This window comes from Microbacterium sp. ABRD28 (genome assembly GCF_003850245.1).
Lineage (GTDB): Bacteria > Actinomycetota > Actinomycetes > Actinomycetales > Microbacteriaceae > Microbacterium.
Window position 1 is genome coordinate 786,468 of record NZ_CP031015.1, and the last position, 111,997, is coordinate 898,464.

111 protein-coding genes, 1 tRNA gene, 2 pseudogenes and 1 other annotated feature (2 of these 115 only partly in view) are annotated in these 111,997 nt (G+C 69.0%); of the genes and pseudogenes, 64 read left to right on the forward strand and 50 right to left on the reverse strand.

What is annotated here, in order from left to right; genetic code table 11:
* A protein-coding gene (locus DT073_RS03970; RefSeq protein WP_124292212.1) for a DUF4192 family protein crosses the window boundary here: on the reverse strand, window positions 1-321 show its 5' portion. It extends 837 nt beyond the left edge of the window; 321 of the gene's 1,158 nt are visible here — the first part of the coding sequence; its start codon is at window positions 319-321; the stop codon falls past the left edge of the window.
* Between the two features lie 155 nt (window positions 322-476).
* Between DT073_RS03970 and DT073_RS03975 the strand changes: the two genes are divergently transcribed.
* The 9 genes from DT073_RS03975 to DT073_RS04015 all read left to right on the forward strand — a co-directional run bounded on the left by DT073_RS03975 (window position 477) and on the right by DT073_RS04015 (window position 10,101).
* A complete protein-coding gene (locus tag DT073_RS03975) occupies window positions 477-686 on the forward strand; it encodes a hypothetical protein (RefSeq protein WP_124292213.1) in 210 nt (69 codons plus the stop codon).
* 51 nt (window positions 687-737) lie between these two features.
* Window positions 738-2,204 (forward strand): cardiolipin synthase, encoded by a 1,467-nt coding sequence (cls, locus tag DT073_RS03980; protein ID WP_124292214.1) that lies wholly within the window; start codon window positions 738-740, stop codon window positions 2,202-2,204.
* 52 nt (window positions 2,205-2,256) lie between these two features.
* Window positions 2,257-3,006: a hypothetical protein gene (locus DT073_RS03985; RefSeq protein WP_124292215.1), complete on the forward strand. Its 750-nt coding sequence runs from the start codon at window positions 2,257-2,259 to the stop codon at window positions 3,004-3,006.
* A 565-nt stretch (window positions 3,007-3,571) separates the two neighbouring features.
* Window positions 3,572-4,513 (forward strand): putative endonuclease domain-containing protein, encoded by a 942-nt coding sequence (locus DT073_RS03990; RefSeq protein ID WP_124292216.1) that lies wholly within the window; start codon window positions 3,572-3,574, stop codon window positions 4,511-4,513.
* Between the two features lie 126 nt (window positions 4,514-4,639).
* A complete protein-coding gene (locus tag DT073_RS03995) occupies window positions 4,640-7,165 on the forward strand; it encodes an ATP-dependent Clp protease ATP-binding subunit (protein ID WP_124292217.1) in 2,526 nt (841 codons plus the stop codon).
* An 89-nt stretch (window positions 7,166-7,254) separates the two neighbouring features.
* Window positions 7,255-7,758 (forward strand): amino-acid N-acetyltransferase, encoded by a 504-nt coding sequence (locus DT073_RS04000; protein ID WP_124292218.1) that lies wholly within the window; start codon window positions 7,255-7,257, stop codon window positions 7,756-7,758.
* A 143-nt stretch (window positions 7,759-7,901) separates the two neighbouring features.
* Window positions 7,902-8,180, forward strand: a complete 279-nt coding sequence (locus DT073_RS04005) for a GlsB/YeaQ/YmgE family stress response membrane protein (RefSeq protein WP_124292219.1) — start codon at window positions 7,902-7,904, stop codon at window positions 8,178-8,180.
* 116 nt (window positions 8,181-8,296) lie between these two features.
* The gene (locus DT073_RS04010; RefSeq protein ID WP_124292220.1) at window positions 8,297-9,022 is read left to right on the forward strand and encodes a hypothetical protein; all 726 of its coding nucleotides are present in this window, start codon (window positions 8,297-8,299) and stop codon (window positions 9,020-9,022) included.
* 671 nt (window positions 9,023-9,693) lie between these two features.
* Entirely contained in the window at window positions 9,694-10,101 is a 408-nt protein-coding gene (locus tag DT073_RS04015) for a dehydrogenase (RefSeq protein WP_124292221.1), read from the forward strand.
* A gap of 21 nt (window positions 10,102-10,122) precedes the next feature.
* Here DT073_RS04015 and radA read toward each other — a convergent pair whose 3' ends face one another.
* Window positions 10,123-11,484, reverse strand: a complete 1,362-nt coding sequence (gene radA / locus DT073_RS04020) for a DNA repair protein RadA (RefSeq protein ID WP_124292222.1) — start codon at window positions 11,482-11,484, stop codon at window positions 10,123-10,125.
* Window positions 11,485-11,581: 97 nt separating this feature from the next.
* Entirely contained in the window at window positions 11,582-13,126 is a 1,545-nt protein-coding gene (locus tag DT073_RS04025; protein WP_124292223.1) for an amino acid permease, read from the reverse strand.
* A gap of 184 nt (window positions 13,127-13,310) precedes the next feature.
* On the opposite strand from DT073_RS04025, the gene DT073_RS04030 reads away from it, so the two are divergent.
* From DT073_RS04030 to DT073_RS04050, 5 genes are read left to right on the forward strand one after another with little or no spacing between them, the layout of a single operon-like run.
* Window positions 13,311-14,666, forward strand: coding sequence for a glutamine synthetase family protein (locus tag DT073_RS04030; protein ID WP_124292224.1), 1,356 nt, complete (start codon window positions 13,311-13,313; stop codon window positions 14,664-14,666).
* Entirely contained in the window at window positions 14,647-15,447 is an 801-nt protein-coding gene (locus DT073_RS04035; protein WP_124292225.1) for a gamma-glutamyl-gamma-aminobutyrate hydrolase family protein, read from the forward strand. The genes DT073_RS04030 and DT073_RS04035 overlap by 20 nt, the downstream gene beginning before the upstream one ends.
* Entirely contained in the window at window positions 15,444-16,802 is a 1,359-nt protein-coding gene (locus tag DT073_RS04040) for an aldehyde dehydrogenase family protein (RefSeq protein ID WP_124292226.1), read from the forward strand. The genes DT073_RS04035 and DT073_RS04040 overlap by 4 nt, the downstream gene beginning before the upstream one ends.
* A gap of 27 nt (window positions 16,803-16,829) precedes the next feature.
* Window positions 16,830-17,603, forward strand: a complete 774-nt coding sequence (locus DT073_RS04045; protein WP_124292227.1) for a 3-oxoacyl-ACP reductase — start codon at window positions 16,830-16,832, stop codon at window positions 17,601-17,603.
* Window positions 17,604-17,612: 9 nt separating this feature from the next.
* Window positions 17,613-18,329 (forward strand): FadR/GntR family transcriptional regulator, encoded by a 717-nt coding sequence (locus DT073_RS04050; RefSeq protein WP_124294338.1) that lies wholly within the window; start codon window positions 17,613-17,615, stop codon window positions 18,327-18,329.
* 12 nt (window positions 18,330-18,341) lie between these two features.
* Here the strand turns inward: DT073_RS04050 and DT073_RS04055 are convergent, their stop codons facing one another.
* Window positions 18,342-19,292: an L-lactate dehydrogenase gene (locus DT073_RS04055; protein ID WP_124292228.1), complete on the reverse strand. Its 951-nt coding sequence runs from the start codon at window positions 19,290-19,292 to the stop codon at window positions 18,342-18,344.
* Window positions 19,293-19,532: 240 nt separating this feature from the next.
* Between DT073_RS04055 and DT073_RS04060 the strand changes: the two genes are divergently transcribed.
* Window positions 19,533-19,623: transfer RNA gene (locus DT073_RS04060), tRNA-Ser, on the forward strand.
* A 589-nt stretch (window positions 19,624-20,212) separates the two neighbouring features.
* Here the strand turns inward: DT073_RS04060 and DT073_RS04065 are convergent.
* The gene (locus DT073_RS04065) at window positions 20,213-22,219 is read right to left on the reverse strand and encodes a hypothetical protein (RefSeq protein ID WP_124292229.1); all 2,007 of its coding nucleotides are present in this window, start codon (window positions 22,217-22,219) and stop codon (window positions 20,213-20,215) included.
* A 196-nt stretch (window positions 22,220-22,415) separates the two neighbouring features.
* On the opposite strand from DT073_RS04065, the gene DT073_RS04070 reads away from it, so the two are divergent.
* The 6 genes from DT073_RS04070 (at window position 22,416) to DT073_RS04095 (ending at window position 29,732) form a co-directional block, all read left to right on the forward strand.
* Window positions 22,416-23,450, forward strand: a complete 1,035-nt coding sequence (locus tag DT073_RS04070; protein WP_205783013.1) for a LacI family DNA-binding transcriptional regulator — start codon at window positions 22,416-22,418, stop codon at window positions 23,448-23,450.
* A 120-nt stretch (window positions 23,451-23,570) separates the two neighbouring features.
* Complete coding sequence (locus tag DT073_RS04075; RefSeq protein ID WP_124292230.1) at window positions 23,571-24,878, forward strand: extracellular solute-binding protein; 1,308 nt, start codon at window positions 23,571-23,573, stop codon at window positions 24,876-24,878.
* Between the two features lie 9 nt (window positions 24,879-24,887).
* A complete protein-coding gene (locus tag DT073_RS04080) occupies window positions 24,888-25,850 on the forward strand; it encodes a carbohydrate ABC transporter permease (protein WP_124292231.1) in 963 nt (320 codons plus the stop codon).
* 83 nt (window positions 25,851-25,933) lie between these two features.
* Window positions 25,934-26,689 carry a carbohydrate ABC transporter permease gene (locus DT073_RS04085; protein ID WP_124294340.1) on the forward strand — a complete coding sequence of 252 codons (756 nt, stop codon included), beginning with the start codon at window positions 25,934-25,936 and terminating at the stop codon, window positions 26,687-26,689.
* 300 nt (window positions 26,690-26,989) lie between these two features.
* A complete protein-coding gene (locus DT073_RS04090) occupies window positions 26,990-27,766 on the forward strand; it encodes a glycoside hydrolase family protein (RefSeq protein WP_353681945.1) in 777 nt (258 codons plus the stop codon).
* Window positions 27,759-29,732, forward strand: coding sequence for a glycoside hydrolase family 2 protein (locus tag DT073_RS04095; protein ID WP_124292233.1), 1,974 nt, complete (start codon window positions 27,759-27,761; stop codon window positions 29,730-29,732). Before DT073_RS04090 ends, DT073_RS04095 begins: the two co-directional genes overlap by 8 nt.
* Before the next feature lie 60 nt (window positions 29,733-29,792).
* Here the strand turns inward: DT073_RS04095 and DT073_RS04100 are convergent, their stop codons facing one another.
* Both DT073_RS04100 and DT073_RS04105 read right to left on the reverse strand, forming a co-directional pair.
* Window positions 29,793-30,944: a Gfo/Idh/MocA family protein gene (locus DT073_RS04100; protein ID WP_124292234.1), complete on the reverse strand. Its 1,152-nt coding sequence runs from the start codon at window positions 30,942-30,944 to the stop codon at window positions 29,793-29,795.
* Window positions 30,941-31,786 (reverse strand): class I fructose-bisphosphate aldolase, encoded by an 846-nt coding sequence (locus DT073_RS04105; RefSeq protein WP_124292235.1) that lies wholly within the window; start codon window positions 31,784-31,786, stop codon window positions 30,941-30,943. The genes DT073_RS04100 and DT073_RS04105 overlap by 4 nt, the downstream gene beginning before the upstream one ends.
* A gap of 95 nt (window positions 31,787-31,881) precedes the next feature.
* On the opposite strand from DT073_RS04105, the gene DT073_RS04110 reads away from it, so the two are divergent.
* The 3 genes from DT073_RS04110 to DT073_RS04120 are packed head-to-tail and all read left to right on the forward strand — an operon-like array spanning window position 31,882 to window position 37,681.
* Window positions 31,882-33,900, forward strand: coding sequence for a PfkB family carbohydrate kinase (locus tag DT073_RS04110; RefSeq protein WP_164478140.1), 2,019 nt, complete (start codon window positions 31,882-31,884; stop codon window positions 33,898-33,900).
* Complete coding sequence (locus DT073_RS04115; RefSeq protein WP_124292237.1) at window positions 33,897-34,868, forward strand: DUF4432 family protein; 972 nt, start codon at window positions 33,897-33,899, stop codon at window positions 34,866-34,868. The genes DT073_RS04110 and DT073_RS04115 overlap by 4 nt, the downstream gene beginning before the upstream one ends.
* Window positions 34,865-37,681, forward strand: coding sequence for an FAD-binding and (Fe-S)-binding domain-containing protein (locus DT073_RS04120; protein WP_124292238.1), 2,817 nt, complete (start codon window positions 34,865-34,867; stop codon window positions 37,679-37,681). The genes DT073_RS04115 and DT073_RS04120 overlap by 4 nt, the downstream gene beginning before the upstream one ends.
* Window positions 37,682-38,560: 879 nt before the next feature.
* On the opposite strand, the gene DT073_RS16035 is transcribed toward DT073_RS04120, so the two are convergent.
* The 8 genes and pseudogenes from DT073_RS16035 to DT073_RS04150 form a co-directional block, all read right to left on the reverse strand.
* Entirely contained in the window at window positions 38,561-38,932 is a 372-nt protein-coding gene (locus tag DT073_RS16035) for an MFS transporter (protein WP_240638761.1), read from the reverse strand.
* A 115-nt stretch (window positions 38,933-39,047) separates the two neighbouring features.
* Window positions 39,048-39,434 (reverse strand): annotated as a pseudogene (locus tag DT073_RS16040) (MFS transporter); the annotation flags it as partial.
* The gene (locus DT073_RS15945; protein ID WP_205783014.1) at window positions 39,329-40,090 is read right to left on the reverse strand and encodes an IS3 family transposase; all 762 of its coding nucleotides are present in this window, start codon (window positions 40,088-40,090) and stop codon (window positions 39,329-39,331) included. The pseudogene DT073_RS16040 and the gene DT073_RS15945, both read right to left, overlap by 106 nt.
* Window positions 39,998-40,126 (reverse strand) — a sequence feature (AL1L pseudoknot). It overlaps the preceding gene by 93 nt.
* Window positions 40,084-40,410 (reverse strand): transposase, encoded by a 327-nt coding sequence (locus DT073_RS04130; protein WP_164478141.1) that lies wholly within the window; start codon window positions 40,408-40,410, stop codon window positions 40,084-40,086. It overlaps the preceding feature by 43 nt. Before DT073_RS04130 ends, DT073_RS15945 begins: the two co-directional genes overlap by 7 nt.
* Before the next feature lie 208 nt (window positions 40,411-40,618).
* Entirely contained in the window at window positions 40,619-41,002 is a 384-nt protein-coding gene (locus DT073_RS04135) for a helix-turn-helix domain-containing protein (protein WP_124292240.1), read from the reverse strand.
* A gap of 213 nt (window positions 41,003-41,215) precedes the next feature.
* Window positions 41,216-42,538, reverse strand: coding sequence for an LLM class flavin-dependent oxidoreductase (locus DT073_RS04140; RefSeq protein WP_124292241.1), 1,323 nt, complete (start codon window positions 42,536-42,538; stop codon window positions 41,216-41,218).
* Complete coding sequence (locus DT073_RS04145; RefSeq protein WP_124292242.1) at window positions 42,535-43,857, reverse strand: O-acetylhomoserine aminocarboxypropyltransferase/cysteine synthase family protein; 1,323 nt, start codon at window positions 43,855-43,857, stop codon at window positions 42,535-42,537. The genes DT073_RS04140 and DT073_RS04145 overlap by 4 nt, the downstream gene beginning before the upstream one ends.
* Before the next feature lie 202 nt (window positions 43,858-44,059).
* Complete coding sequence (locus tag DT073_RS04150; protein WP_124292243.1) at window positions 44,060-44,560, reverse strand: NADPH-dependent FMN reductase; 501 nt, start codon at window positions 44,558-44,560, stop codon at window positions 44,060-44,062.
* Window positions 44,561-44,752: 192 nt separating this feature from the next.
* On the opposite strand from DT073_RS04150, the gene DT073_RS04155 reads away from it, so the two are divergent.
* The 3 genes from DT073_RS04155 (at window position 44,753) to DT073_RS04165 (ending at window position 47,911) form a co-directional block, all read left to right on the forward strand.
* A complete protein-coding gene (locus DT073_RS04155; RefSeq protein WP_124292244.1) occupies window positions 44,753-45,607 on the forward strand; it encodes a sulfurtransferase in 855 nt (284 codons plus the stop codon).
* A 124-nt stretch (window positions 45,608-45,731) separates the two neighbouring features.
* Window positions 45,732-46,823 (forward strand): putative oxygenase MesX, encoded by a 1,092-nt coding sequence (locus tag DT073_RS04160; protein ID WP_124292245.1) that lies wholly within the window; start codon window positions 45,732-45,734, stop codon window positions 46,821-46,823.
* Window positions 46,820-47,911 carry a methionine synthase gene (locus DT073_RS04165; RefSeq protein ID WP_240638762.1) on the forward strand — a complete coding sequence of 364 codons (1,092 nt, stop codon included), beginning with the start codon at window positions 46,820-46,822 and terminating at the stop codon, window positions 47,909-47,911. Before DT073_RS04160 ends, DT073_RS04165 begins: the two co-directional genes overlap by 4 nt.
* Window positions 47,912-48,466: 555 nt before the next feature.
* Here DT073_RS04165 and DT073_RS04175 read toward each other — a convergent pair.
* Complete coding sequence (locus tag DT073_RS04175) at window positions 48,467-49,057, reverse strand: TetR/AcrR family transcriptional regulator (RefSeq protein WP_124292246.1); 591 nt, start codon at window positions 49,055-49,057, stop codon at window positions 48,467-48,469.
* A 153-nt stretch (window positions 49,058-49,210) separates the two neighbouring features.
* Between DT073_RS04175 and DT073_RS04180 the strand changes: the two genes are divergently transcribed.
* Complete coding sequence (locus tag DT073_RS04180) at window positions 49,211-49,660, forward strand: nuclear transport factor 2 family protein (protein ID WP_124294342.1); 450 nt, start codon at window positions 49,211-49,213, stop codon at window positions 49,658-49,660.
* Between the two features lie 194 nt (window positions 49,661-49,854).
* A complete protein-coding gene (locus tag DT073_RS04185; RefSeq protein WP_124292247.1) occupies window positions 49,855-50,085 on the forward strand; it encodes a hypothetical protein in 231 nt (76 codons plus the stop codon).
* A 19-nt stretch (window positions 50,086-50,104) separates the two neighbouring features.
* Here DT073_RS04185 and DT073_RS04190 read toward each other — a convergent pair whose 3' ends face one another.
* On the reverse strand, window positions 50,105-50,989 hold the full coding sequence (locus DT073_RS04190; protein ID WP_124292248.1) for a LysR family transcriptional regulator: 885 nt from the start codon (window positions 50,987-50,989) through the stop codon (window positions 50,105-50,107).
* A 154-nt stretch (window positions 50,990-51,143) separates the two neighbouring features.
* Between DT073_RS04190 and DT073_RS04195 the strand changes: the two genes are divergently transcribed.
* From DT073_RS04195 to DT073_RS04210, 4 genes are all read left to right on the forward strand, one after another.
* Window positions 51,144-51,860 carry an ester cyclase gene (locus DT073_RS04195; RefSeq protein ID WP_205783016.1) on the forward strand — a complete coding sequence of 239 codons (717 nt, stop codon included), beginning with the start codon at window positions 51,144-51,146 and terminating at the stop codon, window positions 51,858-51,860.
* Between the two features lie 116 nt (window positions 51,861-51,976).
* A complete protein-coding gene (locus DT073_RS04200; protein ID WP_124292249.1) occupies window positions 51,977-53,407 on the forward strand; it encodes a DUF2252 domain-containing protein in 1,431 nt (476 codons plus the stop codon).
* Between the two features lie 119 nt (window positions 53,408-53,526).
* Window positions 53,527-53,754: a cation:proton antiporter regulatory subunit gene (locus tag DT073_RS04205; protein WP_164478142.1), complete on the forward strand. Its 228-nt coding sequence runs from the start codon at window positions 53,527-53,529 to the stop codon at window positions 53,752-53,754.
* 6 nt (window positions 53,755-53,760) lie between these two features.
* Window positions 53,761-55,335 (forward strand): cation:proton antiporter domain-containing protein, encoded by a 1,575-nt coding sequence (locus DT073_RS04210; RefSeq protein WP_124292251.1) that lies wholly within the window; start codon window positions 53,761-53,763, stop codon window positions 55,333-55,335.
* Here the strand turns inward: DT073_RS04210 and DT073_RS04215 are convergent, their stop codons facing one another.
* The 3 genes from DT073_RS04215 to DT073_RS04225 are packed head-to-tail and all read right to left on the reverse strand — an operon-like array spanning window position 55,336 to window position 58,000.
* Complete coding sequence (locus DT073_RS04215) at window positions 55,336-55,968, reverse strand: TetR/AcrR family transcriptional regulator (RefSeq protein ID WP_124292252.1); 633 nt, start codon at window positions 55,966-55,968, stop codon at window positions 55,336-55,338.
* Between the two features lie 17 nt (window positions 55,969-55,985).
* The gene (locus tag DT073_RS04220) at window positions 55,986-57,284 is read right to left on the reverse strand and encodes an ABC transporter permease (protein WP_124292253.1); all 1,299 of its coding nucleotides are present in this window, start codon (window positions 57,282-57,284) and stop codon (window positions 55,986-55,988) included.
* Entirely contained in the window at window positions 57,281-58,000 is a 720-nt protein-coding gene (locus DT073_RS04225; protein WP_124292254.1) for an ABC transporter ATP-binding protein, read from the reverse strand. Before DT073_RS04225 ends, DT073_RS04220 begins: the two co-directional genes overlap by 4 nt.
* 237 nt (window positions 58,001-58,237) lie before the next feature.
* Between DT073_RS04225 and DT073_RS04230 the strand changes: the two genes are divergently transcribed.
* On the forward strand, window positions 58,238-58,765 hold the full coding sequence (locus DT073_RS04230) for a DUF1269 domain-containing protein (RefSeq protein ID WP_124292255.1): 528 nt from the start codon (window positions 58,238-58,240) through the stop codon (window positions 58,763-58,765).
* A 79-nt stretch (window positions 58,766-58,844) separates the two neighbouring features.
* On the opposite strand, the gene pdxH is transcribed toward DT073_RS04230, so the two are convergent.
* Together pdxH and DT073_RS04240 are read right to left on the reverse strand one after the other, a co-directional pair.
* Window positions 58,845-59,492, reverse strand: coding sequence for a pyridoxamine 5'-phosphate oxidase (gene pdxH / locus DT073_RS04235; protein WP_124292256.1), 648 nt, complete (start codon window positions 59,490-59,492; stop codon window positions 58,845-58,847).
* Between the two features lie 34 nt (window positions 59,493-59,526).
* Window positions 59,527-60,447 carry a LysR family transcriptional regulator gene (locus tag DT073_RS04240; RefSeq protein ID WP_124292257.1) on the reverse strand — a complete coding sequence of 307 codons (921 nt, stop codon included), beginning with the start codon at window positions 60,445-60,447 and terminating at the stop codon, window positions 59,527-59,529.
* A gap of 131 nt (window positions 60,448-60,578) precedes the next feature.
* Between DT073_RS04240 and DT073_RS16140 the strand changes: the two genes are divergently transcribed.
* Window positions 60,579-60,701: a hypothetical protein gene (locus DT073_RS16140; protein WP_276310444.1), complete on the forward strand. Its 123-nt coding sequence runs from the start codon at window positions 60,579-60,581 to the stop codon at window positions 60,699-60,701.
* Between the two features lie 83 nt (window positions 60,702-60,784).
* On the forward strand, window positions 60,785-61,324 hold the full coding sequence (locus DT073_RS04245; RefSeq protein ID WP_124292258.1) for a YaeQ family protein: 540 nt from the start codon (window positions 60,785-60,787) through the stop codon (window positions 61,322-61,324).
* A gap of 21 nt (window positions 61,325-61,345) precedes the next feature.
* On the opposite strand, the gene DT073_RS04250 is transcribed toward DT073_RS04245, so the two are convergent.
* Window positions 61,346-61,789, reverse strand: a complete 444-nt coding sequence (locus DT073_RS04250; RefSeq protein ID WP_124292259.1) for a YbhB/YbcL family Raf kinase inhibitor-like protein — start codon at window positions 61,787-61,789, stop codon at window positions 61,346-61,348.
* 197 nt (window positions 61,790-61,986) lie between these two features.
* Between DT073_RS04250 and DT073_RS04255 the strand changes: the two genes are divergently transcribed.
* The 4 genes from DT073_RS04255 (at window position 61,987) to treS (ending at window position 66,058) form a co-directional block, all read left to right on the forward strand.
* The gene (locus DT073_RS04255; protein ID WP_124292260.1) at window positions 61,987-62,418 is read left to right on the forward strand and encodes a DUF6325 family protein; all 432 of its coding nucleotides are present in this window, start codon (window positions 61,987-61,989) and stop codon (window positions 62,416-62,418) included.
* Between the two features lies 1 nt (window position 62,419).
* Window positions 62,420-62,776 carry an SHOCT domain-containing protein gene (locus DT073_RS04260; RefSeq protein ID WP_124292261.1) on the forward strand — a complete coding sequence of 119 codons (357 nt, stop codon included), beginning with the start codon at window positions 62,420-62,422 and terminating at the stop codon, window positions 62,774-62,776.
* Window positions 62,777-62,834: 58 nt separating this feature from the next.
* Entirely contained in the window at window positions 62,835-63,674 is an 840-nt protein-coding gene (locus tag DT073_RS04265; RefSeq protein WP_124292262.1) for a universal stress protein, read from the forward strand.
* 68 nt (window positions 63,675-63,742) lie between these two features.
* Window positions 63,743-66,058: a maltose alpha-D-glucosyltransferase gene (gene treS, locus DT073_RS04270; protein ID WP_124292263.1), complete on the forward strand. Its 2,316-nt coding sequence runs from the start codon at window positions 63,743-63,745 to the stop codon at window positions 66,056-66,058.
* Window positions 66,059-66,087: 29 nt separating this feature from the next.
* On the opposite strand, the gene DT073_RS04275 is transcribed toward treS, so the two are convergent.
* From DT073_RS04275 to DT073_RS04305, 7 genes are all read right to left on the reverse strand, one after another.
* Window positions 66,088-67,332 carry a phosphotransferase gene (locus DT073_RS04275; RefSeq protein WP_124292264.1) on the reverse strand — a complete coding sequence of 415 codons (1,245 nt, stop codon included), beginning with the start codon at window positions 67,330-67,332 and terminating at the stop codon, window positions 66,088-66,090.
* A gap of 126 nt (window positions 67,333-67,458) precedes the next feature.
* The gene (locus DT073_RS04280) at window positions 67,459-68,139 is read right to left on the reverse strand and encodes an aquaporin (protein WP_276310454.1); all 681 of its coding nucleotides are present in this window, start codon (window positions 68,137-68,139) and stop codon (window positions 67,459-67,461) included.
* Window positions 68,140-68,216: 77 nt separating this feature from the next.
* On the reverse strand, window positions 68,217-68,879 hold the full coding sequence (locus DT073_RS04285; RefSeq protein ID WP_124292266.1) for an arsenate reductase ArsC: 663 nt from the start codon (window positions 68,877-68,879) through the stop codon (window positions 68,217-68,219).
* On the reverse strand, window positions 68,876-69,289 hold the full coding sequence (locus DT073_RS04290) for an arsenate reductase ArsC (RefSeq protein WP_124292267.1): 414 nt from the start codon (window positions 69,287-69,289) through the stop codon (window positions 68,876-68,878). The genes DT073_RS04285 and DT073_RS04290 overlap by 4 nt, the downstream gene beginning before the upstream one ends.
* A 55-nt stretch (window positions 69,290-69,344) precedes the next feature.
* Window positions 69,345-70,235 (reverse strand): metalloregulator ArsR/SmtB family transcription factor, encoded by an 891-nt coding sequence (locus DT073_RS04295; protein ID WP_124292268.1) that lies wholly within the window; start codon window positions 70,233-70,235, stop codon window positions 69,345-69,347.
* 70 nt (window positions 70,236-70,305) lie between these two features.
* Entirely contained in the window at window positions 70,306-70,794 is a 489-nt protein-coding gene (locus DT073_RS04300; RefSeq protein WP_240638763.1) for a GNAT family N-acetyltransferase, read from the reverse strand.
* Window positions 70,795-70,811: 17 nt separating this feature from the next.
* Complete coding sequence (locus DT073_RS04305; RefSeq protein WP_124292269.1) at window positions 70,812-72,119, reverse strand: NAD(P)-binding domain-containing protein; 1,308 nt, start codon at window positions 72,117-72,119, stop codon at window positions 70,812-70,814.
* A gap of 82 nt (window positions 72,120-72,201) precedes the next feature.
* On the opposite strand from DT073_RS04305, the gene DT073_RS04310 reads away from it, so the two are divergent.
* The gene (locus tag DT073_RS04310; RefSeq protein ID WP_124292270.1) at window positions 72,202-72,552 is read left to right on the forward strand and encodes an ArsR/SmtB family transcription factor; all 351 of its coding nucleotides are present in this window, start codon (window positions 72,202-72,204) and stop codon (window positions 72,550-72,552) included.
* A 20-nt stretch (window positions 72,553-72,572) separates the two neighbouring features.
* Here the strand turns inward: DT073_RS04310 and DT073_RS04315 are convergent, their stop codons facing one another.
* From DT073_RS04315 to DT073_RS15955, 3 genes are read right to left on the reverse strand one after another with little or no spacing between them, the layout of a single operon-like run.
* Window positions 72,573-73,190: a TetR/AcrR family transcriptional regulator gene (locus DT073_RS04315; protein WP_124292271.1), complete on the reverse strand. Its 618-nt coding sequence runs from the start codon at window positions 73,188-73,190 to the stop codon at window positions 72,573-72,575.
* A 4-nt stretch (window positions 73,191-73,194) separates the two neighbouring features.
* Window positions 73,195-73,914: a DMT family transporter gene (locus DT073_RS04320; protein ID WP_205783017.1), complete on the reverse strand. Its 720-nt coding sequence runs from the start codon at window positions 73,912-73,914 to the stop codon at window positions 73,195-73,197.
* Window positions 73,911-74,108 (reverse strand): hypothetical protein, encoded by a 198-nt coding sequence (locus tag DT073_RS15955; protein ID WP_205783018.1) that lies wholly within the window; start codon window positions 74,106-74,108, stop codon window positions 73,911-73,913. Before DT073_RS15955 ends, DT073_RS04320 begins: the two co-directional genes overlap by 4 nt.
* Window positions 74,109-74,147: 39 nt before the next feature.
* Here DT073_RS15955 and DT073_RS04325 point away from each other — a divergent pair, with 39 nt between their 5' ends.
* The 10 genes from DT073_RS04325 to paaE all read left to right on the forward strand — a co-directional run bounded on the left by DT073_RS04325 (window position 74,148) and on the right by paaE (window position 82,774).
* Entirely contained in the window at window positions 74,148-74,639 is a 492-nt protein-coding gene (locus DT073_RS04325; RefSeq protein WP_124292272.1) for a MarR family winged helix-turn-helix transcriptional regulator, read from the forward strand.
* A gap of 93 nt (window positions 74,640-74,732) precedes the next feature.
* A complete protein-coding gene (locus DT073_RS04330; protein ID WP_124292273.1) occupies window positions 74,733-75,473 on the forward strand; it encodes an enoyl-CoA hydratase/isomerase family protein in 741 nt (246 codons plus the stop codon).
* A complete protein-coding gene (locus tag DT073_RS04335) occupies window positions 75,470-76,375 on the forward strand; it encodes a 3-hydroxyacyl-CoA dehydrogenase family protein (RefSeq protein ID WP_124292274.1) in 906 nt (301 codons plus the stop codon). The genes DT073_RS04330 and DT073_RS04335 overlap by 4 nt, the downstream gene beginning before the upstream one ends.
* On the forward strand, window positions 76,372-78,432 hold the full coding sequence (gene paaZ / locus DT073_RS04340; protein ID WP_240638764.1) for a phenylacetic acid degradation bifunctional protein PaaZ: 2,061 nt from the start codon (window positions 76,372-76,374) through the stop codon (window positions 78,430-78,432). Before DT073_RS04335 ends, paaZ begins: the two co-directional genes overlap by 4 nt.
* A gap of 5 nt (window positions 78,433-78,437) precedes the next feature.
* On the forward strand, window positions 78,438-78,827 hold the full coding sequence (gene paaI / locus DT073_RS04345; protein WP_124292276.1) for a hydroxyphenylacetyl-CoA thioesterase PaaI: 390 nt from the start codon (window positions 78,438-78,440) through the stop codon (window positions 78,825-78,827).
* Window positions 78,828-78,978: 151 nt separating this feature from the next.
* A complete protein-coding gene (paaA, locus tag DT073_RS04350) occupies window positions 78,979-79,935 on the forward strand; it encodes a 1,2-phenylacetyl-CoA epoxidase subunit PaaA (RefSeq protein ID WP_124292277.1) in 957 nt (318 codons plus the stop codon).
* A complete protein-coding gene (paaB, locus tag DT073_RS04355; protein WP_124292278.1) occupies window positions 79,935-80,240 on the forward strand; it encodes a 1,2-phenylacetyl-CoA epoxidase subunit PaaB in 306 nt (101 codons plus the stop codon). The genes paaA and paaB overlap by 1 nt, the downstream gene beginning before the upstream one ends.
* Window positions 80,237-81,091: a 1,2-phenylacetyl-CoA epoxidase subunit PaaC gene (paaC, locus tag DT073_RS04360; protein ID WP_502697159.1), complete on the forward strand. Its 855-nt coding sequence runs from the start codon at window positions 80,237-80,239 to the stop codon at window positions 81,089-81,091. The genes paaB and paaC overlap by 4 nt, the downstream gene beginning before the upstream one ends.
* Complete coding sequence (gene paaD, locus DT073_RS04365; RefSeq protein ID WP_124292279.1) at window positions 81,085-81,603, forward strand: 1,2-phenylacetyl-CoA epoxidase subunit PaaD; 519 nt, start codon at window positions 81,085-81,087, stop codon at window positions 81,601-81,603. Before paaC ends, paaD begins: the two co-directional genes overlap by 7 nt.
* A 13-nt stretch (window positions 81,604-81,616) precedes the next feature.
* On the forward strand, window positions 81,617-82,774 hold the full coding sequence (gene paaE, locus DT073_RS04370) for a 1,2-phenylacetyl-CoA epoxidase subunit PaaE (RefSeq protein ID WP_124292280.1): 1,158 nt from the start codon (window positions 81,617-81,619) through the stop codon (window positions 82,772-82,774).
* A gap of 174 nt (window positions 82,775-82,948) precedes the next feature.
* On the opposite strand, the gene DT073_RS04375 is transcribed toward paaE, so the two are convergent.
* Complete coding sequence (locus DT073_RS04375) at window positions 82,949-83,944, reverse strand: ROK family protein (protein WP_124292281.1); 996 nt, start codon at window positions 83,942-83,944, stop codon at window positions 82,949-82,951.
* A gap of 52 nt (window positions 83,945-83,996) precedes the next feature.
* Between DT073_RS04375 and DT073_RS04380 the strand changes: the two genes are divergently transcribed.
* From DT073_RS04380 to DT073_RS16045, 3 genes and pseudogenes are all read left to right on the forward strand, one after another.
* A complete protein-coding gene (locus DT073_RS04380; protein WP_124292282.1) occupies window positions 83,997-84,632 on the forward strand; it encodes an NAD(P)-dependent oxidoreductase in 636 nt (211 codons plus the stop codon).
* On the forward strand, window positions 84,629-85,063 hold the full coding sequence (locus DT073_RS04385; protein ID WP_164478143.1) for a MarR family winged helix-turn-helix transcriptional regulator: 435 nt from the start codon (window positions 84,629-84,631) through the stop codon (window positions 85,061-85,063). The genes DT073_RS04380 and DT073_RS04385 overlap by 4 nt, the downstream gene beginning before the upstream one ends.
* Window positions 84,954-85,745, forward strand: a pseudogene (locus tag DT073_RS16045) (NmrA family NAD(P)-binding protein); the annotation flags it as partial. The gene DT073_RS04385 and the pseudogene DT073_RS16045, both read left to right, overlap by 110 nt.
* 84 nt (window positions 85,746-85,829) lie before the next feature.
* Here the strand turns inward: DT073_RS16045 and DT073_RS04395 are convergent.
* Window positions 85,830-86,870, reverse strand: coding sequence for an SDR family NAD(P)-dependent oxidoreductase (locus DT073_RS04395; RefSeq protein WP_124292285.1), 1,041 nt, complete (start codon window positions 86,868-86,870; stop codon window positions 85,830-85,832).
* A 50-nt stretch (window positions 86,871-86,920) separates the two neighbouring features.
* Here DT073_RS04395 and DT073_RS04400 point away from each other — a divergent pair, with 50 nt between their 5' ends.
* Window positions 86,921-87,496 carry a TetR family transcriptional regulator gene (locus DT073_RS04400; protein ID WP_124292286.1) on the forward strand — a complete coding sequence of 192 codons (576 nt, stop codon included), beginning with the start codon at window positions 86,921-86,923 and terminating at the stop codon, window positions 87,494-87,496.
* Window positions 87,497-87,534: 38 nt separating this feature from the next.
* On the opposite strand, the gene DT073_RS04405 is transcribed toward DT073_RS04400, so the two are convergent.
* Window positions 87,535-88,023, reverse strand: coding sequence for a YdeI/OmpD-associated family protein (locus tag DT073_RS04405; RefSeq protein WP_124292287.1), 489 nt, complete (start codon window positions 88,021-88,023; stop codon window positions 87,535-87,537).
* Window positions 88,024-88,110: 87 nt separating this feature from the next.
* Here DT073_RS04405 and DT073_RS04410 point away from each other — a divergent pair, with 87 nt between their 5' ends.
* A complete protein-coding gene (locus DT073_RS04410) occupies window positions 88,111-89,196 on the forward strand; it encodes a hypothetical protein (protein ID WP_124292288.1) in 1,086 nt (361 codons plus the stop codon).
* 128 nt (window positions 89,197-89,324) lie between these two features.
* Window positions 89,325-90,317: an NADP-dependent oxidoreductase gene (locus DT073_RS04415; protein WP_124292289.1), complete on the forward strand. Its 993-nt coding sequence runs from the start codon at window positions 89,325-89,327 to the stop codon at window positions 90,315-90,317.
* Window positions 90,318-90,323: 6 nt separating this feature from the next.
* Here the strand turns inward: DT073_RS04415 and DT073_RS04420 are convergent, their stop codons facing one another.
* The gene (locus DT073_RS04420; RefSeq protein ID WP_124294346.1) at window positions 90,324-90,755 is read right to left on the reverse strand and encodes a GIY-YIG nuclease family protein; all 432 of its coding nucleotides are present in this window, start codon (window positions 90,753-90,755) and stop codon (window positions 90,324-90,326) included.
* 70 nt (window positions 90,756-90,825) lie between these two features.
* Between DT073_RS04420 and DT073_RS04425 the strand changes: the two genes are divergently transcribed.
* Complete coding sequence (locus DT073_RS04425) at window positions 90,826-91,728, forward strand: putative endonuclease domain-containing protein (protein WP_124292290.1); 903 nt, start codon at window positions 90,826-90,828, stop codon at window positions 91,726-91,728.
* A gap of 9 nt (window positions 91,729-91,737) precedes the next feature.
* Here the strand turns inward: DT073_RS04425 and DT073_RS04430 are convergent, their stop codons facing one another.
* The 5 genes from DT073_RS04430 to DT073_RS04450 all read right to left on the reverse strand — a co-directional run bounded on the left by DT073_RS04430 (window position 91,738) and on the right by DT073_RS04450 (window position 94,971).
* A complete protein-coding gene (locus tag DT073_RS04430; RefSeq protein ID WP_124292291.1) occupies window positions 91,738-92,088 on the reverse strand; it encodes a UBP-type zinc finger domain-containing protein in 351 nt (116 codons plus the stop codon).
* A 30-nt stretch (window positions 92,089-92,118) separates the two neighbouring features.
* A complete protein-coding gene (locus DT073_RS04435) occupies window positions 92,119-93,759 on the reverse strand; it encodes an FAD-dependent oxidoreductase (RefSeq protein WP_124292292.1) in 1,641 nt (546 codons plus the stop codon).
* 10 nt (window positions 93,760-93,769) lie between these two features.
* Entirely contained in the window at window positions 93,770-93,988 is a 219-nt protein-coding gene (locus tag DT073_RS04440; protein ID WP_124292293.1) for a hypothetical protein, read from the reverse strand.
* A 93-nt stretch (window positions 93,989-94,081) separates the two neighbouring features.
* The gene (locus DT073_RS04445) at window positions 94,082-94,537 is read right to left on the reverse strand and encodes a CinA family protein (protein WP_124292294.1); all 456 of its coding nucleotides are present in this window, start codon (window positions 94,535-94,537) and stop codon (window positions 94,082-94,084) included.
* On the reverse strand, window positions 94,537-94,971 hold the full coding sequence (locus DT073_RS04450) for a hypothetical protein (RefSeq protein WP_124292295.1): 435 nt from the start codon (window positions 94,969-94,971) through the stop codon (window positions 94,537-94,539). Before DT073_RS04450 ends, DT073_RS04445 begins: the two co-directional genes overlap by 1 nt.
* A gap of 215 nt (window positions 94,972-95,186) precedes the next feature.
* Between DT073_RS04450 and DT073_RS04455 the strand changes: the two genes are divergently transcribed.
* Both DT073_RS04455 and DT073_RS04460 read left to right on the forward strand, forming a co-directional pair.
* Window positions 95,187-95,471, forward strand: a complete 285-nt coding sequence (locus DT073_RS04455; protein WP_124292296.1) for a hypothetical protein — start codon at window positions 95,187-95,189, stop codon at window positions 95,469-95,471.
* A 127-nt stretch (window positions 95,472-95,598) separates the two neighbouring features.
* Window positions 95,599-95,940 carry a DUF7882 family protein gene (locus tag DT073_RS04460; RefSeq protein ID WP_124292297.1) on the forward strand — a complete coding sequence of 114 codons (342 nt, stop codon included), beginning with the start codon at window positions 95,599-95,601 and terminating at the stop codon, window positions 95,938-95,940.
* Window positions 95,941-96,084: 144 nt separating this feature from the next.
* On the opposite strand, the gene DT073_RS04465 is transcribed toward DT073_RS04460, so the two are convergent.
* The 5 genes from DT073_RS04465 to DT073_RS04485 form a co-directional block, all read right to left on the reverse strand.
* Window positions 96,085-96,438 (reverse strand): DUF7882 family protein, encoded by a 354-nt coding sequence (locus tag DT073_RS04465; RefSeq protein WP_124292298.1) that lies wholly within the window; start codon window positions 96,436-96,438, stop codon window positions 96,085-96,087.
* Between the two features lie 283 nt (window positions 96,439-96,721).
* Window positions 96,722-98,998, reverse strand: a complete 2,277-nt coding sequence (locus DT073_RS04470) for a beta-xylosidase/alpha-l-arabinosidase (protein WP_124294347.1) — start codon at window positions 98,996-98,998, stop codon at window positions 96,722-96,724.
* A 94-nt stretch (window positions 98,999-99,092) separates the two neighbouring features.
* The gene (locus DT073_RS04475) at window positions 99,093-99,965 is read right to left on the reverse strand and encodes a carbohydrate ABC transporter permease (protein WP_124294348.1); all 873 of its coding nucleotides are present in this window, start codon (window positions 99,963-99,965) and stop codon (window positions 99,093-99,095) included.
* 5 nt (window positions 99,966-99,970) lie between these two features.
* Window positions 99,971-100,984: a carbohydrate ABC transporter permease gene (locus DT073_RS04480; RefSeq protein WP_124292299.1), complete on the reverse strand. Its 1,014-nt coding sequence runs from the start codon at window positions 100,982-100,984 to the stop codon at window positions 99,971-99,973.
* A 1-nt stretch (window position 100,985) separates the two neighbouring features.
* Entirely contained in the window at window positions 100,986-102,275 is a 1,290-nt protein-coding gene (locus DT073_RS04485) for an ABC transporter substrate-binding protein (RefSeq protein ID WP_124292300.1), read from the reverse strand.
* Between the two features lie 158 nt (window positions 102,276-102,433).
* Between DT073_RS04485 and DT073_RS04490 the strand changes: the two genes are divergently transcribed.
* On the forward strand, window positions 102,434-103,432 hold the full coding sequence (locus tag DT073_RS04490; RefSeq protein WP_124292301.1) for a LacI family DNA-binding transcriptional regulator: 999 nt from the start codon (window positions 102,434-102,436) through the stop codon (window positions 103,430-103,432).
* Here DT073_RS04490 and DT073_RS04495 read toward each other — a convergent pair.
* The 3 genes from DT073_RS04495 to DT073_RS04505 form a co-directional block, all read right to left on the reverse strand.
* Window positions 103,404-104,636, reverse strand: a complete 1,233-nt coding sequence (locus DT073_RS04495; RefSeq protein WP_124292302.1) for an ROK family transcriptional regulator — start codon at window positions 104,634-104,636, stop codon at window positions 103,404-103,406. The genes DT073_RS04490 and DT073_RS04495 overlap by 29 nt on opposite strands.
* Window positions 104,637-104,716: 80 nt before the next feature.
* Entirely contained in the window at window positions 104,717-108,058 is a 3,342-nt protein-coding gene (locus tag DT073_RS04500; RefSeq protein ID WP_124292303.1) for an endo-1,4-beta-xylanase, read from the reverse strand.
* 96 nt (window positions 108,059-108,154) lie between these two features.
* Window positions 108,155-109,174, reverse strand: coding sequence for a LacI family DNA-binding transcriptional regulator (locus tag DT073_RS04505; RefSeq protein ID WP_124292304.1), 1,020 nt, complete (start codon window positions 109,172-109,174; stop codon window positions 108,155-108,157).
* Between the two features lie 116 nt (window positions 109,175-109,290).
* On the opposite strand from DT073_RS04505, the gene xylA reads away from it, so the two are divergent.
* The 3 genes from xylA to DT073_RS04520 all read left to right on the forward strand — a co-directional run.
* A complete protein-coding gene (gene xylA / locus DT073_RS04510; protein WP_124292305.1) occupies window positions 109,291-110,478 on the forward strand; it encodes a xylose isomerase in 1,188 nt (395 codons plus the stop codon).
* A gap of 99 nt (window positions 110,479-110,577) precedes the next feature.
* Window positions 110,578-111,876 (forward strand): xylulokinase, encoded by a 1,299-nt coding sequence (gene xylB / locus DT073_RS04515; RefSeq protein ID WP_205783020.1) that lies wholly within the window; start codon window positions 110,578-110,580, stop codon window positions 111,874-111,876.
* A 68-nt stretch (window positions 111,877-111,944) separates the two neighbouring features.
* Window positions 111,945-111,997, forward strand: the 5' end (the start) of a protein-coding gene (locus DT073_RS04520; RefSeq protein ID WP_124292306.1) for a GTP pyrophosphokinase. Its footprint extends 661 nt past the window's final position; only the first 53 of its 714 coding nucleotides appear in the window; its start codon is at window positions 111,945-111,947; its stop codon lies off the right edge, out of view.

The following is a 111,997-nucleotide window of genomic DNA, read 5'->3' on the forward strand; positions in this document are numbered from 1 at the left end:
GCGCAGACCGCTCGCGTCGGCCCGCTCGCGGATGCCCTCCGCCAGCGCGGACGCGGGAGCGCGGCCGCCGTCGAAACACTCGTCGGTGAACACCACCACCGCGAGTGCATCGGCGGCCTCGATCCGGCACACGAGGCCCACGCCCGTGGCCGCCGCGGCATCGGTGTCGGCGATCGCCGGGAGGTCGATGCGCATCGCGCCGAGCGTGCGCGTGCCCTCGAAAGGGATGAGCACGACGCTGTCGGACGGGACGTAGCCGAGCATGCGCGGGACGAAGGACAGGAACTCGGCCGGGGTAGTGGCCTTCACGATCGTGGTCATGCCCCGACCTTGGTCGTCGGCGTGCAGCCGTGGGAGGTCGCCGGCGCACTCTGTGGTCAACCGGCGATCTGCGCCGGTTGTGCAGGAGAGAATGCGTCCCCGCATCCGTCTTCTCCCGGGCCGCTCCCGGGGTCGCCCCGCGTATCCTGGTAGGCATGGACGGCTTCTGGATCGCAGCGGCGTGGACGCTTCTCCCCACCGTGGTGGTCAGCGCCCTCTTCTTCTGGATCCTCCGCAGCATCCTGCATGCCGACCGCAATGAGCGGCGCGCCTACACGCGCATCGAGGCGCAGGAGCGCGCCAAGCGCGGACTTCCCCCCGCATCGCCGGCGCCAGACGCGCCCCCGGCCCCCGCCGGGCGCTGATCGCCCGGCCCGCTACGCTGACAGTGGGCGTGCGGGGCGAACGGGGGAGTCGTGATCGAGATCACACTGGACGCGTCGTGGTGGCTCATCCTGGTGTTCGTCTTCGACATCGTCGTGCGCATCCTGGCCGTCATCTACGTGCCGCGCAATCGCCGTCCCACCGCCGCCATGGCGTGGCTTCTCGCCATCTACTTCATCCCCCTCATCGGGGTGTTCCTCTTCCTGCTGATCGGCAACCCGCGACTGCCGCGCAAGCGCCGTCGCCAGCAGGACGCCATCAACCAGTACATCCGCGACACCAGCGCCGGCCTCGACTTCGGCACTCTGCGCCCGCACGCCCCGCAGTGGTTCCAGTCGCTCGTGACGATGAACCGCGCGCTCGGAGCCATGCCCCTCGCCGGCGACAACGACGCCCACCTGATCTCCGACTATCAGGAGAGTCTCGACGAGATGGCCGAGGCCATCCGCTCGGCGGAGCGGTACGTGCACGTGGAGTTCTACATCCTCCAGACCGACGCCTCGACGGAGAAGTTCTTCGCCGCGCTCGAAGAGGTCGCCGCGCGCGGCGTGGTCGTCCGGGTGCTGCTCGATCACTGGGCCAACCGCGGGAAGCCGTTCTACAAGCAGACGCTCCGCCGCCTCGACGGCATGGGCGCGCACTGGCGCCTGATGTTGCCGGTGCAGCCGCTCAAGGGCAAGTACCAGCGCCCCGACCTGCGCAACCACCGCAAGCTCCTCGTGATCGACGGCAAGGTCGGCTACATGGGCTCGCAGAACGTCACCGACTCCACCTACAACCTGCGCAAGAACATCAAGCGCGGGCTGCACTGGGTCGACCTCATGGTGCGGCTGCACGGCCCCGTCGTGGCATCCATCAATGCCGTCTTCCTCAGCGACTGGTACAGCGAGACCGACGAGATCCTCACCGACGAGATCGACCTGTTCAAGGTCGAATCCAGCCGCGGTGACCTCGACTGCCAGATCGTGCCCTCGGGGCCCGGGTTCGACTCCGAGAACAACCTGCGCCTGTTCGCGGCGCTGCTGTACTACGCCCAGCGCCGCATCATCATCGTCAGCCCCTACTTCGTGCCCGACGAGGCGCTGCTGCTGGCGATCACGACTGCCTGCCAGCGCGGCCTCGAGGTGGAGCTGTTCGTCTCGGAGGAGGGCGACCAGGCGATGGTCTACCACGCGCAGCGCAGCTACTACGAGGCGCTGCTGCGCGCCGGCGTGAAGATCTGGATGTATCGCAAGCCGTACATCCTCCATTCCAAGTCGATGACGATCGACGACGAGATCGCCGTCATCGGATCGAGCAACATGGACATGCGCTCGTTCGGTCTGAACATGGAGATCTCGATGCTCGTGCGCGGCGAGGAGTTCGTGCGCGAGATGCGCGAGGTCGAGGACAAGTACCGGTCGCTCTCCCGCGAACTCACCCTCGAGGAGTGGCAGAAGCAGCCGCTGCGCTCGACCGTGCTCGACAACATCGCCCGCCTCACGTCGGCGCTGCAGTAGCGTGCGCCAGAAGACGGATGACGCGGGTCGCCGTTCGCGGCATGATGTGGACATGACACGCCCTCGCCTCCTTCTCAGTCTCGCTCTTCTCGCGGCGGGGGCGGCGGTGCTCGCCGGGTGCGCGACCCCCTCGGGAAGCAGCGGCACGGCGTCTGCGTCTCCGACGTCGTCTTCCTCGCCGTCGGCGTCGCCGGAGCCGTCGTCGGGCGGTGTGGTGGTGACGGATGACGTCGAAGCGGCGTGGCTCGACGGCGGCCGCGGCGTGGGACTGGTCACGTACGGGTCGTCGTCGTGCCTCCCGGTGGTCGGCGAGCCGACCTACGCCGACGGCGTGCTCACGGTCGACATCAGCGACCCCGAGGGCGAGGCCTGCACCCGCGACCTCGTGCCGCGCGGGTCGTACGTGGGAGTGCCTGAGGGCGTCGACCCGACCCGCGAGCTCGAGATCGTCGTCACGGGCACGTACGCCGACGACACCGACCTCGACGGGCTCGAGGGCGAGATCGTCGTGCCCGAGGAGTTCGCGCCCAGCGCGGGGTGGGCCGACGACGACATGATGTTGATCCTCAGCTGGGGCTCGTCGACGTGCGCCCCGGTGCTGGAGTCCGCCGAGGCGGCGGGAGCCGAGGTGCAGGTGCGCTTCGCCGAGCCGGTCGCCGACCAGGTGTGCACCGCCGACATGGCGCCGCGGGTGACGGTGGCCGCCGTCACCGGAAGCGTCGACGACGACGCACCCGTGACGGCCGTGCTGTCGGGCGGCGAGTTCGCCGACATCCAGGTTCCGGTCCTCGGTCGCGCCTAGCGCGCCCGCGCTCCCGCGCTCGCGCCCGCGCGCCCCCGCGCCCCCGCCCCCCGCGCCCCCGCGCCGCTTGGTCCCCCGTCATGTTCCGCCCTCCTCGAGGCCGCCAAGGGGCAGAAGGTGACGGGGGAACCGGGGGAGCGGGGAAGTGGGGGAGCTCGGCGCCTCTTTGCTCCCCCGTCACGTTTCGCCTCTCGCGCGGGGGGTAAGAGGCAGAAGGTGACGGGGGAACCGGGGGAGCGAGGAAGCGGGGGAGCTCGGCGCCTCTTTGCTCCCCCGTCACGTTTCGCCCCTCGCGCGGGGGGTAAGGGGCAGAAGGTGACGGGGGAACCGGGGGAGCGGGGAAGCGGGGGAGCTCGGCGCCTCTTTGCTCCCCCGTCACGTTTCGCCCCTCGTGCGGGGGGTAAGGGGCAGAAGGTGACGGGGGAAGCGGGGAAGCGGGGGAGGGGGGGAGGGGGGAGGGGGGAGGGGGGAGTTCTTCTCCTGCACAGCGACGGGTCAGCGGCGCGTTGTCCACGATCGCGGTCCGGGGAATCAGAGACGCGCACGTCACGACGACGATGACGGGATGCCGCGTGAACTTCCGTCGACTCTGGACACCTCCTTCTGCGTGCGCGACGCCCTCCGGGCGGGTGTCACGCCGAAACGCCTTCGCGGCCGCGACCTGGTTACGCCCTTCTGGGGTGTGCGAAGCCTCGCGCGCGCAGAAGAACCCGGCCTCCCCGAGGAAGAGATCGTGAATGGCGCACTGCGCTATCGGCCGATCATGGCTGAGAACCAGTTCTTCAGCCACGTCACGGCCGCAGTGCTCTGGGGTTTTCCGCTTCCCGCCCACGTCCTGTGGCCCGCCGCCCGGCAGGGACTCGACGTCGCCGTGTTCACTCCCGCCCGCCAGCCCCGACGGCGCGGGATCCGCGGCCACGAGGTCCATCCCTCGTCGGCGCACGTCGTCGAGCACCCGCGCCACGGAGTGGCGCTCACCTCGCCCGCGAGCACCTGGGCAGCCCTCGGGGCGACGCTGCGCGACCCCTACGACCTCGTCGCGGCCGGCGACGCGGCGGTGCGGGAGCGCTTGTTCCGAGACGACCCGCCGCCGCTCGCCACCCTCGCGCAGCTCTCCGCCGCAGCGTCGGCGCATCGACGGGTCGGCGGGCCGGCGCTTCGCGCGGCGCTGCCGCGCATCCGCTCTCGATCGGCCTCGCCGCGTGAGACATGGTGCCGCCTGCTCCTCGTCGACGCCGGTCTGCCCGAACCCGAGCTGAACCACGAGGTTCGCGACGCCGCCGGACAGGTGATCACCTGCGTCGATCTCGCCTACCCCGACGCGCGGGTCGCCGTGGAGTACGAGGGCGAGCACCACCGGACGGACCCCCAGCAGTGGGCCCGCGACCTGGCCCGGCACGAGGCGCTCGCCGTCGCAGGCTGGTTCGTCGTCCGCGTCTCGGCCGCGCACCTCGCGGCGGGCGGCGCACTCCTCGCCGCCCGCGTGCGGGCGGCACTCGGGCGCTGACCCCGAGCCGCTCCCGCGACGCTATGCCCACGGCGAACACGGGCATCCGGCAGGGGCCCGCTGGCTACCCTCGATGTAAGACGCAGGGGGAGAGTCGACCCGAAGCGTCCTAGAGGAGAGTGAACGATGTTCGAGAGATTCACCGACCGAGCCCGTCGTGTGGTTGTGCTCGCCCAAGAAGAGGCGAAGATGCTCAACCACAACTACATCGGCACCGAGCACATCCTGCTCGGGCTGATCCACGAGGGCGAGGGAGTCGCCGCCAAGGCGCTCGAGTCCCTCGGCATCTCTCTCGACGCCGTGCGCGAGCAGGTCCAGGACATCATCGGCCAGGGGCAGCAGCAGCCCACCGGCCACATCCCCTTCACGCCGCGCGCGAAGAAGGTGCTCGAGCTGTCGCTGCGCGAAGCGCTGCAGCTCGGCCACAACTACATCGGTACCGAGCACATCCTCCTCGGCCTCATCCGCGAGGGCGAGGGCGTCGCAGCCCAGGTGCTCGTCAAGCTCGGCGCCGACCTGAACAAGGTGCGCCAGCAGGTCATCCAGCTGCTCTCGGGCTACCAGGGCAAGGAGCCCGCGGGCGTGTCGACCGGTGCCGGCGAGCAGCAGACCTCCGGCCCCCAGGGCGGCTCGCAGGTGCTCGACCAGTTCGGCCGCAACCTCACCCAGGCCGCGCGCGACAACAAGCTCGACCCGGTGATCGGCCGTGAGAAGGAGATCGAGCGGGTCATGCAGATCCTCTCGCGCCGCTCCAAGAACAACCCCGTCCTCATCGGCGAGCCCGGCGTCGGCAAGACCGCGGTCGTCGAGGGCCTCGCCCAGGCGATCGTGAAGGGCGACGTTCCCGAGACGCTGAAGGACAAGCAGCTGTACTCCCTCGACCTCGGCTCGCTCATCGCCGGATCCCGCTACCGCGGTGACTTCGAGGAGCGCCTGAAGAAGGTCACCAAGGAGATCCGCACTCGCGGCGACATCATCGTCTTCATCGACGAGATCCACACGCTGGTGGGCGCGGGCGCTGCCGAGGGCGCGATCGATGCGGCATCCATCCTGAAGCCCCTCCTCGCCCGAGGCGAGCTGCAGACGATCGGTGCCACGACGCTCGACGAGTACCGCAAGCACTTCGAGAAGGATGCTGCGCTGGAGCGCCGATTCCAGCCGATCCAGGTCGCCGAGCCGAGCCTGCCCCACGCGATCAACATCCTGAAGGGCCTGCGCGACCGGTACGAGGCGCACCACAAGGTGCAGATCACGGATGGCGCGATCGTCGCCGCCGCGAACCTCGCCGACCGCTACATCAGCGACCGGTTCCTGCCCGACAAGGCGATCGACCTGATCGACGAGGCCGGCGCCCGCCTGCGTCTGTCGATCCTGTCGAGCCCCCCTGAGCTCCGCGAGTTCGACGACAAGATCGCCAAGGTCCGCGAAGACAAGGAGCGCGCGAGCGAGGAGCAGGACTTCGAGAAGGCCGCGTCGCTGCGCGACGAGGAGAAGTCGCTCCTGGCTGAGCGCCTTCGCCTGGAGAAGCAGTGGAGAAGCGGCGACGTCGCCTCCCACGCGGTCGTCGACGAGGGCCTGATCGCCGAGGTGCTCGCTCAGGCCACCGGCATCCCGGTGTTCAAGCTCACCGAGGAGGAGTCCAGCCGTCTGGTCTTCATGGAGAAGGCCCTGCACCAGCGGGTCATCGGCCAGGAGGAGGCGATCGCCGCGCTGTCGAAGACGATCCGTCGTCAGCGGGCGGGCCTGAAAGACCCCAAGCGTCCCTCGGGCTCGTTCATCTTCGCCGGTCCGACCGGCGTGGGAAAGACCGAGCTCGCCAAGGCGCTCGCGGAGTTCCTCTTCGACGACGAGTCGGCGCTGATCTCCCTCGACATGTCGGAGTTCGGTGAGAAGCACACCGTCTCGCGGCTCTTCGGCGCCCCTCCCGGATTCGTCGGATTCGAAGAGGGCGGCCAGCTGACCGAGAAGGTGCGGCGCAAGCCCTTCAGCGTGGTGCTCTTCGACGAGATCGAGAAGGCCCACCCCGACATCTTCAACTCGCTCCTGCAGATCCTCGAAGAGGGCCGTCTGACCGACGGTCAGGGTCGCGTGATCGATTTCAAGAACACCGTCATCATCATGACGACGAACCTCGGTTCGTCGGCGATCGCGGGTGGGCCCGTCGGCTTCCAGGTGGAGGGCGACCAGGGCACGACCTACGACCGGATGAAGGGCAAGGTCAATGAGGAGCTCAAGCGCAACTTCAAGCCCGAGTTCCTCAACCGTGTCGACGACATCATCGTCTTCCCGCAGCTGAACAAGGCTGAGCTGCGTCAGATCGTGGGGCTGTTCACCAAGCGACTCGGCGAGCGTCTGCTCGACCGCGACATGACGGTGGAGCTGACGGATGCCGCGAAGGACAAGCTCATCGAGGTCGGCTTCGACCCCGCGCTCGGTGCCCGGCCGCTCCGCCGCGCCATGCAGCGCGAGGTGGAGGACCGCCTGTCGGAGAAGATCCTGCACGGCGAGCTCGAGCCCGGCGACCACGTGAAGGTCGATGTCGAGAACGGCGAATTCGCCTTCGAGCACGGCCCGCGCGGCGACAAGGTCGCCGTCGGTGTCGGCGCAGCCGGTGAGATCACCGCCACGCCGGACATCGTCGCGGGAGGCTGAGCGAGCAGAGACGACAGGGGCGGGCGCCGGGGAACCGGCGCCCGCCCCTTCGTCTGTCGGCTCCGGGAACGAGGCGTATCGTTGACCCGATGTCCGACTACACCGTCCGCCCTGCGCGCACCGCCGACATCCGCGGCATCCAGACTCTTCTGGAGCCCTATGTGCAGAATCGGATCCTGCTCGGCAAGGACCTCGTCGTACTGTACGAATCGACCCAGCAGTTCGTCGTCGCCGAGAGTGCCGACGGCGTTCTGATCGGATGCGGCGCCCTGCACGTGATGTGGGAGGACCTCGGCGAGGTGCGCACCCTGATCGTCGCGGACGAGTGGCTGCATCACGGCGTCGGGCGCGCCCTCGTCGATCGCCTGGAGGAGAACGCGCGCACCCTGGGACTCACACGGCTGTTCTGCCTCACCTTCGAGGTGGACTTCTTCCGCAGCCGCGGCTTCGACGAGATCGGCGAGCAGATCGTCGATTCCGACGTGTATTCGCAGCTGGTGCGCAGCCCTGACGAAGGCATCGCCGAATTCCTCGACCTCGCGCACGTGAAGCCGAACACCCTCGGCAACACGCGGATGCTCAAAACCCTCTGATCTTCGCGGGAGGCGCTTATACGCCTCATCGAGAGCTGGGGCAAGCGCCTGAGCGAATCGCTCAGCGTCTGCTCAGATGGGTGGAGCGCTTCACCCGGAGCGCGCACACGGCCCCCATGGCCCAACCCCCACAAGGAGAGATCATGCTCTGGACCATTCTCGGCCTCATCGTCGTCGGCCTCATCGCCGGCCTCATCGCTCGCGCCGTCATCCCCGGCAAGCAGAGCATGGGCATCCTGCTGACCATCGTGCTCGGCATCGTCGGCTCGTTCGTCGGCGGATTCCTCGGATTCCTCATCTTCGGCGCCGACCCCATGGGCGGCTTCCTGCAGCCGGCGGGCATCATCGGCTCGATCATCGGCGCCATCATCGTGCTGGGGATCTACGTCCTCGCCACGCGCAACCGCAGCGTCACCCGCTGACCGACGCCTCCGCGCCGGCGCGTCCGCTTCACGGCGGCGCGTCGGCGCTGTCGTTTTCCCGGGCCTCCAGGGCGTGCCGTCCCGGACGGGTGACGACGGCGACCTAGCCTGGTCGCATGACCGAAACCGTCGCGCGTCGGCGCCATTCCCCGGCGGTGTATCGCCGGCGGCGCCTCGTGGTGCTCCTCGGTCTGGCCGCCGTCATCGCTCTCGTGGTGTGGCTGGTCGTCGCGCCGCCCTGGCGGGGCTCGGCCGCCGACGGCCCTGCGCCCGTCGCATCGTCGACGCCGACGGGCGACCCCGTCGCCACCGACCTTCCCGCGCTCGAGTCCGACGGTTCCGCGGCAACGCCGACGCCGGGTCCGAGCGACGCGGCCACCGCACCGGATGCCGAGAGCTCCGCGACGGCGGACGATGCCGCTGTCACGAGCGCGGCCGAGCCGTGCGTGCCCGGAGACCTGCTCGTCGAGGCGGTGACCGACAAGACCGAGTATGCAGCAGGGGAGAACCCGCAGCTGTCGATCCGACTCACCAACAACGGTGACGCGTGCACGCTGAACGTCGGCACGACCGGCCAGGTCTTCACCGTGATGAGCGGCAACGACACATGGTGGAAGTCCACCGACTGCCAGGCGGAGCCGAGCGACATGATGGTGCTTCTCGAAGAGGGTCAGGTGGTCACCAGCGCGGCCCCCATCACCTGGGACCGCACGCGGTCGTCGGTGGAGACCTGCGGCGCCACCGAGCGCCAGGCTGCGCCGGCCGGAGGGGCCTCGTATCACCTGTACGTCTCGATCGGTGGCGTGAACTCCACGAACACCGCGCAGTTCCTGCTCCTGTGAGCGACAGGCGACGCGAAGACGCGCGGACGAACCGATATATCGTCTGACCAGCCGGTATACCGGCCCGGCCGCGACGTGTGGGCGTCGCGGCCGGGTTAGAGTGGGCTGGTCCTGGACTCAGGAGCACGTACGGTGTCCCCAGCACCGGGTCGGTGTCCCCCAAGTAGCCGACCCATCCGAATCCCCAATCGGTCATCGTGCTTCAGACGGGATTGCGGTCCCCTCGCATCGATGCAGTCGATGCGAGGGGACTCACATGCTGTGAACGATCAGTCGGCCCCCATGCCCCCTTGGCTCCCAGCTTCCCCAGTTGGATCGAGCGGCTTGTGATAGCCCCAGCCCCGCTCGATCGCCGTGATCACACTAACCGTCGTCCAGCGGCCTTGTCCACCGTTTGGGGGACAAGATTTTCTCCTTTTCCGCGGGCCCGGAAAACTGCGCCTCTTCTGTCCTGGCATCACCGGCGTGTCCCCCATTTGGGGGACAGCGGAAAGTCGATGCAGCGACGTATCCTGAGGATGTCCATCGGGTGAGCTGTCGTCGTTGTCCCCAGCAGCGAGTTCGTCCCCAGCGAGCGTCCAGACGTGCCCCGGTGGGCATGGCCCTTCCGCCGATCCTCTCCTCGCAGAGGGTCCCCGGGAGGGCCATTGACGTTCCCGTAGGCTGGAGAGATGGCGGGGAAGAAGCGCGCTCGGCGAGCGACCGATCTCGAATTCCGCAACACCGCGCTCAGCGATGCTCTCCAGACGCAGGACATGGCTGCTGTGGCATTCGCTCTGCGGCACGGACCCACCGTCGTCCCGCTGCTGCGCGCCGGGGCCCGTGATGACCCGCGTGATGCCGGCGAGGTGTGGACCTACCGCGACCCCGAATCGGGTGATCTCGCCCTCCTGCTGTTCAGCGACGCCTCCCACAAGCCCGAGAGCCTGCCGCCCACGGTGGCCCTGCAGTCGCCGGCGTGGCTGCGCGCCTTCCTCGGCCGCCATCGCGAGGCGGTGAAGACGGTGTTCTTCGACATCGCCGGCCCCCACCCGATGCAGGCATCGCCCGACGATCTGATCGCCGCGCTCGACGCCTGACGCCGGCGCGCGGCGCTCGCCTCAGAACTCGGGGACGTCGCGCAGGCGCCCCGACGCGTGGGGCACCAGGTCACGGAGCGCTGCGGCGAGATGACCGGATGACGCGTCGACGACCGTCGCGTAGCCGAGCCGGCCGGCCTCGGTGCGCCGCTGCGCGGCCTGCGTGACCGGGCGCACCTCGCCGGCGAGGGTGAGTTCGCCGATGGCGGCGACTCCACGGGCAAGTGCGCGGTCGCGCATCGAGTTCACCACCGCGACCGCGATGGCCAGATCTGCGGCTGGTTCGAGCAGGCGCACTCCGCCGACGGTGGAGACGTAGACGTCGCACGCCGAGACCTTCAGGTTCAGGCGCTTCTCGATGACCGCGAGGATCATCGCCACCCGGGCGCCGTCCACGCCGCTAACGACCCGGCGTGCGTTCGGCGACGCCGTGGGGATCGTCAGCGCCTGAATCTCGACCGGCATCGCGCGCCGGCCCTCGAGCGCGATGGTGACGCACGTGCCGGGGACCGGCTCACCGTGGCCGAGGAACAGGGCGCTGGGATCGGGCACCTCGGCGATCCCCTCGCCGGTCATGTCGAAGCATCCGACCTCGTCGGTCGGGCCGAACCGGTTCTTCAGTGCCCGCACGAACCGGAGCGAGGTCTGCCGGTCGCCCTCGAACTGGCAGACGACGTCGACGAGGTGCTCGAGGATGCGCGGGCCGGCGATCGTGCCGTCTTTCGTGACGTGCCCGACGAGGATCGTCGGCAAAGCGCGCTCCTTGGCGACGCGGATGAGGGTCGAGGCGACCTCGCGGACCTGGCTCGGATGCCCGGCCGCGCCATCGGACATCGCCGACGACACCGTCTGCACAGAATCGACGATCAGCAGATCGGGAGCGACCTCGTCGATGTGACCGAGGATGGTGGCGAGATCGGTCTCGCTCGCGAGGTACAGCTCGTCGTGGAGGGCGCCGGTCCGCTCGGCGCGCAGCCGCACCTGGGCGAGGGACTCCTCGGCGCTGGCATACAGCACGCGCTGCCCGCTGCGCGCCGTGTGCACGGCGACCTCGAGCAGCAGCGTCGACTTGCCGACTCCCGGCTCACCGGACAGAAGAATGGCGGCACCCGGGACGAGACCCCCGCCGAGCACCCGGTCGAACTCGCCGACCCCCGTCGTCCGCCGCGGGGCGTCTCGCGTATCGACCGCGGTGATCGGTCGCGCGGCGCGCTGCGCGCCCGGCGACACCGGTGCGATCTGCGTGATGATGCCGGTCTGCTCCGCAGCCTCGACGACGGTGCCCCACTGCTGGCACTCGCCGCAGCGCCCGACCCAGCGGGCTGTCGTCCACCCGCACTCCGTGCACCGGTACGGGGCGGTTGTGGCGGTGCGACGGGGCATGCTGCGACCTTAGCCGCGGCCCCCGACATCCGATCCGCTCTCCGTCGGCGAGGCGCTGCAACCCCCCAGTCGCAGCACCTCGCCCCGGTGAGAAAGGTCAGGCGTCTTTGCCGAAGACCTGAGACTCCATGGCGTCGTATCCCTCTGCCTGAGGGTCGCCGTGGCGGCCCCCGGACAAAGCGTATTCCTCCTCGGGCGAAAGCACGAGACGGTGACGGAAGAACAGGCCGAATCCGAGCAAGATGACGACGTACACGACCACGATCGCGATGATCGCGGGGAGGAACGTCGGGTTCAGGAGGAATCCGACGAAGACGATCGCCGCGATCACCGCCGCCAGGATCGCACCCGGCACACCCCACGGGCTCTTGTAGGGCCGGCTGACGTTCGGGAACTTCCGCCGCAGCAGCACGAACGACACCATCTGCAGGAAGTAGGCCAGCACAGCGCCCCACACCGCGATGTTCAGCACGATCGCGCCGGCGACCGCGCCGGCACCCTCGTTCACCGCGGCGAGGGTGTCGAGGATCGCCAGCGCCACGAAGCCGATCGCCGCCCCGACGGTCAGCGCCACCCAGGGGGTCTTCCGCGTGCCGGTCAGGGAGAGGAAGCGCGGGTAGTAGCCGGCGCGGGAGAGGGAGTACATGTTGCGGCCGTAGGCGAACATGATCCCCTGGAGCGAGGCGAGCAGGCCGACGAGGGCGAGGAGAGCGAGCACCGCCGCCGCCTCGTCGCCCACGATGGCGCGGAACCCGTCGAGCAGCGGTTCGCCGGCGACCCCCGTCGCCTCGGCGCCGATGACGCCGGTGTTGAGGAAGAGCACGAGAAGTCCCGTGACGATGAGGGTGCCGCGGGCCCAGAAGCCGGCCTTCGGGATGTCGCGCACGGGGTTGTGCGATTCCTCCGCCGCCAGCGGCAGCTCCTCGATGCCGAGGAAGAACCACATCGCGAAGGGGAGGGCGAACAGGATCGGCAGCACGCCGTGCGGCAGGAATGCGGTCTGACCCGGGTCGGGGGCGATGTCCCAGAGGTTCGCCCACTGGAACGCGCCGGAGAAGACGGCCATCAGCGAGAAGACCACGATGATGCCGATCGAGATGATCGACACGACGATCGCGAAGCGGAACGAGATCGCCGCCCCTGCCGAGTTCAAGGCGATGAACACCACGTAGAGCACCAGCCACCACACCCACGGAGGGAGCGAGAGGCCGAGCAGTTCGCTCGTGATCGCATTGGCGTAGGACGCCGAGAAGTAGACGATCACCGCGGTGGTGGCCACGTACTCGATCGTCTCCGCCGCGCCGGTGACGAGTCCTCCCCAGGGGCCCATCGCCGAACGCGCGAACGAGTACGCGCCACCGGTGTGCGGCATCGCCGCTGCCATCTCACCGATCGAGAAGATCAGCCCGTAGTACATGAGGACCAGCACGGCGAAGGCGATCAGCATGCCGCCGAAGCCGGCGAAGTCGATGCCGAAGTTCCAGCCCGAGAAGTCTCCCGAGATCACGGCGGCGACGGCGAGGCCCCACAGGCCCCAGATTCCGGCGGCGCGTTTCAACCCGCGCTTTTCGAAGTACTCCTGGCCCGCTCGCGTATAGGTTGCTCCCGCGACCTTCTGGGGCTCGCTCTTCGACTGTGACATCGGTCCTCCGTGCGCTCGGGTGCGGCGAGGGTGTGCGCCTTGCGGATGATTGTGGACCCAATGGTGGGCTGTGTCTACCTTTATCTCGACCGGCCCGGTTACAGTGGTCGCGACCGGACCCACGTTCGACGGCGCTGGAGCCGCCTGACGGTGGGGGAGTGCTGCACCACAGTGAGGAGCAAGGATGCCGGGAAACATGACTCCGTCCGAGTTGGCGGCGGCCATCGCGGCCGGTGAGATCGACACGGTCATCGTCGGTTTCGCCGATGCCCAGGGGCGCCTGGTCGGCAAGCGGGTATCGGCACGGCTGTTTCAGGAGGAGGTGCTGCACCACGGCGCCGAAGCGTGCAACTACCTCCTCTCGGTCGACGTCGACATGAACACCGTCGACGGCTACACGATGGCCAGCTGGGAGACCGGCTACGGCGACATGATGCTGCTGCCCGATGTCGAGACCCTGCGCCGCATCCCCTGGCAGCCGGGCACCGCGCTGGTCATGGCCGACCTCGGGTGGGAGGGCGGCGAGCCTGTCGCGCAGTCGCCCCGAGCCATTCTGCAGGCGCAGCGCGCCCGCCTCGCCGAGCGCGGGCTCGTCGGCTACAGCGGCACGGAGCTGGAGTTCATGGTCTTCGACGAGAGCTACCGCTCCGCGTGGGCCAAGGGGTATCGCGACCTCACGCCCTCCACCGACTACAACGTCGACTACGACATCCTCGCCTCCACCCGATTGGAGCCGCTGCTGCGCGACATCCGGCTCGGAATGGACGGGGCGGGCATGTACTGCGAGGGCGTGAAGGGCGAATGCAACCTCGGGCAGCAGGAGATCGCGTTCCGCTTCGCCGAGGTGCTCGAGACCGCCGACCAGCACACCATCTACAAGACGGGTGCGAAGCAGATCGCCGACCAGCACGGCAAGGCGATCACCTTCATGGCGAAGTTCAACGAGCGCGAGGGCAACAGCTGCCACATCCACCTTTCGGTGCGCTCGGAGGCGGGGGAGCCGGTGATGTCCGGCGACGGCCCTCACGGGTTCAGTCCGCTGATGCAGTCGTGGATCGCCGGGATCCTCGCGACGCTCCGCGAGTTCACCCTGCTCTACGCCCCGACCATCAACTCGTACAAGCGCTTCGCCAAAGGCAGCTTCGCGCCGACCGGCATCGCGTGGGGGGTGGACAACCGCACCTGCGCGCTCCGCGTGGTCGGGCACGGCTCGTCGCTGCGCGTGGAGAACCGGGTGCCCGGCGGCGACGTGAACCCCTATATGGCGATCTCTGCGATCATCGCCGGCGGCCTCCACGGGCTCGAGCACGAGCTGCCGCTTCCCGACCCGCTGCGCGGCAACGCCTACGCCGCCGGCGTCGACCATCTGCCGACGACCCTCAGCGAGGCGGCGCGGCTCTTCGACGAGTCCGCGATCGCGCGGGCGGCGTTCGGCGACGAGGTCGTCGAGCACTACCTCAATCAGGCGCGCATCGAGGTCGAGGCCTACGACGCCGCCGTGACCGACTGGGAGCGGGTGCGTGGTTTCGAGCGGCTCTGACGACACCGGCGGCGGCGCGCGGACGAGGCGGCCCGTCATCGGCCTCACCACCTACCTCGAGCAGGCCGCCCAGGGGGTGTGGGATGTGCGCGCCGCCTTCCTCCCCGAGGTGTACTTCGACGCCGTGACCGCCTCCGGTGGGATCGCGGTGCTCCTTCCCCCGCAGTCGGCGCCCGACGACGCCGCGCCCGCGGTGCTCGACGGACTCGACGGGCTGATCCTCACCGGCGGGGTCGACGTGCAGCCCGAGCTGTACGGCGCGCCGCGGCATCCGCTCACCGACCCGGCCCGCGCCGACCGCGACGCCTGGGAGCTGGCGCTGTTCGCGGGGGCGGAAGAGAGGCGGATGCCGGTGCTGGCGATCTGTCGCGGGATGCAGGTGGTCAACGTCGCGCGCGGCGGCAGCCTGCATCAGCACCTCCCCGATGTGCTCGGCACCGAGAAGTACCGCCTCGGCAACGGAGTCTTCGCGACCAACCCGGCCGAGGTCGAGGCCGGCTCGCGGCTCGCGGAGCTCGTCGGGGCCGGCACGCAGGAGGTGCACAGCTACCACCACCAGGGCATCGATCGCCTCGGCGACGGGCTCGCCGTCACCGCGCGGACCGACGACGGGCTGGTCTACGCCGTCGAGGGCACCGGCGACGGGTACCTGCTCGGCGTGCAGTGGCATCCCGAACAGAACCTCGATGACCGCCGGCTCTTCGCCGGACTCGTGCGCGAGGCAGCCGACTACCGCGCGCGCTCGCGCGCTTCGCACCCCGAGCAGGAGGTGTCCGCATGAGCGACACGATCACCCTCGTCAACCCCGCCACCGGACGGGCGTTCCACGAGATCCCGCGCGCCGGTCTCGCCGAGGTCGACGCCGCGATCGCGAGTGCCGTGGTGGCGCAGCGGGCCTGGGCAGCGCTCGCCCCCGGTGCCCGAGCCGACGCCCTCCGCGCCTTCGCGCGCGTGGTCGAGGCCCACGTCGACGAGCTCGCCGCTCTCGAGGTCGAGAACTCCGGCCACCCGATCGGGTCGGCGAGGTGGGAGGCCTCGCACGTCGCGCAGGTGCTGAACTACTACGCCGCCTCGCCCGAGCGCCTGATCGGCCAGCAGATCCCCGTCGCCGGGGGACTGGATGTCACCTTCCACGAGCCCTACGGCGTGGTGGGAATCATCGTGCCGTGGAACTTCCCGATGACGATCGCCTCGTGGGGGTTCGCGCCCGCGCTCGCCGCCGGCAACGCGGTGGTGCTGAAGCCGGCCGAGCTGACGCCGCTCACCGCCATCCGTCTCGGTGAGCTCGCCCTCGACGCCGGCCTTCCCGACGGGCTCTTCCAGGTCGTCACCGGATCGGGCTCCGTCGTCGGACAGCGGTTCGTCAGCCACCCCGACGTCCGCAAGGTCGTCTTCACGGGGTCCACCGAGGTGGGGACGGATGTCGCGGCGGGCTGTGCCCGCATGCTGAAGCCGGTGACGCTCGAGCTCGGCGGCAAGTCGGCCAACATCGTCTTCGCCGACGCCGACCTCGAACGCGCCGCCGCGAGTGCACCCGGATCGGTCTTCGACAACGCCGGGCAGGACTGCTGCGCCCGCAGCCGCCTCCTCGTCGAACGCTCGGTCTACGACCGGTTCCTCGCGCTTCTCGAGCCTGCCGTCCAGGCGTGGCGGGTCGGCGACCCCGCATCGCCCGACACCGACATGGGCCCCCTCATCTCGGCCGCGCACCGTGACACGGTCGCCGGGTTTCTCGACGGCGCCGACGTCGCCTTCCGCGGGGCGGCGCCGGGTGGCGAGGGGTTCTGGTTCGCGCCCACGGTGGTGCTCGCCTCCCCCGGCGACCGGATCGCGCAGGAGGAGGTCTTCGGACCCGTCGTCGCGGTGCTGCCGTTCGACGACGAGGCCGACGCGATCCGTCTTGCCAACGACACGATCTACGGCCTCGCCGGGTCGCTGTGGACCGAGAACCTCGGCCGCGCCGTCCGCGTCGCCCGGGGGGTGAAGAGCGGCGTGCTGTCGGTGAACTCGCACTCCTCGGTGCGGTACGCCACCCCGTTCGGCGGGATGAAGGCCTCCGGCCTCGGGCGCGAGCTCGGGCCCGACGCCGCCGAGCATTTCACCGAGACCAAGAACGTCTTCTTCGCCACCGACTGACCCGCACGACCCGAACAGGAAACACCCATGGACCTCACCCAACGCCTCGCCGACCGGGTCGCCATCGTCACCGGTGGTGCGAGCGGCATCGGCCTCGCCACCGCCCGCCGCTTCGCCGCCGAAGGCGCCCGCGTCGTGATCGCCGACGTCGACCCCGCGTCGGGCGAGCGGGCGGCCGCCGAGGTGGACGGGCTCTTCCGTCCGGTCGACGTCGCCGACGAGGCATCCGTCAATCAGCTCTTCGACTCGGTCGCGGGCGATCTCGGGCGCCTCGACATCGCCTTCAACAACGCCGGCATCTCGCCCGCCGACGACGACTCAATCGAGACGACGGAGCTCCCCGCGTGGGACCGGGTGCAGGACGTCAACCTCAAGAGCGTGTATCTGTGCTCGCGCGCGGCGCTGCGCCACATGGTGCCGGCGGGGCGCGGATCGATCATCAACACCGCGTCGTTCGTGGCGCTGCTGGGATCGGCGACCTCGCAGATCTCGTACACGGCCTCGAAGGGCGGGGTGCTCGCGATGACGCGCGAGCTCGGAGTGCAGTTCGCACGGCAGGGCATCCGCGTGAACGCCCTCTGCCCGGGGCCGGTGAACACACCGCTCCTGCGCGAGCTCTTCGCGAAAGACCCCGAGCGTGCACAGCGTCGCCTCATCCACGTGCCGATGGGCCGGTTCGCCGAGCCCGAGGAGATGGCCGCGGCGGTGGCCTTCCTCGCCTCCGACGACGCCTCGTTCATCACCGCCACCGCGTTCGTCGTCGACGGCGGCATCACCAACGCGTATGTCACCCCCCTGTAGGTGAGTGCCGTGTCCGTCGAGGTGCCCCTCCCCGCTGTGCGGCGCGCGGTCTACCGGCCGGTGCGCGGGGGGAACGCCCTCGAAGACACGATCGCGCGGCTCATCCAGACCGTGCGGCTCGGCGTCGTCGCGCCGGGGGAGTCGCTGCCGCCCGAGCGCGAGCTCGCCGGGCTCTACGGGGTCAGCCGCGACACCGTGCGCGAGGCGATCCGCGAGCTCGCCGACACCGGATATCTCGTGCGGAGGCGCGGCCGGTACGGCGGCACGTTCGTCGCCGACCCGCTTCCGCAGCCGGCGTCGGTCGCGGTGAGCGCGACCGAGCTCGAAGACGTGCTGGGCCTTCGACGGGTGCTCGAAGCGGGTGCGGCGCGCACCGCCGCCGGGCGCACCCTCGACCCGGAGGCACGCGCCGAGCTGTGGGCCCGGCACGAGGAGGCCGCGCTCGTCGGCACCGGCGACTACCGCCGGCTCGACACGCTGCTGCACCTGACGATCGCCGAGCTCGCCGCCGTGCCCTCGCTCGTCGCCCTCATCGCCGAGAACCGGGCGCAGGTCAACGTCTGGCTCGACGCGTTTCCGCTCCTTCCCCGCAACATCGAGCACTCCAACGCCCAGCACGAGGCGATCGTCACCGCGATCCTGGCCGGGCGAGCGGATGCCGCCGAGGCGGCCGTCCTCGAACACCTCGCCGGGTCGGAGGCACTCCTTCGCGGGTTCCTCGGCTGAGGGCTCTGCGTTCTACGGCAGTGCGCGTGCGACGTCGTGGATCGCTGCGGCCGAGCGGTGGAACAGCTCCAGTTCGTGGTCGGAGAAGGTCGTCTCACGCACCGGTGTCGCGCCGGACGCGCTGACGATCGAGGGGACAGAGAGGGCGACCCCGTCGACCCCGTGGAAGTCGCGCAGCACCGTCGAGACCGGCATCACCGCGTGCTCATCACCGAGGACCGCCTCGATGATGCGGGCACTGGAGAGGCCGATGGCGTAGTTCGTCGCGCCCTTCCCCTGGATGACCTTGTATGCGGCATCCCTCACGTCCACCGCGATCTCGTCGAGCTCGGTCTGCGTCATCGGCGGATGACCCGCGGCCTGCCACTCGCGGATCGGCACGGTGCCGATCGTCGCGCGCGACCACAGCGGGAACTCGGTGTCGCCGTGCTCGCCGACGATGTAGGCATGCACGCTCGACGTCGACACCCCCGCGCGCTGCGCGAGCTTCCACCGCAGCCGCGAGGTGTCGAGCACCGTGCCCGAGGCGAAGATGCGCTCGGGTGGAAGCCCGGTCTCCTGCTGCGCGCGGACGGTCAGCACGTCGCAGGGGTTCGTGACGATGACGTAGATGGCGTTCGGGGCGACCTCGAGGAGGTCGGGGAGCATGCGCTGGAGGATGCCGGCGTTCACGCCCGCGAGGTCGATGCGCGTCTGGCCGGGGTCCTGCTTGGCGCCGGCGGTGATGACGATGACGTGCGACCCCTCGGCGACCGAGATGTCGCTGCCGCCCGTGATGTCGCTCCGCCCGGTGAACTGCGTGCCGTGGGCGAGGTCGAGCACTTCGGCGTCGACCTTCGCGGTGGCGATGTCGTAGAGGGCGACGTGGCGGGCCGAGCCCCGGATCAGTGCGGCGTAGGCGGTGCTCGCCCCGACGCTTCCCGCGCCGACGATGGTGACCTTGGAGTTCTCGATGACCGCCATGCGCTCAGTCTCCCAGCCGGCCGTGCGCGGGTGTGGCCCGATCTCTCGTCGCCGAGCGAGCGGCGCGGCCGTGGCGGTGCGCCGGTCCGTGGCATCCATCCTCACCGCCCTTCCGGCGTCTGCACTTCTCCCGTCAGCTTTCGCCCCTCCCTCGGCTCTCCGAGGGCAGAAGCTGCCGGGAGAGGGAGGGTCGGATGCCGCGATTCGCGACCGACCGCGGCGTGTCGTAGACTCTTCGGCGGTGACGTGTCCGAGCGGCCGAAGGTGCAACTCTCGAAAAGTTGTGTAGGGTAACCCCCTACCGTGGGTTCAAATCCCACCGTCACCGCCAGAGAACCCCCGTTTATCGGGGGTTTTCCTTTTTCGCTTGGGGCTCGTGCGAAGGAGTCGGGAAAGACTGAGGGCGGAACGCCCGGTTCAGCCTGGTCGGCAGTCTCGGACGCCACCGATGTCGAGCGCTTCGCCATCGCCGGGATCCGCGGAACTGCGCCGAACGGGTGGAGACTTCGGTGGAGCAGCCGCCATCCCGAAGTTCGACGCCCGCCCACCACCGAGTCCTACGGTGGGTGTCTCGCCCATCGTAGGGTGGTCCACTCGATGCAGGGTCGAGCCGACGTTCGCGCAGTCCCGGGGGACGCAGCCTCCTCCCGATGCCAGCCCGCCCCGCGAACAGGGATCGCGCGGAGAATCGCATCGAAGCGTTCGGCAACTGCCTACGTACCGGGATCATCGGATACTCGATGAACCTCCGAATCAGTCCCGTGCCGAGATCGCCGCCGCTCTCGGGGTGCCCTCGCCGACCGTCTTCAACGCGTTGGAGAAACTGTTGGATGCTGGGCTGCAGCGTGACGCTACAAGGCGCCTCAGTCCGGCTACCGACAATCCCGCCCGGCCGGGGGGGGGGGGGGGGCTTGAGCGCTTCAGTAGTTGAATGAGAACGTGTTGCCGAGAGAGTGTTGGCTGATCGCGTTCTTGATGAGGATCATCGCCCAGAGTCCTTCGGCCGTGGATTCTCCTCCCGCGTCACCCTTTCGGACGGGGACTCCGCTGCTGACGTTGATTTCGTCGAGCACCGCTCCCCGCCCGTCGAAAGGCAGCGGCCCAGCGTTGGCCGCGTACATCGGCAAGAGTGCGGAGTTGTTGCCGATGAACCACGTGCCGACGATCTTCGCGTAGCCGAGGTACTCCGCCTTCTTTGCCGCTTTGTTGGAGCGAGCTGATTGGTCCCAGGCCATCGCCAGTTCGAGCAAGCCGGCGACGATCGAAGAGTCCTGATAGACCGACTGGCTTGAGTTCGTGTGGAACTGTGCCGCCCACCCGGAGATCGATGTGATTCGTTCTTTGGTTCGCGCGTAGTTGTTCGATGCGTCCCGGTAGTGGTAGGCCTCATTGCCGTAGAAGGTGTCGGCCGAGTAGCTGATGATGTCGAGGAAACCATCGAGCACCGCGGCGGATTGCCCGATGTCGCGCTTCAGACGATACGCCTTGGAGAGGGCGTAGATCTGGAGTTGACCCCAGGCCTGCCAGTCCCCCGTTGCGGGGTCGTCGACGAAGATCCCGTTTCGCCAGTCAGTGCTCGTGAATTGCCGAGCGGTAATGGCGTTGATTCCCTCGTCGATCTTGCTGTAGATCACGCTTTGGGGCGTCGGGTCGTCATGGGGCGATGCCGTCCCGCCGGCGTTGGCGCCTGTCTGAGGCAGCTGGGGTGTGTACGTTCCCCAACCGCCGCCGATCCAGACTGCGCGGAAGTACTCGCAGAGCCCGACGAGGAAGTTCGCCGCGAGTCGATTGTCCAGCGTCGTCAGGGAGTACTGGCAGACGTTGCGCAATACACGGTTGATGTGGTTCTCAATAAACTTCCCGAAGAACATCTCGTCGGTCGACCACGAACCGTTGACTGTCTTCCTTTTCTGCAGCATCTGGAGGCCCAGCGCGAGCGCCCACAGCTGCCGAGCGTCGTCGCCACCGAGGTTGAGCGTACTAGTGGTCCAATCCTTCTTGATGTTGTTCAGGTAGCCAGATGGACCACCGGTCGCGCCGCCGTACACGGGGCCGTTGTACACCGGAGCGACGTCCGCCCCGTTCGTAGCCTGGAGGTCGTCCATCGCGATCGTGTACTTCGGGTGCGGAATGAAGGGATCGGCCCGAACAGGCTGGCCCCCGCTTGTGATGATGTGCGTGGGGTCAGAGTCGAACTGCATCCAGGCGGCCTTCGAGCCGCCGGGACCGAGCGGGGGGTACTGCGTGCGACGTACGAACTCGCTTCGGTACATGTAGTGCTTGTCCTGAGACTGCATCGGGTCCCATGCGAACATGGCAGGGGCATCGAGCCACGCGAAGTTGTAAACCTTGCCTTCAGTTGTGGTCATGTAACAGGTGAAGGTCAGGACGGCGCGCGCGGTCTGGAATGAACTCTCTGTCCCGTTCAAGAGATAGTCCGTAGCGAGCGCGATTGCGGTGCGTGCGGAGTCGTCGACACATGTGGCGCCTTCGGCCAGGTCTTGGTAGGGGTTCCATCCGTTGGTCCGCCAGTCGCCACCCTTCTCGGTCGCGTACAGCGTCATCGCCTTCATCGGCCAACTGTCGACGGCGGCGAATCCGCCGGCGCCGAGAACTGTGTCGTAGAACGACGGGGTCGGCCATGTCACCCCATGCTTGTCCGTGCGTTGCCCGGCGCCCGTGCCGGCCTCGTATCTGAAACCAGTGACAGTCGGCCCGATCTTGGTGTGCACCGGTTGCAGTTGCCAGTTCATGTGGTCGAACGTGATGGGGAACTGATTGAAATCCACGGTCACCGTCGTCGCGCGGGCCGCGAGAGGACGATCGAGTGCGAACGCGCTGAGTGCGCCGAGCCCGACTCCCGCCGCTGCGGCCTGCAGAAAAGACCGACGCGGAATGCCATTATTCGAACAACGTTGTTTGCGCATGCGACGCATTGTGTAGGACGCTCCACGTTGCCGTCAAGAGTTCGTTGCGAGCTGAGAGCGTCGACTGCAGACGGCTCGAGTCTGTCGCCGGGAATTGCAGGATTGGCGCCTCGCTGGGTACCTTTGCGCGGCAGATCGACTGACTGCCGCTGCCGAACCTAAGTCGCTACCTTCTGGCATCCTGAACGAGTCGCCGATGATCGCTCCCGGCGCGAACGGGGATGGGTGGGGAATGAGTAGTCGACCGACGATGAACGATGTTGCAAGGGAAGCTGGTGTTGCCCTAAAGACTGTGTCCCGCTTCGTGAACGGCGAGACAAACATCGACCCTCTCCTGGGAGACCGGATCGCCTCCGCGATCGCGCGATTGGGGTACCGGCGAAACCTCTCGGCCGCCAGCATTCGTCCCGGGTGGAGCAGCAAGACGATCGGCCTGGTCATCAGCGACCTCGCGAACCCCTACTATGCGAATCTCGCACGTGGCGTCGAAAGAGTCGCAGCCGCGGCCGGCTACATGGTCATGACGAGCAGCTCCGAGGAGCGCGGCTCGCTTCACGATCGGGTCGTGGATCGGATGCTTGACCAGCGTGTTGACGGTCTGATCGTCGTGCCACCACGGGAAACCGCCAGGGACTGGAGCCTGTTTCCGCCGCCGATTCCTCCATTGGTCTTCGTAGACCGCCCCAACGAGTTTCGCGGCGGTCACGTGATACTCGCTGACAACAGGGGTGGGGCGAAACGCGCGGTCGGTCAGCTGATCCAGGGTGGTGCGCAGAGGATTGCGTTCCTCGGCGACTCGCTGGACATCTATACGATACGCGAGCGGCACGCCGGGTACCTGGACGCGCTTGATGGTGCGGGTGTTGCCTTCGACCCACATCTGAGCGTCGACGTGGCGCACACGGCGGCAGATGCCGCGCGGTCGGCGACCGCTTTGCTGTCCGGGGGGAAGGTGGACGCGATCTTCGCCGCGAACAACCGATCGACCTTTGGCGTCCTCCGAGCGATGCGCGACGGAGCGCCGTCCGCGGCGCTCATCGGCTTCGATGACTTCGAGGGTGCTGATCTCATGCAGCCCGGGGTCTCGGTCGTCGGTCAGAACGTCACGGAGATGGGCGAGCTTGCGGCAACAATCGTCCTCGCAGCGATTGCGGGCGAGTCGAAGTATCCGCGCGTGACCACGCTGGACACCGTTCTCATGCTGAGGGGATCTGAGATCGTCAACGCGTGACCGGCTTGGCACTTGCGGATCCCAAGTGAGATCGCTACGTTGAGACAACGTTGTTCCCGAATTGGTCTTTCAACGACGACCGCACCGCCGATCTCAGATCGGGTTATCAAAGGAGATAAATTGCGCACCAAGAAGATCGTTCTCCCGGCGATCGTCTGTTCGGCAGTTCTGGCCCTCAGCGCCTGCGCTGGCGGCGGCACTGCCACGACGACGCCGGATGCGGAAGGGCCTCAGGCCAGTCGTGGCGACATCGACATCTGGTACTCCAACAACGGGTCCGAGATCGAGTGGGCCACGGCGATGATCGAGGCATGGAACGCCGAACACCCTGACGAGCAGATCACTGGTCAGGAGATTCCCGCCGGCTCCAGCAGCGAGGAAGTCATCACGGCAGCCATCACCGCCGGGACGACGCCCTGCCTCGTCTTCAACAACTATCCCGCGGCGACCGGTCAGTTCCAGCGCCAGGGAGGCCTGGTCAACCTGTCCGAGTTCGAAGACGGCGAGGAGTACATCGTGTCCCGCACAGGGGACATTGCTGAGCAGTATCGCTCTCCGGACGGCAGCTTCTATCAGATGCCGTGGAAGTCGAACCCCGTCATGATCTTCTACAACAAGGACCTCTTCACGGCGGCGGGTCTTGACGCGGAGAATCCCGCCCTGTCCACATACGACGAGTTCCTCGACACGGCGCGGCGGCTCGTCTCCAGCGGGGCGGCGGAGTTCGCCATCCACCCCTCACCCACCAGTGAGTTCTTCCAGCCTGGCTTTGACTTCATTCCGCTGTTCGCCGCCGCCACCGAGGGCCAGCAGATCGTCGAGAACGGCACCGCAACGTTCAACAACGAGGCGGGCCTGGAGGTCGCCGACTTCTGGAGCACGATCTACGCCGAAGGGCTCGCAGGCAAGGAGCCCCCGCAGAGCGACCTGTTCGTCGACGGGAAGGCCGCCATGGCAATCGTCGGCCCGTGGGCGATCGGCTACTACGGAGCGTCCATCGCGAACTGGGGCGCCGTCCCGGTCCCGACCGCCGATGGTCTGCCGGCCGACCAGGTGTACACCTACAGCGACTCCAAGTCGATCGGCATGTACTCCAACTGCGAGAACCAGGCAACTGCCTGGGATGTCCTGAAGTTCGCGACAGGTGAAGAGCAGGACGGGCAGCTCCTCGAGATCGCCGGTCAGATGCCCATGCGTGAGGACCTCAGCGGCACCTACCCCGAGTACTTCGAGGCCAACCCCGCGTACCTGCAGTTCGGTGACGCCGCCTCTCGCACGGTCGAGAACCCCAGCTACATCGAAACGATCGCGATCATGCAGGCTCTGCGCGACGCCTACACCTCAGCGGTGATCGCGGGAGATGAGGACGTGAAGGACGCGTTCGACACCGCGGCGACCGAAGCCAACGAACTCGCGGCGGAAGGATAGCCTCGGGCGATGACACGCCTTGCACCCTCTGTGGGGGGACCGGTCGGTCCCTCCACAGGGGTGCCGTCCCGCAGGACTCCCTCGCGCCGAACACGCAGCCACACCGGCCGCAGTCCGGTCGGCGCCCTGCTCGCGGCACCCGTTCTTATTTTCATCGTCGTCATCATCGCTTACCCACTCGGGTTCGCGATCTATATGTCGCTCTTCGACTACTTCTTCGCCGCACCTGGCGTCGTCGTCGATCGACCGTTCGTCGGGTTGGCCAACTACGTCGACGTGTTGACTGATCCGAGCGTCCAGCAATCGTTCCTGAACGTCGTCGTCTTCCTGGTCATCAACGTCCCCCTCACCGTGACGCTCGGCCTGCTCCTTGCGACAGCGCTGGACCGAGTCATCAGACTTCGCACCTTCCTGAGGGTCAGCTACTACATCCCCTACGTCACCGCCAGTGTCTCCCTGGTCGGAGTGTGGTTGTTCCTCTTCAGTGGCAACGGACTTGTCAACAATCTCCTCGGACCCCTCGCCCCATCTCCGTCGTGGCTCGTCAACCCCTACCTCGCCATGCCCACCATCGCGCTGTTCGTCACCTGGAAGCAGCTAGGGTTCTACGTTCTCCTTTACCTCGCCGCGCTCCAGAACGTTCCTCGTGAGCTTCACGAATCCGCTTCCGTCGATGGCGCTGGCCCTGTTCGCGCGTTCTTTACCGTGACCGTCCCCGGCGTCCGCCCGGCCACCGTCCTCGTTGTGATCCTCACCACCGTCATCGGCGCGAACCTCTTTACAGAGCCCTACCTTCTCACCGGGGGCGGTGGTCCGAACGGCGCGTCCGCCTCGCCCGTCCTCTTGATGTACCAAGAAGGGATCCAGCAGGGGCACCCGGGTTTCGCTGCCGCGCTCGGAGTGATTCTGATGATCGGGGTTCTGGTGATCGCGCTCGTCCAGAAGCGACTGGTCGGGGGGAGTGAGGAGTGAACACGCTCAACAAGACACAGCTGGTGCTGCGCTACGGGGTGTTGTTCGCAGGAGCACTCGTATTCCTGTTCCCCTTTTACTACATGGTCGTCGGCTCTCTTCAGACCGCACCCGACACGTCGCTGGCTGGAGCCTTCCCCGACCCCGCCAATCTCTCCCTCGACAATTACGTCGCGATCAACGAACGCATCAACCTGTGGTCCGGACTCGTCAACTCCGGGATCTTCACCGGCGGGGTGGTGCTCACCAGCGTCGTCTTCGGGAGCCTAGCCGGGTACTCCCTCGCAATCCTCCGCTGGCGGGGGAGAGGGTTCACCTTCGGGCTGGTGCTCCTCGTCCAGGTCATTCCGTTCCAGCTGCTGATGATCCCCCTCTATGTCCTCATCGCCCGCGACTATGGCCTTGCCGATACATACCTCGGGATGATCCTGCCGTTCGCTGTGAACGCGACTGTCGTCATCGTGTTCCGCCAGTACTTCCTTCAACTCCCCAAGGAATTGTTCGACGCAGCCCGAATCGACGGTGCGGGAGAGTTGAAGATTCTGACCAAGGTCGCGTTGCCCTTGATCAGGCCCGCGCTGGTGACAGCCGTTCTGATGACGTTCATCGGCCCGTGGAACGAGTTCCTCTGGCCGTTCCTCATCACAAAGGACGCGTCGATGCAGCCTCTCGCCGTCTCCCTCGCCAACTACGCGGAGACCGTCGCCGCAGCCACTGCCAACCCGCTCGGGGCAATCCTCGCGGGTGCCGTCGTCCTCGCCGCACCCGCGGTCGGGCTGTTCATCGTCTTCCAGCGCTACTTCGTTTCGACGGGGCTCGGCTCCGCCGTGAAGGGATAACCACTCATGCATGCCTTGACCCCCGCCCGCCTGCGAGACGCGTACGAGGAGGCGCTGAAGTTCGATCATCCCCTTACCTCGCACATCACCACCGACCAGTTCTCTCGCTCCTATCCGCGGACGCCCGAGTGGGTCGTGGGGCCATTCCAGCGGGACGACGCCCTCACATTCAGGCAAGCCTCGGAGTGGCCGGACCCGGCGGACATCGGATGGCGAAACGGATTCGTATTCAACCCCTCGATCCTCAACGCCGACGGTGAGCTCCATCTCTTCTACCGTGCATCGCCGAGGAAAGAGTCGATGAGCAGCCGAATCGGGCACGCGGTCTACACCCGCTCCGCTGGCTGGATCGATGACCCCGCCAACCCGGTGGTGATCTCGACCTTCGACAATGAAGGGCTGAGTGTCGAGGACCCCAAGGTCTACCGACGCCACGACGGTCTGTATGTCATGTTCTACAACGGCATCTGGGCGACCGATGGTGCGGACGAGCTGACGCGGTATCCGTCGCCCGGATACCCATTGGATGAGGTCGGGTGCGACATCATGGTCGCCACCAGCGCTGACCTACAGAGCTGGACGAAGCACGGTCTCGCGGTCCCTTATGAGATCTCCCGTGGTTGGGCCAAGGGTGCCGTCATTCCCCGTTCGCCTCGGGGCGACGCCGTACGCGTCGGCGGCGAGTACATCATGTATCTCTCGGAGGGGTGCAATGGCACGATGACCGTGGGCCGATCCACAGATCTGTTGACGTGGGAGTTTCGCGCTGAGCCCTACCTGGACCTGACCGCGTGGGGCGGGTCACTGTTCGAGGTAGCCACGGCGGTCGTCCGCGACGACGACAGCGACATCGTCCTCGACTTCTTCTACAACGACGCCGACGGTCAGTTTGCGGCAGGTCAGGCCCGGTACTCCCGAAGAGATCCGTTCCGGCAGCGGGAACTGAACAAGGGGGGCGCGCTCGCCTGGGGTGGGTTCGCAGAATGGGACGGCGCCCTGTACTTCGCGCAGGGCTGGGATGCGCCGGAGGGCAGCCGAGAACTCTACTTCTATCGCGAGACCGACGCGCATGCGTGAAGCGGTCACGCCGCGTTTGCGGATCGACCTCGCAGGCGAATGGGAGCTCACGGGCTGGCGTCAGAACGACTGGCGCCTTGGCCTCACACCCGAGCGCGCGAAGGTGCAGGAGCCCGATGTGCCGAGTGTGCCGATCACCGTGCCGGGCTCCGTGCGTGGTGCATTAGAGCGCGCCGGGATCGTGCCGGACTCGACCGTCGGGGCCCAGTCCCGGCTCAGCGAATGGATCGAGCACCGACACTGGGTCTACCGTCGGGAGATTCCCTCCGGCGCGTCCAACTGGATAAGGGAACACCCACGCGAGCGCATCATCCTGGAGTGTGAGGGACTCGACACCAAGGGTGTCATCTTGGTCGACGAGCGCATCGTGGGAGAGTTCGAGGGATCGTTCACCCCGCACAGATTCGACATCACCGAGTCGATTGCGGCCGGCGGCCTCACTCTGCGGATCGTCTTCACCGATCTGCCTGACGGCCTCGGGCAAAACGGGTGGACCTCTCGCATCAGACAGTTCAAGGACCGATTCTCCTATGGCTGGGATTGGACACCCCGCCTCGTCCAGGTCGGCATCTCAGGACCGATCCGCCTCGTCGCGAGCGTCGGGATGGCTCTCGAACGTGCACGCATCTCAACGGATTACCGCGCCGATCCTGGCACGGGATCCGTCACCATCGACGTCTCGGCGTGCGCGATTCCGACGGCCGCCGTTGCATCCGCCCGCCTCACAGGTCCGGGCGTCGACCTCACGAGCACCATCCCCGACCACGGACACATCGTCATCCCGGTGATCCCCCGCCCGTGGCACGTTCGACCGAAGGGAGCCCAGGCGCTCTACACGCTCACGCTCGCGGTCCACGCGGCCGACGGGGTCACGGAGGAGCGAGAGTTCGTCGTCGGCTTCCGTGAGTTGATGTGGGCGCCGACCGAAGCTGCACCGAAGGGTGTTGATGATTGGCTCTGCCTCGTCAACGGGCAGGCGGTCTTCCTGTCAGGGGTGAACTGGGTTCCCATCCGCCCGGACCGCGCCGATGTCCCGGCGGAGGAGTATCGCTCCCGCCTCACGGCATATCGCGACATGGGCATGACGATGATTCGGGTGTGGGGTGGCGCGGGGGCGGAGGCAGATGTCTTTTACGACCTCTGCGACGAACTGGGCCTCCTCGTTTGGCAGGAGTTGCCGCTGAGCTCCTCCGGACTTGACAACGAACCTCCCACCGACGATGCGTTCGCCCACGACCTGGCGAGGATCGCGTCCTCCTACGCCGAGCGTCTCCGTCACAGACCGTGTCTCGCCCTTTGGTGCGGGGGCAACGAGCTGACGCGGGTGACGGCACCGGCCGTTCCTGGTCGTCCGCTCGACGACGCTCACCCGGCCTTGGCAGCCGCGCGCACAGCCCTCGAGGTGTCAGACCCTGGCCGCCGCTACATTGCGACATCGCCGATGGGTCCGCGGTTCGAGGCGGACCCGGCTGAATTCGGTGCCGGTGTGCATCACGACGTTCACGGGCCGTGGGAGTGGGCCGACAGTGAAGAGTCATGGGCGGCCTACTGGCGGGCAGATGACGCGGTGCTCCGCTCTGAGGTGGGTGTCGCCGGGTCAACAGGAATGGGATTGCTCGCGGAGAAGGGTCTTCTCCCGAATGTTCCCCGCGCCGAGTTGCGCTCTGTGTGGACCCACTCGAGTGGGTGGTGGCTGCGTACCTTTGATGATGCCGATCCCGATCAGCCGATCGGGGCTTGGGTGAGCTCATCGCAAGAACGCCAGGAGCGGATGCTTCGAATCGCTGCCTCGTTAACGCTCTCACGGTTCCCGCGTGCGGCCGGATTTCTCGTGTGGCTGGGGCACGACACGTTTCCGTGTGCCGTGAGTCTGTCTCTCCTGGACTGGGGTGGACAACTGAAGCCGGCGGCGCAGGGCCTGACGTCTGTCTTCGCCGGCGACGTGCGCTGTACGTCCGACCGCTGAGAAGTGACGGTGGGCGGCGCGATCACGTTCGCGCCGCCCACCGTCGGGTGTCACAGAATCTCAGTCGGGCTCAACCGCGCGACCCGTGTTGTGGGAGCGCAGAGCCGCGTCGTAGATGGCGTGGGTGCGGGCAGCCTCGTGTGGGGTCGCCGCGCCGAACCGCTCGCCGAGGTGACCGACGCGTTCGGCGAGGAAGACAGCCCACATCTGCAGGATCGCGTCCGAGAATCCCGATTCGAAGATTCCGCCCGTGACCGTCGGCCACGCCGACTGGCTCCCGACGTCGATCTGCTGCCAGAGTTGCTCGCGTCCGACGCCCGGAACATCCCCGACTCGGAACACCTCCAGGGTCGATGGGTGTTTCGTCGAGAATCGCACACCACCCTCTGTGCCGGTGACCTCGAGGATCCACGTGTTCTTCTCGCCGGGTGCGATGCGCTTGGCTTCCACCGTCAGCGGGAACCTGTCCTGACCGCTGGAGACCCACGAGTGGAACGTCGCGTTGTCCCAGGTGTCGCAGGGTTCCATAGTGCCGTCGGGTCCGGGGCGTTCGGTGACGACGTCCTGTAGCACTGCGTAGACGGAGTCTGGGTCCCACCCGAGTCGGAGGGGCACATGCCACGCGTGCATTCCGAGGTCGTTCATGACCCCGGCTGCGCCGCAGAAGCGTGCCTGTCGTTTCCAGTTGATCGGCTTGGTGGGATCGACGTCGCTCGAGTGCAGAAACGCGCTTCGGGCCTCGACGACGCGTCCCAGGGTTCCCTGCCGAAGGAAGTTGAGCGCAAGCTGCGCGCCGGGGAAGAACGGCATTTCGCTGGAGCACCGCACGAAGACGCCCGGATGCTCGTCTAAGGCGCTGATGATCGAGGCCGCGGCCGCACGGTCGATGCCGAAGGGTTTCTCGGCGAGAAGATCCTTGCCGGCCCGGATGACGTCGGTGTAAATGGCTTCGTGGAGGTCGTGCCGCACGGCGACGTAGCAGACATCGATGGAGGGGTCGTCGAGCAGCTGCCGGTAGTCGGTCGTCTTCGTCGTCACGGTGTCGATCTGGTCGAACCAGTCCATCGCGGCCGGGTTGATGTCACACACCGCGGTGAGGCGGGGGCGGACGGGATGGTCGACGAGGGCGGGCCATCGTTGGAGTGCGGCGGCGATCTCGCGCCCCATCAGTCCTCCACCGATGATCGCGACATTGACCTCCGGCGCGCTCATCGGTCGCCACCGTGAACGAGAAACAGAGCGTCGTCGACGGAGGCGTCAGCATGGAGGATCGCCATCAGCGCGGCCGTGATGCCGGCGGGGTTCTCGTGCTGCACCACGTTGCGTCCGTACACGATGCCACGCGCGCCCGCGTCGAGGACACCGCGCGTGCGCTCGAGGAGGGTGCGATCGTCGACACGCCCCCCGCCCCTCACCAGAACGGGTACAGGCCCGGCCACCTCGATGACTTGTCTGTACTCCGCGATGTCGTCGCACGGGTCTGCCTTGATCAGGTCGGCACCCAACTCGACGGCCTGCCGCACCAGGGTCAGGATCTTGTCCACATCGCCGTCGACCATGTACCCACCGCCCGCCTTCGCGTTGTCCTGCATCACGAGCGGTTCGATCATGAGGGGCATCCCGAATCGGGTGGCTCGTTCGCGCAGCGCCATAATCGAGCGGATGTTGGCTTCGCGAATCTCCGGACGATCGGGGATGTGCATGAGGTTGGCGCACACCGCGACAGCGTCGAGTCGGACTGCCTCTTCGATCGCGTGGGGCACGTGATGGCTGAAGATGTGGGAGTCCAGCGGATTTCCGTAGACGTTCGCGACGTCCGTCCGAAGCACCAAAGCAGGCTTGTTGCGTCCAGGGCGTTCCTGCAGGAGGCGGGCCTGTCCGATCGTCAACTGGATGGCGTCTGGACCGGCATCCACAAGGGTGTCGATCACGTGGGGCATGTTCTCGATGCCGGTGATGAAGCCACGCTCTCCGAAGAAGCCGTGGTCAACGGCGACATCTAGCGCGCGGCCGGATGTCGGGTGAAAAAGTCTGTTCAGCCGATAGGGCGTCATTCGTCTCTCCTTGAGGGGCCCATGATTTCTTCTGTGCCCGTGTTGTGTCACACTAATCACGTGAGACAACGTTGTCTAGACGAAGGGGAGCAGGAGTGACATCTATTGCGGTCGCAGGCCATGTCTGCGTCGATCTCGCGCCGCGCATCGGCGACACGGCGGACATCCTTCCAGGAGCGCTGGTGGACGTCGGGCCGCTCGCGGTATCACTGGGCGGATGCGTCGCGAACACCGCGCGCGCTCTTGCAGGGCTCGGTACACCCGTTGTCGCGTACGCGGCGGTCGGGGACGATGCGCTGGGCCGCATCGTACGGGAGCAGCTGGAGACGTCGATGATCGATGCCAGAGTGAGCGACGTGGCGGCGCCCACCTCCTATTCGATCGTGTTCGAGCCGTCAGGAGCTGACCGCACCTTCTGGCATCATGTTGGCGCCAATGCGCTGTTCGACGGCGGCGACGTTGACGCGAGCAGCGCGGACATCGTGCATCTTGGGTACCCCTCACTCCTCCCGGCTGTCCTCGCCGATGACGCGCGACCCTTGATGGCGCTACTTCAGCGCGTGCGAGAAGCAGGCGCGAGTGTGTCCGTCGATCTGGCCGTGGTCGATCCGATCTCTGACGCTGCGCGTCTAGACTGGCCGACCATCCTGCGCACGCTCGCCCCGTACTGCGATGTCCTCACCCCGAGCCTGGACGACCTCACGTCAGTGCTGAGGATGGATGCTGAGGACGACGCCGATCTGGCTGAGCTCTTCGCCGAGCTCCTCATCTCTTGGGGAGCAGCCGTCGTCGTCATATCCGCCGGAGCGGGGGGGCTGGTCATGCGCACAGCGGACGCCCGCCGCTTGCGCAACGCCGGACGAGGGGTGGCAGGCCTTGCCGAGACATGGGCCAACCAGGCTCTGCGTGCGCCGGCGTTGACCGTGCAGGAGGTTCGCACGACCAACGGCGCCGGCGATGCGTCGACAGCAGGCATTCTCTATGCGATCGCTCAGGAACTATCTCCGGAGCAAGCACTCCGCCTGGCAACAGCATCCTCCGCGTCCGTTGTCTCCGGTGCAGGTGTCAGCGCGGCAAGCATCCTCGCCTTCGCCCCAGAGCTCGCACATATGTTGCATGCGCACCCTCGTCCGGTCGTCCTTCCCGCGAATCAGCCCACACGGCGCTTCTACCGCGGGGGAGAACAGATCTCACAGTTCCGAGACGCTGGGCACAGTGAGCCCTTCACTCCTGAGGACTGGGTCGGTTCGACCGTGTCCGTGCGAAACGAGCAACCGTCCGGGCTTACGACACTCCCCGGTGGTGGGCTGCTGAAGGACGCGATCGCCTCGGACCCGTGCGGCTGGCTGGGCCCGGCTCACGTCGAGCGCTACGGCGATGACCCGATGATCCTGGTCAAGATCCTCGACGCGGGACAACGGCTTCCCGTCCATGCCCACCCCGACGGTGCCTTCGCAGCACGGCACCTCGGCACCGCCCACGGTAAGGCCGAAGCGTGGCACATCCTCACGCCGGGCGTCATCTACCTGGGGTTGCGTCGCGATGTCGAGCGTGAAGAACTTGCGACGCTTGTCCATGAACAGCGAGTGGAGGACCTCCTTGACCTCCTCAACAGGGTCGACGTGAACCCCGGAGACCGCGTCTTCGTGCCGCCCGGCGTAATGCACGCCATCGGCGAGGGCGTCCTCCTGCTGGAAGTCCAGGAGCCCGAGGACCTGTCGATCCTCCTGGAATGGCGAGACTTCGAGATCGACGGCGCGACCCACGGACACCTCGGGCTCGGCTTTGACTTCGCCCTCGACGCCGTAGACCTCACCGCGCTTGATCCGGCGCGACTGGCCGAGCTCGTCCTTCCCGCGTCGACCGGACCCTCGTTGCCCGCGATTGCCGAGCGTTACTTCCGGCTCGATCGCATCGACGTCGATGGCGTTCACCGCCTCGCCAGCGAGTTCTCGGTGGTCGTCGGTTTGGAGGGCTCGCTCCGAATCCCCATCGATCAGGTCGTCGAGATCGGGCGGGGGACGACGGCGTTGATTCCCGCCGCGGCAGGGCCGGTCGACCTCGTCGGCACAGGCAGCGTCCTCGTGGCACGACCGCCGGCGGCTGACCGATGAGGTCTTTGGAAGAACTGCGGCGGAAGGGCCTGCTCGCAACCGATGCCGCGGTGTCGACGGTAGTGGAGAGGTTCGGGGTGCCCGGATCGGGCGACAATGCCCGCGTTCTCGAGGCGAATGTCGGACACGGGTTCAGGTTCGAGGTCCTTGCCGACAGAGGCTTTGACATCGGACTGGCTGAGTATCGTGGCACGCCGATCTCGTGGCGCTCACCGGTCTCGGATGCTCGACCCTTGTCCTCGCCAGCCGGCAACGACTGGCTGGGGCGGTTCACCGGCGGACTGCTCGTCACGTGCGGGCTGCGCGTCGCTGGCGCTGCTGCCGGATCGCCACTTCACGGCGATATCAGCCACCGTCCCGCGTCGCACGTGCGCAGCGCACCGCCGCGGGGCCGGGCGTTGGTCGAGCTGGGAGCGGACATCGACGACGAGAGCATCTTCGGCGCGGGACTTCGAGTCGAACGTTCGATCTCGTCGGGCCTCACGCCGTCGGGTCAGGCGTGGATCGGTGTCGACGACGGCGTCGTCAACACCAGCTCGCTGTCGGCGGAAATCCACATCTTGTACCACCTGAACTTCGGCGCGCCGGTCATTCTGCCCGGCACTGAGGTGACCATCGATGCTCGGCGAACTCTCCCTAGAGACGCCGATAGCACGCGCTTCAGTGCGTCGATCCTGCCCGCGACGGTGGATGAGGTGGTCGAAGCCGTCTATCTCCACGAGCAGGCGAGTCATGTGCACCTCCGGACGCCCGGAGGCCATTCCGTTGCCATCGAATGGTCCGCCGACACCCTCCCCTACCTACACCAGTGGATCTTCCCCACCCGCGGACGCTGGGCGCTCGGGATCGAGCCGGCAACCAGTCCGCTGTTCAAAAAGGACGACACATCCGAGACCGAACGGTCCACGCTCGAACCGGGGCACAGTCGTACCCATCGACTTCGCGTGACTGTCGGAGAGGCGTCGTGACCGGCTATCCGACTCTGCCTGCGGCGAGCTACCGCGACAACTTCGCGGAGGTGGTTCCCACGGCCGCGCGGGCGACAGATCGTCTCGCAGCGGCCCACGACGCATCGCATTATCGTCTGGTGCCTCAGCTCGTCGTGGCGCCGGCGACGGTGGGGGATGTTGTCACGGTCCTCGAAGTGAGCCGCAGCAACGCCGTGCCGATTACCTTCCGATCGGGCGGGACGAGCTTGTCCGGTCAGGCAGGGACAGAGTCTGTCCTCGTCGACACGCGCACCCATTTCCGCACTGTCGCAGTCCTCGATGAGGGGGCGCGTGTACGCACAGGGTCGGGCACGACGGTGCGTGCGGTGAATGCGAGACTGGCGCGCCACGGCCGTAAGCTCGGGCCGGACCCCGCGAGCGAGATCGCGTGCACGATCGGCGGGGTCATCGCCAACAACTCCAGCGGAATGGCCTGCGGGACCCACTCCAACAGTTACCGCACCCTCGAGTCCGTCGTCCTCGTGTTGCCGAGCGGCTCTGTCGTGGACACGGCGGCTGAGGATGCTTCCGAGCGGTTGCGTGCCCTCGAGCCGCGCCTCTACGACGGGTTGATCGGTCTGCGCGACCGCATTCGGTGCAACGCGGCATCCGTTGCAACCCTCGTGCGGCTCCACTCCATCAAGAACACGATGGGCTACGGACTGAACGCCTTCCTCGACTACGACGACCCGATCGACATCCTCGCGCACCTCGTCGTGGGGTCTGAAGGGACCCTCGCGTTCGTCGCCGAAGCGACGTTCCGCACGGTTCCTCTCAAGACGAGCGTCGCAACCGGACTGCTCGTGTTCTCGACGCTCGATGAGGCGACGGCGGCGCTTCCCGCACTCGTTGACGCGGGGTTCGCGACGATCGAATTGATGGATGCTGCGTCCCTTCGTGTCGCGCAAAGAGACGCGGATGCACCCGACGACCTCCGCGCCCTGGCCATCGAACAGAACGCAGCTCTTCTCGTAGAGTTCCAGGAGGAATCGTCCCAGGCTCTGGAGCGACAGCTCGAAGCCGCTACTGGCCTCTTCGCGCATCTCTCGTTGTCGCGGGCGACGGAGCTGACCACCGATCCGACGACGCGGGCACGTCTGTGGCGCATCAGGAAGGGACTCTTCACGGCGGTCGCGGGCGAACGCCCGTCGGGGACGACGGCGCTTCTTGAAGACATTGCCGTTCCTGTCGAATGCCTCGGGGAGATGTGCGCGGCGCTGACCGGGTTGTTCGATACCCACGGGTACGACGACGCGGTCATCTTCGGTCACGCCAAGGACGGCAACGTTCACTTCCTCATCAACGAGCGTTTCGATGATCCCGCAATGGTGCGCAGATACGAACGCTTCACTGAGGATCTCGTCGACGCCGTGCTGGCAAGGGGCGGCACGCTCAAAGCTGAGCACGGCACCGGCCGCGTCATGGCCCCCTTTGTGCGGAGGCAGTACGGCGACGAGCTCTACGAGGTGATGTGGGAGCTGAAGCGGCTCATTGATCCGGACATGCTCTTCAACCGTGGAGTCTTGCTCACGGAGGACCCGGACGCCCACCTGAAGAACCTCAAGACGCAGGCGACCGTCGACGTCGAGGTGGATCGGTGCGTCGAGTGTGGGTACTGCGAGCCGGTCTGCCCCTCCCGCGACCTCACCCTCACGCCGCGCGAACGGATCGTCCTGCGAAGAGAACGGCAACGAGCGATTGATGTCGGGGATGCGGCTCTCGTCGAAGCGCTTGACCGTGAGTACGCGTACGACGGCGTCGAGACGTGTGCCGTTGATGGGATGTGTCAGACCGCCTGCCCCGTTCTCATCAACACCGGGGATCTTGTCAGGCGTCTTCGCGCTGAGGATCAAAACCGTGTGGCGCAGAGAGGTTGGAAGGCGGCGGCGGCAAACTGGGATGCTGTCAGCTCGGTCGGAGGGGTTGCGCTGTCGGTCGCCCAGTCGCTTCCGTCGGCCCTGCCAGTGGCAGTGACACGAGCGGGGCGCGCACTTGGCGGCGCCGACCTCGTGCCCCAGTACAGTACTGACCTCCCTGGCGGCGGTCGGCGGCGTCGGCCCAGGCTCGTCGCCGACCCGATCGCGGTCTTCTTTCCTTCGTGCACCGGCACGATGTTCGGCCCCGTCGGAGGCGATGGCGTGGCGGAGTCCTTTCAGCGCCTGTGCGAGAGAGCGGGCCTTGCGGTGTTGGTGCCTGCGGGGATCGGCGGCATGTGTTGCGGCACGCCGTGGAAGTCCAAAGGACTCACCGACGGATACGACCTGATGAAGGCCCGCGTCTCGGAGACGCTCTTCAGCGCGACCGATGGCGGCCGGTTGCCCCTCGTCTGTGACGCATCCTCGTGCACCGAGGGCCTGGAGATTCTCCTCGCCGCCGCCGACGCACACCAGGTCCGCGTCATCGACGCGGTCGCCTTCGTAGACGAGCACGTGCTCCCTCGTTTGCCCGATATCGCCAAGCTCGAGTCGATCACATTGCATCCGACCTGCTCCTCCACGCAACTGGGCATCAACACCGCCCTGGAGCGCGTCGCCGCAGCGACAGCCGACGCCGTCGAGGTGCCGCCGGAATGGGGATGCTGCGGCTTTGCCGGCGACAGAGGGATGCTGCATCCCGAACTTACTCAGAGCGCGACTGCAGCCGAAGCCGAAGACGTGAAGCGGCTGGGAAGTGCGGCCCACGCGTCCACCAATCGGACCTGCGAAATCGGGATGACCCGCGCCACCGGCCAGAGCTATGAGCACATCCTGCAGGTGCTGGACAGGCAAGTGGAGGCATCCTCACGCTCGTGAGTCGGGCCTGCGTCCCGCCAGCGGCGTGGGGCGGGTCGTTAGCGAGCCTGAAATGTGGCGCCAGGGAATGGAATGGCCGGTTCTTCGGACTGGTGCTCAACCCCCACCCCTACCTCCTGCGCGCGCTGTACGTCCCCGAGCTGGAGGAGGCGACCGATCGCGCCACGAGGATAGCAGCGGAACACAAACGCACCGTGACGAACGATGTGGTTGAGTGCCGCATGGGGAGTCGTATTCTCTGCGGGCTGCACGCTCGGAGCAGGATCGACGGGCGCTATCACGGGCGGCGCAGGTGCCTTGTTAGTAGGAGTCGCCTGTACGGCGATCGGTCAGTCTGCTTCGATCGGCGCGCGGAATCGACCAGTTCTGCAGCGCCGCCGACAATTGGAGCGTCGTCGTCGATTCCGAGCATCGCGGTGACCGAGCTGAAGTACGCGGACGGTGCTGCGGAGGTAGCCCAGCGATGAAGCCAGCTACCCCACCAGCGTGGCGGGAACCATCCACTGGAGCCACCCAGCCCGACACATCCAATGAACCGAAACCCCTTTGGGCGCTGATGTCGACCGAACCATCTGCAACGCCGCTCCGCACCTAAGGAATACGGCGTCATCATCTGCGGAGGGATTGCGGAGTGCGGTGCTCGCACCCTGCTGGCCTCGAAAGTGGGAACGCGCTCCGCGGCAGCCACGTCCCGCCCGGATCACCGACCCTCCAGGCGATCGCACCGCTTCGGGCTTTGCCGCGCGGAGGCCACTGTGCGGGTGGCGCGTCCATACCGAGGTGGATGCGAGTGCGCTTCCGCTCGATCACGATGAACACGCTGCCAAGAAGCCAGAGCGGCACCTGGGTGAGGAACGCGACGCGGAATGCATCGAGTGGTTACGTCGCCGGCGTACCCGCGCCTTGCAGGTCCAGCGCGAGTCCGATCGCGAAGATCGCGATGAGCGCCGCCAGGAACCCGCCCGCGTTCGGCAGCCCCGTCGCGGTGCTCAAGCGATGTCGCGGGTTGTGGGTGCGTGCGTGGTCGAAGGCGATGAGCGACGCGGGACCGCCCGTGGCGGGTGCCAAAGCGAGAGTGAACAGTAGCCACAGTGGGGCGACGCCCGGATAGAGAATAACCACAGCCCAAGCAGCTACCTGCGCGCCGACGGCGGGCAGCACCAGGGCACGGGAGCGAAGGTGCGGTATGCGACGCGAGAATTCGCCCATGACCGGCCCGAGGATCATGCCGACGACAACGTAGGTGGACATGATGGGCCGACTCAGCGACGGAGCGCCCCTGCGCCGCGGTGAGGAACGGCATGCCACACAGGAGCACAAATGCGGTGCCGGCAAACGGGGTGGTGAAATGCGACCAGAAGGCGAGACGCGTTCCAGGGTGTGCCCATGCGGCACGAATGCCGATACCAGTGTCGACCGAGGATGTTACAACGCGGACTGCGCCCGTGTCTGTGTCGACCGAGATGTCTCGGTCGCGATTCGGAGGGTGGTTTCGGATGAGCAGGACAACGAGGACTGCGAAGAGGGCGCCCAGCCCGCCGATGCTGCCGAAGGTGATGGTCCAGCTCGTCGCATCCAGCAGTGCGGCAAGGGGGATCAGTGCCAGGAGTTGCCCGGCCTGGCCCACGATTCCCGTTAATTGCACCATCAGGAATCCGCGTTGCGCCGGGAACCGCGTCGCGACCAGCCGGAGCGCGCCGGGGAAGATTGACGCATCGCCAGCGCCGAGCAGAACTCGCGCGAAGATGACGATCCAATGCTTGGCGAGACCGCCATGACGATCTGTCCCATCGCGTCCGAGTGTTGAATGAGCCCGGTGACGTCTTCGCCCGCGCAGTCGCGGATCCAGAGAGCCATCTCGAGCGCATCCAACGGGAGGTCGGTGGGCATCCGGTTCATGGTCCGCCAGCCCACGATCCTGCGGGAGAACACGTCGGTGACGAACGCGGTGAACGCCATCCCCGACCACGTCGGAACATAGGTGAAGTCGACCACCCAGAGCTCGTTCGGCCGGTTCGCGCGGAAGCAGCGCTGCACGTGATCCGGCGGCCGGAATGCCGCCCCGTCCGCTTTGGTGGTGATGAACTGCTTGCCGCGGCGGATCCCGCGCAGCCCCTGCTGCCGCATGAGCCGTTCGACCGTGCAACGGGCCACGACGGTGCCCTGCCGTCGCAGCAGGTGCCAGACCTTCCGGGCGCCGCTGATCCCGCGGCCGAGCTTTCGGTCCCAGAACACCTTCTCGATCTGCACGATCATCTCCGCGTCGCTGATCGCCCGCGCCGACGGCGGCCGCTTTTTGAACGCGTAGTAACCGGACGGAGCGATCGGCACGGCATGCTCGCTGAGCACCCGGCAGATCGGCTCGACCCCGAACCGGTCACGATGATCGTCGATGAACTGAACTACCACGGCAGTCGCGGGTCGAGCTCCCGCGCGAAGAACGACGAGGCCGCCAACAGAATCTCGTTCGCCCTCTTCAACTCCCGGTTCTCCGCCTCGAGCTGCTTGATCCGAGCCGCATCACTCGTCGTCGTCCCGGGACGCTCGCCCGCGTCAATCGCGGCCTGCTTGCACCAACCCCGCAGCGTGTCGGAATTGACCCCGACACGCTGCCCGATCCGGACCACTGCCTGATTCAGCGACAGCTCCGGATCCTCCTTCCGGGCCTCAGCCACAAGCCGCATCGCACGCTCACGAAGCTCCGGCGGATACTTCCTCTGCGCTGGCATAGTCATCATCCTCTCGGGGAATCAGACCCTCCACGAGACCCGGGGCAATTCAATCCGCCGCGGGCGAGGCGGGTCGTGTAGACCATGCCGTTGTCGGTGAGCGTGCCGGTGGGGTACCCGTGTTCCTGGGGCGGCGGTAGTGAACGTATCGGTCACGGTGCGGCCAGTCACCCGGCGATGTGCGCTCAGGTGCAGGTAGCGGGAGTGGTCATCGAGCCAGCCGATCACTTCCACGTCGTGTCCGGTGCTGAGCTGGACGTGGGTGAAGTCGGATTGCGAGAGCTCGTTGGGTCGATCCGCGGAGAACCTGCGCCATGAGGAGCGCGGTCGTTTCTGAGGCTGCGGGGTGACTCGACCTGCGGCAGTCAGGACCATCTAGACCGTGGCCCGCGAGGTCGTGCCGCTGAGGGGTGCGGTTCGGGCTTGAGCGGGGCCGCCGGGACTGCGGATCGAACGCGGCCTCGCCCTCCGTGAGCCATCGATGGTGCAGCTTGTGCACGAGCGATTTGGAGACGCCGTACCGAGTAGCGACCTGCCGGTAGGACAGTCCCTGGACGGTGACGGCTTTGATGAGCACCTCGTACTTGGCCACCGTTCACGATGTCTCGAGACATCAGACGACGACACCACGAGCCGTCCATGATGACCCGAGACATGCGTCCACGATGTCCTGAACCCCAGACACCACCGTCACCGCCATAAATCCCTGATCAAGAGGTGCTCCGAACTCTGTTCAGAGGTATCGAAGGAAGGCGTCGCGCCTCGTGCGCGGCGCCTTCTCTCGCTTCTCACCGCCGCTGAGGACTCAGGACGACGACAGGTTCGCGTGCAGCCCGCCTCCCGCGAACTCGGTACGCAGGATGCCGCGGCGCCGCAGAATCGGCACGATCTCGTCGAGCGCGCGGTGCAGCGTGACCGGGTGCAGGTCGCCCGAGAAGATGAGCCCGTCGTTGTCGGCGTCGTCCCCGAGAGCCTGGATGACATCGGCGAGCTCTTCGGCCGTCCCGACGGTGCCGCTGATGCCGTCGCCGATGCGGCCGAGCCGTGCCTTGCCGGCGAGGATCTCGCGGAACGGCACGTCGGCGAAGGAGTCGAAGCGACCGCGAAGGCCCTTGATGGTTCCCTGCGATACGTGTTCGCCGAAGATCGCCGGGTCCAGGGGTCGGTCGAGATCGAGGGTGGTGAGGTCGGTTTCGAGGTCGCTGGACCATGCCTCGGCGACCGCGAGGAGTGCCGCGTCGTCGGGGTTCGCGGATGCGGCGACGATACGGTCGGCTTCTTCCGTGGAAGACGCGACGATGGGTTTGAAGACGAACATCGTCTTGATGGCGCCGGGATCGCGGCCGTGTTCGACCGCGTCGGCGCGAACGCGTTCGCGGTAGCCGCGCACGGCCTCGACGTCGAGATTCGACAGGGCGAGCTGGATGTCCGAGTTCTCACCGGCGAATCGGATGCCGCGCGGCGACCCTCCAGGTGAGGCGATGACCGGCTCGGAGGAGAGCGGCTCGGCGTTCAGCGGACCGTCGAACGACCAGTACTTGCCGCGGTGCTCGACAGCGCGGATCTTCGTACCGTCGGCGTAGATCTGCGTCTCGGGATCGGCGATCAGTGCTCCGTCACCCCAGCTGCGCCACAGCAGTCGCAGCGCCTCGAGCCACTCCTGCGCGCGGTCGTAGGCCGCATCGTGCGGCAGGCGATCCTGGCCGAAGTGGTGGGCAGACCCGACATCGGTCACCACGTTCAGTCCGAGGCGGCCACCGGACAGGTGCTGCAACGAGGCGAACTGACGGGCGGCGGTGTACGGATGCCAGGCGGCGGGGTTGGCGGTCGGGATGACGCCGAGGTGCTCGGTGGCGGCGAAGAGGTACGGGGCGAGCGTCCACGGATCGTGCTTCGGGCCCCCGTAGGCCTTGCGCACCCGGAGGTCGAGCGTGGCGGGGCTGATACCGACGGAGAGGGCGTCCTCGATGAGCACGAAGTCGAAACCGGCCTGCTCGAGGGTGCGGGCGCCCTCTTGGTAGAGCCCGGGTGTGCGCCAGTCGTAGTTCCACTCGTAGTACGGGCGCCCCCATCCGTGAGGGCCGAAGCCGCGCGAGAGGAACCAGCCGAAGTGCTGCTGCTTGGTCATGCGATCCCCGCGCGCTCGAGGAGATCGGCAGCCTGAACCGCGGCCAGTGCGCGGTCGAGATCCGCGATCAGGTCCTCGACATCCTCCAGGCCGATCGAGACGCGCAGAAGTCCCTGCCCGATGCCCGCGGCGACGCGCTCGTCTTCCGTGCGGTGGACGTGCGTGGTCGAGGCGGGGTGAAGCACGAGCGAGCGGACGTCGCCGAGGTGGGTCATCCGGGTGAACAGCCGCACGGAATTCGTGAACGTCTTCGCGGCATCCCTCCCGCCCCGCAGAGTGAAGGCGAACACCGACCCCTGCCCCCGCGGGAGGTACTGCTCCGCCAGTGGCCGGTAGGGGTTGGATGCGAGTCCGCTGTAGTCGACGGACTCGACAGCGGGATGCGCCTCGAGCCACTCGGCGATGCGCTGGGCGGACTCGGAGTGCCGCTGCACGCGCAGCGACAGCGTCTCGATGCCCTGAAGGAGCAGGAACGCGGTGAAGGGCGACGGCGAAGGCCCCTGCCGCAGCGCGACGACCGACCTCGCGTACGCCGAGAACGCGGCGCGGCCGAAGCGATCGGCGACCGTGCGCCCGTCGGGGCCGCGGTCGTCCGAGAGGTGCGGGTAGCGGCCGTCGGTCGCGGTCCAGTCGATCCTGCCCGCGTCGACGATGACCCCTCCGAGAACCGTGCCGTGGCCGGCGAGGAACTTGCTCGCCGAGTGCACCACGATGTCCGCACCATGCTCGATCGGCCGCAGAAGGAAGGGAGTGGCGAGTGTGTTGTCGATGATCAACGGGATGCCGTGGCGCTGGGCGACGGTGGCGACGGCGCGGATGTCGAGGATGTCGTTCTTGGGGTTCGGAATCGACTCGGCGAACAGCACTCGTGTCTCCGGCCGGATGGCCGCCTCCCACGCCTCCGGGTCGTTCGCGTCACCGACGAAGGATGTCGTGATGCCCAGTCGGGCGAAGTTGTCGCGGAAGAGCTCGCGAGACCCTTCGTAGATGCTGTTCGCCGACACGATGTGGTCGCCCGCGCCGACCAGGGCGAGCACCGCGGTGGAGACCGCGGCTTGGCCGCTCCCGACGAGAAGCGCATCCGCGCCGCCCTCGAGGTCGGCGATGCGCCGCTCGACCGCCGCGCTCGTCGGGTTGCCCGCCCGTGAATAGCTGTAGCCGTCATCGGCCTGGGCGAACCGTTCGTTCGCCTGATCGAAGTCGTCGAACACGAATCCGGCCGTCAGATAGATCGGTGTCGCGCGCGGGCGGTGGGACTGGTCAAGTTCCACGCCGGCGTGGATCTGCCGGGTCGCGAACCCGAGCCCGTCAACGGGCATCGACGTTCGCTCCCTCGTCGGTGGGCGAGTCTTCCTCAGCCTGCGAGTTCAGGACGGCGAGGTGCATCGCGTGCCAAATCTGAAGAGGGGGGATCGAACGCCGGGCAACCATGAAGGGAGAATAGAGCCGCCCTCGGGGCCCCTCCGATCGGTGCGTCACCCGAGGAAACACAGCTCGTCATCTCGCGTCACAGAGAACTCTTCACTCACGGGGTCGGATGCGAGAGCCCTCCGTCTCGAGCCATTCGGCGATGATGACCCGTCGATCGTCGATGACGGATGCCGGGAAGGCGAGTCCGCGGCTCGGTACCGAGGCCCCGAGCTCGACCAGCAACGGTCGCAGCGTGTGCTCCACAGCGAGGGCGTGCGCCGGCGCGCCGATCGTCATCACCGGAATCGCGGTCACCGCGGCCAGTCCGGAAGACGGATAGCGGTCGAGGAACGCCTTGAGCAGCCCGGTGTACGCCGCCTTGTACGTCGGGCTGGCGACGATGAGGATGCCCGCGGCAGCGACGCGTGAGAGCAAGGCGTCGACGTCCTCGTCGGGGAATCGGAACACCCTCTCCGCGACGTCGGCGAGATCGATGGTGGGCTCGGCGTGAGCACCTGTCCGCTCGGCCAGCTGGCCGGCGAGCTCCTCCGCCACGAGCCGGGTGCGCGAACCGGGTTGCGGGTTGCCGACGAGAACGACGATGGACGACATGGGTTCCTCACTGGCGGGGTCGGGAAGACCTGGTTCTTCCGCGCCAGGCTAGGGTTCTCGCTGCGGAGGGGCACCGCTGTGCGACGAACTGTGACGTCCGGTCCTGGCCGCTTTGTTTCGTCGATGGTCGGCGGATTGCGCTCTGTTTCACCGCTCCACGACATGCTGCGCGGGACTTCGGACACTCGATGTATGCCGCTGCTGATCACCGCGCTCGAGCTGGCCTCCGAGCTGAGGGCGGGGCGCAGTGTGCGGTTGCTGGACGTGCGGTGGCGTCTGAACCTGCCGGAGGGGCGACCGGGGTATGTGTCGGGCCATCTTCCCGCCGCTGTCTACGTCGACCTGGAGCGAGAACTGGCAGACCGCGGCCATCCGGAGGTCGGACGGTACCCGCTGCCGCGACATTCCGCCCTTCAGGACTCCACGAGACGCTGGGGGATCCGCGAGGGCGACCTCGTCGTCGCGTACGACGACAACGATGCGGTGCCGGCCGCGCGCGCGTGGTGGCTTCTCCGCGAAAGAGGCGTGGATGTGAGAGTGCTCGACGGGGGCATCCGCGCCTGGGTGGCGGCCGGTCTTCCTATCGAGCGGGGTGACGTGCTGCCTCCGCGGGGCGACATCATCCTTTCCGAGCGCGATCCAGGGGTCGCGACCATCGATGATGCGGCACGAGCACCCGCCTCGGGGTACCTCATCGACGTCCGGTCGCCCGAGCACTACCGGGGTCAGTCGACCCGACTCGACGACGTGGCCGGCCACATCCCGGGCGCGGTCAACATACCGACCGTCTCCCACATCGCGCCCGATGGAACACTCCGGTCGGCCGAGGACATCCGCGCGACGATCGCCGCGGCGTCCGTCGATCCGAGCGCGCAGATCACGCTCTACTGCGGCACCGGGATCGCTTCTGCGCACTCGGCGCTCGCGTTCGCACGCGCGGGGATCGACACGCGCATCTACGTCGGATCCTGGAGCCAGTGGGCGCTCTCCTCCACCCGGCCGATCGCGCTCGGTCCCACGCCGTCCGCCGCGCTGCGCGGATGGTGACGACTGTGCGCCCCGCGCCCCTGTCGGGTGGTGTGCGTACCTGTGTTACGCCGCACTTGCATGCCCGTGGTGAAGGGTTCATCGTCAGGACGACTACATGCCACCCGAACCCGATGGATCCTCGATGAGTATTGTCTCCCCGGTCTCTCACCGGCCCGCTGCCGCATCGGAGTCGGCCGAGTCCGATGCGGACTGTCCCGTCGGCCTGACATTCCGTGTCGAGCGCACGCGGTTCGACGAGACGTACGTGCCGCCCCGCAGCACCCGGCTGACCACCAACTACGCCAATCTCGCCCGTGGTGAGCGCCGTCAGGAGAACCTGCGCAACGTCCTGACGATGATCGACGCGCGCTTCAACGATCTCGCCGATTGGGACAATCCCGACCGCGACCGCTACCGCGTCGAACTCCAGATCGTCTCGGTGGGCCTCCAGATCGACAGCGGCGGAGAAGCCGATCTCGAAACGCCCGCCTTCCCGCTCATCGAGATGCTTCAGACGACGATCGTGGACCGGCGGCTCGGCCGGCGCATCCCCGGCATCGTCGGCAACAACCTGTCTTCGTATGTGCGCGACTACGACTTCAGCATCCTCCTGCCCCGTCTCGCCGGAGAGAGCCCGAGCGGGGGCATCCCCGAGAGCTTCGGACAGCTCCACGGGAACCTGTTCCGCGCCTTTCTCGCGTCCGACGCGTACACCCGCGCTTTCGACACCTCGCCCGTCGTGTGCCTCAGCGCGTCGAGCACGAAGACCTACCACCGGACGGACAACCGTCATCCCCTTCTGGGTGTGGAGTACGTGCAGGACGAGTACTCGTTCACCGACACCTACTTCGCCAAGATGGGACTGGGCGTCCGCTACTTCATGCCGCCCGGCGGCGTCGCGCCGCTGGCGTTCTACTTCCGCGGCGACCTTCTGAGCGACTACGGGAACCTTCCGCTCATCGCGACGGTCAGCACGATGGAGACGTTCCAGAAGATCTATCGACCCGAGATCTACAACGCCAACGCCGCCGCGGGTGCGCGATATCGTCCGAGCCTGGAGCACACCGACTTCTCCACGACGCAGGTCACCTATGACCGGGATGAGCGCGCGCGTCTCGCCGTCGAGCAGGGGAGATTCGCCGACGAGGTGCTCATCGCCCCCCACGGGGAGAGGCTGCAGCGGTGGTCCGACCTGCAGTCCGCTCAGACCGGCGATCCGGAGGAGAAACGGTGACACGAGACATCCCGACCAGACTTCTTCCCACCTCGACGGCGGGCAGCCTGCCGAAGCCATCGTGGCTCGCACAGTCGCAGACCCTCTGGTCGCCGTGGAAACTGACCGGTGAGGAACTCGCCGGCGGCAAGCGGGACGCGCTGCGACTCTCCCTTGCCGATCAGCTCGAAGCGGGCCTCGACATCGTCGGTGACGGGGAGCAGACGCGGCAGCATTTCGTCACCACCTTCATCGAGAATCTCGTCGGGGTGGATTTCGAGAACCGCGCCACGGTGAGAGTCCGGGATCGATACGACGCAGCTGTGCCACGGGTCGTCGGGGATGTCTCCCGGGGCGCGCCGGTGTTCGTCGATGATGCCCGGTTCCTGCGCGCGCACACCGACCGGCCCATCAAGTGGGCTCTTCCCGGTCCGATGACCATGGTCGACACCCTCTTCGACGCGCACTACCGCAGCCGGGAGAAACTCGCGTGGGAGTTCGCCGGAATCCTCAACCAGGAGGCGAAGGACCTCGCCGCCGCCGGTGTCGACATCGTGCAGTTCGACGAGCCCGCCTTCACGGTGTTCCACGACGAGGCGAACGACTGGGGGATCGCCGCGCTGGAGCGCGCCGCATCCGGGTTGTCCTGTGAGACCGCGGTGCACATCTGCTACGGGTACGGCATCGAGGCCAACACCACCTGGAAGAAGACGCTCGGATCCGAGTGGCGCCAGTACGAGGAGACCCTTCCCACCCTGCAGCGGTCGAGTCTCGACATCCTTTCTCTGGAGCGTCACAACTCCCGCGTGCCGATCGAGCTTCTCGACCTCGCCCGGGGGAAGAAGCTCATGGTCGGCGCGATCGACGTGGCGACGAACACCGTCGAGACGCCGGAGGAGGTCGCCGACACGCTGCGCGCCGCGTTGCGTTTCGTCGATGCGGACAAGCTCTACCCGTCGACCAACTGCGGCATGGCACCGTTGGCGTCGAGCGTCGCTCGCGGGAAGCTGGCCGCGCTGTGCGCCGGGGCGGAGATCGTCCGGTCCGAGATCTCGGATGCTGCGGGCCAGCAGCCCTCCTCGACCGGCGCCGTCCGCACCGACGGATGACATCTGCCCGCACGGCCGATTCGCACCCCTTCGACCGGCTCGATCGGGCTCGGCTCGATCGGTCGGAGAGTCGCAAGTGGAGCCTGCACGCTGGGGCGATAGGCGCCTGGGTGGCGGAGATGGGCGCGCTGAGCAATCGAGAGCCGCCGAGACGCGGCGCGCATGGTGAAGCACCGGATGCGTGCCCCACCGCGAGTAAACCGTGAGGAAGAACGTGTCGCGATCGATAGCCTCGGGGGCACCCGCGGAAGGTCCACTCCCGCGCAAACACAGGCGAGCATGGCCTCGCACACCCATGAGAGACCGGGGGATATGAGTTCAAATCCCACCGTCACCGCTATAAATCCTTTATCAGACGCCGATTTTGCTCTCGGTTGGATTCGTTTGGGGAGAGGCGTCGCGCCTGGAGCGCGGCGCTTCTCCTATTTCGCCAGGGCTTTCGTTTCCAACCGAGGAGCGCCGCGGCAATCCGCCGGCCGTCCGCTTCTGCCGTGGGGCAGATTTCGACGAGGGTCCGCTGCAACCGTTGGGCGGATACGGGGAGCCCCCCCCGATTTACTTGCCCTCAGTGTCGGCCGCGTGTGCGGCGAGGAGGTCGACCCTCTCGACCAACCGCTCTACCGGGGGTGGATCGGTCCCGAACAGCAAGCTTGCGCAAAGTGGGGCGATGACGAGCTCGAAGACGTCCTCGGACGTGGGCACCGTCTCACCTCTGGCCGCCGCGCGGTCGAGCATGAGCTGAAGCTCGTCGAACCGACGCGACAAGGCTGGCGGTAAAGAGCCCCCGTCGCCGAGTCGCACGGAGACGAGCGTGCGTAGGAGCAGTACTCCCTCCGAGCCCGCGAGATCCTCCGCGGCTTGGCGCGCGTACTCCCGCAGGTCGTTCGCGTAGTCGCCGGTATCCGGCACCGGCGAGCGCGCGCTCAACCGTTCACTCACGACGTCGAGCAGGACGCCGTCCACGCTGCCCCATCTGCGGTACAGGGTGCCGAGGTGAACACCCGACCGCTCGGCGATCCGAGCCATCGTGATCTCGGCTAGCGGCTGCTCCGACTGGAGGGCCGTCACCGCTGCGTGAACGTCAGAGCGGACGCGGGCGGAGCGACCGCCCGGACGCTGGGCTTTCCGCGACGCCGGATCATTCATCGGCTCACTTTAACGCGAGGAGTGTCGCGGACGGTGTGGCCCTGGCTGCTATCGCGAATAATTTCGCGTTTCGAACGCACGCGTGCTAACGTCGAACTGTAAAGAGAAATAACTCGCTTTAAGCGGGCAATGAAAGGAGCGGTCGTGAAAGACATGACTATCAACAACGTGCGGGACGCCGCGCGCCAGACCTTCCGCAATCACCTCGACTACCTGTCGTCGGGCCGGATCCCCGAGTGGGTGGAGCTGTTCGCGGATGAGGGTGTGCTCGAGTTCCCCTACGGTCCCGAGGGGTTTCCGAAGGCGGTGAGTGGAAAAGCCGAACTGCTCGACTACATGCAGAACTTCCCGAAGCACTTCTCAGTGAAGTTCACCGACCTCGTCTTCCACGAGACGGCAGACCCGTCGCTCGTCATCGCTGAATTCTCGAGCGTCGGCACCGCCCTGACTACGGGCCGCCCCTACAACCAGACATACATCTCGGTTGTCGAGACGACCGACGGGAAGATCACTCGCTACGTCGACTTCTGGAACCCGCAGGTTGCCGCCGACGCGCTGCGCGGTGGGGCGGACGGCGTCTTCGCCACCATCGCGAACGACTAATGGTCAGGGCTGGCCGCCCTGTTCAGGGGCGGCCAGCCCTTCGCACGGCATCGACGGACGGAAGTGAGCGGCAGGCGGCGTCGAACTCCTGTGCGACCCGGCCCTCAGCGCTGCGGGCGGCCCCTCGAGATCCGCGTCGTCGGGTCTCGGCGATGTTTCCGCGGTCTTTCCCCGCGTAGGGTTCTTCGGAGCGGGTGTCTGACGCCTCCAGGGAGATCATGAAGATTCATCACATTGGTACTGTCCTTCTTGGGTGCGGGTTCGCCATGCTCGTCGGCGTGGTTCTGCTCTTGGACCCGACGGCTCCGGATGCGAACATCGGCGCGGGAATCCTGGCAATGGTCGGCGTTCCGGTCGGCACACTCGGACTTGTGTTGATCATCGGCCACGCCCTGTTCCGGACTTTCAAGACTGTCCGGAGCTGAACTTCCGCGGTCGGGCAGGTTATCCGGACCCTGGTACGTCGCCCAGATGCGCCACCACTCGGTCGACCGTTGCCGGGCGCGAACCGCGCGTCCACATCGCGACGACGGGCAGCGAGACCGGTTCCGCGATCTCGAGCTGCACGATCTCGGGGTCGCGGGTCGCGTCTGGCGACGCAATCGCCACGACATCCGATTCGGAGAGGTCGCTCAACGACACCCCCAGGCCGCTGGCCCGCGACAGCACGGGTGTGATCGTCGCCCCGTGCGCGGCGACCAGGCGCAGGAGGCCATCGGTCAGAGGTGTGCCGGGTTCGTTCCACACCAGCAGCCGCTCGCCATCGAGTTCCCGAAGGTGCACACCGTCTGTTCGCTGGGCCCATCGGTGGCGTGCGGGCACGTACAGCCGTGCGGGCGTCGACCGAAGCGCAACGCCGTCGATACCGGGCGCCACGAGAACCGACCGAGCGAACATGAGCTCGACGCGACGGTCGCGCAGGGCGGCACGCACGTGCTCCGGTCGGAGTTCGTGCATGACGACGGACAATGACGGTACGTTCACGCGAAGCGCGTCGACCAGGGCCAGCCGCTCTCCTTGACTGAGCGCGGGCGACACACCGACCTCGACCGTCCCCGCCGTTCCGCTTGCTACGCGCTGCACGCGCTCGAGAACTGCGTCGACCATCGAGAGGGCCGCAGGCGCGCCGCGCTGCAGCTCGGCGCCCGCCGGCGTAAGCGACACATCGTGTGTCGACCGCTCGAAGAGAGGAACGCCCAGGTCGCGCTCGAGCTGCCCGATCGTCTTCGAGACCGCCTGCTGCGTCATGAACAACGCCGACGCCGCCCGAGTGAAGTTCAGCTCCCGAGCCACCGCGAGAAAGACACGAAGCTGCCGCAGATCAGGCATCGAGCGCCCCCGGTTGTGACTTCACGTCGAATGCTCGTTTCCTATCGCAGACCGATGGGAACAATCTGAAAACCAGGATGCTGCGGCGGGAAAACCCCGAGGACCGTAGTGAGCTCCTGTCAGCGACCCGATCATTCAGCGAGAGTAGACCGTCATGCCCGCATACAGCCTTACCGAAGTCACCGTGCTCGACGAAGCCGGTGCTCAGCACTACGCCGAGCTGACCCGTGCGGCCGTCGCCGCATACGGTGGAACATTCCGAGTGCTTGCTGCCGAGGCCGATATCGCCGAAGGCGAGTGGGCACCGGACAAGCGGGTTGTTCTCATCGAGTTCCCCGACATGCAACACACCCATCGGTGGTACCACTCCGCCGAGTACGCACCGGCTCGCGAAATCGCCAAGACGGCGCTCGAGCGCACTCTGGTCTTCGTCGAGGGGGTCGAAGATGGTGGGGGCGAAGGCGCACGCGAGCTGAACGACGCGGAGGCGACGGTTCGGCGGTTCTACGAAGCGATGTCCAGCGGAGACACGAGCGCCGCCCGTGACTTTCTCTCCGAGGGCTGGGAAGACATCCCGCTTCCCCCTGGGGTTCCGGCCGGCGTCGAAGGCTTCACGGCAACGGTCGCCTTTCTTCGCGCGGCGTTCCCCGATCTGAGCGTCACGGTGGAAGACGTCCTGATCTCGGGTGACCGGGTCGCCACGCGGGTCGTGGCGCGGGGCACGCACCTCGGAGAGTTCCTCGGGGTCGCGCCGACCGGTCGGATCGTCGAATTCCGCGCGTTCGACTTCCACCGGCTGTCGAGCGGCAAGATCGCGCAATCCTGGCACATCGAAGACCTCTTCGCCGTGCTCGACCAGCTTCAGGGTTGACCTCGTGATCCACCCCGAACAGTGGGGTCGAGGCTTCATCGACCCTGCGCCGGGGCGTAGGTTGAAGCCACCGTGCGACCCGAGTCGCCTTCCACGCTCCACGAAGGACGGTTGCCATGAGCGCCGAGATCAGGAGCCGAGCCGCATCGATCGAGGGGTCAGCCCTCGGCGGCTTCGGCGTTCAGCCTCCCACGCGTGCGGAGCTGCGCGCTCAGGGGAAGGCGCATCGGTCAGACCTGCCGCTGGCCGCCCATGCCGAGTCCGGGGCGGATCGGCCGGACCGGGACGCGGTCGGGGTGCTTCGCGCGCAGGAGGACGCTCGGGAGCACGGGCTGATCCCGCTGAGGTACGGCCGGATGGCCGCATCCCCGTTCGCCTTTCTTCGCGGCTCGGCAGCGGTCATGGCCCGAGACCTGGCGGCGAGCCCCTCGACCGGCCTGACCGTGCAACTGTGCGGAGACGCGCACGTGGCCAGTTTCGGTATGTACGCGGCGCCCGACCGGTCGTTGGTGTTCGACCTGAACGACTTCGATGAGACGTATCCGGGCCCTTTCGAGTGGGACGTCAAACGCTTGGCCGCCAGCGTCGTCGTGGCCGCCCGTGCTGGCGGGGCGAGCGATGCCGCGAGGCACGCGGCGGCGGTCACCACAGTGAAGTCGTACCGGAAGACCATCGCCGCCATGGCCGCCATGCCTCCCCTGGAGGCGTGGTACGCGCGGGTCGAAGTGGACGAGCTCGCCGCACGTCTTCGGCGCACGGCGCTCGGCAAGGGGGTGCGGCGGGCCGCGAAGAAATCACTCCGCAACACCGGCGACGTGGCTGTCGGCAAGCTGACCGAGGCCGCGCCCGACGGACGGCTGCGTTTTCGCGCCGATCAGCCCCTCCTCGTGCCCGTCGACGACCCCCTCGAGTCGGGTATCGATGCACGAGTGGCAGTTCTCTTCGACCGATACCTCTCCACCCTCACCCCTGACCGGCAGGTGCTCCTGAGTCGGTTCGGCTACCGGGCCGTGGCCCACAAAGTCGTCGGAGTGGGGAGCGTCGGCACGCGGGCGCTCGTCCTGTTGTTCGAGTCCGGGGACGGCGATGCACTGCTTCTTCAGGTGAAGCAAGCGGGTCGATCAGTCCTCGAGACGATATCGCCAGCCGCATCCACGTCGCCGGAGCACGCGGGGCGTCGCGTGGTGGACGGGCAGCGGCTGCTCCAGGCGGCGAGCGATCCCTTCCTCGGCTGGACCGAAGGCACCCGCCTCCCACGCCGGGAGTACTTCGTGCGCCAACTGCGAGACATGAAGGGCGGTGTCGACCTGACCGCCTTGGATGGCGAGGGTCTGGCGATGTACGGCCGCGTGTGCGGCGCGGTCCTCGCTCGGGCCCACGCCCGCGCAGGTTCGGCGGCGATGATCGCCGGCTACCTCGGCGGTTCCAGCGCCTTCGACGAGGCCGTCGCGTCGTTCGCCGTGGACTACGCCGACGTGACCGAGCGCGATCACGCGGCGCTGTGCGCGGCCATCGCCGACGGCGTGGTCCCCGCCACAACCGTCTGAGCCGGCAACGGATCGGCCCGGGGTGCCCCCGGCTTCAGGAGGAAGGCACGGTGATTCGACTCCTCGCGCCTCGACTGATCCGTGGCAGAGGATGCACCCGCATGTTTATCATCAGCGGTATGGGCAGCCACGTGCGGAAAGTCGAGATGCCAGGTATCGGGACGCGATACGACGTCGCCGGAAATCGGGCCCCACAGCGCGTGTCGGTCATCGAGCACAGGGATGGCCGGCGCGAGATCTATTCGTTCGAAAACAGCTCGACCGACCCCACCTCCGTGATCGAGCTCTCCGCCGAACAGGCTCGCCTCCTGGGAGCAGTACTCAACGGTTCGTACATCACCGACTGACCCGAGATGACGATCCTCGACGGCCAGGTGCAGCCACCCGGCGTGAACATCGTGGGCGCGCCCTTCGGGATCCCCATCAACGAGTTGATCGCCGTCGGTGCGCTCCTGCTTGTCGCAGCGCTGCTCGCCCGGCTCGGTCGGCGCATCGGCCTTCCGACCATCCCGTTCTTCATGGCGACGGGGATCCTGCTCGGACCGGGCACGCCGGGCCCCGTGCTGATCGACGATCCCGCGGTCATCGAGTTCCTGGCCACGATGGGTCTCGTCCTTCTGCTGTTCCACCTCGGAGTGGAGTTCCCGCTCGAGCAGGTGCGAGCCAGCGGCGGACGCCTCGTCCTCGTCGCATTCACCTACATCGGTCTCAATGTCAGTGGCGGGATCGTCTTCGGACTGTTCCTGGGGTGGGGCGTCGGTGAGGCCCTGGTGATCGGCGGTGCCCTGGGAATCTCCAGTTCCGCGATCGTCACGAAACTCCTCATCGAGCTGCGCCGCCTCGCCAACGCGGAGACTCCGTTGATCCTCGGGATCATCGTCGTCGAAGACCTGTTCCTGGCCCTGTATCTTTCGCTCCTGACGCCGATTCTGGGTGACGCGGAGTCACCGCTGGCACTCGTCGTCGATATCGGAACGAGCTTCCTGTTCCTTCTCGTCCTGCTGGTCGTTGCACGATTCGGGGGGCGTGTCATCGCCGCCGTCATTCGAAGCCGGGAGGAGGAGCTGCTCACCATCGGTGTCGTCGGCCTGGTCTTCCTCGTCGCCGGTACCTCCGCCGAGTTGGGGGTGTCGGATGCGATCGGGGCGCTCATGATCGGCCTCGTCGTCTCGCGGACGTCTTTGAAAGATCGGGTCGAGCGCGTCGTGCTGCCCTTGCGGGATGTCTTCGCGGCGGTGTTCTTCATCGCGTTCGGGCTCACCATCGACGTCCGTGAGCTCGGCGACGTCGTCCTCCCCGCGCTCCTCGCCGTGCTCCTCACGGTGACGCTGAATGTGGTCGCCGGCGTCATCGCCGCTCGGATGTACCGGCTCAATCAACGTGCCGCAGCGAACATCAGCCTCACGCTTCTCGGGCGCGGAGAGTTCTCGCTCATTCTCGCGTCGCTTGCAATCGCTGCCGGTCTCGACGAGAGGGTCGGTCCGTTCGTCGCGCTCTACCTGCTGATCCTCGCGGTGCTCAGCCCCCTCGCGGCATCCCGCTCGCACATGCTCGCGCGGATACTCCCGGACCGACTCTTCCGAGGCAACTTCACCTACGTTCGCGAGCTCACGACGTCTTCAGAGTGCACGCACCTCGACAGTCTCGTCGTCAACGAGCCGGACGGGCCGCTGGAGTGTCGACGCTGCCGAGAAGACGGCCTCGAGTGGGTACACCTGCGTCTGTGCACCAGCTGCGGGAACATCGCCTGCTGCGACGACTCGCCGGGGCGTCACGCCACCGAGCATTTCACCGCCTCCGGACATCCGATCATCGCGTCCGCGGAACCGGGCGAAACCTGGCGATTCTGCTATGTCGACGAGCTGCTCCTCCCGGATTCCGCGAAAGGCACCTCCGACCCCGCGGTCTCCGACGGGCCGCTTCGCTGATCACCCTCTCTCCGACCCGAGCTTGCGGATCGTGCTGTCCAGGGTGGAGCGAACGTGCCCGGGATCGATCTTCGGTTCGTGCCCGCGTCGGACGTCGTCGGCCCAGCTCATGGCGATGAATCGCATCACCCCGGCAAGGAGGTGGGTGATGAGCTCCGCTTGCGCGGAGAGATCTGAGGCGTCCTCCTCGGGCCATTGCGTGCGGAGGCGGAGCTGGATGATTTCCTCCAGCTCTTCCTCGATCATGGAGAGGCGTTCCATCTGCCGCGCGACCAGCGCGGGGCTGGTGCCGACCGCGTGGATCCGGGCCGCGAGGAGCGTCGGGTCGGCAGCCATCTGTCCGGGTTCGATATGGATCAGTTCGACTGCGCCCTGGAGCAGCGGGCCCTTCGCGGCGACATACGCGCGTGCCGCGCGCTGGTCGATCGCGGGTCCGCCCGGACCGAGAAGGGCGAGGTCTTTGGTCTTGAAGTGGTTGAAGAAGGTGCGCTGGCTCACCCCGGCGAGCTCGCAGATCATGTCGACCGTGACCGCCTCGTAGCCGTGCTCCAGAACAAGGTCGATCGCAGCGCGCTCGATGAGGACGCTCGTCTCGACCGCGTCGCGGCGGCGGTTCGGCGGGGTGGTCGACATGATCTGCGGCTCCTTGGTCACTCGTACCGAAGCGACTCGATGGGGTCCTGCCTGGCGGCTCGGCGGGCGGGGAGCACGCCGGAGAGGAACGCGATGAGCATGATGATGACGATGACGCCGATCACGTTCGCAGGGGTGAACAGAAGGATCTGCAGTCCGGGGAGCGCGGAGAGCACGGTGTCGGCGAGGGCGACGGACAGCACCGAGCCCAGTCCGATCGCAACCACGGCGCCGATCACCGAGCCGAGGAATCCGATGAAGACAGCCTCGAGGCTGAACAGGGTGAAGACCCGGGCGTTGGACATGCCCATGGCCTTCATGAGGCCGATCTCGCGGGTTCGTTCCTGCACGCTCATCAGCAGGGTGTTGATGATGCCGAAGGATGCCGCGACGAGCGCGACCACCGCGAAGGCGTTGAGCACCCCGATGATGCCGTTGATGATGGTCTGGACGATGCCCAGCTGATCTTCGATCGTCTGCCCGGCGAGGTCTGCGTCGGCGAGGTCGTCCTTCACCCGCTGAATCTCCTCCGCCGTAACGGTCTCGCCGTCCTCCGGCTGGAGCTGCGCGACCGCGAGCGGCCACGCGTCGGGGGCTCCGTCCGCCGACTGGGCATCGGCGATGACCGTCGTGAGCGCCGAGTTGGCGCCGGCGCCCGCGGCGAAGAGGCTCTCGCGAGCGACGCCCACGACGGTGGCCGTCACCTCCTGTTCCTGCTGTGCCGCGTCGGTGTAGCCGAGGGTCACGGTCTCGCCGATCGACTCCTCGGCGGTACTGAAGCCCAGCGCGTCGACGAACTCCTCGGGCAGCACGATCTGATCTTGCGAGCTTTCCTGATCGAGCTGTTCGCCGGCGACGAGGTCACTCTGGCCGATGGAGGATGTCGGGTTGATGTCGATCTCGTAGCGCGTGTCGGAGGAGGAGTCCGACTCGGCGATCCAGTCGACGGTCACCCCGCTGATCGCTTCGACGTTGCGGACGCCGTCGATCTGCTCGATCGCGTCGATGTCGTCGCTGTTGAGCAGGGTGCCGGATGTCAGCGGGTTGCCGGCGGCGCCCTGCTGGCGGCCATCGGGGTCGTACTCGGTCGGGCCGTCGCCGGTGTCGACGGTGGCCGCGGGACTGACGAGCAGGATGTCGCCGTCGCTGAGCGTGGCCACCTGGCGTTCGACGTAGTCGTTCACGCCGGCCCCGAGGGCGGTGGTGAGGGTCAGCGTGAAGGCGCCGACGAAGAGGCTCAGAACGGTGAGGGTGGTGCGCAGCTTGCTGCGGAAAGCATTCTTCGACGCCATCCTCACGATGTCGGTGGTCTTCATGCCGCCACCCCCGTTCGGGCGACGATCTGTCCGTCGGCGATCGTCACGGCGCTGTCGCAGCGCGCGGCGAGGTCGGGGTCGTGGGTGACCACGACGAGGGTGATGCCGCGATCACGCTGAAGACCGAACAAGATGTCCTCGACCTGGGCCCCCGTGGCGGTATCCAGGTTGCCGGTGGGCTCGTCGGCGAAGATCACTGACGGGTCGTTCACGAGGGCCCGGGCGATCACCACGCGCTGCTTCTGTCCGCCCGACAGGTCGTTGGCGCGGTTCTTGGCCTTGTCGGCCAGGCCGAGCGCCTCGAGAGAGGCCATCGTGCGCTCGCGCCGCTCGGCCGCGGGCATTCCGGCGATCACGAGCGGCAGGCTCACGTTCTCGAACACCGTCTGGCCGGCGGTGAGGAAGAACTGCTGGAACACGAACCCGAACGTCTTGTTGCGCAGCGGGTTCAGCTCACCCGCCCGCAACCGTGAGGCGGGACGGCCTTCCACCTCGACATCACCGGTGGTCGGTTTGTCCAGGAGCGCCAGCAGGTGCATCAGCGTCGACTTGCCCGACCCCGACTTCCCGACGATCGCGACCGAGCGGCCGCGTTCCACGCTCAGATCGACACCGCGCAGCGCGGTGAACGCCGACTCCCCCTTCCCATACGTCCGGGTCAAGGATCTCGCCCTGAGGACCGCCGGCTGCGCGCCGGCGCCATCCGCTTCTGACATGGCAACCTGCCTTCCTGTCTTTAATGTGCAGTGACTGCAGATTAATCCATACGAACTGCAGAAAACAATGCAGAGACTGCAAAATATGCTGGAAGGGCAGCCTCCGTCGTCGGTTCCGCGACTTCATCCTCCGAGGGTGAGGCGACGGCGCCGGACGGGTCGTAGCGTCGCTTCGTCCTCGGCGCCACACCACCGGTCGGTGGTCGGCTGCCTCGGAGATCGATCGAAGGAGAAGCGATGAGCACGAAGAACCTCGCACTGGTCGTCGGATCGTATGACGACACCGCGCAAGCATCGGAGGACTATCAGGCGCTGCGGAGCGGTCAGGACTCCGGGGGGTACGAGATCATCGGTGCCGTGGTGCTCACCCGTGACGAAGACGGCAAAGTCCAGGTCAAAGAGCATGGCGACAAGTCGGTCGGCCGAGGTGCGGCCATCGGCGCCGGTGCGGGAGTCGTGGTGGGCCTGTTCGCTCCACCCCTGCTCGCCGCCACGGCGGTGGGCGCGGGAATCGGAGCGATCCTGGGGAAGATCAAGAAGAACCGCGAGGAGAAGCAGTTCGGCGTCGACGTCGACGAGTACCTCAGTCCCGGCACATCAGCCGTGATCGCCGTCGTCGACGACACGTGGGCCGATCGCGTCGAGAAGGCCCTGGTCCGCTCCGACAAGCGCATCAGCAAGGCCATCGACTCCGACGACTACGACCGGCTCCGCAGGGCGATCGAAGAGTCAGCCGACGACGTCGTGCAGCAGATCAACTCCTGAGGTCCTCGCGTCCGGGGTCGCGTCAGCTCGAGTGAGCGATCGGTCCGCCCGGCCGGCAGACGTGCCGCCGGCGCCGGCGCTATGGCTGCAGTCGTTCGACGCTCCAGTCACCCAGGGATTCGTCACGGGTGAACACCAGCCGGTCGTGCAGGCGCGACGTGCGGCCCTGCCAGAACTCGATCCGTCGAGGACGCAGCCGGTAGCCGCCCCAGCGCGCGGGACGGGGCACTTCGCGCCCCTCGGGGAAGGCCGCCTCGACCTCCGCCACGCGCGCGTCGAGCTCGGCGCGCGACCCGATCGGCTGCGACTGCGCGCTCGCCGTCCCCGCCACGCGCGACCCATGCGGCCGCGAAGCCCAATAGGCGTCCGACTCCGCGTCGTCGACAGCCGCCACCTCGCCGGTGACGTTCACCTGCCGGTGCAGCGTGTACCAGGGGAAGAGGAGGGTCGCCACGGGATGAGCCGCGAGTGCCCGCCCCTTCCTCGACGACCGGTCGGTGTAGAACACGAAGCCGTCGGCATCCACGGCGCGCAGCAGCACGGTCCGACTCGACGGTGTGCCGTCGGGGTCGACGGTGCCGAGCACCATCGCGTTCGGCTCGTAGACACCGCGCGCCGCGGCATCCTCCACCCAGGCTGCGAACTGCACGATCGGATCGTCCGCGACATCCGATTCATTCAGACTTTCGGCGCCGTAGTCGGTGTGTCGGGCGAGCGGGTCGGTCACAGCATCGACCTTAGCGATCTCGATCCGGGGGGAGTCAGGATGCCGCGTGGGCCGCCTCGATCTCGGCGGCCTTCGCCTGGAGGATGGAGAGGACGGTGCGCACCGCGAGGCGCTCGGCGGTGTCGGGACGCAGCAGTGCGACGATGTCTCGCTCGGAATCCACCCCGCGCAAGGGCTTGAGGATCACCCGTCCCGGGTCGATCCCGCCCGAGGTGGACCGGGGGATGAGGGAGACTCCGAAGCCCGCGGCGACGAACGCTTCGACCATCCGCAGATCGCTGATGCGCTGGAAGATCGTCGCCCTTCGTCCCGCGGCCTCCTCGATGTCGTGGAGGATGCGTTCGAACGGGAACCCGATGGGCACCCCGATCCACGGTTCGTCGACGACGTCGGCGGCGGTGAGGTAACTGCGGCCCGCGAGCCGGTGATCGGCCGGGAGGGCGATGTCGAGTGCCTCGGTCATGAGCGGGACCACCCGAAGCCCCCGCCCACCCCAGGCACGCGCACCGCGCAGGGAGTGGGCCAGCACGATGTCGTAGTCAGCGGTCAGCGAGGGGAAGTCCAAGAGCTCGTGGTCCCCGTCCGCGCACGACAGGATCAGCCCGGGGGTGCGCGACACCTCCTGCAGGACGCCCGGCAGCAGCACCTGGCCCGCCGAGGGGAAGGTGGCCAGGCGGACCTCGCCGCTCGGGTGATTGCGGAACTCGTCCCAGAGGGCGGTGGCGCGCTCGAGTGCGACGGCCACCTCTCCGGCGCTGCGAGCCAGCGCGTGGCCGGCGCTGGTGAGCTGGATGCCGCGCCCGACGCGCTCGGTGAGGGGGAGGCCCGCCTCGCGCTCGAGCACCTTGAGCTGCTGCGAGACCGCCGACGGGGTGCGGTGGGTGGCGGCGGCGACGGCGGTGATGCTGCCGCGTTCCGCCAGCTCGCGAAGAAGGTCCAGTCGTCGCACATCCATGAAGAAAAGCTACAGTGACATTGCAGAACTGTGCGCTTGTGCTGAAAGGTCGACGGACCGAGGATAGGAGGGTCGAGTAAGAGCAACGGGGCTCGTCGTACATCGACGTTCACTGTCTGAAAGGTCCGACCATGGTCGTCTTCCTCGCGCTCCTCGCTGCCACCGCCGTCGCCGCCATCGCCGGCGCGGTCTCGCTCACCGTCACCGACGGGTACGGCCGCGTGCCGGCCCGCTCCTACGCCCGCGCCATCTGAGCCCGACGCGCGCGACCGCTCCCCACGAGTCGTCGCGCGCGACCGCTCGGTGCAGGCGTGCCCGCACCGTAGGCTTGACGACCATGGCCGCCGGCGCAGTGATGCACACCTTCGAGGTGCAGCTGGCGGATGTCGATCGCGGTGTCTACGACGAGGTGACGGTGCGCGCAGCGCGTCATCCGTCCGAGACCGACGCGTACATGGTCACCCGGGTGCTGGCCTACCTGCTCGAGTACGAAGAGGGCGTCGCCTTCAGCGGCGGGATCTCGTCCACCGAGGAACCCGCCGTGCTGATCCGCGACGCGACCGGTCGCATCACGGCGTGGATCGAAGTCGGGGCGCCTGACGCCGGGCGCCTGCACTTCGGCAGCAAGCTCGCCGACCGCACCACCGTGTACACCCACCGTGATCCGGCGAAGGTGCGGGCGGGAGTGGCGGGCAAGACGATCCACCGCGCCGACGACATCGTGCTGCACAGCTTCGACCCGGGCTTCATCGACGCCGCCGTCGCAGCCCTCGCCCGGCGCAACACCGTGACCCTGTCGGTGACCGAGCGCCAGCTCTACCTCGACCTCAACGGCACCGCCCTCAGCTCCGCGATCCACGACGAGCCGCTCGTCTGAGCGGCCGGAGTGGGAGCCGCCTCAGCGCTGGAAGTGCCCGACGAACCGGTTCTGCTCGATGACGGCGTCGGCGTAATCGCGCAGGAACTCCTCGCGACGGGGTGTGCCCGTCACCTCACGGTCGAGCGCGTACACCCAGAAGTAGTAGTGGTGACGGCCGTGCCCCTGCGGAGGCTGCGGTCCGTACCATCCGGTCTTTCCCGCGTCGTTGGGGCCCGTGGCCGCGGCGGCGGTGTCGACGGTCTGGTCCACCGGCGGCAGGCCGTAGAGCACCCAGTGCGTGAAGCCGTTCGGCAGCGGCGCGTCGGGGTCGTGCGAGATCACGACCACCTCGCGAGTCCCCTCCGGCACCCCGGTGATCTCCAACCGCGGCACGTCGTTGCCGCCGTCGGCCGAGAAGCGCTCGGGAACGTCTCCCAGGTCGGGGATGTCGGGGCTCGAGATCGCGAGTTTGTCGATACGCATGCATACATCCTGCCCTCGGCGGGATGTCGCGGGCCCAACGGAGGCAGATCGCTCCCCGTTCTCTCAGGCGACGTCGACGCCGCACCCGGAATCTGAGGATGGCGCCCGGCACCCGCTCCGCGAGAGGATGGCGGTGATCCCGAGGGCCGTGTGTCGCTGAATGCCGCGCGCCCCGGCGCGACGAGAGAGGACACCCGATGGTCGAGTTCCGGTACGGGCCGGTGGAGCTGTATCTGGTCGGCTTCGACAGCGATCGGCCGCACCCCGACGCCGTGGCGGCGCTGCGCGAGATCATCGAGTCGGGCGTCGTGCGCCTGCTCGACCTGGTCGTCCTGCGCAAGTCCGCCGAAGGCGACATCGAGATGATCGAGGTCGAAGAGCAGAACGCCCTCGGTATCGACGGCATCGAGCTGTTCGCCGCGGGCCTGACCGCGTCGGAGGACATCGATGAACTCGCCGAGCTCATCGCGCCCGGCAGCTCGGCCGTGCTCGTGGCACTGGAGATGACCTACGTGCGTGCGCTCGCCGAGAAGGTGGCGCAGAGCGGCGGCACGGTGCTCACGGCCGAGCGTATCCCCGCCCCGGTCGTCAACGCCGTGGCCGACATGATCGACGCAGAGGAGAACTGACATGCCGTTCCGACGCATGGGACGCCCGGGCCTGCTGGGCCTCGCCGCGCGCACCGCCGTGGTCGCGGGAACCGCCTCGGCCGTAAGCGGCTCGATGCAGGGCTCGCGGGAGCGCAAGGCGCAGGCGCAGTACGAGCAGGAGCAGTACCAGGCTGCCCAGCAGCAGGCGCAGCTCGATGCGGCGGCGCAGGCCGCGGTCGCCGCACAGATGCCGCAGGCCGCCCCCGCGGCATCCGCTCCGGCCGCCGGCGGAGGCGATGACATGATCGCCCGCCTGCAGCAGCTCGCCGCGCTCAAGCAGAGCGGCGTGCTCACCGACGAGGAGTTCACCGCCGCGAAGGCGAAACTCCTGTCCTGACTCCCGAGCCCCCTTCGCGGGGAGGGGAGGGGATGAGCGAGAAGAAGAGGAGACGACGATGTCCGAGGTGATCGCCGTCGGCCTGACCGACGCGCCCGTGGCCGACCGCGCGGTGGCGTGGGCGGCGTCCCGCGCCCGCGATCGACGACAGAGGCTGAGGCTGGTCTCGATCCTGGGCGGCGCGGTGGGTGTCGTCGGCGAGGATGCCCTCGTCGACCGCCTTCTCACCGAGATGCGGGACCGGGCCGAAGCGACCGCGGCGGGCCTGCGCGCCGCCGGAGTCGAGGTCGAGGTGGTCGTCGAACGCGGCAACCCGACCGAGAAGCTCATCGCCGCCGCCGAGGGCGCCGCGCTGCTGGTGATCGGCAGCGACCACCGCGGCCCCCGGGCCGGAGCCACGCGGGGCCCACACGGCTTCCGCATCGTCTCGGCCGCGCCGTGCCCGGTGGTCGTCGTCCCCGATTTCGATCTCGGAGAGCGCCGCGGAGTGGTCGTCGGCGTCGACGGTTCTGAGACCTCGGAGCACGCCGTCTCCTGGGCGGCCGCCGAAGCCGACCGTCTCGGCGAGCCGCTCATCGCGATCGGCGCGTGGGTCCCGCTTCCCGCGCCGGGCAACCGCGGCACGTACCCCGAGCAGTACCTGCAGAACATGCAGGCGCTCACCGAGGAGACGTTGTCGATCGCCCTCGCGGGGCTCCGCAGTCGTTATCCCGACCTCGAGATCGTCGCGCGCGCGGAGCGCGGCTACCCGGCAGAGATGATCAATCGCCACGCGGCGACGGCGCGGCTGGTCGTCGTCGGCACCCACGGCCGCGGCGCGTTCCGCCGCTTCGTCCTGGGATCGGTCAGCTACGACGTCCTCACCCACCTCGCAACCGTGACCACCGCGGTGCGCTGACCCCTACCCGTCCGCAGCACGACACGCCAGAGGTCGCATCCGAGTCGTCGAGTACGTACGGTCGAAGGATGGCGCGCGACGAGTATCGGCCGGAGGAGCTCTACACCGGCCCTATCGACCTCCCCCTCCTCCAAGAACTCGACAACGACACCTCTGATCCCGAGACCCCCGAGATCAGCTACGACGAGCAGCGGTATCCCGCCCGTCCGCGCCGGCTGCGGCCCCGCGACCACCTGCGCGGCGGCGGCCGCGTGCGCCGGGTCACGACCGACCCCCGCACCGCGAACGGCACGAACCCGTCGTACGTCGAGTGGCTGGTGCGCCAGTCGATGCTGAAGGATGCCGACGTGCTGGCCCGGCAGCTGTCGGGGCAGCCGTCGATGTGGCGCAACCCCTACGCCCGCCCCGATGCGCGGCGCGCGATCGCGACGAGCGACGTGTGGTTCACCGCCTACCCGATCTCGCTCATCACGCGGCCCGGCCAGTCGTTCCTCGCCGCGCTCGGCGACGACGCCCTGTGGTCGGCGTTCGAACGGGTCGGCATCACCGCCATACACACCGGTCCGGTCAAGCGCGCCGGCGGCATCGCCGGGTGGCTCGAGACCCCGAGCGTCGACGGCCACTTCGACCGCATCAGCACGGCGATCGACTCGGCGTTCGGCACCGAGGACGAATTCCGCGCGCTCTGCGACGTCGCCGACACCCACGGCGGCAGCATCATCGACGACATCGTGCCGGGTCACACCGGGAAGGGCGCCGACTTCCGCCTGGCCGAGATGGGGTTCAAGGACTACCCCGGCATCTACCACATGGTCGAGATCCTCGAGGAGGACTGGGCGCTCCTCCCCGACGTCCCGGGCGACGTCGACAGCGTCAATCTCGACCCCGCGACCGAGCACGAGCTCGCCGAGCGCGGCTACATCATCGGTGCGCTGCAGCGCGTCATCTTCTACACCCCGGGGGTGAAGGAGACCAACTGGAGCGCGACGGCGCCGGTGCTCGGGCCGGACGGCGTCACGCGCCGGTGGGTCTACCTGCACTACTTCAAGCAGGGCCAGCCCTCGATCAACTGGCTCGACCCCACCTTCGCGGGGATGCGCCTCGTGATCGGCGACGCCCTGCACTCGCTCGGCGAGCTCGGCACGAGCGCCCTGCGCCTGGACGCCAACGGCTTCCTCGGGGTGGAGAAGAGCACCGAGGGACTCCCCGCCTGGTCGGAGGGTCACCCGCTCTCGCATGCGGCGAACCACATCATCGCCGGCATGGTGCGCAAGGTCGGCGGGTTCACCTTCCAGGAGCTGAACCTCACCATCGAAGACATCCGCGACACCGGCGCGGTGGGCGCCGACCTCTCCTACGACTTCATCGGACGCCCCGGTTACCACCACGCGCTGGCGACGGGGCGCACCGACTTCCTGCGCCTCGCCCTCACCTCCTCCCTCGAGCTCGGGGTGCAACCGGTGCAGCTGGTGCACGGCCTGCAGAACCACGACGAGCTCACCTACGAGCTCGTCCACTGGGCGACCCGGCACGCCGACGAGGAATACCGGTTCCGCGGGCGGGAGGTGAGCGGCAGCGAGCTCGCCGAGATCGTCCGCGCCGAGCTCACCGAGAGTCTCACCGGTACGGCCGACTTCAACCGCGTGTTCACCCAGAACGGCATCGCCTGCACGACGACCTCGCTCATCGCCGCCGCCCGCGGCGCGACGCGGCTCGATGACATCACCGACGCCGACATCCCCGCGATCCGCGACGCCCACCTGCTGCTGTGCGCCTACAACGCCTGGCAGCCCGGAGTCTTCGCCCTCTCGGGCTGGGACCTCGTCGGCATGCTGACGGTCCCGGCGACGCAGGTCGCCGACCTCATCTCCTCCGGCGACACGCGCTGGATCGAGCGGGGCGCGCACGACCTCCTCGACGTCGATCCGCAGGCGACCCGCTCCGCGGCCGGTATGCCCCGCGGGCGCTCGCTGTACGGATCGCTTCCGGCGCAGTTCACCGACGAGGAGTCCTTCGCCTCGCGGCTGTCGCAGATCATCGAGCTGCGTCGCCGGCACGGCATCGCCACCGCGACGCAGGTCGACGTCCCCGAGGTCGCCCACCACGGGATGCTCGTGCTCGTGCACCGACTCGACGACGGCGCGCACGATCCCGATGCGCCGCTGCAGGTGACGGTGCTGAACTTCGCCGGTGAGCCGGTCGAGGGAACGGTGCGCTCGAAGCAGCTCGTGCGTCGGTCGGAGGTGCGCGACGCCGCGAGCGGCGAGGTGATCGGCCACGTCGACGACCTGCAGAGCTTCACCGTGTCGCTGCCCGCCTACGGCGCGGTGTTCCTCCTCCTCGAGCCCGGTGAGCCCGACGAGGACGAGGGCCCGATCGGATGAGGCTCTGATCGGATGACGCGGCCGGGCCGTCAGCCCGCGAGCGCGGCGTCGATGCCGGCCAGCGGCACCGGCAGCCAGGTGGGGCGGTTGCGCGCCTCGTAGATCGATTCGTACACGGCCTTGTCGAGCACGAGCGCTCGCAGGATCACCGGGTCCAGGCCCACCGAGCCGTCGGCTCCGGCGTAGGCCTCGACGAAGGCGGCGCGGCAGGCGGCGGCCCACCCCGCGGCATCCACTGCTCCGCCGACCGCGCCGGCGTAATCGAAGGAGCGGAGCATGCCCGCGACATCGCGGGCCGGAAGGTCGGGCACCGCGCGCTCGTGCATCGGTCGCAGCGGCTCGCCCTCGAAGTCGACGATGCGCCATCCGGCGCCGGGGACGGCGAGCACCTGCCCGAGGTGCAGGTCGCCGTGGATCCGCTGCAGCCGCGGCCACGGGCGCGCGAGCGCGGCTTCGTAGACCGCCTCGATCGCGGCGGCACGATCGGCGACGGCGGGCACCTCGGCGACGGCGAGCATGAGCCGTCGACGCCACGTGACCTCGGCGGCGGCGACCGCCTCCGCGCCCCCGTCGGCGGTGCCGAGCGTCCGCCCGAGCGCGCCGTGCACGCCCGCGACGGCGAGCCCGAGGTCGCGTGCGGCAGCGGTGAAGTCACGACCCTCGCGGGCGGCTTCCAGGGCGATGGCCCATCCGTCGCGGACACCGGGGAGGAACTCCTGCGCGAAGCCGAGCGTGCCGTGCGCGACGCCGCTGTCGAGCCCGCTGTCGGGCCATTCCGCGTCGACGCTGCCGAGGAACTTCGGGACGAAGGGCGAACCGGCGGCGCTCAGGGCGCGCTGCACCGTGACATCCGGATTCTCCCCGTCGTGCAGGGTGCGGAACAGCTTCAGGATGATGGTGGGCTGACCGTCCTCGTCGAAGACGATCGAGGTGTTGGACTGCTCGCCGGTGAGCACACGGCTGCCGGTGACCCGGCTGACATCGACGCCCATGGCTTCGAGGGTGGCGATCGCGAACGGCGGATGCTGCGCCGCATCGATCTCGCAGCCCTCGGCCGTGCGCGCGATGAGCGCAGGAGTATCGGGCGCCGTCGGCACGCTCGAGACGGGCACGTGGTAGAGCACGGGGCGGGCGCCGGCGTCATCCATCAGCAGGTAGCGGGTCGCGTGGGGCGCCGACTGGGTGTCGAGGAGCCGGAAGCGGGGCTCATGGCTCTTTCCCGCATACCAGCGTTGCTGCGCCACCCAGGCGCCGAGATCGTCTGCAGAAGGCACCATCCCACCTTGGCGTGTGCAGAACGCCGGGTAAAGCACTGGACGATCGTTGCCAGGAGGCGTAAAGGATCGGGCCCATCGCACGTTCGCCCCGATCGACCTCGATGCCGCGGAGGGGATGACGCTCTACGCCCGAGGGGAAGCGGGCGCGTTCTCTGCGGCGGCGGGGAAGAGCAGCACGACGAGGCCCATCGCCACCGCGGCGCCTACGAGCTGAGCGCCGACGAACCACATCGCCGACACCGGCGCGATGCCCGCGAACGTGTCGGTGAAGATGCGCCCGAGGGTGACCGCCGGATTGGCGAAGGACGTCGAGCTGGTGAACCAGTACGCCGCTCCGATGTAGGCGCCGACCGCCGTCGCGATCACGGGGATGGTCCGTTGCGTCCTGGTCAGCCCGGCGATGAGCAACACCAGGCCCGCCGTCGCGACGACCTCCGCGAGGAGGGTCGCGGGGGTGGCCCGGTCGGTGGCGGAGATCGAGGTCTGGACGTCGAACATCGCGTTCGCCAGGAGCGCGCCCCCGATTCCGCCGGCTGCCTGCGCGACCAGGTAGACGCCGAGTGTGCGGGGGCTCAGGCCGGAGCGATCCGCGCGGCCGAGGAGTGCATCGGTGAGCGAGACCACGGGATTGAAGTGCGCGCCCGAGACCGGTGCGAACAGCAGGATGAGGGCACCGAGGCCGAGCGCGGTCGCGAAGGAATTCTCCAGCAGCTGGAGCCCGACGTCATCCGAGAGCCGCTGCGCCGCGATGCCCGAGCCCACGACGACGGCGACCAGCAGTCCCGTGCCGAGGAACTCGGCCAGCGCGCGCCGCCCTACGGCAGGGCGCGCGCCGTCGACCGTCGGAGCGGGACCGGGTGCGGTGTCGGGCAGTCCGGTGGTCACGACGGGGTCGCCGCGAGGCCGGGGACGAGCTCGCCGAGCAGCTGCTCGACGTGCGCGCGGACATCGTCGCGCACCCGGCGAACGCCGTCCAGGTCGAGTTCGGCCGGGTCGGCGAGCTGCCAGTCCAGGTACCGTTTGCCCGGATACAGGGGACAGGCGTCGCCGCATCCCATCGTCACCACCGCGTCGGCGGCGCGCACGACATCGTCGGTCAGGGGTTTGGGGAATTCGTCACCGACCTCGACGCCGATCTCGGCCAGCACGGTGACGACCTGCGCGTTGATCTCGGCGGCCGGCTGAGAGCCGGCCGACCGCACGTGCACACGTTCGCCGGCCAGGTGGCGGGTGAGGGCCGCCGCCATCTGCGATCGTCCGGAGTTCTGCACGCAGACGTACAGGATCTCCGGAACCGGCTTCGCGATGAGGCCCTTCGACTGCGCGAGCGCCGTCAGCCGGTCGCGGGCGAATTTCTCCGTGACGCTCGGAAGGTGGCTGGACACCGTCGCCGTCCGCGCGAGCGCCGCGTACGACTCGAAGACCACCCGTTCGACGGTCTCTTCGTTCACCATGCCGGTGAAGCTCTGCGCGAGGCGCTGTGCGGCGCGGTGGAGGACCGCTTCGTTGGACAGCAGCCCGTGCATCCCGGATGCGACGCTCATGACGCGCCTGCGGGAGTGAGTTCGGAGAGCAGGTTCTCGATCCGGCCGCGGATGTCGTCGCGGATGCGACGGACGGCGTCGATGCCCTGACCGGCCGGGTCTTCGAGCTCCCAATCCTCGTAGCGCTTGCCGGGGAAGATCGGGCACGCGTCGCCGCAGCCCATCGTGATGACGACGTCGGATTCCTTCACGGCCTCGACGGTGAGCACCTTCGGCTGCTGACCGGCGATGTCGATGCCCTCTTCGGCCATCGCCTCGACGGCGACGGGGTTGATCTGATCCTTCGGCGCGGACCCGGCCGAGAGCACCTCGACGCGATCGCCTCCCAGCTCGCGGAGGAATCCGGCCGCCATCTGCGACCTTCCGGCGTTGTGGACGCAGACGAACAGGACGGTGGGCTTGTCGGACATCCGGTCCTCCCTTTCTCGTGGATGAGAAAAGCATAGACCCTCATCTATCAATTGCCTAGGCGGCGGACACCGGGAGTTCGGCGAGCAGGCCGCGCACACGGGATTCGATGTCATCCCGGATGCGTCGAACGGTGGCGGCGGGCTTGCCGACCGGATCTTCGATCTCCCAGTCGAGATAGCGGCGCCCGGGGTAGACCGGGCAGGCGTCGCCGCATCCCATCGTGATGACCCAGTCCGCGGCCCGCACCGCCTCGTCGCTCAGAGGCTTCGGAAACTCCCCGCCGAGCGGCACGCCGATCTCGTCGAGGGCGTGGACGATCGAGGAGCGCACATCCGCCGCGGGCGCGGATCCCGCCGTCCGGACGACGACCCGGTCGCCGGCGAGCTGGCGGAGGATTCCGGCCGCGATCTGCGAACGACCGGCGTTCTGAACGCACACGAACAGGACGGAGGGTCGGTCGGGTGCGCGGCCCTCGATGCGGGTCAGGTCGTCGAGCCGGGATGCCGCGAACGCGGCCGTGCGCGAGGCTTCGAGCGCCGGCCGCCCGGCCGCGGTGAGCATGCGGTGGCTGTCGGTGACGTAGCGGGTCACGGTCTCGGGGCTGAACACCCCGCGATAGCGGGCCGTCAGGTCGTCGATGACGCGGGACAGGTCGGCCTCGCCCGATGCTTCCGGCGCCGGGCCCAGGAGGGCGCTCACGCGCTCCTCGTGCGCCGGTTCGAGGGAGTACCAGACTCGCCTGCCGTCTTTCTCCCGGCGGACGATGCCTTCGGCGTGGAGGGCGGCCATGTGGTGGCTGACCGTGGGTTGGCGCAGGCGCAGCGCCTCGGCCAGCCGCCCGACGAGGACGCGCCCGTCGGCACTGTCGCGCATCATCCGGAGGATGCGGGCGCGGGTGGGGTCGGCGAGCAGGGCCAGCCCCGCGTCATCCGTCCCCGCACTCATAGACGGCAGTCTATGCGCCGCCGGGCGGCGACGGCGAGGGCGGAGGCGAGAGGGATGTCGCGAGCGACGTTCAGCGGCCGTTGCGGCGCGAACGGCGCTCGAGGAACACCGTCGACCGCCACTGGCCGGCGTGCGGACCGTTCGTCGACCGTGCGATGCGCTCGCGGGTGCCGACGACCCGGAATCCGGCGCGCTCGTGCAGATGCAGGCTCGCGGTGTTCTCGGGGAAGATGCTCGACTGCACCGTCCAGAACCCGGCCTCATCGGCGGCATCCAGGAACGCCCGGAGCAGAGCGGCGCCGATTCCGCGACCCCGGGCGCGCGCGTCGACGTACACCGAATGCTCGATGACGCCCCGGTACACCTCGCGCGAGGAGACGCGCGACGCGGCCACCCACCCGACCACCCGGCCGTCGAGTTCTGCGACGAGGCGGGGGTGCGCGACCTTGCCCGCGTCGAACTGCTCCCATGAGGGAACCGTGCTCTCGAAGGTGGCTTCGCCCTCCGCGATGCCCTCGGCGAGGATCGCCTCGACGCGCGGCCAGTCCTCCGCTGTCATCGCCCGAACCGAGACCATCAGCAGCACGAACCTCCGAGGTCGGTCGAGCAGACGCCGGTCGACGGCAGGGTGAGGGCCACCGTGGTCGCCGCGGCCATGTCGCCGGCGAGCCAGGCCACGATCGAGCGCACCTGCTCGTAGCCGGTCGCGAGGAGGAACGTCGGCGCACGGCCGTAGGACTTCATGCCTGCGAGGAAGAAGCCGGGTTCGGGATGCCGCAGCTCGGCGAATCCGTGGGGCTCGACCGTGCCGCACGTGTGGACGTTCGGATCGATGAGCGGGGCGAGACGAGCGGGTGCTTCGACGATCTCGTCGAGGTCGAGGCGGATCTCGCGGAGCATGTCGAGGTCGGGACGGAACCCGGTCGCGGCGACGACGAGGTCGGTGTCGTGGTGCGCAGGTTCGCCGCGGCGGGTGCCGATCAGGCGGATCCCGCCGTCGTGGCGAGCGGCCCGCGAGATCTCGAACGAGTCGACGCGGCGGATGCGACCACTGTCGACGAGCGTGTCGACCCGCGAGCCGAGACGGGCGCGGTCGGTGAGCTCGTCGTCGGGGGAGGTGGTGACGCGGACGGCGCCGGCGTTGCGGATGAGCCACGTCACGCGGGTGCCGGGCTCCTCGTCGGCCAGGGCCGCGAGGGCGATGAGGGTGTTCGCCGCGGAGTGCCCGGCGCCCACGACCGTGACGTCGCGGCCGGCGAAACGAGCGCGATCCCGGCCGGCGACGTCGGGGAGGGCGTGCAGGATGCGGTCGGAGACCTCGGCTGCGCCGAGGGGGTCGAGGCCGGAGGAGGCGAGCGGGTTCGGGGTCGTGTACGTGCCCGAGGCGTCGATCACGGCGCGTGCGGTGAGGTCGAGGATCTCACCGCCGCGGTCGATGCGAAGGAGGAAGGGGCTGTCGGCGCGGCCGGCGGTCCGCGTGCGGTCCATGCCCTCGCGGGTGACCGCGGTCACCCGGGTGCCGTAGTGCACGTGCGGGGAGATCTCGTCGAGCGCGGCGAGCGGCTCCAGCAACAGGTCGGCCAGTTCGTGACCGGTCGGGGCGGCGTCGAGGTCGGCGGGAGCCGTCCAGCCGTGGCGTTCGAGCAGACGCTGCGCCGTCGGGTCGATGAGGTGGCGCCACGGAGAGAACAGGCGGGTGTGCCCCCAGAGTCGAACGCCGGCTGCGGGTGCGGGCCCGGCTTCGTAGACGTCGAACGCGATGCCGCGTTCGGCCAGGTGGGCCGCAGCGGCGAGCCCGATCGGGCCGGCACCGATGATGGCGACGGGGAGGGTGGCCAGGCGCGGCGTCGTGCGCGTGCGCGGGGCGAGGTCGAGGAGCGTCATCCCGAAACCTTCCATATCGATGAACGTCGATTCAGTATGGAAGGGTATATCGATGGTTGTCAATATCGATTAGCATCGATGCATGCCCACCGCTCTGCCGCTCATCGACACGTCGACCACGGTCTGCTGCGCGCCTCTGACGCGCGAGCCGATGGGACCCGACGACGCCGAGCGCCTGGCATCGCAGCTGAAGGCGCTTGCTGATCCGGCGAGACTTCGGCTTCTGTCGATCGTGGCGTCCTCGCCCGACCAGGAGGCCTGCGTGTGCGATCTCATCGAACCGCTCGGCCTCGCCCAGCCCACCGTGTCCCATCACCTCAAGGTGCTGACCCGTGCCGGGTTCCTCTCCCGCTCGCAGCGTGGAACGTGGGCGTACTACCGGCTCCAGCCTCAGGCCCTGCCCTCGGTCGCGGCGGTGCTCACGTCCCCCTGACCGGGCGGAGCGCGAGGACGTCAGGGGTGGCGGGGGCGCAGGCCCTCGAGGGCCGTCGCAAGGACCGCGTCGGCCAGGGAATCCGCATCGAGAGCGCCGCCCGGGCGGTACCACTCGGTGAGGGAGTTGACCATGCCGAACACCAGACGGGTGGCGACGGCGGCATCGACGTCGGGGCGCAGCATCCCCTCGTCCTGTGCGCGGGTGACGACCTCGGTCACCCGGTGGTCGAACGCCCGGCGGCGCTCGAGCGCCGCGTGCTCGACCGGGCTGTTGCCGCGGACGCGTAGCAGCAGCGTCACCTCGGGGAGCTTCTGCACGAGGACGCCCACGGCGCCCCGGATCACCCGCTCGAGCTGCGCGCCCGCCTCGGCGGCCGGTTCGTCGAAGACGCCCTCCAGGGCGGTGAGGGCGTCGTCGAGGGCCAGGCCGAGCAGTTCGTCCTTCGAGGAGAAGTGGTGGTACAGCGCCGATTTGGTCACACCCAGGCGGTCGGCGAGGTCGGTGACCGAGGTCGCGTCATACCCCTTCTCGATGAAGAGCGCGACGGCGACGGCGAGGACCTGCTCGCGATCGTTCCCCGGCCGTCCCCGTCGCCCGCGCGGGGATGCGCCCGCGGGTGCGGTGTCGCTCGTCACCCGCTCACTCTCGCACAGCGCCCGTCGGAACGGCGAGCGCGGGGGCGCCCGCCGCAGCGTGCCGGCCGGGCCGGCGAGCACGGCCCTGCGTGAGGAGGATCGCCGCCCCGATCAGCACCAGGCCGACGATCTGCGGCGGGGTGAGCGACTCGCCCGCGAGCGCCACTCCGAGGACCACCCCCGTGGCCGGGTTCAGGAGTCCGACGGTGCCCACGGTCGAGGCGGAGAGATGGCGGAGCCCTGCGAACCAGCAGAGGAAGGCCAGCGCCGTCGCGACGATCGCGATGGCCGCGTACGCCGTCGCACTGCTCACCGACACCGCCGGGGGCGGTCCCTCGACGACGATCGCGATCGCCAGGAGGATCGCACCGCCCGCGATCAACTGCCACGACGTCGTGGCCACGAGCGGAAGGTCATCGCGCCACCGGGTGGTGAGGACCGCGCCCAGCGATGACAGCACGAGCGCGGTGAGCGACACCGCTGCGCCGAGGGGGTCGATGCCGCCGGTGGCCGCGCCGATGAGCAGGACGGCTCCGACGACGCCCACGAGCACGGCCACGCCCGCTGCGGCTGTCGGTCGCTGCCCGAGGAGCGGCCACGCGATGATCCCCAGCACGACGGGCGCGAGGGCCATCACGGATGCCGCCATCGAGGTGGGCAGGAGCTGCGCGGCGAGGTAGACGAGCACGAAGAACGCGCCGAAGTTCAGGATGCCGAGGATCACGGCCTTCCCCACCAGGCGCCGCGCGGCAGACGCCGCGCGAGGAGAAGGAGGATCAGGCCCGCGGGAAGTGCCCGGAGGGCGGCGCCCCAGAGGGGCGCGTCGGCCGGGAGGAAGTGCCGGGTCACGTAGTACGTCGCGCCCCAGCTGATCGGAGCCACCGCAGTCAGAAGCAGCCATCGCCATTTAGTTTCCACGGAAGACATTATAGCTTCCATGGAAGATAGAATCCACCCATGTCCGAAACACCGCGGGACCACGTCGATCGCGTGCGGGCGCAGTGGCGCGCCGCGCGACCGCATGTCGACACATCACCGATCGAGGTCATCGGGCGGCTCGCGCGCGTGAACGACGCCGTACGCGAGCAGCTCATCGGCCTGTACCGCGAGTTCGGGCTCGGAGAGGGCGAGTTCGATGTGCTGGCCACCCTGCGTCGCTCCGGAGAGCTCAATCCGACCGAGCTCGCCGCTCAGACGATGGTCACGAGCGGAGCCGTCTCCAAGCGGCTGGATCGCCTCGAGTCGGCGGGGCTCGTGCGACGCCGCGGCAGCGACGTCGATGGCCGCGGCCGGGTCGTCGCGCTCACAGAGGAGGGGCGCGCGCTCATCGACCGAGCCTTCGACGCGCACATGGAGAACGAGCGCCGGCTCCTCGCCTCGCTGGATGCGGCTGATCGTGATGCCCTCGTCCGGGTGCTCCGGAAATGGGGAGGTGCCCTGGGCACCTGACCCCGGCCCCGTCGTTGCACGCGGCACCGCCGCCTGACAGAGTTACTGAACGATCGGTCTGCAACACATTCGCGACGAAGCGGAAGGCCCCGGATGACCCGCCCACCCCTGCGCGTCGAGCACGCCGGCGACCGGAGCGTCGTCACCCTCGACCGCCCCGAGGTGCGCAATGCCATCGACCAGGCCACCGTCGACGCGCTGCACGCGGTCTGCGCCGAGCTCGAGCGTGAACCCCGCATCCTCCTCCTCGCCGGCTCGGGCGGCGTGTTCGCCTCGGGGGCCGACATCGCCGAGCTGCGCGACCGCCGCGCCGCCGACGCGCGCCGGGCGATCAACCAGGCGGTCTTCACCCGCATCCGTGCCCTCCCGATGCCCGTGATCGCCGCGCTCGACGGCTACGCCCTCGGTGGCGGAGCCGAGCTCGCCTACGCCGCTGACCTGCGCATCGCGACGCCGACGCTGAAGATCGGCAACCCCGAGACCGGCCTCGGCATCATCGCCGCCGCCGGCGCGACCTGGCGCCTCCCTGCGATCGTGGGCGACGCGCGCGCGGCGGAGATGCTCCTCACCGGGCGCATCCTCGACGCCGACGAGGCGCTGTCGTGGGGCCTCGTGTCGGCCCTCCATCCGGCCGACGACCTCCTCCCCGCCGCGCACGCGCTCGCCGACCGCATCGCGCGCAACGATCCCCTCGCCACCCGCTACACGAAGCAGGTGCTTCGCGCCGAGCCGCGCGACCAGCCCTCGCTCGTGAACGAACTGCAGGCCGAGCTGTTCGAAAGCCCGGAGAAGATCCGCCGCATGACCGCCTTCCTCGAACGGAGAGCCCGATGACGGATGCCGCAGAGGCAGCGCCCCGCCCCGACGTCCCGACCGGCCCCGTCGCGGCGCCTCCGCGGGTCGGGGTGCTCGGCGGTGGACGGATGGGTGCCGGCATCGCCCACGCGTTCGTCCTCGCCGGGTCGGAGGTCACGGTCGTCGAGCGCGACCCCGAGGCGGCCGAGGCGGCGCGCGGTCGCATCCTCGCGAGCATCGGCGATTCGATCCGCCGCGGAGCGACCGATCGTGAGGAGGCGGCGCTCGCGGCATCCGTCCACCTCTCCACCGACGTGACCGACTTCGCGGGCGCGGGCCTCGTCGTCGAAGCCGTACCCGAAGACCGGATGCTCAAGCGCGACGCGCTCGCGCGCATCGAGGCGGTCATCGCGGGCGAGGCCGTGCTCGCCACCAACACCTCGTCGATCGGCATCGCCGCGCTCGCCGGCGCGCTGGAAGACCCCGCCCGCTTCCTGGGGCTGCACTTCTTCAACCCCGTACCCGCGTCGCGCCTGGTCGAGATCGTCGTCGGCGACACCACCGCACCCGCGGTCGTCGAGAGCGCGCGCGGATGGGTCGCGGCGATCGGCAAGACCCCGATCGTCGTGCGCGACGCCCCCGGCTTCGCCTCCAGCCGCCTCGGCCTCGCGCTCGCCCTCGAGGCCGTGCGCATGGTCGAAGCCGGCGTCGCGAGCCCGGCCGACATCGATACGGCCATGGAACTGGGCTACCGCCACCCCGCAGGGCCGCTCCGTACCACCGACATCGTCGGACTCGACGTCCGCCTCGCGATCGCCGAAGAGCTGCAGGCCACCCTCGGCGACCGTTTCGCCCCTCCCGACCTGCTGCGCCGAATGGTCGCCGAGGGGCACCTCGGCCGCAAGACCGGGCGCGGCTTCTACGAATGGAGCACGCCGTGACCGACATCCTTCCCAGCTACATCCGCGACGGCTGGTGGGCGCCGGTCGACGACCCGGATGCTGCGGAGATCCTCGACGCCTCGACCGGCGAACCGGTCGTGCGCCTGAGCACCCGAGGCCTCGACGTCGCCGCGGTGCTCGACCACGCCCGCACCGTCGGGCAGGAGAGCCTCGGTGCGCTGACCTTCCACCAGCGGGCGATGCTGCTGAAGGAATTCGCCCTCGTGCTGCAGGAGCGGAAGGACGAGCTCTACGCCCTCTCCGAGCGGGCCGGATCCACTCGCCGCGACTCGCTCAACGACGTCGACGGGGGCATCGGCGTGCTGTTCACCTACTCGTCCAAGGGGCGCCGCGAGCTGCCGAACGCCAAGGTCTACGTCGACGGGCCGGTCGAACCTCTCTCGAAGGACGGATCGTTCCTGGGCCGGCATGTCTACACCCGCCTTCCGGGGGTCGCGGTGCAGATCAACGCCTTCAACTTCCCGGTGTGGGGAGCGCTGGAGAAGTTCGCCCCGGCATTCCTCGCGGGTGTTCCCACCGTGGTCAAGCCCGCCTCGCCGACGGCCTACATCGCCGAGGCGTGGGTGCGCATGCTCACCGAGACCGGACGCCTCCCGGCCGGGTCGCTGCAGCTGGTGAGCGGCAGCGTCCCCGACCTCGTCACCGCGCTGCGCCTCGGCGACCTCGTCGGCTTCACCGGCAGCGCGACGACCGCCGTGCGTCTGCGGGAGCAGACCCCCGACGGCGTGCGGTTCACCGCTGAGACCGACTCCATCAACGCCTCGGTTCTCGGCCCCGACGCCGCGCCCGGCACCCCCGAGTTCGATGCCTATGTCCGCCAGCTGCTGGTCGAGATGACCACCAAGGCGGGGCAGAAGTGCACCGCGATCCGCCGCGCGATCGTTCCCGCGGCGTCGGTCGACGCCGTCGTCAGCGCACTGGGGGAGAAGATCGCCGAGAAGATCGTGATCGGCGACCCGCGCGGCGAGGGCGTCACGATGGGCCCCGTCGTCTCGCGCGCGCAGCGCGACGAGGTGGTGCGGCAGGTGCGGGCGCTGCAGGATGCCGGAGGCCGTCTGCTCCTCGGGTCGCTCGACGCGCCCGAGGTCGTGCATGCCGACGGTTCGATCGGGCTCGCACCCGAGGGCGCTTTCGTCTCGCCCATCCTCGTCGGATTCGACGATGCCGCGGCGCCGGCCGTCCACGAGATCGAAGCGTTCGGACCCGTCGCCAGCGTGCTCCCCTACTCCTCCCTCGCCGAGGCGGCCGACCTCGTCGACCGCGGTGGGGGATCGCTGGTGACCTCGGTCGCCACGAACGATCCGGATGTCGCCACCGAGCTCATGACCCGGATCGCCGCCTTCAACGGCCGCGTGCTGTTCCTGAGCCGCGAGAACGCGCGCACCTCGACCGGGCACGGCGCGCCCGTGCCGCACCTGGTCCACGGCGGGCCCGGCCGCGCGGGCGGCGGGGAGGAGCTCGGCGGCATCCGCGCTGTTCTCCACCACATGCAGCGCACCGCCGTGCAGGGCTCGCCCGAGATGCTGACCGCCCTCACCGGGGTGTGGCACGCCGGCGCCGGGTCGCGGCCGGGTGGGACGCATCCCTTCCGCAAATCGCTGGCCGAACTGCGGATCGGCGACCAGGTCGTGTCCGCGACGCGGGAGGTGGGCCTGGATGACATCGAGACCTTCGCCCGGTTCACCGGCGACACCTTCTACGCCCACATGGACGAGCAGGCAGCGGCCGCCAACCCGTTCTTCCCCGGCCGTGTCGCCCACGGTTATCTGCTGGTGTCGTGGGCCGCAGGTCTCTTCGTCGACCCGGCTCCGGGTCCGGTGCTCGCCAACTACGGCCTCGAGGATCTGCGCTTCGTCACACCGGTGTCGCCCGGTGACGAGATCCGCGTCATCCTCACCGCCAAGCAGATCACGCCGCGCGAGACCGACGAGTACGGCGAGGTGCGGTGGGACGCCGTCATCCGCAATCAGCGCGACGAGATCGTCGCGACCTACGACGTGCTGACCCTGGTCGCGAAGGAGGGGGCGTCGGTGTGAGACGGATGCTCGAGAACGATCGCACGTTCCACGCGTTCGGCATGGAGGTGATCGTCGACGAGCCGGGGCGGGCGGTCATCCGGATGCCGGTGCGCGACGACATGGCGAACGGCTTCGGCATCACCCACGGCGGGGTGGTGTTCGCCCTCGCCGATACCGCGTTCGCCGTCGCGTGCAACGACCCGGACGGGCCGGTCACGGTGTCGGTCGGTGCTGACATCGTGTTCTTCCGCTCCACGCGGCCGGGTGATGTCCTGACCGCGGAGGCGCATCACCGGGTGACGCGGGGGAGGACCGGGCTCTTCGACGTGACGGTGACCGACGCCGAGGGCGCGGTGGTCGCGGAGTTCCGCGGGCACGCCCGCCGCACCGATCGGCGTCTCGACGACGGCTGACGCTCGTCCCGCGGCATCCGCTCGCCTGTCACGTTGTGCGGTCGGGCGGAGCCGATCGCGACAGGCGAGCGGTGACTGTGTGGCGGCTGGTTGCCGTCGAGGAGGCGGCGGCCTAGAATTACTGAACGAGCGGTCTGTAAAGGAGTCGACGATGACGGACCTCACCGCCGAGGAGGCGCACTTCGATGCGCTCATCGCCGCCGATCAGCGCATCGAGCCCCGTGACTGGATGCCCGACGCGTACCGGCGCACCCTCATTCGGCAGATCTCACAGCATGCCCATTCCGAGATCATCGGCATGCAGCCCGAGGGCGGCTGGATCACGCGGGCTCCGAGCCTGAAGCGCAAGGCGATCCTGCTGGCCAAGGTGCAGGATGAGGCGGGCCACGGCCTCTACCTCTACTCCGCCGCCCAGACTCTCGGCATCACGCGCGACGAGATGACCCAGCAGCTCATCGACGGCAAAGCCAAGTACTCCTCGATCTTCAACTACCCCGCACCCACCTGGGCCGACATGGGCGCCATCGGCTGGCTCGTGGACGGTGCGGCGATCTGCAACCAGGTGCCGCTGTGTCGCGCGTCGTACGGGCCCTACGGGCGGGCGATGGTGCGCATCTGCAAGGAGGAGTCGTTCCACCAGCGGCAGGGTTTCGAGATCCTCCTCACCCTCATGCAGGGCACCACCGCGCAGCGGCAGATGGCGCAGGACGCGGTGAACCGCTGGTACTGGCCGTCGCTGATGATGTTCGGCCCGCCCGACGACGCCTCGCCGAACTCGGCGCAGTCGATGGCGTGGAAGATCAAGCGGTTCTCGAACGACGACCTGCGTCAGCGCTTCATCGGGATGCTGGTGCCGCAGGCCGAGATCCTGGGGGTGACCCTCCCCGATCCCGAGCTGCGGTGGGACGAGGAGGCGCAGCGCTGGCAGACGGGCGAGCTCGACTGGGACGAGTTCCGCGAGGTGCTCGCCGGCCGGGGCCCGCTCAACGCCGAGCGGCTGCGTCACCGGAAGGCGGCGCACGACGACGGCGCGTGGGTGCGCGAGGCGGCGGCGGCCTATGCGCAGAAGCGCGAGGCTCAGACGGCGACTGAGCGGGCGGTGGCGTGATGCCGACCCCGGGATCGTCCGACCGCGAGAGCTGGCCGATGTTCGAGGTGTTCGTCCGCTCCGGGCGGGGCCTCAGCCACGTTCACGTCGGGTCGCTCCACGCGCCCGATCCCGAGCTGGCGCTGCGGAACGCCCGCGACCTCTACACGCGCCGGGGTGAGGGCACATCGGTCTGGGTGGTCCCGGCCGAGGCGATCACCACCAGCGACCCCGACGCGAAGGGCGCGTTCTTCGAGTCGTCGTCGGGGAAGAACTTCCGCCACGCGTCGTACTACACAGCTTCTGAGGGGGTGCCGCACCTGTGACCGGTCCCCAGGCCAGCGTCGACGCGCACCCGCACGTCGAGCCCCATCCCCACGTCGACGTGGTCGAGCACGAGCTCGCCGCTGAGATGCTCGGCGACGATGCGGCGCCTGCCACGCGCGACGTTGCCGAGTACGCCCTGTGGCTGGGCGATGACGCCCTGATCCTCTCGCAGCAGCTCATGCAGTGGGTCGCGCGGGCTCCCGAACTGGAAGAAGATGTGGCGCTGGCCAACATCGCGCTCGATCAGCTCGGCCATGCACGCTCGCTCCTCCGCTACGCCGGCACCGCCGACGGGCGCAGCGAAGACGATCTGGCGTTCTGGCGCGACGACCTGCAGTTCCGGGCGGCGTGGCTCTTCTGCCAGCCCAACGGGGATTTCGCGCACACGATCGTCCGGCAGCTCGTCGCCGCGACCTTCCAGTTCGCCCTGTACTCCGCCCTGCAGTCCTCGGCCGACGCGACCTTCGCGGCGATCGCCGCCAAGGCGGTGAAGGAGGTCGAGTACCACCGCGACCACGCCGTGCAGTGGACGCTCCGGCTCGCCGGCGGCACCGACGAATCGCGGCGGCGCATGATCGTGGCCGTCGCGGATATCTGGCCGTATGTCGACGAGCTCTTCCGCGACGAACCCGTGATCGACCGCCTCGAGGGCATCGCGGTGCGGCCGTCGGCGCTGCGCGCCGAGGTCGATCGGGTGCTCGACGCGGTGTTCGCCGAGGCCGAGCTCACCCGCCCCGGCGTCGCGCCGTCGAGCGGAGGCGGACGCCGTGGCATCCCGTTCCCCGCTCTCGGCGGGATCCTCGCCGAGATGCAGGTCCTCGCCCGCGCGCACCCGGGGGCGACATGGTGAGCGTCCGCGACACCGCAGGCACCCGCCCCGCGCCCGATCTCGACGCCGCCCGGCGCATCGCCGGCGCGGTCGCCGACCCCGAGGTGCCGGTGCTGACGATCGCCGACCTCGGCATTCTCCGCGACGTCGCGGTCGACGGCGACACGGTGACGGTGACGCTCACCCCGACCTACTCCGGATGCCCCGCGGTCGACGCGATCCGAGACGACGTCGTGCTGGCCCTCACCCGCGCGGGCTTCGCCCGCGTCGACGTGCGCCTGACGCTCGCCCCCGCGTGGACGACCGACTGGATGAGCGAGGACGGCAAGGCGAAGCTCCGGGCCTACGGCATCGCCCCGCCGACGGGCCGCGCCGCGGCGCGCGGCCCCATCCCCGTCACGCTCGGCGTGGCGTGCCCCCGCTGCGGGACGCTGCACACCCGCGAGGTGTCGCGGTTCGGGTCGACGGCGTGCAAGGCGTTGTACGAATGCCAGGAGTGCGGCGAGCCCTTCGATCACTTCAAGGTGCACTGAGGAGCGTCCCCCCGTGAGTACCGCACGGGCGACCGACGAGGTCGCCGAAACCCTCCTCGCCAACGCCCGCGGCGGAGGATCTCGCCGTCGCGCCCGCTTCCACACCCTCGAAGTGAGTGGGGTGCGTCGGCTCACCGACGACGCGGTCGAGGTGACCTTCGCGGTGCCGCCCGAGCTCGACGACGAGTACGCGTTCCTCCCCGGCCAGCACGTCGCTCTGCGCGCACACCTCGACGGCGACGAACTGCGACGGTCGTACTCGCTGTGTCGGCCGCCGGCACCCGGATCGATCAGCGTGGCGATCAAGCGCGACGCTGGCGGCCGGTTCTCCACCTGGGCGCAGACGGGTCTCCAGCCGGGAGAGCGCATCGACGTGATGAGTCCGCAGGGCTCTTTCACCTCCTCGCTCGCCGACCTCGATGGTGCCCACGTCGCCGGGATCGCCGCGGGGTCGGGCATCACCCCGCTCATGGCGCTGGCCACCGCGGTGCTCGGCCGGTCGACCTCGTCGCGGTTCACCCTGGTGTACGCCAACCGTTCGTCGGCCGACGTCATGTTCCTCGACGACCTCGCCGACCTGAAAGACCGCTACCCGACCCGACTCGCGGTGCACCACGTCTTCTCCCGGGAGGAGCGGACGGCGCCGCTCCTGTCAGGACGCCTCGATGACGAGCGCATCCGGGGGATCTTCTCCCGTGTCGTCCTCCCCGACACCGTGGACGAGTGGTTCCTGTGTGGACCGCTGGAGTTGGTCGACCGGTGCCGCACGGCACTGACGGATGCCGGGGTGCCGCGCGACCGCGTGCGCTTCGAGCTGTTCACGACCGGCGTCGATGGTTCCTTGGAATCGGCGGTCGCGCCGCCCCCGCGTCCGCGGGCCGACGAGCCGGTGCACCGCATCGACCTGCGCCTCGACGGGCAGAGTGCGAGCGTCGCCTCGCCGGTCCATGCGCGCGAGACGGTCCTCGCCGCGGCACTGCGGGTGCGGCCTGATGCGCCGTATTCGTGCTCTGGGGGCGTGTGCGGCACCTGTCGTGCGCGCCTCGTCGACGGTGCGGTCACGATGGACGAGAACTACGCGCTCGAGCCCGACGAGATCGCCGCGGGGTACATCCTCACCTGCCAGTCGCGGCCCACGACCGAGCGGGTGGTCGTCGACTACGACGTGTGACGTCGCGCCCCGCGGCGCGGCTGCGCCCCGTTCATCCGTCGCGCCCCGCGGCGGGGCAGCGGCTCGTTCATCCGTCGCAGATGTACGCCTTTGGGGCCTCAAAACGTACATATCCGACGGATGAAAGGTGGGAGGGGTCGGGTTGCGCGGCGCGGGCGGCCTGGTGCGGCAGCGTCAGAGCAGGTCGGCGCGGGCGCGCAGCGCCGCGGCGCCGAGGAGCGGCCCGTCCGCCGACAGGCCCGAGGGCCGGACCATGACCGGCCGGGTGCGGGGGAGCGCGCTCCACCGGATGACGGCGGCATCGACGAGGTCGAGATAGTCGGTGCGCACGCGTGAGAATCCGCCGCCGATCGCCACGACCTCGAGGTCGACCAGGGCGGACACGCTCGCGATCGCCTGTCCCACGGCCTCGGCAGAACGCCGGGTGGCCGTGTCGGCGACCGGGTCGCCGGCGGCCACGGCGGCCGCCAGGTCTTCTCCGGTCTCGCCCCGCCAGCCGTGACGGCGGGCCCAGGCTACGGTCGCGGGGCCGGACGCCGTCTCCTCCAGCGTCGTCCCCTCGCTCCCTGCGGGCTCGACACCCGCATCCCGGGCACCTGCTGCGCGCTCGCCCCCGGCGCCCGCACCCGCGTCCCCCGCGCGCCAGGGGTCCACGACGTGGAGCTGACCGACGTGTCCGGCGTTGCCCGTCGTCCCCGACAGTAGCCGCCCGTCGACGATGAGTCCGCCGCCGACGCCGGTCGAGACGACCATGCCGAGCGACGTGGCAGCTCCTCGCGTCGCACCGAGCCAGTGCTCGGCGAGGGCGATGCACGTGCCGTCGAGCCGCAGGGTCGCGGGCGCACCCGCGGCGCTCTCGACCAGGTCGCGCAGGGGGAACTCGCGGATCTCCGGCAGGTTGAGCGGGCTGACGGTGCCCCGGCCGAGGTCGATCGGGCCGGCAGCGCCGACACCCGCGCCGGCGACCGGGGCCGGCGCGCTCGCGAGCGCCGCGGTGACGAGCGACCGGATGACACGTGTGAGCGCGTCGGCACTGATCGCGCGGCCCGTCGCCTGCCGGTGCCGCGAGCCGGGCATCACCGCTCCGCGTCCCCGCTCGTCGACCATGACCAGGGCCGCCTCGGCTTTCGTGCCGCCGAGATCCACGGCCAGGAACACGTCGTTCGTCACGGCTCACACGTTATCGCGCCCCGCATCTGCTTTAGTCGCTAAAGTAAAAACCATGACCACCATCGCCCTCTTCGGCGCGACCGGCAAGACCGGGCGACGCGTGCTCGACCGCGCGCTCGCCGCCGGTCACACCGTCCGCGCCCTTGTCCGAGACCCCCATGCGCTCCTCGTGACCTCCCCGCGCCTGACCGTCGTCCCCGGCGACGTCCGCGACCCCGCCGCGGTCGCCGAGACCGTGCGGGGAGCGGATGTCGTCCTGAGCCTGTTCGGACAGGTGAAGGGCTCGCCCCCCACCCTGCAGACCGACGGCACCCGCGTGATCGTCGAGGCGATGCGCGAGGCCGGCGTGACCCGCATCGTCACGCTTTCGGGCGGGGGGCTCCGCGACGAGGAGCACGATCGTCCGAAGACGGCGGACCGCGTCATCCGATTCCTCTTGAAGACGCTCTCGGGTCCCGTCCTCGCCGACGCGGAAGGTCACCTCGCGGTGCTGCGCGCGTCGGGCCTGGACTGGACCGTGGTGCGCGGTCCGCGCCTCACCGAGAAGCCCGGCGTGGGCACGTATCGCGTCGGATGGGTCGGCGTGAACGCCAGCACCCAGATCAGCCGCGACGACCTCGCCGACTTCCTCCTCACACAGATCGACGACCGCACCTTCGTCGGGTCGATGCCGTTCGTGAGCGCATGAGGACGGATGACCGCGACGCGGCCATCGGCAGGGTGCTCGAAGGAGTCGTCTCGGCCCGCCGGCTGCTCGGCGACGCCCGGCGGCGACCCTTCGCCTCGCTGATGCTCACGAGCTCGCAGCTGGAGGCGCTCTTCGTCCTGACCCACGCGGCGCAGCCGGTCACCCCGAGCGCACTGGCCCAGCGGCTCGGGGTGACCGCCGGCGCGGTCACCCAGCTCCTCGACGGCCTGAAGCGAGCGGGTCTGGTGGAGCAGCTGGCTCACCCGGAGGACGCGCGCTCCCGTGTCATCCGACTGACGGCGTCCGCGCGCGACGAGGTCGATGTCTTCGAGGCCGGAGTGGTCGCCGAGATGCGACCCCATTTCGCGGATCTCTCGGCGGCCGAGCTGGACCAGCTCGCCGCTCTGCTCGGGCGGGTGGGTCGTGAGTGACGCCGGAGCCGGCGCGGTCCTCGTGACGGGCGCGACCGGAACGGTCGGGTCGTCGGTCGTCGCCGAACTGCGCGCCCGCGGCGTGACCGTGATCGCCGCCGTGCGGGATCCCTCGACGCCGGCGGCGCGGGCGCTCGGCGTGCCGCTCCGCCCGTTCGACTTCGACCGCTCCGCGAGCCGCGCCGCGGAGGCGATGAAGGGTGTCGACCGGCTCTTCCTCCTGCGGCCCCCGCCGATCGCCGATGTCGCGACCCACCTCTTCCCGGTGATCGACGCCAGCCGCGCTCGCGGGGTGCGCCAGGTCGTCTTCCTCTCGCTCCAGGGCGTCCAGTTCAATCGCCGCACCCCGCATCACGCGGTGGAGGCGTACCTGAGACGGACCCGGACCCCGTCGACGTTCCTGCGCCCGAACTTCTTCATGCAGAACCTCTCCTCGGTCCGCGCGGCCGAGATCCGCGACGACGACGAGGTCTTCGTCCCCGCGGGGCGATCGCGTACGGCCTTCATCGATGCCCGCGACATCGGCCGGGTCGCCGCGCGCGTCTTCACCGAGCCCGGCCATATCGGCAAGGCGTACACGCTCTCGGGTGAGCAGTCCCTGGGCTATCGCCGCGTCGCGCAGATCCTCGGCGACGTGCTGGGCAGGCCGATCCGCTATGCGCGCCCGAAAGAGGAGGTCTACCTCGAGCGTCTGCGCCGGAACGGCGCACCGCAGGAGTACCTCGCTGTGCAGCGGATGATCTACCGCATCGTGCGCGCGAACGTCTCAGCGCTGCCCAACCGGACGGTGCGTCGACTCACCGGGCGTCCCGCCACCACCTTCCGGCAGTTCGCGATCGATCATCGGGATGTCTGGATGCCCGACGGGGTCGGTGGCAGCCTCCAGCCAGGCCCAGAGGCGTGATTGGCGGCCGGCGTCGAAGGTGACCGCCTCGGCGCGGGTCTCGCGACCGATCTCGATGTAGGCGTCATTCCTGTCGCCGTGCCGGTCGCCGAGGGCGAGAGCGACGGCGTGGCGGGCGGTACCTCGCGGTGTCGTCGCCCCCGGGAGGACCGACATCGCCGGCATGACGTTGCGCCACACCCAGTCCATGTAGGCGGGCATGCCGCGCACGAGACCCGTGCCCGCGACGAGCCCGGGGTCGTAGACGTTGAGGCGCTGTGCCGAGGCGCCCAACCGCGCCGCCCACGGGTGCGCGAGGGTGACGAGCGCCAGCTTGCTCGTCGCGTAGGCGATGCCGCCGCGCTCGCGTTCGATGCGGAACGCTCCACGGGGTGTGTCATCGGTGAGGGCGAGCTCGGCCGGCTCCTGCCAGACGGGGTCGGGGACGAGCCCGAAAGACCGGCGCTTGCCGCGGTGGGTGGAGGAGCCGGCGAGGACGACGTGGCCCCCGGGACCGAGGAGCGGCTGGAGTCCTCGCAGCAGGGCGTGCTGGGCGATCACGTTGATCGCGAACGTCAGCTCGTACCCCTGGGCGCTCGTCTGACGGCGATCCAGGAACTGCCCGCCGGCGTTGAGCATGGCCACATCGATCGGGGAGAGCTCTCCCGTGCGGATGAGCTCGGTGACCTCCTGGAGCGCCGAGCGGACGGAGTCGAGGTCGGCGAGATCGAGAAGGATGCCGCGGGCGTCGGCGCCCGCGTCGCGCGACGTCGCCACGGCCTCGTCGAGCGCGAGCGGGTCGCGCGCGAGGAGCACGAGGCGAGGGCGCGCGGGGTGGACGAGAAGGCGCTCGAGCAGGGCTCGGCCGATGCCCCGGGTCGGTCCGGTCAGCAGAACGGTGGGCGTGATGTCACTTTGTGTCATAGCGGTAGGATAGGCGATGTCACAATGTGACGCAAGGGTAGAGTGGGCGCATGCCGCGTTGGCCGGAGGATTCCCGCGAGCGACTCGTGGACGCCGCGATCTCGCTCTTCGTCGAGCGCGGCTTCGCCGCGACGACGGTGGAGCAGATCGCCACGGCGGCGGGGGTCACGCCGCGCACGTTCTTCCGGCACTTCGGTGACAAGGAGGAGGTGCTGTTCACCGAGGAGGACGAGCTGCTTCCCCTTCTGCTCGGCGCGATCGCATCGCTCGAGCCGCCGTTCCGCGCCGACGAGCTGATGCGCCACGCGCTCGGCACGCTGGCCGACAGGATGGAGCCGGAGCGGACGCGCCTGCGCGAACGGCACGCGATCATCAAGACCGACGTCGCCCTCACCGGTCGCGAGCTCGCCAAACAGGCCGCATGGCAGCCGCAGATCGCTGCGGCCATCGCCGCGCGCGGCTACACCGGGGCTGACGCAGAGCTGCTCGCGGCCATCGGGTTCGCCCTGTACCGGACCGCCTTCGTCGGCTGGCTCGAGGACGACGCACGCGAGCCGCTGCGCGACCGGGTGGACAGGGCGCTCCCGTCGGCGCGGACCGTGATGGACCTCGCGATCCCGGGCTGAGTGCCGGCTGCCCGGCGAGGGCGGTGCGCGCGAACGGTTCAGAGGGAGCGCAGCAGCGCCTCGATCCGACGGGCGCGCGTGGCTGCCGTGCCCGCGCCGTCGACGGGCACGAGCTGACGGCGGCGGGTGGCCGGGGGCTGCAGATCCCATCGCTCCCGCAGCCCGGCGGCGGCGAGCGCCTCGGCGAGGTCGTCGGGCACCGGGACCTCGTCGGGGTCGACCGGCGCGAGCCACCCGGTGACGGGGTCGCCGGTCTCCAGGCGCAGCCGGCGCAGCAGGGAGGATCCGGCCCAGACGAAGGTGTCGTCGATCACCGGGGCGCGGGTCAGCGCCAGGTTCACCGCGACATCCTCCAGCCGCCCGGCGACCCGTCGAGTCGCCGCCTCCTCCGCGGCGGCGACGAGGGAGGCGGGCACCCGCAGCACGGTGTAGCGCGACCGTCCCCACACCATCGGCTCGATGAACCCCGTCACCTCGTGCGGGTCACCCAGTAGCGGCCACGACTCGCTCACGTCATCCTCCGTCATCGCTCGCACGGTCGGCGCACCCGGACTCTACCGGCCGAGACGACGCGGCGGTACGGTGACCTCACCCACCTCGTCGAAGGGGATGTCGTGACATCGTCCGCCGCTGAGCACATCCCCGTCACCGCGACCGCCCGCGTGCGGGTCGAGAGCGAGGCGTTCTACGCCTTCGCGGCAGCCGCCGCGTCCGGCGGCGCGTTGGGCCTTCTTCTCGGATGGTTCGGGCCGCCCCGGCCCCTTGCCGGTGAGGGCTCTTTCGGGTGGATCTCCGCGGCGGCGTGCGCGGTGACGGCGATCGCCGCCGCGGGAGTCGGCTACGGGCGTGCCCGGAAGACCCGCGGAGACGAGGGGCGGCTGGTACTGCCGTCGTGGCGATTCGGCGTCAACTTGGTGGCGGTGTCGCTCGTGCATGCCGGACTTGCGGCGCTGGCGGCCCTCGCCGTCTTCCTCGTCCTCAGCGCGGGGATGATCGGCTGGCAGGTCGAACCGTTCTGGTCGGCCGTGCTGATGGGCGCGGCGACGGGTATCACCGCCTATCTTGTGTACCTGTCCGCTTCCGGGATGACGACGCGGCGGATGTCTTCGCTGCTGCTGGCGTTCGTCGTAGTCGGCACCCTCACGGCCATGGTGTCGACCCCCGACCCCGACTGGTGGGAGATCCACTTCAGCCACCTCGGCACCTTCTGGCACCTTTCGAGCGTCGTGTTCAACGGCCCCCTGATCGTCGGCGGACTGCTCGTCACGGCATTCGCCGTCTACGTCGCCCACGACCTGGCAGCGGTGGCGGCGTCCGGGGGACTCGACCCGAGAGCGCGCTGGCGCGTGGTGCCGACGCTCTTCGTCATCATGGGCCTCATGCTCGCGGGCGTCGGAGCTGTCCCGGTGAATCTCAGTCTGCTGATCCACAACCTCTGCGCGATGGGGCTGGCGGCGATGTTCCTGGGCCTTCTGGCCGGAGGACGCTGGCTCATGCGGGGCTTGCCCCGCGCCTACTTCCGGTCGGCGGGGCTGTTCCTCATCGCGTTGCTGGTCTCGGTGGTGCTGTTCGTCACCGGCTACTTCGCCCTCACGGCTTTCGAGATCATCGTCTTCGCCCTGATCTTCGGCTGGATCGCTGTCTTCATCCGGTTCCTCACCGCCGATCGACCGACGGATGCGGTCGACGCGCTGGCGTGAACGGGGCCGACGCCGGGGATTCGGGCGGACGATGCATCCGTTCTGGCCGTTCGGACCGAATACCTCTGTGACGCGGACGATGGTGTCCGCCGAGCCGCCCGGCTCGGCGACGGTGGAAGGGGACCGGCATGGCGAAGAAGCTGACGGAAGCGACGGTCGTCGAGTACGACCGCACAGGCGATGCCGACGTTCTGGAGGTGCGTACCACCGAGCTCCGACCGCCGGGCCGCGGGGAGGTCACCGTGGAGATCATCACCGCGGGCATCAGCCACATCGACGGCTTCATCCGCAGTGGCCGAGAGGACGCATTCGCGAACGATCCGTTCCCGCGTCGCTCGGGGAGCGATTTCGCCGGCACGATCATCGCGGTCGGTGAGGACGTCCAGGGCTTCTCCAGGGGGATGGACGTCGTGGGGCACGTCCGCGCGGGAGCCCACGCCTCGGCGATCACGGTGCCGACGTCGGTTCTGGTGAAGAAGCCGCGCACCGTGTCGTGGGAGGCCGCCGGTGGACTCTTCCTCGCCGGAGCGACGGCCCTCGACATCCTCGACCAGGTGCGTGTCGGCGAGGGCGACACCGTCGTCGTGTCGGCTGCGGCCGGCGGCGTCGGCAGCATCGAGGCGCAGATCGCGCGATACCGCGGGGCGACGGTCATCGGCACGTGCGGTGAGCGCAACTTCGATTACCTGCGACAGCTCGGCATCAAGCCGGTGCTCTACGGGCCGGGCATCGCCGACCGCATCCGCAAGGCGGCGGGAAAGCCCATCACCGCGATGATCGACAACTTCGGGCAGGACGGTCGCGCGCTCGCCGAGGATCTGGAGGTCTCCCCCTCGCGCTACCGCTCGAGCGAAGACCGTCGAGACGCCGAGGTGCGGTTGCTGCAGGACGACCCCGAGTCGGTCGCCCAGGCGACGTCACTCCTCGAACGGGTGGCCCAGCTCGCCGAGAAGCGCGCCTTCACCCTTCTGGTGTCGGGGCTCTACGCGCTCGGAGACGTGGCCGAGGCCTACGCCGATCTCGGCAAACTGCACGCCCGCGGGAAGGTCGTGCTCGCCACGCGACCGGTCACGACGGTGCGCACGCTCAAGGCCCGGGATGTCTGGGAGGCGGCGGGCTGAGAGCCGTCACAGCCGCTCCCGGTGCGCGCTGCTGACCCATCGGGCGTATGAGCCCCACGGATCGACGCTGCCGGGAAGGGCGCCGATGTGCGCGAGGAGGTCGGGCGCGGAGGTGAACCATTCGCCCCCTTCACGCAGGTGGGCGAACAGGTCGTGCCGTGAGCGCTCGACGGTGCGGTCGCCGGGTTCGAAGGCGAGCAGCTCGTCGTGCCTGATCGCGCGGAGGCGCGCGCGAGGCTCACGTGTGGTGCCGATCTTCACCCTCTCGGCGTACCCGAGGTAGTACACGACGTCGATCCGAGGCGGCGGGAGATCCGGATCGGGGACATCGCCGACGCGCCAGTCGCACACGGAGCAGAACCACTCGCCGTTCCGGCGATCGCCCCGACGCGCGCCGCACAGCACGCACGGCCCCGGCATCACCCGCCTGATCCCCATGGCGACACGGTACGTCACGTCTCCGACACCACAGCCGGCCGTGTCGGATGCCCACGCTAGGTTCGCCGCCATGGCCGAGAGGGTGGAGCTGTGGTGGGCGAGGCGGCAGTTCTCGCGGGGCGCCGAGGTGCCGTACCCGCTCGGCACCTACCGCGAGGCGTGGGCCGCCTACCCGGCCGTCGCGCGCCAGTACCACCCCGACCTCAACGCCGGGATCGCGCTGTCGCAGATCCCTCCGGCCGCCGATGTGCTGCTGCGGTGGCAGTGCGACGCCGGACACCTCTTCGCCGCCACCCCGGCCGAGCAGCGCAGTCGCCCGGGGCGTGTGCGCCGGCGGTCGGCCTGGTGTCCCGAGTGCCTCGATGCGGCGACGGGGCGTGGCGCCTTCCCCGCACTGGCGCTGCCGCCGAAGGGCGTCGAGACCGCTCCGCCATCGCCCGCGTCGCCGCTCGCGGCGCCCGCCCACAGCCCGGCATCACGTCCGCGGCGACCCCGCACGCGGCCCCGCCGCATCTGCGAGAAGACTCCCGACCTGCCCCCAGGCACCTCGTTCGCCAGCGCGTGTGCACCGAAGCCCGCGTCGGCGGCGGAGGCATTGCTGCACGAACGACTGTTCGGCGCGCTCGCGGTGACGCGAGGTCACACCGCGGTCCGCGTCTCGCGCCCCTTCTTCGAGCACCGCGAAGTCTGGCCCGACCTCGTCCTGCCCGAGCTGCGCATCGCCGTCGAGTACGACACGATCGGCCGGTTCGGCCTGGAGCACGTGGGCGCCCGCGAAGACTCCGACCGGCGCAAGGACCGACTCCTCCGTGAGGCCGGGTGGGAGGTCGTGCGCCTGCGCAGCGGCAAGCTCGAGAAGCTGGGGCCCCATGATCTGCAGATCACCACGGCGGGCCCGCGGACCGTGGGACTGCTGCTCGACGCGTTCCGCGGCATCCGGGGTTCTCTCCTCATCGATGCCTACGCGACGTGAGCAGTCGTGTCATCGGTCCTGGAGGATCTGCCTCCAGTTCAGTGGAACGCGACCCCGCGGCCCGGGTGCCGGCTGGTCGTCGGGATGACTGCGAGGCGGCGCCAGCGCGGGCCCGTCGACGATCCGCTCGTCGACATAGTCCCAGAACCAGTCTTCGCCCGGTTCGAAGCTCTGGATGACGCGGTGCCCCGTCTGGCGGAAGTGGTCCGTCGCATGACGGCCGAGCGAGTCGTCGCAGCATCCGACGTGACCGCAGGCCGCGCACCGCCGCAGGTGCACCCACCAACCGTCGTGCGTCAGGCACTCCGCGCACCCGTCGCCGCTCGGGGGAGCCTCGGGATCGATGACTGTCTCACTCATGGGTTCCCTCTTTGTCGAACGATGGCACGGTCATCCCGCCAGAGCACGGTGCACCGAGGCGACGGCGCTGGATCCCTCTCCGACCGCCGCCGCGACACGCTTCATCGAGCCGCGCCGCACGTCTCCGGCGGCGAAGATGCGGGGGAGCGAGGTCTCGAACGGGAGCGGCTCGCGCCCCATCGCCTGCCACCGCGTCAGCGACTGCACGGTGATGTCGGTGCCCGTGCGGACGAAGCCGTCGTCGTCGCGGTCGAGGTCGGGGAGCCAACCGGTCGCGGGGTCGGCGCCGATGAAGCAGAACAGGCCGCGCGCATCGACCTCACCCACGCTGTCGATCGCGACCCTGCGCAGTCCGCGGTCGCCCTCGAGCCCGACGATGTGCGACCGGGTGTGAACCTGGACGCGCGGGTCGTCGGTGAGACGGTCGACGAGGTAGCTCGACATGCGCGCCGAGAGGTCGTCTCCGCGCACGACGAGGTGCACGGGGCATCCGTTCGATGACAGATACAGCGCCGCCTGCCCGGCGGAATTCGCCCCGCCCACCACGACCACGGGCGATGCGGCCACCTGGCGCAGCTCGAGCGGGGTCGCGGCGTAGTAGATGCCCGACCGCTCGAAATCCTCCCAGCGGTCCAACTGGAGCCGGCGGTAGCTGGCACCGGAGGTGACGATCGTGCTGCGCGTGCGGATGCGCCGCCCGTCGGCGAGGGTCACGTCGAGGTCGTCGCCGTGTCGCTCGATGGCGATGGCTTCGCAGGGTGCGTAGACCCGCACGCCGAATTTCAGTGCCTGGAGCGTCGCCTGGCCGATCAGATCGCTGCCGCTGACCCCGAACGGAAAACCGAGGAAGTTCTCGATCCGTGACGTCGACGCCGCCTGCCCACCCGGCGCGACGGCATCGAGGAGCACGGTTTCGAGACCCTCCGAGGCGCCGTAGATCGCGGCCGCGAGGCCTGCCGGACCGCCGCCGACGACCACGAGGTCGACCACCTCGTCGGCCTGCCCCTGGTAGCTGAGTCCGAGGCGGTCCGCCACGATGCCCGGGGTCGCTCGGACGATCGGCTCACCCTGGATGAAGGCGACGGGAAGGTCGTCCGCCGTGAAGGCGGTCTTGCCCGACGACCCGGCTAGGTGAACGTCGTGATCGGTCACCGCGTGCGCGGCGTGGATCAGGTCGATGCGCTCGGCGAATCGGCGGAGCGCGAGGAACTCACTCGACCCTTCGCGTCCGAGGAACTTCAGCGTCCACGCCGCCGACCCGCGCCGGAGGCTCTCGCGGCGGGCCCAGAGGGCGTGCAGGATGATGTCGCACAGCTCGTCGTCTTCGTTCATGATCCGACGCAGCTGAGACCGGGGGAGGACATACATCCGCCCCGCCTCGACCACGCGCGCGGAGAGGAACGCCGCCTGCCCGTTGAGCAGTCCGAGCTCGCCGACGATCGAGCCGGGACCGAGCCTGGCGAGGATCTCCTCTTCCGCCCAGGCGAGCGCGTCGCGCACGATCTCCACCTCGCCGGTGGCGACCAGGATCATGGGATAGTCGCGCTCACCCGAGCGGAAGACGTCGTCGCCGGCGGCGACATCCCGCGGCTCGGCGGCGGACGTGAGGCGCTCCCACTGGGAGTCGGTCAGCGTCGGTGATTGGACAGGGTCGAGATTCGGACCGGCCATGCCCAGAAGGCTACTCAGCCGACGCGCCGGCGCGAGGGGCCTGCGGCTCCCCGCGTGACGCCTGCAGCGAACGGATGAGGATCCGTGCGTCGGAGGAGCCGTGGCCGGCGACCGGTGCGCGCGACAGCAAGACAGCCCACCCCGCGGGGGTGCCCTCGTTCCCCGCGAGGGTGCCCTCGTTCCCCGCGAAGGCGCGCTCGTTCCCCGCGAAGGCGCGCTCGACAGCCACCCGGGGGCGGCAGCACACGTATCGCCCTCTCAATGGAGTGCACCGTCGCGTAAGGGAAGTGCACCCTCGGTGGGAGGGAGTGCACCGTCGGGGTCAGGTGAGGCGCTCCAGGAAGACCTCGAGTGCCGCGTCGACGCTCGCCTCGAGCACCTTGAGGGGGTCATCGGCGTCGAGCTCCAGCATCCGGTGGCCGGTGCCGGAGTCATCCGCCCACCCGACGTAGACGGTGCCGGGAGGGTGCCCATCCGACGGCTGCGGACCGCCCACGCCCGTCACAGAGACGGCGACGTCGGCGACGATCAGCTGCTCCACGCCGCGGGCGAGATGCTCGGCGCACTCGGGCGAACAGGGGTCGGTACCCGGTTCGAGCCCGAGAACGCGCTCCTTCACATCGAGCGCGTAGCAGACCACACCCCCGGCGAACCACTCCTGCGCCGACTCGCCCTTCCCGATCGTCGAGGCGAGCAGGCCGCACGTCAGCGATTCGGCCACGGCAAGCCGTGCCCCGCGATCCTGGGCGCGCTGCGCGAGCGCCTCGACGGCGTCCATCAGGAGTGGACGCCCGGAGCGGTGTCGTCGTCCGACGGGCTCTCCACCTCTCTGACCAGGGCGTCGAGGTCGACGTCGTCATCGAGTCCGGCATCGCCGAGGCGACGGGAGAGGATGTCGCGGAGCTGGTCTTCACGGGCGTTGCCCAGTTGGATGTCGGCCCGGGTCTGCACGAGGATGCCCCGCACCTCTTCGCTCAGCGTCGTGGCGTTCTGATCCTCGACGGGGGCGTCCTGCGTGCCGACCCCGTCGGATTCTCCGCCGCGGGGGCCGACGCCGGCGATGTCGTTCTGGCTCGACGCCTCGGCGTCGGTGGAACCCGTCCCCTCCGGGGCGACCGCCGGCGCCGCGCCGGAGTCGGCCCCGCCGCCGCCGGCGGGCGTCGGGCTCACGGATGCTGCCTGGTCGTCGTCGTACGGGTGGTTCGAGGTCATGTGGTGTTCCCTTCCCGGGGAGCGGTGCCGTCGATGGACGATACCGCGGCTGTCGCCCAGCCTGGCGCGCCGGAGCTCGGTTCACACCCGCTTGACGGCCCCGGGGCGGCGGGGTGGCGCCGGGAGGCGGAGCAGCAGAAGCGGTCCGATGCCCGCTGTCAAGGGTCTGGGCGACGCCGCTCCTCCGGGCGCACCATCGACACGAGGTGAAAGCCATGTACAACCTCAGCGAAAGGTTCTTCGAGTTCACGCCGGCGTCGGGTGACTCGTGGCAGCTCCGCGATCGGGTCCTGCCCGACGGTGACCCCCGCGGCGTGATCGCGATCGTGACGCGCGTCGCGTTCGGAGTCGATGTGATCTGGGGCCGAGGCATCCGCGCACCCCACCACTTCGGCGGCCTCGACGACGTGCTGCGCACCGCCGTGGAGGTGCTGTCGTGCGGCAGCGGCGGACCACGCCGCCCGGTGCCGATCCCGCACCGTCGGCCCGCGCGCGGGTGACCCCTCCTTCCCCCGATCAGGGCAGGTGCGAGCTGGACGCCACTCATCCCCGCGACCGGCTCCGACGAGGATGAGCTCACGTCCGGCACGCCGCCGTTGCGGGCACCGGACTGACTAGGATCTGATCATGGGTAGGTTCATCTACGACACGATGGCGAACTCCGTTGACATCGAAGACCGGACGCTCGCTCACCTCCGGATCGTCGTGATGAACAAGCTCCGCCGGTCTGAGTCGTTCATGTTCGACGTCGAGATCGGCGACGGCAGCGGACGGCGCAGCTTCTGGATGCATCCGTCGGTGCCGATGCAGTTCCACTTCTTCGGCAGCCGGAATCCGCGCATCAACCGCCTCTGGATCGAAGAGCTCATGCTCGCCGCAAGCGGCCCGAACGGCCTGAGCATCTCGCCCGAGCCTGCGGAGGAAGAGAACCCGCCGAGCCCGGGTTCAGCTCCCCGCGGTCTCAGCTGACTCGTCGCGCCCGATCAACCTCGACCCGTCGAAGAACGCTGCGTCCGCGGCATCCGGACCGCATTTCTTGACGGATCGCGTGACGTCGGGGGCCTCGCGGGTCGGTGTGGGCGCCCGCGTGCGGTGGCGGCGCGGGCGAGCAGGTCAGCGGAGGGCGCGCAACTCGGCGATGTGCGCCGGGGTGTTCTCGTTCGAGGCGTCCATGTGCTCGGTGATCAAGGTGATGCCGCCGCTGGAGTTGGCCGAACCCACGAGCTCGTCGATCCACGCGCGGCTGATGGTCGGCTGCTCAGGTTCGTCGAAGACGAAGCGCAAGGGAATCGACGGGTGCAGCCAGATCGTGCTGCGCCCGGTCGGCTCGTCGTCCGGATGCCGCCACGAAACGGTGAAGCTCTCGTCGCGGCGGAGTTTCGTGGCGATGACGACCTTCAGGTGCGACAGTGCTCGGTCCTCGATGTGGATGGGGGTCGCCGAGCTCCCGTAGAAGATGGTGCCCATGCTCGGATCACGCCCGCCCGAGTGGCGCGACCGAGCGCTCGGGGGGAAGGAGCGGATTCGGTTCCGCCGGGTTCGGAGCGGTCGGTTCGTCCGGCGTCGGGACGAGAGGCTCCGAGGGGGTGGAGCCCGGTGTCTCCTCAGGAAGAGGGAGTGCAGCGAAAGTCATGACAACCTCCTTCACGCTCCACCCTGCGACGAACCGGGCCGTCAGCCCAGTGGGTTGACGGCCCGGCGTCGGAGGTATACCCGCGCGCCCGCGTGAGGGGACCCGACGTTCCGCCTGTCAGCGGACGCCGGCGGCCACGGAGGTCGGTGCCGTGCCGCGGGAGGTCGCCGCAGGCGTGACGCGGGCGGTCGCCATCCGCGGATCGCCCGCCCCGACGGGGTGGACCCCTCCGGTGATCTCGAGCGTCGTCGTCGTCTCGCGCTCGGCGACCGACGGTCCCACCCACAGGTGGATCGTGCCCGGCTCGACGATGCGGGTGAGGTCGCGTCCGCTGAAGGCGAGCCGCTGGGTGGGGACCTCGAACGTGACCGTCGCCGATTCACCGGGCTCGAGGGTCACCCGCTGGTAGGCGAGCAGCTGGGCCTGGGGCCTGGTGATCGTGGCGACGGGATCGTGGGCGTACAGCTGCACCACGTCGGTGCCGCTCCGCTCGCCCGCGTTGCGCACCGTGACCGTGGCCGTGAAGGTCCCGCCGGCGGCCACAGACCGATCGGCGGTGAGGTCTTCGCGGGCGAACGCGGTGTACCCGAGCCCGTGCCCGAACGGCAGGACGGGAGCGTTGGCGGCGCTGGTGACGTCGGAGGGTCCCCCCAGGAGCGGGTGCAGGTAGGTGTAGGGCTGCGCCCCGGCCGAGCGGGGGAGCGACACCGGCAGCCGGCCCGACGGGTTGACCGCGCCGGTGAGGACCGCCGCGAGCGCCGCGCCGCCCTCTTCCCCGGGGAAGAACGACTGCACGACGGCGGCAGGGCTGCGCTCGCCCTCGACCGCCCACGCGATGGCGTAGGGGCGCCCCGTGAGGAGCACCATCACGACCGGGGTGCCGGTGGCGACGACAGCCTCGACGAGCTCTCGCTGCAGGCCCGGAAGGTCGAGGGACTCGACGTCGTTGCCTTCGCCGACCGTGCCGCGGCCGAACAGGCCCGCGCGGTCGCCGACGACGATCACCGCGACGTCGCTCGCCGCGGCCCGCTCGACCGCCGACGCGATCCGCGACCGGTCGTCGCCCTCGACGTCGCAGCCGGGCTCGTGGGAGATCTCCGCGTCGGGGAGTGCGGAGCGCAGCGCCTCGAGCACCGTGGGGATCTCGAAGCCCATCGCGGTTCCGGGGTGGTGCGCGAGAACGTGGTTGGCGAACGAGTAGCAGCCCATGAGGGCTTCCGCGCTGTCGGCGTTGGGCCCGAGGACCGCGATCCGACGCGCATCGGGGCCGAGCGGCAGCATCCCGTCGTTGGTCAACAGCACCGTGCTCTCCTCGGCGAGCCGGCGGGCCACGCGGCGATGGGCGGGGCTGTCGAGGTCGATCTGCTGGGGCGGGGTGTCGAAATCGGCGTCGAGCAGACCCAGCTCCTCCTTCTGGGTGAGGACCCGCGTCACCGCCCGATCGATCACCGCCTCATCGAGGAGGCCGGAGCGCACGCGCTCGATCAGCGCGGGGTAGGCGTCGAGGGTGGGGAGCTCGACGTCGATACCGGCCTCGAGCGCGAGCTGCGCCGCCTCGCCGAGGTCGGCGGCGATCTGGTGCATGGTGTGGAGGAAGGCCACGGCGAAGTAGTCGGCGACCACGACGCCGTCGAAGCCCCACCGGTCGCGCAGCAGCTCGGTGAGGTACTCGGAGGACGCGGCGACGGGCACGCCGTCGATCTCGGCGTAGGAGTTCATCACCGAACGCACTCCGCCGTCGCGCACCGCCATCTCGAACGGCGGCAGGAAGACATCCGCCATCTCGCGAGGGCCCGCGTGCACGGGCGCGTGGTTGCGACCGGCCTGCGAGCCGGAGTAGCCGACGAAGTGCTTCAGGGTGGCGTGCACCCCCGCATCCTGCAGTCCCCGCACGTACGCCGTGCCGATCGTGCCGACGACGTAGGGGTCTTCGGCGATGCACTCGTCGACCCGGCCCCATCGCGGGTCGCGGATGACATCGAGCACCGGAGCAAGTCCCTGGTGGATGCCGAGCTCTCGCATCGATCCGCCGATGAGGCGGCCCATCTCGGCCACGAGGTCGGGGTCGAACGCCGCGCCCCACGCGAGCGGGGTGGGGAACGTCGCTGCCTGCCACGCGGCGAGACCAGTGAGACACTCCTCGTGCACGAGCGCGGGGATGCCCAGCCGGGTCTCACGCTGCAGCCGGCGCTGCTCGCTCCACAGCCACTCCGCCCGGGCGATGGGATCGACCGGGCGGGTGCCGTAGACGCGCGTGAAATGCCCGATGCCGTGCGTGACGGCGTCCTCGAACCGGGTGGAGGTCTTCATCTCGCCCGCGAGCGGGGCGACCACTTCATCACCCTGGTCGATCCAGAAGCCGACGAGCTGGCCGAGCTTCTCTTCGAGGGTCATGCGGCGGACGAGGTCCAGGACGCGCTCGGATGCCGAGAGGGCAGGAGGGAGTGTCACGATGCTGCTTTCTTCGATGTCGACGAGGAAGGAGGCGTCAGCCCTTGACGGCGCCGGTCAGTCCGCCGACGATGCGACGCTCGAACAGGCTGAAGAAGATCAGCGCGGGGAGCATCGACAGGGACGTGAACGCCAGCACCCGTGCGGTGTCGACGGAGTACTGCGAGGAGAACTGCTGCACACCCAGGGGGAGGGTGAAGGCCGCCTCGTTGTTCAGGATGAACAGGGGGAGCAGATAGGCGTTCCAGCTGCCGATGAAGGCGAGGATCGACACCGTGATGACCCCGGGCACGGCCAGGGGCAGCACCATGCGCCAGAAGAACGCCAAACGGCCGCAGCCGTCGATGTACGCCGCCTCCTGGATCTCATCGGGGATGGCACGCAGGAACGGCACCAGGATGATGATCGTCACCGGGAGCGCGAACGCGATCTGGGGCAGGATGACGCCCGGGAGGCTGTTCATCAGGCCGAGGTTGCGGATCACGATGTAGAGCGGCGTGATCGCTACGGTGATGGGGAACATCAGCCCTGCGGCGAAGAGGGCGTAGAGCGCGCCGCGTCCGCGGAAGCTGTAGCGCGCGATCACGTAGCTGGCCATGAGCCCGAGCGCGACGGCGCCGACGGTGGTCGCCAGGCCCACCAGGGTGGAGTTGCCGACCTGCGTCCAGAACTGCGGAGCCGTCAGGACGCTGGCGTAGTTCTCCCAGCGCCACTCGGTGGGGAGTCCGGCGGGGTTGACGGTGATCTCGGAGTTGCTGCGGAATCCTCCGATGATGATGTACAGCACCGGGCCGAGCATCATCCCGATGACGACGAGGGCGATGAAGTAGACGCTCGGCGGGCCCCACGGGAGCTTCTTCGCGGGAGCGCCCTTGTCGCGTCGCCCGGCGACGCGGGTGGTGATGGTCATGGTGCTCATCCGGCACCCCTTTCGGTGATCGCGCCGGCGGTGTCGCGTCGCAGCACGTAGCGCTGGTAGACCAGGGCGACGACCAGCGAGATGAGGAAGATGACGACGGCGACGGCGTTGCCGTAGCCGAAGTTCCCGGCGTTGCGGCCGGTGGCGACCATGTAGATGGCCATGGTGTTGGTGCCCGCCACGGATGCGACGTACTGACCCCAGATGATGTAGACGAGGTCGAACAGCTGCAGCGCGCCGATGATCGACAGGAACGCCCAGATGCGGACGGTGGGTCCGAGCAGCGGCAGGGTGATCCGCCGCTGGATCTGCCAGTATGACGCCCCGTCGATCGCGGCGGCCTCGTACAGCTCTTCCGGAATCGACTGCAGACCCGCGAGGAAGAGGATGACGGCGAAGCCGACGTACTTCCAGGTGAGGATCGCCATCAGGGTCCAGATCGCGATCGCCGGGTCGGAGAGCCAGTCGGCCGCGAGGAACCCGAGCCCGGCGTTCTCGAGGAAGCCGTTCAGTGCTCCGCGGGTGGCCAGCAGGAGGCTGAACCCGGTCCCGACGACGACCTCGGCGATGACGTAGGGGACGAAGATCAGCACGCGGATGACGGACTGGCCGCGCATCTTGCGGTTCAGCAGCAGGGCTAGGAGCAGCGCGACCGGTCCCTGCATCACCAGGGAGGCGATGACGATGAAGGCGTTGTGCCCGAGCGCGGCCTGGAAGTTCGGGTCACTGAAGATGACGAAGTAGTTCTGCAGGCCGACGAAGTCGGTGGCCGGGCCGAACCCCGACCAGCGGAAGAAGCCGTAGTAGGCCGCCATCACCACGGGGAGGATGACGAAGCCGACGAAGAAGGCGACGGCGGGGCCCACCATGAGGAGGACCTCGAGGCGGCCGGACCAGCCCAGGCCGCGCGGACGGCTCTTGTCCCGCCGCACGGACGGGGGCGGCGTGGCGCCGCCCCCGTCGTGCTGCGCGAGATCGGAGTCCGTGGCGGACATCTCGCGAACGGTCATGTCAGCCCTGCGCGCCGGCGGTGTTGACCGACTGGATGAACTGCTCGGGGTCGCTGTTGCCCGCGAGCATGTCGACGACCGCGACGTTCAGTGCGTTGCCGACGTTCTGACCGAGAACCGTGTCGAGCCACTGCGAGACGAACGGGGCGCTGTTGTACGCCTCGAGGATCTGCTGCAGGTAGGGCTCGGTCACCGCTTCCTGCGCCACCGTGTTCACCGGGGGCGACTGGAAGGCCTCGTAGTACAGCTGCTGCTGCTCGGCGCTGGCGACGAAGTTGAGGAAGTCGACGCACTCGTCGGGCGCATCCGCGGCGCACGAGTATCCGTCGACGCCACCCATCATCGACCCGGGCTCACCCTCGCCGCCCTCGATCTCGGGGAACGGGAACCAGGCGAGGTCGGGGAGCGGCTGCTCGTCGGGTGTGAGGGAGGCGATGACACCCGGGTTCCAGGCGCCCATGAGCTCCATCGCGGCCTGGCGGTTGGCCAGGAGTCCCGCCGACGATCCCGCTCCCTGCTGGGCGGGCGTGGTCAGGAAGCCCTCGTTGAAGGGCTCGATCGCGGCGAAGTCCTGAAGGTTCTCGGCGGCGCGGGTCCAGCATTCGTCGCTGAAGTCCTTCGAGTCGCCGGTCTCTTCGATGACCTCGGGGCTGCACTCGCGGAGGGCGAAGAAGTAGTACCAGTGCGCGGCCGGCCACGCGTCCTGCGCACCGAGGGCGATCGGCGCGATGCCGGTGCCCTTCAGCGCCTCGACGGCCGATTCGAGGTCGTCGATCGAGGCGGGGGTCTCCTCGATGCCGGCCGCGGCGAACGCGTCCTCGCTGTACCAGAAGCCACCGGGGAGCACCGACAGCGGCATGGCCCACACCGAGTCCTGGTACGTCTCGGCGGCGAAGGAGCCCTCGGGGATCTCGGCGCGCACGTCGTCGGAGATCAGGTCGGTGAGGTCCTTCAGCTGACCGGCGTTGACCATGTCGGCCATCTTTCCGCCGCCGCGCTGCAGGAAGATGTCCGGCGGGTCGCCGGCGTTCAGCGCCGTCTGGAGCAGGCCGTCGAGGTCTTCGTTCTGCACCGACTGCATCTCGATGGTGACGCCCGGGTTCTCCTCTTCGAACGCGTCGATGGCGTTCTGCCAGAACTCCTGGCCGGGGCCGGTGGTGGAGTTCTGCCAGAGGGTCATCTGCACGCTGCCGTCCGCGGACTCGCCTCCGCCTCCACCGGCGCATGCGCTCAACACGAGCGCGCCGGCGAGCAGTGACACTGCGCCCGCTGTGATTCTGCTGGCTTTCATGTGATTCACCTGTTCTCTTCCTTGAGGTGCACTCTCGGTCCTCGAGGTGCTGCGAATTCCGGGCTGCTGTCGGGACCCGGACGGCGTCCAGTCTTCGTAACCGAAGGAAGTGTGTCAAACGTTTTCGAAAACAGTTTCAATGGCGCTAGCATCCCCCCATGGGATCCCGTCCGACCATCACCGACGTCGCCCGTGCCGCGGGCGTCTCGGCGGCGACGGTGTCGAAAGCCGTGAACGGTCGCTACGGCGTCGCTCCCGACACCGTCGAGCGCGTCCTGCAGGTCGTCGCCGAGCTCGGTTACGAGTCGAGCCTGGTCGCGTCGAGCATGCGATCGCGCAGGACCGGCGTGATCGGGGTGCTCGTTGCCGACTTCGAGCCGTTCAGCGCCGAGATCATGAAGGGCGTCGGGCGTGCCCTTCGCGACACGCATTACGACCTGCTGGCCTACAGCGGCTCGCGTCAGCAGAACGGCGAAGGGTGGGAGCGCCGTTCGCTCAGCCGGCTGAGCGGAACCCTCATCGACGGGGTCATCATGGTCACCCCCACCGTCGTCGGCGCGAGCGCCGAGGTGCCGATCGTCGCCGTCGACCCCCACACCGGTCGAGCCGACCTGCCCACCGTCGAATCCGACAGCTTCGCGGGTGCCCGCGAGGCCACCCGGTACCTGCTCGAACTCGGCCACCGGCGGATCGGCTTCATCGCCGGTCGCCCCGACCTGCGGTCATCCATCCTGCGGGACGCCGGGTACCGTCGTGCGCTGTCGGATGCCGGGGTGGCCTACGACCCGTCGCTGGTGCGGGTCGGGATGTATCAGCCCGACGTCGTGCGCGAGCAGGCCCGCGCGCTGCTGGCGCAGACCCGCCCGCCCACCGCCGTCTTCGCCGCGAACGACCTGTCCGCGCTGGCGGTGATCGACGTGGCCGCAGGGATGGGGCTGCAGATCCCCGACGATCTGTCGGTGATCGGCTTCGACGACATCCCCGAGGCGACGCAGGGGCCGGTGTCGCTGACGACCGTGCGCCAGCCGATGCAGGGACTCGGGGCGACCGCCGCCGGCATGCTCGTCTCGCTGATGAACGGCGAGACGCTCGACGCCACGCACGTGGGGCTCGCGACGCGGTTGGTGGTCAGGGGGACGACGGCGCCGCCGCGATGACCTCGGCGCCGACATCGACCGGCTCGGAGAGCTCCGGAACGCTCGAAGGATCGGCCAGGAGACCGTCGAAGACGACCTCGGCCGCGCCGATGAGCAGACGGTCTTCGGCGAGCGAGGCCAGGCGCAGCTGCAGGTCTTCCGTCGCGGCCGGCATCGCCTGGGCGCGCACGCGGGCGAGAAGGTCGTCGACGTCCACGTCGGCGATGGTCGCCAGGAACCCGCCGAGCACGACCACGGAGGGATTCAGGACGTTCACGGCGTTGGCGAGAGCGGTGGACAGGATGCGGCGCTGCCGCGCGACCTCGGCGGAGACGGCGGCGCGGCTGCCGGGATCGGGCGGATCGGCCAGGGCGGCGGCGAGTGTCGGCTCGTCGGCGGAATCGAGCCCGACGGCCGCGAGGAGTCGCGATCTGCTGACCTCGTCCTCGAGGACGCCGTCGGCGGCGAGCCGGTCTGCGCCGTCGGCGATCCCCGGTCGATTCTGACCGAACTCGCCCGCGTACCCGCCGGAGCCTCCGACGGCGACCCCGCCGACGATGAGTCCGCCGCCGATGCCGCTCGCGCCGCCGTTGAGGTAGACGACGTCGTCGACGCCGCGGGCGGCGCCGAAGAGGTGCTCGGCCATCGCCCCGAGGCTGGCGTCGTTGGCGACCCGGGTGAGCAGGCCGGTCGCCTCGGCGACGAGGTCGCCAAGGGGGACATCGCGCCAGTGCAGGTGGGGGGCGTCGCGGACCAGGCCGTCGGAGGCGCGAACGAGGCCCGGGACGGCCAGGCCGATCCCCACGATCGCGGCATCGGAGAGCACCCCTTCGCGCCACGCCTGCAGCCGTGCTGCGAGGAGGGCGGTGGCCTCCTCGGGAGTCGGCGGCCGGTCGACTTCGTGACGCTCGCGGACGACGGTCGTCTGGTCGAGGCGTACGGCGGCGAGCGTGATCGCGTCGACCTCGGGATTCACGGCGATCGCGACGACACGCGGTGACACCGAGACGATCGGCGACGGCCTTCCCACCCGCCGGGCGGGGTCGGGTGCGCGCTCGGTCACGAGACCGTGGCGCACGAGCTGACCGACGAGATCGGCGATCGTCGAACGATTGAGTCGCGTGGCCTCGGTGAGGCTCGCCCGGGAGAGGGGCCCGGTGCGATGCAACAGCGTCAGGATCGTCGACAGGTTCCGCTGCCGACCGCCGGGCCCGACCAGACTCATCGCTCCAGTGTAGGGAGAAGGGTGCCCCGCGCCCGGACGGACGCGGGGCACCGCAGTGGGGGAGGTGGGGAAGGTGCGCCTCAGCCCTGCATCCGCTCCCGTCGTCGCTGCACGAGGATCGCGCCGGCGAGAAGGGCCAGCAGGCCCGCGAGGCCCAGACCGATCGGCAGACCGCCGCCGGTCGCGGCGAGCGGGTTGCGCGGGTCGTCCGCCGTGCCGCCGCCCGCCCCGCTGGACGCCGGAGGCGTGGTCGGCGTGCCGGGCTCACCGGGTGCACCAGGCTCGGTCGGCGGCGTGGGCTCACCGGGATCGGTGGGCGTGGCGTCGTCCGCGGCGACCAGCTCTCCCACGCCCCAGCGAGCGGTGGACTGGTACCCGGCGCCGGTGGGGTCGGCCCAGTTGCGGATGCCGGTGCGCGCGCCCTCGGAGGCGTCGTTGACCTGGAAGTCCAGACCGTGGAACGTCCCCTCGCCGCCCGAATCGAGCAGGCTGATGCGGGCCTCGACGATGTAGCCGCCGTCGACGGTCGACACCTGCGACTCCACGCGGTTTCGCTGGAACGCCTCGTCACCGGTTCCGAACGACACCGCGCCGGCCGCACTGATGCGGATCTGGGTGTCGTCGTAGCGGTACGAGCCGTTCTTGACGTTGCCGGCGTCGACGTAGATCTCGACCGAGTCCTGGATCCAGGGATCCGAACCGGAGACATCCACCACCGGGTCGGCGACCTCGGCCAGGACGAACAGCGCGTTGTCCTGCCAGAGGGTCCGCACCGACGCCGTGGCACCGTCGGTGCCCTCGACCTGGCGGTCGGTGGTCACGGCGTTCGCCGCTGCCCACGCATCCTCCACGGCGCCGTCGATGGTCGGCGTCTCGGGGGCCTCGACGACCTCGACGAACGACAGCGGCTCGACGAGGGTGAGGTTGCCGAGCTCGCCGGCCGTGTTCCACCCGGCCGTGGCGTCGCCGTCGTCGATGCGCACGTCGAAGCGGACCACGTCACCGACGGCGGCCTCGCCGAGCGGCAGGGCGGTGACGATGAGGTAGCCGGTCTCTGTCTCGGCGACCGACGCGGACACGTCGCCCTCACCGTCTCGGCCGACGACGTACTCCTGGCCGCCCACGGTGAAGCCGACGCCGTCGGCGTCATCCCTCGATCCGTCCGTCACCTCGACGTACGCAGTGAGGGTGCCCGGCTCCCAGCGCAGCTGGAACGCGCCGCTCTGCTCGATCGGCAGCAGAGGAAGGCGCGCCCACTCGGACGCGGTGGTCGCGGCGTCGTCCACCGGGACGGAACCGCCGAACACGAACGCGCTGCGCTGCCGCGCGGGCAGCTCCTCGTCGACGGCACCGAAGTAGGCGGGCTTGCCCTGGTAGGCGTCGTCGAACAGCAGCGGAGCGCCGTTGGCGGAGCGCCAGCTGCGGCCGTCGGTGAGACCCCACACGGTCACGCTGTAAAGCTCGTCGATGTTCTCGCGGAACACCCGGAAGGCGTCACGGTAGTAGTAGCCCTGCTCGATGAGCAGCGCCTCGCTCACCGGAGTCCCGGTGGTGACGTCGAGCTCGGTGACCACCTGGGTCACCGGCAGATCGGCGAACGTCCGGATCGCCTGCTCCAGAGCCGAGACCGGCATCGCCAGGCTCACGTGGAACTGGTGCCCCACCCCGTCGATCGGCACGCCGCGGGCGAGGAGCCGCTCCACGAGTGCGAGGTAGCGCCCCTGCTTGCCCGACTGCTCGGTGTTGTAGTCGTTGATGAAGAGCGTCACCGGTCGGTCGGTGCCGTCGGCGGCGTAGACGTCGTTGAACGCTTCGTCGGCGTACTGGAACGACAGATCGATGAACTCCTCACCGAGGATGCGGTACCACTCGCTGCGACGGAGCCCGTCGGCGTACTCGGAGCCGTCGGAGACGACCTCGTTCACCACGTCCCACGCGTTCAGCGGGTTGGTGCCGCCGAACTCGCCGTACTCGGTGGCCAGCCACTCGGCGACGTTGAAGATGTGCTCGCGGAGGCGATCCCGCAGGATCTGCTTGTCCGCGTCGCTCGTCGTCAGCGGCGAGCCGTCGGCTGCCTGGAAGAAGAACGCCGGCGTCTGGCTGTGCCACACCAGCACGTGGCCGTACACCGCCAGGTCGTTGGCCTCGGCGAAGTCCATCAGCGCGACCGCCTCGGGGTTGGCGCGGAACTGGCCGTTCGCGTCGTACCAGGCCTCGGGCTTCATGTAGTTCTCGCCCGTGATCTGGTCGAAGTGACGCAGCAGCAGCTCCGAGGCGACACCCGTCGTCTCGCGACTGTCGATCGCGACGCCCACCGGCACGTCGAGCGTGTCCTGCAGCGGCGTGAGGTCCTGGATCTCGCCGGGCTCGGGAACGCTCACCTGGATGTCGTCGAAGTACAGGTCGGATGTGTTCGTGCCGTTGTAGTCGGTCTCGAAGTAGAGCAGGCCCGTGTCGAATGCCTGGAGCGGGAAGGATGCCCGCACCTGGGTCCACCCCGAGTTCGTGACGGTCGCGAACTGCGCCAGGGTCGAGAAGGTCGTCGCCCCCTGGTAGTCGCGCTGCAGGCTCAGCCAGACCGGACTCGTCGGCTGACCCTCGCCGAAGCGCACCCAGGCGGTCACCTCGTAGGTGGTGTTTGCCTGGAGCTCGGCGATGTCGTGGCCGAAGCCCGAACCCTGCGAGCTGCGTCCCGTCAGGGCTGCCGCCTGGCTGCCCTGCTGCGCGTCGTCGGTGGTGAGGGCCACCGTCGGAGCGCCGCTGCCGCTGTCGCGCGGACCCCAGCCGCCGAGACCCTCTTCGAAGTCGTTCGAGAGCGCGGTCGGACCGGTCACCGGCGGGGTGCCCGGGTCGGTCGGGTCGGTGGGATCCGTCGGGTCGGTCGGCTCGGTGTCGAGCGCTGTGACGACGAGGTCGTCGACGTAGTACGTGTAGGGCGCGGGCGTCGCGAGCTCGGACGTGCCGATGTAGAGCTGCAGCGTGGTCAGATCGGCCCCTTCGGGCACGGTGTACTCGCCGGTCACGGTCGTCCATGAGGTGGCCGAGATGGTGGTGTTTCCGATCCAGGTGAAGTCGGGCTTCATCACGAAGCGCGCCTGGGTGTCGGGCACGCCCTCGGCGAGCTTCATCCGTGCCGAGACCTCGTACGTCGTTCCGGCCTCGAAGATGCCGGTCGGGCTCTGGATGCCGTCGAAGTCGGCGGTCCTGTCCTGGACCGCCAGCACGCGGCTGCCGTCCACCTCGGGGAAGGCGAGCGTGTTCTCACCTCCTCCGCTCTGACTCCAGCTGCCAGTGCTGGCGTCCTCGAAGTCGATCGAGGCGATCACGGTGTCGGCGGCCGAGGCGGCCGACAGGGGGGCGACGATCAGTGCTGCGGCTGCCAGGACGGCGGCCGCAGCGGATCGGGCGCGATGTCGTCTCACGAATACGCTCCTTTGCGCGGGGGTTTGTCGTGGTCGCAAACCTATGTGCGCGCAGAGCTCGTGAGGGGCTTCCTCATGGAAACGTTACGAAACTTCTCACTTAAGTTTCGATGGGGGCGCGGGTGCCGTGCTCTCCCTCACCACGAGGTGGGTGGCCAGGTCCATCCGCAGCGTCTCGGGGTGCCCGCCCGCACCGAGTCGGAGTGCCAGACGGGTGGCTTCCTCTCCCATGCGGCGCAGCGGCTGATGCACCGTCGTCAGCTGCGGGCTGAACCAGCGCGCGAGCGCGATGTCGTCGTATCCGACGACGGAGAGACCAGCCGGAACCTCGAGTCCCGCACCGCGCGCCGCGGCGATGACCCCGATCGCCTGGAGGTCACTGCCGGCGAAGATCGCCGTGGGTCGGTCGGGGAGTGCGAGCAGTTCCCGGGCCCACGTTTCGCCGCCCGAGGGGTGGAAATCGCCGAAACGCACCCAGCCCGCGTCGACGGGCAGGCCCGCGGCGTTCATCGCCGAGCGGTAGCCGTCGAGGCGGGCGTGCGAGCACATCGCATCGGAGGGGCCGGTGATCGCAGCGATCCGTCGGTGCCCGAGCTCGATCAGGTGGCGGGTCGCCACCAGGCCTCCCGTCCAGTTCGCCGATCCCACCGCGGGTACATCGGCGGCCGGGTCACCGGACGGATCGACGATGACGAACGGGATGCCACGACGCTTGAGCTTGTCGCGATGGGCGGGTGCGAGGTCGGAGAAGACGAGGATGACGGCGGCCGGGCTTCGGCGCAGGACGCCGTCGATCCAGTCGTCGCCGGGGGCATGCCGGTCGCCGCTGAGCGTGAGCACGGTCGACAGGCCCGACTCCGCCGCGACGGTCTCGACGCCGGTGATGAGGTCGGTCGACCAGCTCGGCTCGAGCTCGTGGAGGACAAGCTCGACATACTCGCCCCGACGGTTGCCGGCTCGGCGGGTGTAGCCATGCTCGGCCAAGAGCCGCTCGATCCGCGCCCGGGTCGCCGAGGCGACATCCGTCCGGCCGTTGAGGACTTTGGACATCGTCGCGATCGAGACCCCGGCCTCTTCGGCCAGCTGCGCCAGCGTGACGCGCGTGGTGTCCGTCATGGAACGAGTGTACGGCGAAAGTTTCGAAGCTCGATGGCGGGCTTCGCGCGAGGCTGGACCCGCCGTTGCTCATGGTATAGGTTGTTAACCGCAACATTTTCCCGCGAAGGAGCGCCATGCCCACCCCTACCCGCGCCGACAAGTTCTCGTTCGGCCTCTGGACCATCGGATACAACGGCACCGACCCGTTCGGCGGCCCGACGCGACCCGCGCTGGACGTCGTCCATGCGGTGGAGAAGCTCGCCGAGCTCGGCGCCTACGGACTCACGTTCCACGACGACGATCTCTTCGCCTTCGGCTCGAGCGACAGCGAGCGCCAGACGCAGATCGACCGGCTGAAGGGCGCCCTCGCCGACACCGGCCTCATCGTTCCGATGGTGACCACCAACCTCTTCTCCGCGCCGGTGTTCAAGGACGGGGGCTTCACCTCCAACGACCGCCAGGTGCGGCGCTTCGCCCTGCGCAAGGTGCTCCGCAACATCGACCTGGCCGCTGAGCTCGGCGCGAAGACGTTCGTCATGTGGGGCGGCCGCGAGGGCGCCGAGTACGACGCGGCGAAGGACATCCGTGCCGCCCTGGAGCGCTACCGCGAGGCCGTCAACCTTCTCGGCGACTATGTCACCGACAAGGGCTACGACATCCGCTTCGCCATCGAGCCGAAGCCCAACGAGCCCCGCGGCGACATCCTGCTGCCGACGCTCGGTCACGCCCTCGCGTTCATCGACTCGCTCGAGCGGCCGGAGCTCGTGGGCCTGAACCCCGAGGTCGGCCACGAGCAGATGGCGGGGCTGAACTTCGCCGCCGGCATCGCCCAGGCGCTGTACCACGGCAAGCTCTACCACATCGACCTCAACGGGCAGCGCGGCATCAAGTACGACCAGGACCTCGTGTTCGGTCACGGCGACCTGCACAATGCCTTCGCCCTGGTCGACCTGCTCGAGAACGGCGGCCCCGGCGGGGTGCCCGCCTACGACGGCCCCCGTCACTTCGACTACAAGCCTTCGCGCACCGAGGACGAGACCGGCGTCTGGGACTCGGCTGCTGCGAACATGCGCACCTACCTGCTGCTCAAGGAGCGCGCCGCGGCCTTCCGCGCCGATCCCGAGGTGCAGGAGGCGCTCGAGGCGTCGAAGGTCACCGAGCTCGCCCAGCCCACGCTGAACGCCGGCGAGTCGTACGACGACCTGCTCGGCGACCGCTCGGCGTACGAGGACTTCGACGCGCAGGCCTACCTCGGCGGCCACGGGTTCGGCTTCGTCCGTCTGCAGCAGCTGGCCACCGAGCACCTGCTCGGCGCGCGCTGACCCTCGAAACCCACCTATCCGCGCGAAACCCACCGTGACGCCGTCGGTCTCGACGGCCGCGGTGGGTTTCGGCGGCTCACGCCACACGCAAGGAGAGCCATGGCACTCGTGATGGGGGTCGACTCGTCGACCCAGTCGTGCAAGGTCGTCATCGTCGACACCGCCACGGGCGACGTCGTCCGCCAAGGACGCGCCACGCACCCGGAGGGCACCGAGGTCGACCCGGCCGCCTGGTGGCAGGCCCTGCAGAAGGCGATCGAGGAGGCCGGGGGCCTGAACGACGTCGAGGCGTGGGCCATCGGCGGGCAGCAGCACGGCATGGTGGTGCTCGACGCCGACGGGCGCGTCATCCGTCCGGCCCTGCTGTGGAACGACACCCGTTCGGCGGGCGCCGCCCGCGATCTCATCGCCGAGTTCGGTGCCGACGACCTGGCGCAGCGCTCCGGCCTCGTGCCGGTGGCCTCGTTCACCATCACCAAGCTCCGCTGGCTCCGCGACGCCGAGCCCGCAAACGCCGCGCAGGTCGCCGCGGTCGCCCTCCCGCACGACTGGCTCACCTGGCGGCTGCGCGGGTTCGGGCCCGCGGGCGAGGCCCCGCGTGGTGGGGTTCTCGACGAGCTCGTCACCGACCGATCGGATGCCTCGGGCACCGGGTACTGGGATCCCGAGACCGGCGGCTACGATCATGCGCTCCTCGAAGCCGCGCTCGGGCACGACGCCCGCCTCCCGCGCGTGCTCGGCCCCGACGAGTACGTCGTCGATGCCGACGGGCGGCGCGTGGGCGGCGGAGCCGGCGACAACGCCGGTGCCGCACTCGGCCTCGGCGCGGCCCCGGGCGACGTCGTGATCTCGATCGGCACGAGCGGCACGGTCTTCGCGGTCAGCGACGAGCGCACGATCGACCCGACCGGCACGGTCGCGGGCTTCGCCGACTGCACCGGCCGGTTCCTCCCGCTCGTGGCCACCCTCAACGCCGCGCGCGTGCTCGACGCGATCGCCCGCCTCCTGGGCGTCGATCACGCCGAGCTCAGCCGTCTCGCGCTCGCCGCGGAGCCGGCTGCCGCCGGGCTGACCCTCGTGCCGTACTTCGAGGGCGAGCGCACACCGAACCTGCCCGATGCCACCGCATCGCTCGACGGCATGACCCTCGCCTCCACGACCCGCGAGAACCTCGCGCGCGCCGCGGTGGAGGGGATGCTCGGGGGTCTCGGCGCAGGTCTCGACGCCCTCCGAGGCCTCGGCGTGCCGCTGCAGCGTGCGCTCCTCATCGGCGGCGGCGCCCAGTCCGAAGCGGTGCGCGAGATCGCGCCCCTCGTGCTCGACATGCCCGTCGAGGTGCCGGCGCCCGGTGAGTACGTCGCCCTCGGCGCGGCGCGGCAGGCCGCCGGCATCCTCTGATCTTCGCGCCCTCACGAGCGTCGCAGCTCTCCCAGCGCGCTCAGAGCCGGCGTGCCTAGCGTCGGAGCATGGATCCCGCACCCGACGACGACGACCGCATCTCGGTGAGCCCGGCCGAGAT

Excerpts from the sequence above, each read along its gene's own strand:
- DT073_RS16035 (WP_240638761.1), bottom strand. The coding sequence starts at position 38,932 with ATGTCCACCTACGTTGTCGTCGGCATGATCCTCGGGCCGGTCATGGGC.
- DT073_RS04395 (WP_124292285.1), bottom strand. The coding sequence starts at position 86,870 with ATGACACAAAGTGACATCACGCCCACCGTTCTGCTGACCGGACCGACC.
- DT073_RS04180 (WP_124294342.1), top strand. The coding sequence starts at position 49,211 with ATGACTATCAACAACGTGCGGGACGCCGCGCGCCAGACCTTCCGCAAT.
- DT073_RS04325 (WP_124292272.1), top strand. The coding sequence starts at position 74,148 with ATGTCCGAAACACCGCGGGACCACGTCGATCGCGTGCGGGCGCAGTGG.
- DT073_RS04080 (WP_124292231.1), top strand. The coding sequence starts at position 24,888 with ATGACACGCCTTGCACCCTCTGTGGGGGGACCGGTCGGTCCCTCCACA.
- DT073_RS04140 (WP_124292241.1), bottom strand. The coding sequence starts at position 42,538 with ATGACCAAGCAGCAGCACTTCGGCTGGTTCCTCTCGCGCGGCTTCGGC.
- DT073_RS04465 (WP_124292298.1), bottom strand. The coding sequence starts at position 96,438 with ATGGGCACCATCTTCTACGGGAGCTCGGCGACCCCCATCCACATCGAG.
- DT073_RS04310 (WP_124292270.1), top strand. The coding sequence starts at position 72,202 with ATGCCCACCGCTCTGCCGCTCATCGACACGTCGACCACGGTCTGCTGC.
- DT073_RS04025 (WP_124292223.1), bottom strand. The coding sequence starts at position 13,126 with ATGTCACAGTCGAAGAGCGAGCCCCAGAAGGTCGCGGGAGCAACCTAT.
- DT073_RS04155 (WP_124292244.1), top strand. The coding sequence starts at position 44,753 with ATGCCGCTGCTGATCACCGCGCTCGAGCTGGCCTCCGAGCTGAGGGCG.
- DT073_RS04175 (WP_124292246.1), bottom strand. The coding sequence starts at position 49,057 with ATGAATGATCCGGCGTCGCGGAAAGCCCAGCGTCCGGGCGGTCGCTCC.
- xylB (WP_205783020.1), top strand. The coding sequence starts at position 110,578 with ATGGCACTCGTGATGGGGGTCGACTCGTCGACCCAGTCGTGCAAGGTC.
- DT073_RS04215 (WP_124292252.1), bottom strand. The coding sequence starts at position 55,968 with ATGTCGACCACCCCGCCGAACCGCCGCCGCGACGCGGTCGAGACGAGC.
- DT073_RS04210 (WP_124292251.1), top strand. The coding sequence starts at position 53,761 with ATGACGATCCTCGACGGCCAGGTGCAGCCACCCGGCGTGAACATCGTG.
- DT073_RS04005 (WP_124292219.1), top strand. The coding sequence starts at position 7,902 with ATGCTCTGGACCATTCTCGGCCTCATCGTCGTCGGCCTCATCGCCGGC.
- DT073_RS04190 (WP_124292248.1), bottom strand. The coding sequence starts at position 50,989 with ATGCCTGATCTGCGGCAGCTTCGTGTCTTTCTCGCGGTGGCTCGGGAG.
- DT073_RS04260 (WP_124292261.1), top strand. The coding sequence starts at position 62,420 with ATGCCGTTCCGACGCATGGGACGCCCGGGCCTGCTGGGCCTCGCCGCG.
- paaB (WP_124292278.1), top strand. The coding sequence starts at position 79,935 with ATGCCGACCCCGGGATCGTCCGACCGCGAGAGCTGGCCGATGTTCGAG.
- DT073_RS04205 (WP_164478142.1), top strand. The coding sequence starts at position 53,527 with ATGGGCAGCCACGTGCGGAAAGTCGAGATGCCAGGTATCGGGACGCGA.
- DT073_RS04220 (WP_124292253.1), bottom strand. The coding sequence starts at position 57,284 with ATGAAGACCACCGACATCGTGAGGATGGCGTCGAAGAATGCTTTCCGC.
- DT073_RS04475 (WP_124294348.1), bottom strand. The coding sequence starts at position 99,965 with ATGACCATCACCACCCGCGTCGCCGGGCGACGCGACAAGGGCGCTCCC.
- DT073_RS04335 (WP_124292274.1), top strand. The coding sequence starts at position 75,470 with ATGACGGATGCCGCAGAGGCAGCGCCCCGCCCCGACGTCCCGACCGGC.
- DT073_RS04130 (WP_164478141.1), bottom strand. The coding sequence starts at position 40,410 with ATGCCAGCGCAGAGGAAGTATCCGCCGGAGCTTCGTGAGCGTGCGATG.
- DT073_RS04490 (WP_124292301.1), top strand. The coding sequence starts at position 102,434 with ATGGGATCCCGTCCGACCATCACCGACGTCGCCCGTGCCGCGGGCGTC.
- DT073_RS04230 (WP_124292255.1), top strand. The coding sequence starts at position 58,238 with ATGAGCACGAAGAACCTCGCACTGGTCGTCGGATCGTATGACGACACC.
- DT073_RS04115 (WP_124292237.1), top strand. The coding sequence starts at position 33,897 with ATGAGGTCTTTGGAAGAACTGCGGCGGAAGGGCCTGCTCGCAACCGAT.
- DT073_RS04065 (WP_124292229.1), bottom strand. The coding sequence starts at position 22,219 with ATGCGCAAACAACGTTGTTCGAATAATGGCATTCCGCGTCGGTCTTTT.
- DT073_RS04010 (WP_124292220.1), top strand. The coding sequence starts at position 8,297 with ATGACCGAAACCGTCGCGCGTCGGCGCCATTCCCCGGCGGTGTATCGC.
- DT073_RS04070 (WP_205783013.1), top strand. The coding sequence starts at position 22,416 with ATGATCGCTCCCGGCGCGAACGGGGATGGGTGGGGAATGAGTAGTCGA.
- DT073_RS04255 (WP_124292260.1), top strand. The coding sequence starts at position 61,987 with ATGGTCGAGTTCCGGTACGGGCCGGTGGAGCTGTATCTGGTCGGCTTC.
- DT073_RS04385 (WP_164478143.1), top strand. The coding sequence starts at position 84,629 with ATGAGGACGGATGACCGCGACGCGGCCATCGGCAGGGTGCTCGAAGGA.
- DT073_RS04480 (WP_124292299.1), bottom strand. The coding sequence starts at position 100,984 with ATGACCGTTCGCGAGATGTCCGCCACGGACTCCGATCTCGCGCAGCAC.
- DT073_RS04380 (WP_124292282.1), top strand. The coding sequence starts at position 83,997 with ATGACCACCATCGCCCTCTTCGGCGCGACCGGCAAGACCGGGCGACGC.
- DT073_RS04265 (WP_124292262.1), top strand. The coding sequence starts at position 62,835 with ATGTCCGAGGTGATCGCCGTCGGCCTGACCGACGCGCCCGTGGCCGAC.
- DT073_RS04240 (WP_124292257.1), bottom strand. The coding sequence starts at position 60,447 with ATGGATGTGCGACGACTGGACCTTCTTCGCGAGCTGGCGGAACGCGGC.
- DT073_RS04200 (WP_124292249.1), top strand. The coding sequence starts at position 51,977 with ATGAGCGCCGAGATCAGGAGCCGAGCCGCATCGATCGAGGGGTCAGCC.
- DT073_RS04495 (WP_124292302.1), bottom strand. The coding sequence starts at position 104,636 with ATGAGTCTGGTCGGGCCCGGCGGTCGGCAGCGGAACCTGTCGACGATC.
- DT073_RS04040 (WP_124292226.1), top strand. The coding sequence starts at position 15,444 with ATGAGCGACACGATCACCCTCGTCAACCCCGCCACCGGACGGGCGTTC.
- paaA (WP_124292277.1), top strand. The coding sequence starts at position 78,979 with ATGACGGACCTCACCGCCGAGGAGGCGCACTTCGATGCGCTCATCGCC.
- DT073_RS04305 (WP_124292269.1), bottom strand. The coding sequence starts at position 72,119 with ATGACGCTCCTCGACCTCGCCCCGCGCACGCGCACGACGCCGCGCCTG.
- DT073_RS04225 (WP_124292254.1), bottom strand. The coding sequence starts at position 58,000 with ATGTCAGAAGCGGATGGCGCCGGCGCGCAGCCGGCGGTCCTCAGGGCG.
- DT073_RS04330 (WP_124292273.1), top strand. The coding sequence starts at position 74,733 with ATGACCCGCCCACCCCTGCGCGTCGAGCACGCCGGCGACCGGAGCGTC.
- DT073_RS04445 (WP_124292294.1), bottom strand. The coding sequence starts at position 94,537 with ATGGACGCCGTCGAGGCGCTCGCGCAGCGCGCCCAGGATCGCGGGGCA.
- DT073_RS04485 (WP_124292300.1), bottom strand. The coding sequence starts at position 102,275 with ATGAAAGCCAGCAGAATCACAGCGGGCGCAGTGTCACTGCTCGCCGGC.
- DT073_RS04505 (WP_124292304.1), bottom strand. The coding sequence starts at position 109,174 with ATGACGGACACCACGCGCGTCACGCTGGCGCAGCTGGCCGAAGAGGCC.
- DT073_RS04430 (WP_124292291.1), bottom strand. The coding sequence starts at position 92,088 with ATGAGTGAGACAGTCATCGATCCCGAGGCTCCCCCGAGCGGCGACGGG.
- DT073_RS04245 (WP_124292258.1), top strand. The coding sequence starts at position 60,785 with ATGGCCGCCGGCGCAGTGATGCACACCTTCGAGGTGCAGCTGGCGGAT.
- DT073_RS04290 (WP_124292267.1), bottom strand. The coding sequence starts at position 69,289 with ATGTCCGACAAGCCCACCGTCCTGTTCGTCTGCGTCCACAACGCCGGA.
- DT073_RS16140 (WP_276310444.1), top strand. The coding sequence starts at position 60,579 with ATGGTCGTCTTCCTCGCGCTCCTCGCTGCCACCGCCGTCGCCGCCATC.
- paaI (WP_124292276.1), top strand. The coding sequence starts at position 78,438 with ATGCTCGAGAACGATCGCACGTTCCACGCGTTCGGCATGGAGGTGATC.
- DT073_RS04150 (WP_124292243.1), bottom strand. The coding sequence starts at position 44,560 with ATGTCGTCCATCGTCGTTCTCGTCGGCAACCCGCAACCCGGTTCGCGC.
- DT073_RS03985 (WP_124292215.1), top strand. The coding sequence starts at position 2,257 with ATGACACGCCCTCGCCTCCTTCTCAGTCTCGCTCTTCTCGCGGCGGGG.
- DT073_RS04295 (WP_124292268.1), bottom strand. The coding sequence starts at position 70,235 with ATGAGTGCGGGGACGGATGACGCGGGGCTGGCCCTGCTCGCCGACCCC.
- DT073_RS04000 (WP_124292218.1), top strand. The coding sequence starts at position 7,255 with ATGTCCGACTACACCGTCCGCCCTGCGCGCACCGCCGACATCCGCGGC.
- DT073_RS03975 (WP_124292213.1), top strand. The coding sequence starts at position 477 with ATGGACGGCTTCTGGATCGCAGCGGCGTGGACGCTTCTCCCCACCGTG.
- DT073_RS04090 (WP_353681945.1), top strand. The coding sequence starts at position 26,990 with ATGAGCAGCCGAATCGGGCACGCGGTCTACACCCGCTCCGCTGGCTGG.
- DT073_RS04145 (WP_124292242.1), bottom strand. The coding sequence starts at position 43,857 with ATGCCCGTTGACGGGCTCGGGTTCGCGACCCGGCAGATCCACGCCGGC.
- DT073_RS04100 (WP_124292234.1), bottom strand. The coding sequence starts at position 30,944 with ATGAGCGCGCCGGAGGTCAATGTCGCGATCATCGGTGGAGGACTGATG.
- DT073_RS03990 (WP_124292216.1), top strand. The coding sequence starts at position 3,572 with ATGCCGCGTGAACTTCCGTCGACTCTGGACACCTCCTTCTGCGTGCGC.
- xylA (WP_124292305.1), top strand. The coding sequence starts at position 109,291 with ATGCCCACCCCTACCCGCGCCGACAAGTTCTCGTTCGGCCTCTGGACC.
- DT073_RS04435 (WP_124292292.1), bottom strand. The coding sequence starts at position 93,759 with ATGGCCGGTCCGAATCTCGACCCTGTCCAATCACCGACGCTGACCGAC.
- DT073_RS04160 (WP_124292245.1), top strand. The coding sequence starts at position 45,732 with ATGAGTATTGTCTCCCCGGTCTCTCACCGGCCCGCTGCCGCATCGGAG.
- DT073_RS04105 (WP_124292235.1), bottom strand. The coding sequence starts at position 31,786 with ATGACGCCCTATCGGCTGAACAGACTTTTTCACCCGACATCCGGCCGC.
- DT073_RS04460 (WP_124292297.1), top strand. The coding sequence starts at position 95,599 with ATGGGTAGGTTCATCTACGACACGATGGCGAACTCCGTTGACATCGAA.
- DT073_RS04300 (WP_240638763.1), bottom strand. The coding sequence starts at position 70,794 with ATGACAGCGGAGGACTGGCCGCGCGTCGAGGCGATCCTCGCCGAGGGC.
- DT073_RS04285 (WP_124292266.1), bottom strand. The coding sequence starts at position 68,879 with ATGAGCGTCGCATCCGGGATGCACGGGCTGCTGTCCAACGAAGCGGTC.
- DT073_RS04420 (WP_124294346.1), bottom strand. The coding sequence starts at position 90,755 with ATGGGGATCAGGCGGGTGATGCCGGGGCCGTGCGTGCTGTGCGGCGCG.
- DT073_RS04095 (WP_124292233.1), top strand. The coding sequence starts at position 27,759 with ATGCGTGAAGCGGTCACGCCGCGTTTGCGGATCGACCTCGCAGGCGAA.
- paaD (WP_124292279.1), top strand. The coding sequence starts at position 81,085 with ATGGTGAGCGTCCGCGACACCGCAGGCACCCGCCCCGCGCCCGATCTC.
- DT073_RS04400 (WP_124292286.1), top strand. The coding sequence starts at position 86,921 with ATGCCGCGTTGGCCGGAGGATTCCCGCGAGCGACTCGTGGACGCCGCG.
- DT073_RS04085 (WP_124294340.1), top strand. The coding sequence starts at position 25,934 with ATGGTCGTCGGCTCTCTTCAGACCGCACCCGACACGTCGCTGGCTGGA.
- DT073_RS04195 (WP_205783016.1), top strand. The coding sequence starts at position 51,144 with ATGCCCGCATACAGCCTTACCGAAGTCACCGTGCTCGACGAAGCCGGT.
- DT073_RS04055 (WP_124292228.1), bottom strand. The coding sequence starts at position 19,292 with ATGGCGGTCATCGAGAACTCCAAGGTCACCATCGTCGGCGCGGGAAGC.
- DT073_RS03995 (WP_124292217.1), top strand. The coding sequence starts at position 4,640 with ATGTTCGAGAGATTCACCGACCGAGCCCGTCGTGTGGTTGTGCTCGCC.
- DT073_RS04250 (WP_124292259.1), bottom strand. The coding sequence starts at position 61,789 with ATGCGTATCGACAAACTCGCGATCTCGAGCCCCGACATCCCCGACCTG.
- DT073_RS04045 (WP_124292227.1), top strand. The coding sequence starts at position 16,830 with ATGGACCTCACCCAACGCCTCGCCGACCGGGTCGCCATCGTCACCGGT.
- DT073_RS04450 (WP_124292295.1), bottom strand. The coding sequence starts at position 94,971 with ATGACCTCGAACCACCCGTACGACGACGACCAGGCAGCATCCGTGAGC.
- radA (WP_124292222.1), bottom strand. The coding sequence starts at position 11,484 with ATGCCCCGTCGCACCGCCACAACCGCCCCGTACCGGTGCACGGAGTGC.
- DT073_RS04455 (WP_124292296.1), top strand. The coding sequence starts at position 95,187 with ATGTACAACCTCAGCGAAAGGTTCTTCGAGTTCACGCCGGCGTCGGGT.
- treS (WP_124292263.1), top strand. The coding sequence starts at position 63,743 with ATGGCGCGCGACGAGTATCGGCCGGAGGAGCTCTACACCGGCCCTATC.
- DT073_RS04415 (WP_124292289.1), top strand. The coding sequence starts at position 89,325 with ATGGCGAAGAAGCTGACGGAAGCGACGGTCGTCGAGTACGACCGCACA.
- DT073_RS04030 (WP_124292224.1), top strand. The coding sequence starts at position 13,311 with ATGCCGGGAAACATGACTCCGTCCGAGTTGGCGGCGGCCATCGCGGCC.
- DT073_RS04470 (WP_124294347.1), bottom strand. The coding sequence starts at position 98,998 with ATGACCCTCGAAGAGAAGCTCGGCCAGCTCGTCGGCTTCTGGATCGAC.
- DT073_RS04015 (WP_124292221.1), top strand. The coding sequence starts at position 9,694 with ATGGCGGGGAAGAAGCGCGCTCGGCGAGCGACCGATCTCGAATTCCGC.
- DT073_RS04405 (WP_124292287.1), bottom strand. The coding sequence starts at position 88,023 with ATGACGGAGGATGACGTGAGCGAGTCGTGGCCGCTACTGGGTGACCCG.
- DT073_RS04425 (WP_124292290.1), top strand. The coding sequence starts at position 90,826 with ATGGCCGAGAGGGTGGAGCTGTGGTGGGCGAGGCGGCAGTTCTCGCGG.